Origin of the sequence: Streptomyces iconiensis (assembly GCF_028657195.3) — a bacterium.
In the GTDB taxonomy this organism is placed as follows: Bacteria; Actinomycetota; Actinomycetes; order Streptomycetales; family Streptomycetaceae; genus Streptomyces; species Streptomyces iconiensis.
Genome location: NZ_JANCPR020000040.1, coordinates 1 through 84,396, shown reverse-complemented (window position 1 = coordinate 84,396; position 84,396 = coordinate 1). Strand labels below are relative to the sequence as shown.

The 84,396-nt window shown below is 70.8% G+C and carries 66 protein-coding genes, 1 tRNA gene and 2 pseudogenes; 36 read left to right on the top strand and 33 right to left on the bottom strand.

Annotated features, from left to right (window positions below; genetic code table 11):
• The first annotated feature begins 177 nt into the window (after nt 1-177).
• From NMN56_RS31815 to NMN56_RS31805, 3 genes are all read left to right on the top strand, one after another.
• Nucleotides 178-939: a DeoR/GlpR family DNA-binding transcription regulator gene (locus tag NMN56_RS31815; RefSeq protein WP_274046859.1), complete on the top strand. Its 762-nt coding sequence runs from the start codon at nt 178-180 to the stop codon at nt 937-939.
• A gap of 64 nt (nt 940-1,003) precedes the next feature.
• Nucleotides 1,004-1,972, top strand: a complete 969-nt coding sequence (pfkB, locus tag NMN56_RS31810) for a 1-phosphofructokinase (protein ID WP_274046860.1) — start codon at nt 1,004-1,006, stop codon at nt 1,970-1,972.
• Nucleotides 1,969-4,089 carry a PTS fructose transporter subunit IIABC gene (locus NMN56_RS31805; RefSeq protein WP_274046861.1) on the top strand — a complete coding sequence of 707 codons (2,121 nt, stop codon included), beginning with the start codon at nt 1,969-1,971 and terminating at the stop codon, nt 4,087-4,089. Before pfkB ends, NMN56_RS31805 begins: the two co-directional genes overlap by 4 nt.
• A 164-nt stretch (nt 4,090-4,253) precedes the next feature.
• Here the strand turns inward: NMN56_RS31805 and NMN56_RS31800 are convergent, their stop codons facing one another.
• Nucleotides 4,254-5,366, bottom strand: coding sequence for a P1 family peptidase (locus NMN56_RS31800; RefSeq protein WP_274046862.1), 1,113 nt, complete (start codon nt 5,364-5,366; stop codon nt 4,254-4,256).
• A gap of 47 nt (nt 5,367-5,413) precedes the next feature.
• Between NMN56_RS31800 and NMN56_RS31795 the strand changes: the two genes are divergently transcribed.
• On the top strand, nt 5,414-5,620 hold the full coding sequence (locus NMN56_RS31795; protein ID WP_274046863.1) for a hypothetical protein: 207 nt from the start codon (nt 5,414-5,416) through the stop codon (nt 5,618-5,620).
• Nucleotides 5,621-5,762: 142 nt separating this feature from the next.
• Here NMN56_RS31795 and NMN56_RS31790 read toward each other — a convergent pair whose 3' ends face one another.
• The 6 genes from NMN56_RS31790 to NMN56_RS31765 form a co-directional block, all read right to left on the bottom strand.
• On the bottom strand, nt 5,763-6,227 hold the full coding sequence (locus tag NMN56_RS31790) for a large conductance mechanosensitive channel protein MscL (protein ID WP_430542761.1): 465 nt from the start codon (nt 6,225-6,227) through the stop codon (nt 5,763-5,765).
• A 201-nt stretch (nt 6,228-6,428) separates the two neighbouring features.
• The gene (locus NMN56_RS31785) at nt 6,429-6,572 is read right to left on the bottom strand and encodes a hypothetical protein (protein WP_283742528.1); all 144 of its coding nucleotides are present in this window, start codon (nt 6,570-6,572) and stop codon (nt 6,429-6,431) included.
• A 719-nt stretch (nt 6,573-7,291) separates the two neighbouring features.
• On the bottom strand, nt 7,292-8,125 hold the full coding sequence (locus NMN56_RS31780; protein ID WP_274046868.1) for an S-methyl-5'-thioadenosine phosphorylase: 834 nt from the start codon (nt 8,123-8,125) through the stop codon (nt 7,292-7,294).
• Between the two features lie 55 nt (nt 8,126-8,180).
• Nucleotides 8,181-8,579 (bottom strand): FmdB family zinc ribbon protein, encoded by a 399-nt coding sequence (locus tag NMN56_RS31775; RefSeq protein ID WP_274046869.1) that lies wholly within the window; start codon nt 8,577-8,579, stop codon nt 8,181-8,183.
• Nucleotides 8,580-8,646: 67 nt separating this feature from the next.
• Nucleotides 8,647-9,987 (bottom strand): MFS transporter, encoded by a 1,341-nt coding sequence (locus NMN56_RS31770; RefSeq protein WP_274046870.1) that lies wholly within the window; start codon nt 9,985-9,987, stop codon nt 8,647-8,649.
• Between the two features lie 527 nt (nt 9,988-10,514).
• Entirely contained in the window at nt 10,515-12,023 is a 1,509-nt protein-coding gene (locus tag NMN56_RS31765; RefSeq protein WP_274046963.1) for a potassium/proton antiporter, read from the bottom strand.
• A 450-nt stretch (nt 12,024-12,473) separates the two neighbouring features.
• Here NMN56_RS31765 and NMN56_RS31760 point away from each other — a divergent pair, with 450 nt between their 5' ends.
• A complete protein-coding gene (locus tag NMN56_RS31760) occupies nt 12,474-15,305 on the top strand; it encodes a penicillin acylase family protein (protein ID WP_274046871.1) in 2,832 nt (943 codons plus the stop codon).
• Nucleotides 15,306-15,450: 145 nt separating this feature from the next.
• Here NMN56_RS31760 and NMN56_RS31755 read toward each other — a convergent pair whose 3' ends face one another.
• Nucleotides 15,451-16,065, bottom strand: coding sequence for a 5-formyltetrahydrofolate cyclo-ligase (locus tag NMN56_RS31755; RefSeq protein WP_274046872.1), 615 nt, complete (start codon nt 16,063-16,065; stop codon nt 15,451-15,453).
• 91 nt (nt 16,066-16,156) lie between these two features.
• On the opposite strand from NMN56_RS31755, the gene galU reads away from it, so the two are divergent.
• The 7 genes from galU (at nt 16,157) to NMN56_RS31720 (ending at nt 21,974) form a co-directional block, all read left to right on the top strand.
• On the top strand, nt 16,157-17,059 hold the full coding sequence (gene galU, locus NMN56_RS31750; protein ID WP_274046875.1) for a UTP--glucose-1-phosphate uridylyltransferase GalU: 903 nt from the start codon (nt 16,157-16,159) through the stop codon (nt 17,057-17,059).
• Nucleotides 17,060-17,062: 3 nt separating this feature from the next.
• Nucleotides 17,063-18,409, top strand: a complete 1,347-nt coding sequence (gene glp, locus NMN56_RS31745; RefSeq protein WP_274046876.1) for a molybdotransferase-like divisome protein Glp — start codon at nt 17,063-17,065, stop codon at nt 18,407-18,409.
• A gap of 67 nt (nt 18,410-18,476) precedes the next feature.
• Entirely contained in the window at nt 18,477-18,986 is a 510-nt protein-coding gene (gene moaC / locus NMN56_RS31740) for a cyclic pyranopterin monophosphate synthase MoaC (protein WP_274046878.1), read from the top strand.
• On the top strand, nt 18,983-19,594 hold the full coding sequence (locus NMN56_RS31735) for a MogA/MoaB family molybdenum cofactor biosynthesis protein (protein ID WP_274046879.1): 612 nt from the start codon (nt 18,983-18,985) through the stop codon (nt 19,592-19,594). The genes moaC and NMN56_RS31735 overlap by 4 nt, the downstream gene beginning before the upstream one ends.
• Nucleotides 19,591-20,214 (top strand): GNAT family N-acetyltransferase, encoded by a 624-nt coding sequence (locus tag NMN56_RS31730; protein ID WP_274046964.1) that lies wholly within the window; start codon nt 19,591-19,593, stop codon nt 20,212-20,214. The genes NMN56_RS31735 and NMN56_RS31730 overlap by 4 nt, the downstream gene beginning before the upstream one ends.
• 171 nt (nt 20,215-20,385) lie before the next feature.
• Nucleotides 20,386-21,822 carry a divisome protein SepX/GlpR gene (gene sepX / locus NMN56_RS31725; protein WP_274046880.1) on the top strand — a complete coding sequence of 479 codons (1,437 nt, stop codon included), beginning with the start codon at nt 20,386-20,388 and terminating at the stop codon, nt 21,820-21,822.
• Between the two features lie 78 nt (nt 21,823-21,900).
• A tRNA-Ala gene (locus NMN56_RS31720) sits at nt 21,901-21,974 on the top strand.
• A 481-nt stretch (nt 21,975-22,455) separates the two neighbouring features.
• Here the strand turns inward: NMN56_RS31720 and NMN56_RS31715 are convergent.
• Both NMN56_RS31715 and NMN56_RS31710 read right to left on the bottom strand, forming a co-directional pair.
• Complete coding sequence (locus NMN56_RS31715; protein ID WP_274046882.1) at nt 22,456-23,889, bottom strand: MFS transporter; 1,434 nt, start codon at nt 23,887-23,889, stop codon at nt 22,456-22,458.
• Between the two features lie 582 nt (nt 23,890-24,471).
• Nucleotides 24,472-25,371 carry a TIGR03620 family F420-dependent LLM class oxidoreductase gene (locus NMN56_RS31710; protein ID WP_274046883.1) on the bottom strand — a complete coding sequence of 300 codons (900 nt, stop codon included), beginning with the start codon at nt 25,369-25,371 and terminating at the stop codon, nt 24,472-24,474.
• Between NMN56_RS31710 and NMN56_RS31705 the strand changes: the two genes are divergently transcribed.
• Nucleotides 25,259-26,128, top strand: a complete 870-nt coding sequence (locus tag NMN56_RS31705) for an NUDIX domain-containing protein (RefSeq protein WP_347178688.1) — start codon at nt 25,259-25,261, stop codon at nt 26,126-26,128. The genes NMN56_RS31710 and NMN56_RS31705 overlap by 113 nt on opposite strands.
• A 125-nt stretch (nt 26,129-26,253) precedes the next feature.
• On the top strand, nt 26,254-28,194 hold the full coding sequence (locus NMN56_RS31700; RefSeq protein WP_274046885.1) for an ABC transporter ATP-binding protein: 1,941 nt from the start codon (nt 26,254-26,256) through the stop codon (nt 28,192-28,194).
• 276 nt (nt 28,195-28,470) lie between these two features.
• Here NMN56_RS31700 and NMN56_RS31695 read toward each other — a convergent pair whose 3' ends face one another.
• A complete protein-coding gene (locus NMN56_RS31695; protein ID WP_274046886.1) occupies nt 28,471-31,749 on the bottom strand; it encodes an ATP-binding protein in 3,279 nt (1,092 codons plus the stop codon).
• A 281-nt stretch (nt 31,750-32,030) separates the two neighbouring features.
• Here NMN56_RS31695 and NMN56_RS31690 point away from each other — a divergent pair, with 281 nt between their 5' ends.
• Complete coding sequence (locus tag NMN56_RS31690) at nt 32,031-32,621, top strand: NADPH-dependent FMN reductase (RefSeq protein ID WP_274046887.1); 591 nt, start codon at nt 32,031-32,033, stop codon at nt 32,619-32,621.
• 136 nt (nt 32,622-32,757) lie between these two features.
• Here NMN56_RS31690 and NMN56_RS31685 read toward each other — a convergent pair whose 3' ends face one another.
• The 3 genes from NMN56_RS31685 to NMN56_RS31675 all read right to left on the bottom strand — a co-directional run bounded on the left by NMN56_RS31685 (nt 32,758) and on the right by NMN56_RS31675 (nt 35,396).
• On the bottom strand, nt 32,758-33,318 hold the full coding sequence (locus NMN56_RS31685; protein WP_274046888.1) for a hypothetical protein: 561 nt from the start codon (nt 33,316-33,318) through the stop codon (nt 32,758-32,760).
• A gap of 232 nt (nt 33,319-33,550) precedes the next feature.
• The gene (locus NMN56_RS31680; protein WP_274046889.1) at nt 33,551-34,321 is read right to left on the bottom strand and encodes a D-Ala-D-Ala carboxypeptidase family metallohydrolase; all 771 of its coding nucleotides are present in this window, start codon (nt 34,319-34,321) and stop codon (nt 33,551-33,553) included.
• A gap of 301 nt (nt 34,322-34,622) precedes the next feature.
• The gene (locus NMN56_RS31675) at nt 34,623-35,396 is read right to left on the bottom strand and encodes an AraC family transcriptional regulator (RefSeq protein WP_283742527.1); all 774 of its coding nucleotides are present in this window, start codon (nt 35,394-35,396) and stop codon (nt 34,623-34,625) included.
• 116 nt (nt 35,397-35,512) lie between these two features.
• On the opposite strand from NMN56_RS31675, the gene NMN56_RS31670 reads away from it, so the two are divergent.
• Nucleotides 35,513-36,085 (top strand): class I SAM-dependent methyltransferase, encoded by a 573-nt coding sequence (locus NMN56_RS31670; RefSeq protein WP_274046892.1) that lies wholly within the window; start codon nt 35,513-35,515, stop codon nt 36,083-36,085.
• 150 nt (nt 36,086-36,235) lie between these two features.
• Here NMN56_RS31670 and NMN56_RS31665 read toward each other — a convergent pair whose 3' ends face one another.
• Together NMN56_RS31665 and NMN56_RS31660 are read right to left on the bottom strand one after the other, a co-directional pair.
• Complete coding sequence (locus NMN56_RS31665) at nt 36,236-36,556, bottom strand: DMT family transporter (RefSeq protein ID WP_283742526.1); 321 nt, start codon at nt 36,554-36,556, stop codon at nt 36,236-36,238.
• A 173-nt stretch (nt 36,557-36,729) separates the two neighbouring features.
• On the bottom strand, nt 36,730-37,329 hold the full coding sequence (locus NMN56_RS31660) for a DUF1269 domain-containing protein (RefSeq protein ID WP_274046893.1): 600 nt from the start codon (nt 37,327-37,329) through the stop codon (nt 36,730-36,732).
• Nucleotides 37,330-37,428: 99 nt separating this feature from the next.
• On the opposite strand from NMN56_RS31660, the gene NMN56_RS31655 reads away from it, so the two are divergent.
• Entirely contained in the window at nt 37,429-38,130 is a 702-nt protein-coding gene (locus NMN56_RS31655) for an ACP S-malonyltransferase (RefSeq protein WP_274046895.1), read from the top strand.
• A 160-nt stretch (nt 38,131-38,290) separates the two neighbouring features.
• Here the strand turns inward: NMN56_RS31655 and NMN56_RS31650 are convergent, their stop codons facing one another.
• Both NMN56_RS31650 and NMN56_RS31645 read right to left on the bottom strand, forming a co-directional pair.
• Nucleotides 38,291-38,935, bottom strand: a complete 645-nt coding sequence (locus tag NMN56_RS31650; protein WP_274046897.1) for a response regulator — start codon at nt 38,933-38,935, stop codon at nt 38,291-38,293.
• A pseudogene (locus NMN56_RS31645) lies at nt 38,932-40,415 on the bottom strand (sensor histidine kinase). The gene NMN56_RS31650 and the pseudogene NMN56_RS31645 overlap by 4 nt, the downstream one beginning before the upstream one ends.
• Nucleotides 40,416-40,684: 269 nt before the next feature.
• Between NMN56_RS31645 and NMN56_RS31640 the strand changes: the two are divergent.
• Nucleotides 40,685-41,209: a GlcG/HbpS family heme-binding protein gene (locus tag NMN56_RS31640; RefSeq protein ID WP_274046967.1), complete on the top strand. Its 525-nt coding sequence runs from the start codon at nt 40,685-40,687 to the stop codon at nt 41,207-41,209.
• Nucleotides 41,210-41,601: 392 nt separating this feature from the next.
• Nucleotides 41,602-42,210, top strand: a complete 609-nt coding sequence (locus NMN56_RS31635; RefSeq protein ID WP_274046968.1) for an ankyrin repeat domain-containing protein — start codon at nt 41,602-41,604, stop codon at nt 42,208-42,210.
• A gap of 183 nt (nt 42,211-42,393) precedes the next feature.
• Here the strand turns inward: NMN56_RS31635 and NMN56_RS31630 are convergent, their stop codons facing one another.
• Nucleotides 42,394-42,897: a GNAT family N-acetyltransferase gene (locus NMN56_RS31630; RefSeq protein ID WP_274046899.1), complete on the bottom strand. Its 504-nt coding sequence runs from the start codon at nt 42,895-42,897 to the stop codon at nt 42,394-42,396.
• Between the two features lie 35 nt (nt 42,898-42,932).
• Here NMN56_RS31630 and NMN56_RS31625 point away from each other — a divergent pair, with 35 nt between their 5' ends.
• The 5 genes from NMN56_RS31625 to NMN56_RS31610 all read left to right on the top strand — a co-directional run bounded on the left by NMN56_RS31625 (nt 42,933) and on the right by NMN56_RS31610 (nt 51,072).
• Complete coding sequence (locus tag NMN56_RS31625; protein ID WP_274046900.1) at nt 42,933-43,736, top strand: exodeoxyribonuclease III; 804 nt, start codon at nt 42,933-42,935, stop codon at nt 43,734-43,736.
• Between the two features lie 277 nt (nt 43,737-44,013).
• Nucleotides 44,014-44,856, top strand: coding sequence for an alpha/beta fold hydrolase (locus NMN56_RS31620; protein ID WP_274046901.1), 843 nt, complete (start codon nt 44,014-44,016; stop codon nt 44,854-44,856).
• A complete protein-coding gene (locus NMN56_RS43410; protein WP_430542759.1) occupies nt 44,807-45,010 on the top strand; it encodes a pentapeptide repeat-containing protein in 204 nt (67 codons plus the stop codon). The genes NMN56_RS31620 and NMN56_RS43410 overlap by 50 nt, the downstream gene beginning before the upstream one ends.
• Nucleotides 44,973-46,283 carry a cytochrome P450 gene (locus NMN56_RS31615; protein WP_274046902.1) on the top strand — a complete coding sequence of 437 codons (1,311 nt, stop codon included), beginning with the start codon at nt 44,973-44,975 and terminating at the stop codon, nt 46,281-46,283. Before NMN56_RS43410 ends, NMN56_RS31615 begins: the two co-directional genes overlap by 38 nt.
• A 1,228-nt stretch (nt 46,284-47,511) precedes the next feature.
• Entirely contained in the window at nt 47,512-51,072 is a 3,561-nt protein-coding gene (locus NMN56_RS31610; protein ID WP_274046905.1) for an AfsR/SARP family transcriptional regulator, read from the top strand.
• 246 nt (nt 51,073-51,318) lie between these two features.
• On the opposite strand, the gene NMN56_RS31605 is transcribed toward NMN56_RS31610, so the two are convergent.
• Nucleotides 51,319-52,083, bottom strand: coding sequence for a MerR family transcriptional regulator (locus tag NMN56_RS31605; protein WP_274046970.1), 765 nt, complete (start codon nt 52,081-52,083; stop codon nt 51,319-51,321).
• Nucleotides 52,084-52,661: 578 nt separating this feature from the next.
• Between NMN56_RS31605 and NMN56_RS31600 the strand changes: the two genes are divergently transcribed.
• The 3 genes from NMN56_RS31600 to NMN56_RS31590 are packed head-to-tail and all read left to right on the top strand — an operon-like array spanning nt 52,662 to nt 56,115.
• A complete protein-coding gene (locus NMN56_RS31600) occupies nt 52,662-54,251 on the top strand; it encodes a flavin-containing monooxygenase (RefSeq protein WP_274046906.1) in 1,590 nt (529 codons plus the stop codon).
• A complete protein-coding gene (locus NMN56_RS31595) occupies nt 54,248-55,231 on the top strand; it encodes an alpha/beta fold hydrolase (protein WP_274046907.1) in 984 nt (327 codons plus the stop codon). Before NMN56_RS31600 ends, NMN56_RS31595 begins: the two co-directional genes overlap by 4 nt.
• Complete coding sequence (locus NMN56_RS31590) at nt 55,228-56,115, top strand: SDR family oxidoreductase (protein ID WP_274046909.1); 888 nt, start codon at nt 55,228-55,230, stop codon at nt 56,113-56,115. The genes NMN56_RS31595 and NMN56_RS31590 overlap by 4 nt, the downstream gene beginning before the upstream one ends.
• Before the next feature lie 648 nt (nt 56,116-56,763).
• Here NMN56_RS31590 and NMN56_RS31585 read toward each other — a convergent pair.
• Nucleotides 56,764-56,976: a hypothetical protein gene (locus tag NMN56_RS31585; RefSeq protein ID WP_274046910.1), complete on the bottom strand. Its 213-nt coding sequence runs from the start codon at nt 56,974-56,976 to the stop codon at nt 56,764-56,766.
• Between the two features lie 91 nt (nt 56,977-57,067).
• A complete protein-coding gene (locus tag NMN56_RS31580) occupies nt 57,068-60,439 on the bottom strand; it encodes a S41 family peptidase (RefSeq protein ID WP_274046911.1) in 3,372 nt (1,123 codons plus the stop codon).
• Between the two features lie 181 nt (nt 60,440-60,620).
• Between NMN56_RS31580 and NMN56_RS31575 the strand changes: the two genes are divergently transcribed.
• Nucleotides 60,621-62,906 (top strand): MMPL family transporter, encoded by a 2,286-nt coding sequence (locus NMN56_RS31575; RefSeq protein ID WP_274046912.1) that lies wholly within the window; start codon nt 60,621-60,623, stop codon nt 62,904-62,906.
• A 254-nt stretch (nt 62,907-63,160) separates the two neighbouring features.
• Nucleotides 63,161-64,354, top strand: coding sequence for an isopenicillin N synthase family dioxygenase (locus NMN56_RS31570; protein ID WP_274046913.1), 1,194 nt, complete (start codon nt 63,161-63,163; stop codon nt 64,352-64,354).
• 86 nt (nt 64,355-64,440) lie between these two features.
• On the opposite strand, the gene NMN56_RS31565 is transcribed toward NMN56_RS31570, so the two are convergent.
• The gene (locus NMN56_RS31565) at nt 64,441-64,854 is read right to left on the bottom strand and encodes an SsgA family sporulation/cell division regulator (protein WP_274046914.1); all 414 of its coding nucleotides are present in this window, start codon (nt 64,852-64,854) and stop codon (nt 64,441-64,443) included.
• Between the two features lie 649 nt (nt 64,855-65,503).
• On the opposite strand from NMN56_RS31565, the pseudogene NMN56_RS31560 reads away from it, so the two are divergent.
• From NMN56_RS31560 to NMN56_RS31545, 4 genes and pseudogenes are all read left to right on the top strand, one after another.
• Nucleotides 65,504-66,691 (top strand): annotated as a pseudogene (locus tag NMN56_RS31560) (energy-coupling factor ABC transporter permease); the annotation flags it as partial.
• Between the two features lie 431 nt (nt 66,692-67,122).
• On the top strand, nt 67,123-67,887 hold the full coding sequence (gene cbiQ, locus NMN56_RS31555; RefSeq protein ID WP_274046915.1) for a cobalt ECF transporter T component CbiQ: 765 nt from the start codon (nt 67,123-67,125) through the stop codon (nt 67,885-67,887).
• A gap of 49 nt (nt 67,888-67,936) precedes the next feature.
• On the top strand, nt 67,937-68,731 hold the full coding sequence (locus tag NMN56_RS31550) for an energy-coupling factor ABC transporter ATP-binding protein (RefSeq protein ID WP_274046916.1): 795 nt from the start codon (nt 67,937-67,939) through the stop codon (nt 68,729-68,731).
• Nucleotides 68,732-68,870: 139 nt separating this feature from the next.
• Nucleotides 68,871-70,001, top strand: coding sequence for a serine hydrolase domain-containing protein (locus NMN56_RS31545; RefSeq protein WP_430542760.1), 1,131 nt, complete (start codon nt 68,871-68,873; stop codon nt 69,999-70,001).
• A 202-nt stretch (nt 70,002-70,203) separates the two neighbouring features.
• On the opposite strand, the gene NMN56_RS31540 is transcribed toward NMN56_RS31545, so the two are convergent.
• From NMN56_RS31540 to rsmI, 9 genes are all read right to left on the bottom strand, one after another.
• Nucleotides 70,204-71,163: a transporter gene (locus tag NMN56_RS31540; protein ID WP_274046919.1), complete on the bottom strand. Its 960-nt coding sequence runs from the start codon at nt 71,161-71,163 to the stop codon at nt 70,204-70,206.
• Nucleotides 71,160-72,137 (bottom strand): ABC transporter ATP-binding protein, encoded by a 978-nt coding sequence (locus tag NMN56_RS31535; protein WP_274046920.1) that lies wholly within the window; start codon nt 72,135-72,137, stop codon nt 71,160-71,162. Before NMN56_RS31535 ends, NMN56_RS31540 begins: the two co-directional genes overlap by 4 nt.
• Nucleotides 72,134-72,547, bottom strand: a complete 414-nt coding sequence (locus NMN56_RS31530) for a GntR family transcriptional regulator (RefSeq protein ID WP_274046921.1) — start codon at nt 72,545-72,547, stop codon at nt 72,134-72,136. Before NMN56_RS31530 ends, NMN56_RS31535 begins: the two co-directional genes overlap by 4 nt.
• Before the next feature lie 411 nt (nt 72,548-72,958).
• Nucleotides 72,959-73,897: a 4-(cytidine 5'-diphospho)-2-C-methyl-D-erythritol kinase gene (locus NMN56_RS31525; protein WP_274046922.1), complete on the bottom strand. Its 939-nt coding sequence runs from the start codon at nt 73,895-73,897 to the stop codon at nt 72,959-72,961.
• Nucleotides 73,894-74,865: a 16S rRNA (adenine(1518)-N(6)/adenine(1519)-N(6))-dimethyltransferase RsmA gene (rsmA, locus tag NMN56_RS31520; RefSeq protein ID WP_274046971.1), complete on the bottom strand. Its 972-nt coding sequence runs from the start codon at nt 74,863-74,865 to the stop codon at nt 73,894-73,896. Before rsmA ends, NMN56_RS31525 begins: the two co-directional genes overlap by 4 nt.
• A gap of 218 nt (nt 74,866-75,083) precedes the next feature.
• Nucleotides 75,084-76,541 (bottom strand): resuscitation-promoting factor, encoded by a 1,458-nt coding sequence (locus NMN56_RS31515; RefSeq protein WP_430542758.1) that lies wholly within the window; start codon nt 76,539-76,541, stop codon nt 75,084-75,086.
• Between the two features lie 441 nt (nt 76,542-76,982).
• Nucleotides 76,983-77,843 carry a TatD family hydrolase gene (locus NMN56_RS31510; protein ID WP_274046924.1) on the bottom strand — a complete coding sequence of 287 codons (861 nt, stop codon included), beginning with the start codon at nt 77,841-77,843 and terminating at the stop codon, nt 76,983-76,985.
• A gap of 78 nt (nt 77,844-77,921) precedes the next feature.
• Nucleotides 77,922-78,212 (bottom strand): hypothetical protein, encoded by a 291-nt coding sequence (locus NMN56_RS31505; protein ID WP_430542757.1) that lies wholly within the window; start codon nt 78,210-78,212, stop codon nt 77,922-77,924.
• 195 nt (nt 78,213-78,407) lie between these two features.
• On the bottom strand, nt 78,408-79,256 hold the full coding sequence (gene rsmI, locus NMN56_RS31500; RefSeq protein WP_274046925.1) for a 16S rRNA (cytidine(1402)-2'-O)-methyltransferase: 849 nt from the start codon (nt 79,254-79,256) through the stop codon (nt 78,408-78,410).
• A 60-nt stretch (nt 79,257-79,316) separates the two neighbouring features.
• Here rsmI and NMN56_RS31495 point away from each other — a divergent pair, with 60 nt between their 5' ends.
• Together NMN56_RS31495 and NMN56_RS31490 are read left to right on the top strand one after the other, a co-directional pair.
• Nucleotides 79,317-81,113 (top strand): dolichyl-phosphate-mannose--protein mannosyltransferase, encoded by a 1,797-nt coding sequence (locus NMN56_RS31495; protein WP_274046926.1) that lies wholly within the window; start codon nt 79,317-79,319, stop codon nt 81,111-81,113.
• A 236-nt stretch (nt 81,114-81,349) separates the two neighbouring features.
• Entirely contained in the window at nt 81,350-82,138 is a 789-nt protein-coding gene (locus NMN56_RS31490; protein WP_274046927.1) for an NUDIX domain-containing protein, read from the top strand.
• Here NMN56_RS31490 and NMN56_RS31485 read toward each other — a convergent pair.
• On the bottom strand, nt 82,122-83,261 hold the full coding sequence (locus tag NMN56_RS31485) for an NsdA family TPR-like regulatory protein (protein ID WP_274046928.1): 1,140 nt from the start codon (nt 83,259-83,261) through the stop codon (nt 82,122-82,124). The two genes, NMN56_RS31490 and NMN56_RS31485, sit on opposite strands and share 17 nt — an antisense overlap.
• A 539-nt stretch (nt 83,262-83,800) precedes the next feature.
• On the opposite strand from NMN56_RS31485, the gene NMN56_RS31480 reads away from it, so the two are divergent.
• Nucleotides 83,801-84,259: a pRL2-23 gene (locus NMN56_RS31480; RefSeq protein WP_274046930.1), complete on the top strand. Its 459-nt coding sequence runs from the start codon at nt 83,801-83,803 to the stop codon at nt 84,257-84,259.
• Nucleotides 84,260-84,396 lie beyond the last annotated feature (137 nt).

Genomic DNA, 84,396 nt, shown 5'->3' with positions numbered 1-84,396 from the left:
CCACCTCCAGCCCTGCACCTCGCCGCCCGTTCCCCAGCGCCGAGCCCGGCTCATGGCTGGCTCTCTCACGTCCCGTCCATGCCCGCCTCAATGCCCGAACATGTTTACTTCGCGTGCCGCTGCCCGTAGCCTCACCGATAAGTCACAAGAGTGGGCACAGAACGGACCTGAAACCACATGTACGCACCAGAGCGTCAGCAGGCCATCCTTCGTCTCGCGAGAGAGAACGGCAGGGTGGACGTTCTCTCCCTGGCCACCCAGTTCGACGTGACCGCCGAGACGGTGCGCCGCGATCTGAAGGCGCTCGACCGGGCCGGCATGGTCCGTCGCGTGCACGGCGGAGCCATCCCAGCGGGGCAGCTCGACTTCGAGCCCGACTTGGCGGCCCGCGAGTCCGCCTTCGCTGATCAGAAGCAACGCATCGGACAGGCGGCCGTCGAGGAACTGCCGGCCGACGGCAGCGTCGTCCTCGATGCCGGATCGACCACAGCCCGGCTCGCAGCGGCCATCCCGGTGGACGCCTCGCTGACGGTCGTCACCCACGCGCTGCCCACGGCGGCCCGTCTCGCGGATCACCCCGGCATCGAGCTGCACATCGTCGGCGGACGCGTACGGAACCGCACCCGGGCCGCCGTCGATGCCTGGGCCCTGCGGGCCTACGGCGAGATCAACGCCGGCGTCCTCTTTCTCGCCACGAACGGTTTCTCCGTCGAGGGAGGACTCACCACCCCCGATCTCGCCGAAGCCGCCGTCAAACGCACCGTCATGGCAGCCGCTCGCCGCGTGGTGCTTCTCGCGGACTCCACCAAAGCCGGGCAGGAGCACTTCGCCCGCTTCGGCGACCTTTCACACGTCGACCTCCTCATCACCGACACCGGCCTGAGCCCGGAAGACGCCCGAGCCATCGAAGGTGAGGGCACCCACGTCAAGCGCGTCTGAAGCCTCACTCCGCCCTCTGCCGCCTGCGTGGCCCCGTGTCGCCGGAACCGACTGGAACACCCGCATGACCGTCCTCACCGTCACTCCCAATCCCAGCCTCGACCGCACCTACGAGATCCCGGCCCTCACCCGGGGCACCGTCCTGCGTGCCGGCACCGATCGGGTCGACCCCGGTGGCAAGGGCGTCAACGTCTCCCGCGCCGTGGCCTCGGCCGGTCACCGCACGGTCGCGGTGCTGCCTCTGGGCGGCCCGGAGGGTGCCCTGCTCTCCCACCTCCTTGGTGATCTCGGTATCGCTGTGGCGGGGGTGCCCATTCAGGGATCGACCCGCGTCAACGTCTCGTTGGCGGAACCCGACGGAGCCCTCACCAAGATCAATGCGGCCGGCCCCCATATCGGTGCCGATGAGTCACAGGCACTTCTGGACACCGTCGCAGCGGAGGCCGTCGAACGCCATGCGTCCTGGCTCGTCTGCTGCGGCAGCCTTCCACGTGGCCTCGCCGACGACTGGTATGCCGCCCTCGTCACCCGTGCACGCGCCTCCGGCGTCCGTGTCGCCCTCGACAGCTCCGGCCCCGCACTCGCCGCGGCGCTCGCGGCGCGGCCCGATGTGGTCAAGCCGAACGCCGACGAACTCGCTGAAGTCGTCGGCCGTCCGCTCGCCACCGTCGGCGACGCCGTCAAGGCAGCCGAACAGGTACGGGAGGCGGGGGCGGGAGCTGTGCTGGCCAGCCTTGGTGCCATCGGGCAGTTGCTCGTCGACGCCACTGGTACCTACTTCGCCACCGCCCCCGTCGCCGCCGTCCGCAGCGATGTAGGCGCCGGAGACGCCTCGCTCGCGGGGTTCCTGGCAGAGGGCGGAGCCCGCGCCAAGGCACTGGTGTCGGCCGTCGCGCACGGCGCCGCCGCCGTCCAACTGCCAGGAAGCCAGATGCCGGCCCCCGGCGACCTGAGCTTGGACAAGGTCAGCCTCACCACCGACGTCCCGATGGACCTTCCCCTGTCCCACAACGTCAACGGAGCCGTTCGATGAGCCAGTTGATCACCGCGGAGCTGGTCGATCTCGATCTGTCCGCAGCTACCAAGGACGCCGCCGCGCGCTCGCTCGCCGAGCGCATGGCTTCCCTGGGCCGCGTCACCGACCTCGACGCGTTCCTCACCGACGTGGCAGCCCGCGAGGCCCAGATGCCGACCGGACTCGAAGGCGGCATCGGCATCCCCCACTGCCGCAGCGCCCACGTCACCGAACCCACGCTGGCCTTCGGACGGGCCCCGGAAGCCATCGACTTCGGAGCGGCCGACGGCCCCGCCGACCTCGTCTTCCTGATCGCCGCCCCGGACGGGGCCGACAGCGACCACCTCAGCATCCTGTCCTCGCTCGCCCGCCACCTGGCCGACCCGGACTTCACCACGGCGCTCCGCTCGGCAACGGACCCGGAACACGCGGCAGCGCTCATACGCGGTGACGCCCCGCCCGCTGGCACTTCGCCTGTTACCGGTGCGGACCCGCGGGCGGCTGACCAGGCCCCCGCACCCACGAAGGCGGACCGGACCCCGGCAGCCAGAACGACGGAGCCCTCGCCGCATGCGACGGGCGCATCGCCGGAGGAAGCGCCCCAGCAACCCGACGAGACGTCGGATGCGGGACCTTCCGTCCCCTTCCGGATCGTCGCCGTCACCTCGTGCCCCACCGGCATCGCCCACACCTACATGGCAGCCGAATCGCTGGAACGGGCGGCGGGGGAGAGCGGGACCGGGACCGAGGTCACCGTGGAGACGCAGGGTTCCGCCGGGTTCGAACGGCTTGAGCCCGCTGTGATCGCCGCCGCCGACGCCGTGATCTTCGCCCATGACGTCGAGGTCAGGGAGAAGGAACGCTTCGCGGGGAAGCCCACCGTCGATGTCGGCGTGAAGGCCGCCATCAACCGCCCCATCGAACTCATCAACGAAGCCCGGGCCAAGGCAGAGCGGGGCGAGATCAGCCCTGTGGCCACCGGTTCCGCTCCCATGGACAGCGCGGCGGACAGAGGCGACAGTTTCGGCACCCGGCTGCGGGCTTGGCTCATGACGGGCGTCAGCTACATGGTGCCCTTCGTCGCCGCAGGCGGCCTGCTGATTGCGCTCTCGTTCGCCATCGGTGGTTACGAGATCACCGAGGCCAAGTCCGTCGCCGACCACTTCGTGTGGACCGAGGCCCACAGCTGGGCCGCGCTTCTCAACCAGGTCGGCGGGCTCGCCTTCAGCTTCCTCGTGCCCGTCCTCGCCGGGTACATCGCCTACGGCATGGCCGACAGGCCCGGTCTCGTGCCCGGCTTCGTCGGCGGCGCCATCGCCGTGCAGATCGACGCCGGCTTCCTCGGCGGTCTGGCCGCGGGTCTGCTCGCCGGCGCGGTCGTGATGGCGATCCAGAAGGTCAGCATCCCGTCGGTGCTGCGCGGCATCATGCCGGTCGTCGTGATCCCGCTGATCTCCTCGGCGATCGTCGGAACGCTGATGTTCGTGGTGATCGGCAATCCCATCGCCACCGCACAGAAGGCCATGACCGACTGGCTCGGTGGCCTCACAGGTACCAACGCCGTGCTCTTGGGACTGCTCATCGGCCTGATGATGTGCTTCGACCTTGGTGGACCTGTCAACAAGGTCGCCTACGCCTTCGCCACCGGAGGCATCGCCAGCGCCGACCCCGGCAACGGCAGCCTGATGGTCATGGCCGCCGCCATGGGTGCCGGCATGGTGCCGCCTCTCGGCATGGCCCTGGCCACCGCTGTGCGCGGCCGGCTCTTCACCAAGACCGAGCAGGAGAACGGCAAGGCCGCCTGGGTGCTCGGCGCGTCCTTCATCACCGAGGGCGCCATCCCGTTCGCCGCGGCCGACCCCCTGCGGGTCATCCCCGCTTCCATGGCCGGCGGCGCGGTCACCGGCGCCCTGGCCATGTCCTTCGGCAGCACACTGCGGGCCCCGCACGGCGGCTTCTTCGTGGTCCCGCTGATCGGCTCGCCGCTGCTCTACGTTGTCGCCGTCGCAGCCGGAACGGTCGTCACGGCAGGGGTCACCATCCTCCTCAAGGGCGCCCGTTCGCGCAGGACGGCCGGGCAGGAAGCGGCAGCTGCCGGGGAGACGGAAGCCGCGCCCGTCCCCGTCTCCGCCTGAACCGCAGCATGTCGCCCCTGGCGGCGGCCCCGTCCGGCGGGTCGTCGCCAGCCGCGGTGCACATGCTGACGTGCGGCAGAGCGCTCCCAACTGCCCTGCCCAACGTGCCGACTTCCGCCCTGCCTGCGTAGCCCGGGCCCGTACCCAAGGCCCGAAGCGCAGGCTCAGCCTTCGGGGAAGTCCTCGTCGCGCGGCCCCTGAAGCGGTTCCCCGTCGCCGTAGAGGTCCCGGTACGAGGGGAAGACCCCGCCAGGTCCGTCCACACCCTCCGCCGCGCGCACCGCCTTCACCACCGCCCTGGTCACCACGTCCGCACCGGCTGCCAGCACGTCGTTGAACTCCGCCGCGTCCAGGGGGCGTTCCCCGGTGGAGAGGCTGAAGACCGCGTCGCCGTCGTGCATCAGATGGATCGGACGCACCGCGCGTGCCAACCCGTCGTGGGCGCTGCCCGCCAGACGCTGCGCCTGTGGCTTGCTGAGCGCAGCGTCGGTCGCCACCACGGCGAGCGTCGTGTTGAGGGCCGGGCGCAGCGACCCTGCCGTACGTCTGCCGGTCTCCTCGCGGGCCTCGGCCAGGAGCATCTCCGCCTCGGCGTGTTCGTCCTCCGAGGGGATGCGCGGACGTCCTCCGGCCAGTTCGCCGTAGAGGGCTCCCGTAGCGGGGTCCGTCGCGGAACCCGCTGCGTTGAGCGCGACCAGGACGCCTACGACGACCCCGGAAGGCAGCCGCTTGCTCGCCGTGCCGATTCCGCCCTTGAGGCCGCCGACGACCGCTCCTGTCCCCGCACCGACACAGCCCTCCGTCACGGGGGCGCCCTCCTCGGTCCGCGCGGCGGCTTCCGTGGCCTCCCTGCCCAGCGCCGCGTCCGGGCGGGCCTGCCAACTGCCGCCACGTCCCAGATCGAAGATCACCGCGGCCGGGACGACCGGCACCACCTGGGAGGGGTCGGGTCCTACCGGGACGCCGCGGCCCTGCTCCTCCAGCCAGCCCATCGTGCCGGAGGCGGCGTCGAGCCCGAAGGCGCTGCCGCCGCTGAGTACGACGGCGTGGATCCGCTCCACCACGTTCCGCGGATCCAGCGCGTCCGTCTCGCGCGTGCCCGGGGCCCCGCCCCGCGCGTCCACTCCCGCGACGGCCCCGCCCTCCGGAGCCAGCACCACCGTTGTCCCTGTCAGCCAACCGTCCCCGGTCCGCTGCGCGTGACCCACACGCAGGCCGGGCACATCCGTCAGCGCGTCCCGCGAGAGGCGGGCCTCCTGAGCGTCGTGTGTATCCATGGCCCATGGATACCAGGGGGCGTCCACCGCAGTCGTACGCTTGAGCCATGAGCGCCGAACCGCAGTCACCCTCCGGGCAGGAACAGCCGCCGCGACACGACTCCGTGTCCGCGCTGGTCTTCGACGACCCGCTGGGCCGCCAGTCCTCGGACGACACCGACCGCGGGTGGGGCGAGGGCGCACGCACCGGTTCCGGGGGAGGGGACGCTGACCTGGCCCGCTTCCTCGACGAGAAGCCGCCGCACCACATCTGAATGCGCCGGGGCATCGCCCGCAGTACGGGCGGACCGGAGCCCGCCGGAAGCCGAAGCCCTCGGGCCACCTGACGCAGACGAGTCCGAACCCTGCCCGCGCACCGGATCGCACGGGCCCATAGGCCGGCAGCCCTGCGGCGCGCTACTTCTCGATGCTCGCTCCACCGCTGCGCTGCGGCGCCACGGAAGCGTCCGGAACGGGCTCGCCGTCGCCGTCCGTTTGGCGTGTGACCAGAGCGTCCCGGATCTCCGTGAGCAGCTCGATCTCCGTCTTGGGCACCTCGGCAGGGCCGGCCTTGGCCGCCTGACGCTCCTTGTACTTGTTCATGGGCAGGATCATCAGGAAGTAGACGACCGCCGCCGTGATCAGGAAGGTCAGCGAGGCGCTGAGGACCGGCCCCCAGTTGAGCGGCACTCCCTCGTTGATCGTGCCGTCCGCGCCGATCTCGCAGGGTCCCCTGAGGCAGGAGCTGTACTTGTCCAGGTCCTGTGTGCCGATCGCACCCACGAGCGGATTGATGAACCCCTTGACGACGGAGTCGACGATTTTGCTGAAGGCGGTTCCTACCACGACGGCAACGGCCAGTTCGACCACGTTGCCCCGCATCAGGAACTCCTTGAACCCTGACAGGAGTCCAGCCTTCTCGCTCTCGGTGGTTGTTTCGGTGCTCAACGAACTGCCTCTTCCAGGACCTCAGGATGCTGACTGCGGACCGAAGGAGGACGGAGCACTGACTGCCGGGCAGGCGCGAGTGACAGGCACAACCCGGCGGGCAGGGGTCGGGGGACCGGCGAGAACGGCGGGAATTCAGCACAGCGTCACCGCCAGCCGGGATTCCGCGGCGGCCTCGGTGAGTGCCGTCGCCGTCAGGCGGGGCACGGCGACCACGATCAGCGCTCCATCGGCTCCATCGCCCGAGACAGTGTCGCCGGACTTCGGCACTTGAGCCACTCGGACACTTCTGGCAACAATCCGAGCCGAACCGTTCTTCGTTTTGCTCGCCACCAGATCGATACGGTCTCCGGGGCGCAGCAGACGGACCGTTGCGCCATCGGCGATACGTACGGGTGCCGAGACGATCTCGGAGGCACCTGCCCGGGAAGTGACGGATCTCTCAGCGCCCGCCCTCCTGCCGGCGTCCCGCTCGGCCTCGTCCGCGTACGAGGAAGAATCCCTGCCGGAAACGGTGGCGGCGAACCCCGCGGCACAGACCGCGAGCCCCACACTCAGCACCCTCCGCCGCCCGAGCGCGAGCCGCCGCAGACGGCGCGGGCCCCGCCCGGCCCGTACGGGCGTGAACTCCGGCAGAGGTGCGCAGACCGAAGCACGAGATGGAAAGGCATTCCGGGATCGGGACAGGGACACTGCGCTCACCACCAAGCCAACACGAGTGAAGTACCGCCTGGTCACGGCCTTCTGTGGCTAAGGTGCACTGTTTCCCGGAATCCTGCCGGGACCGGCCAATTTCTGTGGACGAACCGGTGGTTGTGGATAACTCCGTCACCCGCAGGCGTTACCTGAACCCAGAAACACCGGCATCCTCACACTGCCTGCTGCCTGCTGCCTGCTGCCTGCTGCCTGCTGCCTGCTGCCTGCTGCCTGCTGCCTGCTGCCTGCTGCCTGGTTCTCGCGCAGTCCAGTTCAGGCACGGCCCCGACCGGTCCCGCCGCCTACGGCAGTACGATCCCGGGCTCCTGGCCACCCAGCGAGCTGCCGCAAGGGCACTTGCGTTCGCCGTTCGTCGGCAGGTTGGCGACGGCGTCGAAGAGGACGCCTCGCAGACGGTCGAGATTCTCGCCGAAGACCCGCAGCACCTCCTCGTGGGAGACGCCCTCGCCCGTCTCCGCGCCCGCGTCAAGGTCCGTGACCAGGGCGAGCGACGAATAGCACAGCTCCAGCTCGCGGGCGAGAACCGCCTCGGGGTGCCCGGTCATGCCGACGACGGCCCAGCCCTGCGCCGCGTGCCAGCGTGACTCGGCTCGAGTGGAGAAACGGGGGCCCTCGATCACGCACATTGTGCCGCCGTCGACCGGCTCCCAACCGTGGTCGCGCGCCGCCCGCACCGATGCCCGCCGCCCCGTCTCGCAGTAGGGATCAGCGAAGGTCACGTGAATGATGCTGGGGCGGTTTCCGCCGAGCTCTTCGCCGTCGAAGTAGGTCTGCGCCCGCGACTTCGTACGGTCAACGAGCTGATCCGGGACCACAAGGGTGCCCGGACCGTACTTCGGCTGGAGGCCGCCCACGGCGCACGGCGCAAGGATCTGACGCACACCCACGGAGCGCAGTGCCCACAGATTGGCGCGGTAGTTGATGCGGTGCGGCGGCAGATGATGGCCGCGGCCGTGCCGGGGGAGGAAGGCGACCCGGCGCCCTCCGGTCTCGCCAACGAACAGGGAATCGCTGGGCGGACCGTAGGGCGTCTCGACCGTGATCTCCGACACATCGTCGAGGAAGGAATAGAAGCCGGACCCGCCGATGACGCCGATCTCTGCCTGTTCGCTCATCCAGTCACCCTAAGGGCGCTCGGTGAAGCGGCGGCAGGGGGTGGATCCGCGCGGGTCAGGCGGAAGTGCTCGCCTTCGAGGAGCTCTTGGCTCCGCTCTTGCCGTCACCCTTGCTGTCGCTCTTGCCGGAGGACTTCGACTCGGACGAGGAAGATCCGGAGGAGGACGAGGAGGAGTCCGAAGAGGTCGACGACTCGGAGGTCTTCGATCCGCTGTCACCGTTCGAGGACGACGAGTCGGACGAGGAGGACGTCGCGGCACTGCTGCTCGACGAAGAACTACGGCTGTCGTTGCGGTAGAAGCCGGACCCCTTGAAGACGATGCCGACGGCCGAGAACACCTTCTTCAGGTGTCCCTCGCAGTTGGGGCACACGGTCAGCGAATCGTCCGTGAACTTCTGCACCACTTCGAGGGCTTCATCGCACGCGGTGCACTGGTACTGGTAGGTCGGCACGTTCTTCCTCCTGGCACTCTCACTCGTTGAGTGCTAACGACGCTCCATAGTGCAGTATTCCTGCGTCTCAGTCCACCGCGACGGTGCTGCGGTGACTCAGCCCACGTGCCGCGACTCGCCCGTTGTGGGGACGGTCGAGGGCACGCCTGAAGGTCAGCAGGACCAGGAGCGCCAGCCCGGTGCCGACCACAGGAGCGAGGAAACCGGCGCCTGCTCCCATACGGTCGGCAAGCTGGCCCGCCACTGTGGAACCGGCAGCCTGCCCGAGTGCGATGGCGCCGGTCAGCCAGGTGAACGCCTCGGTGCGGGCACTCGACGGGACCAGTGTCTCGATCAGCGTGAAGCAGGTGATCATGCACGGCGCGACGCACAGCCCGGTCAGCATGCCGAGCGCGCCCAGCAGCACCGTCCACGGACCCAACTGGGCCGCGACCGCCAGCAGCGCGGCAGCGAGCACGAGAGCCACGTAGCCGGTGAGCAGCCGTACCTGGGGACCGCGCTTCCAGCGGATGGTGCCCACGGCGACGGCCGCGAGCATGTTGCCCGCAGCGAAGACCCCGTACATCACACCGTTGAGGCCCGGCTGACCGATGGACTCGGTGAACGCGGTCAGCGACACCTGCATGCCACCGAAGACCATGCCGATGCCGAGTACGGCTGCGATGAGCACACGCGCGCCAGGCACCGACAGCGCGGAGGCGCGAACCTCCGTCTCCGCCGTGACTCCGTCGGCGTCCGTCTCCGCTGCTCGCCGGCGGCTCGAAACGGGCTGTGTACGGCGCTGCGCCGCGAAGACGAGTCCGCCCACCAAGGAGACCGCGGCCTCCGCGACCAGCCCTGCCGCCGGATGCACACCGGTGCACAGCGCTGTCGCCAGCACGGGGCCCACGACGAACGTGAACTCGTCCGTCACGGACTCGAAGGCCGCTGCCGTGTTCATCAGCGGTGACCCGTCCAGGCGCGCGGCCCAGCGGGAGCGCACCATGGGGCTGATCTGCGGCGCCGTTGCACCGGCGGGGACGGCCGCGACGAACAGCGCCCACAAGGGCGCGTCCAGTAGTGCCACAGTGATGAGCGCCGCGATCGTCAGTCCGTGCAGGAACACCTGCGGGACGAGTACCGCTCCTTGGCCGAACCGGTCGGCGAGCTTGCCGCTCTGGGGCGCGATCAGCGCCATGGCGATGCCCGCCGTCGCCGAGACGGCACCCGCGAGCCCGAAGGAGCCGGTGGTGTGTTCGACGAGGAGCACGATGCTGATCGTGAGCATCGCGAACGGCTGTCGGGCCAGGAATCCGGGGATGAGGAAGGACCACGCACCTTCTGTGCGCAGAAGTTGTCCGTATCCGGGACGGTCCTGGGAGCGCCGTGCGCGGCGCTGGTCGTCGTTCTTGGTGGCCGGGGGTGCCACGGCCGGGCCTTTCTGCCGCCTGGTGGCGCATGTCACTGTGTGACGCGCCGAGAGCTGTCCTCTCGCGCAAGACCGGGGTAGATACCCGGTCCAGTGCGGGGTGGGGCAATCCGGACCGTGGCCGCCGAGCGGTCGCGCCAGCTCTGCATCAGACAGAGTTGGGTAAGTCTTTTCAGTAGGAGGGTACCGGCCCGGACCGAGCTTCCTGAAGCCCGCCGCCGGACGTCTTCGCGGTACGGAGCCTTTCGGCCACGCGGGAGGCGGCGGCACACACGGAAGACCGGAGCCGGGAGAGCGAGGCGGCCTCCGCTCGCCCTGCCTCCTACTGGTGCCCAGATCCTTTGCTCGCGCCGCCAGCCCTCTGCCCGCGCAATAGCCGCGCACCGCAACGCTACTTGCGGACCGCGCCCCACCGCACTGCCTCCCGCCGCGCACTGCAACGCTGCTATTGGCGTAGTTCCGCCGTGCACGACTACTTGCGCAGCTCCGCAGCGGCACAATTACTTGCGCAGCGCCGAAGTGCGCGACTACTTGCGCAGCGCCGTGCTTCCTCGTCCGCCCAGCCAGCCGGCGAGCTTGCCGCCTCGGCTGACCGCGAGCAGACGCCGTTCCACGGCGTCGCGGACCTGGTCGGTCGCGACGACGAGGAGTTCGTCTCCGCGTCGCAGCACGGTCGAGGGCAGGGGCACGAAGCTGGTGCCGGACCGGACGACGAGGGTCACGGCAGCGCCCGTCGGCAGGCGCAGCTCGGTGACCTCCACGCCGTGCATCCTGGAGGAATCCGGGATGGAGACCGACAAGAGGTGTCCGCGCAGCCGTTCCAGGGGTGCCGATTCGATGTCGATGTCCTCGGCCTCGTCCGAATCGTTCAGCCGCAGCTTCCGGGCGAGCCAGGGGAGCGTCGGCCCCTGGACGAGTGTGAAGACGACGACGAGCACGAAGACGATGTTGAAGATCCGCTGACTGCCGTCGACGTCGGCGACCATGGGGATGGTCGCCAGCACGATGGGTACCGCGCCGCGCAGCCCGGCCCATGACAGCAGCGCCTTGTCCTGCCATGGCAGCCGGAACGGCTGCAGGCAGAGCAGGACGGCCAGCGGCCGGGCGACCAGGGTGAGCGCCAGCCCGATCACGACGGCGGGCCAGAAGTCGTTCCACAGCTCGTGCGGCGTGACGAGCAGGCCGAGCAGGACGAAGAGGCCGATCTGCGCCACCCACGCCATGCCGTCGGCGAAGCCGCGCACGGCGGGGCGGTGGGGCAGCTTTCCGTTGCCGAGGACCAGCGCGGCGACGTACACCGCCAGGAAGCCCGAGCCGTGCGCCAGTGCGCCTCCCGCGTACGCCAGAACACACAGCGCCAGCACGGCGATCGGATAGAGACCGGAGGCGGGGAGCGCCACACGGCGCATTCCCAGCTCTCCAAGTTTGCCCACGACCAGGCCGACGACGAGGCCGATCGCGAGTTCCATGACGATCTCGCCGACCAGGAAGTACCAGGGTGAGTGCAGGTCGGTGAGCGAGGAGAAGGTGACGACCAGGATGACAACGGGTGCGTCGTTGAACCCCGACTCGGCCTCCAGTACACCGGTGAGGCGCCGTGGCAGCGGCACCCTGCGCAGGACGGAGAAGACGGCTGCGGCGTCCGTGGAGGAGACCACGGCGCCCATGAGCAGTGCCGCCTGCCAGTTGAGGCCCACCAAGTAGTGCGCGGCGAGCGCGGTGACCGCGACGCTCACGGCGACACCGACGGTCGACAGTACGGCCGCGGCAGGAACGGCGGGGCGGATATCGCGCCATTTAGTACTAAGTCCGCCCTCCGAGAGGATCACCACCAGGGCGGCGTATCCGAGGACTTGGGTCAGCTCGGCATTGCTGAATTCGAACCCGATGCCGTCCTGGCCTATGGCGATGCCTATGCCGAGGTAGATGAGCAGGCTGGGCAGCCCTGTGCGCGAGGAGAGGCGCACAGCGGCGACGGCGGTGAGCAGGACGAGGGCGCTGAAGAGCAGTAGTTGGTTGAGGCTGTCGACGGACAGGACGCGGTCCTCTCTCCCGGGGGCTTCTCTCCTTGGTGTGCACGGGGCTGTGCTGGTTTGCGAATTGCCTGTGCCGACTCGGGTGTGGGCCTCGGTGGCGTGCGCGTCGGCGAGGCTTGCTGATGGCCGATCGCGCGTCGGTGCGGCGTGTTCTGCGGGCTACCTTGACGGCCTCCTGATGGCTTCCTAACGGTTCCTTAACGCCCTGCCTGTGAAGCTGCCTACGGCTTCCGGGCGGCCGACGCCGACCGCTAATTCGTTTGGGTACCTAACAATTTACCATCGCTTGAATGTGCGCACGCTGGAGATCCCGGATGTGCGCCCCTGGAGATCCGCAGTTGGTGACTCGCTGTCCGGGTGCGCGGGCGGTCGTCCTATGGTTGCTTCCGTACGGACCGATCCCGTCCGGCCACGAAGCCCAAGGTTCACCCTGCCCCTCGAAGGACAGCGATGCCCGCCAAGAAGACCTCGCGACGCGCCCGTCTGATCGTGTTCGCAGTCGTGCTGCTGCTCGTGGCGGGCCTCGGGGGTGGCACGTACTGGAGCGTCGGCACCGTTCGCGACTCCTTCCCGCAGACGACCGGTTCCCTCAAACTCAAGGGCCTGGCGGCGCCGGTGAGCGTCAAACGCGACGGGAGCGGCATCCCGCAGATCTACGCCGACAAGGCGGAGGACCTCTTCCTCGCGCAGGGCTACGTGCAGGCGCAGGACCGCTTCTGGGAGATGGACGTACGCCGCCACATGACCTCTGGCCGGCTCTCGGAGATGTTCGGCGAGAGCCAGGTGGAGACCGACGCGTTCCTCCGTACGCTCGGCTGGCGGGAGGTGGCCAAGAAGGAGTACGCCAAACTCCCCAGCAAGACCAGGGAGTTCCTCAAGTCGTACTCGGCAGGGGTCAACGCCTACCTCAAGGACCACAAGGGTTCCTCGGCCTCCGTGGAGTACGCGGCGCTCGATCTGGGCGGCAACGACTACGAGCCCGAACCCTGGACCCCCGTCGACTCCGTCGCCTGGCTCAAGGCCATGGCCTGGGATCTGCGCGGCAACATGACGGACGAGATCGACCGGGCGCTGATGACGAGCCGCCTGACCGAGAAGCAGATCGAGGAGCTGTACCCCAGCTACCCGTACGACCGGAACAAGCCGATCGTCGACGGTGGTTCCGTCGACCCCGCCACCAAGGACTTCGACCCGAAGAGCAGCTCGGGGAAGACCGGTTCGCGGGGCGCCTCCGGCACCACGGGGCCTGGTGCGGGAGGGACGGGTTCGGGCGAGGGCGGCACTGGGGCCGCTGACGGCGCGGGAGGCGCCGGGGGGACTCCTGGAGCATCGGGGGGCGGAATGGACGCTCAGACCGCCGGTGAGGCCGCTCAGGGGGCCAGCACCCAGCTCGGCAGGGTCACCAAGAAGCTCGACAAGGTCCCTGGGCTGCTCGGTCCGAACGGCACCGGCATCGGCTCCAACTCGTGGGTGGTGTCCGGCAAGTACACGACCACCGGCAAGCCTCTGCTCGCGAACGACCCGCATCTCGCGCCGCAACTGCCCTCCGTCTGGTACCAGATGGGCCTGCACTGCCGCACGGTCGACGCCTCCTGTCCGTACGACGTCTCAGGGTTCACCTTCTCCGGCATGCCAGGAGTGGTCATCGGCCACAACCAGGACATCTCCTGGGGCATGACCAACCTCGGTGCCGACGTGACCGACCTCTACATGGAGAAGGTCAAGGACGGTCACTACTTGTACGACGGCAAACAGGTGCCGTACCGCACTCGCGAGGAGACCATCAAGGTCGCGGACGGCAAGGACCGCAAGATCACGGTGCGCGAGACCAACAACGGGCCGATCGTCTCCGACCGTGACAAGGAACTGCGCAAGGTCGGCGACGAGGCACCCGTGCGCAACGTGGCACCCGACAGAGGAGACGGCTACGCCGTCTCGCTCCGCTGGACCGCACTGGAGCCCTCACAGACCATGGACGCCGTCTTCAGGCTCAACAAGGCGTCCAACTTCAAGGAGTTCCGCAAGGCGGCCGGCGACTTCGCCGTCCCCTCACAGAACCTGATCTACGCCGACACCAAGGGCAACATCGGCTACCAGGCCCCGGGCCGGATCCCCGTGCGCGGCAAGGGCGACGGCCGTTACCCGGCGCCCGGCTGGGACCCGCGCTACCGCTGGAAGGGCTACATCCCCCAGCGCTCCCTTCCCTGGGAGTACAACCCCTCACGCGGCTACATCGTGACCGCGAACCAGGCTGTCGTCGACAAGAAGAAGTACCCGTACCTGCTGACGGACGACTGGGGCTACGGAGCGCGCAGCCAGCGGATCAACGACCTCATCCAGTCGAAGATCAAGGACGGCGGCAAGATCTCCATGGGGGACATGGAGACGATGCAGATGGACAACAGCAGCGAGATCGCCAAGCTGCTGGTGCCGTATCTGCTGAAGATCGAGGTCGACGACAAGTACGTCCGCGAGGCGCAGAAGCTGCTGGAGGGCTGGGACTACACGCAGGACTCCGATTCGGCGCCTGCCGCGTACTTCAACGCGGTCTGGCGCAACCTCCTCAAGCTGGCCTTCGGGAACAAGCTCCCCAAGGAACTGCGGGTGGAGGGCGACTGTCTGAATGTGGCGCCGTCCGACGACTCCGGCCCCCTGGACGACCTCGACGGCAACGCCCGGCTGGTACGGGAGTGCGGTGAGCGCAAGCCCGACGCCGCGCAACCGGACGGCGGCGACCGGTGGTTCGAGGTGGTACGCAAGCTCCTCAAGCAGCCCGACAACGAGTGGTGGAAGACCCGGGGCACCTCGCGCCGTGACGGCGACCAGAACCGCGACGAGTTGCTGCGGCACGCCATGAAGGACGCGCGCTGGGAGCTGACCTCCAAGCTTGGCAAGGACATCAACACCTGGAGCTGGGGCAGGCTGCACCGCCTGATGCTGAAGAACCAGACCATCGGCACCTCGGGTCCCGGATTCATGCAGTGGCTCCTCAACCGGGGCCCCTGGGATCTCGGCGGCGGTGAGGCGGCCGTCAACGCCACCGGCTGGAACGCGGCGGGCGGCTACGACGTCACCTGGGTGCCCTCGATGCGGATGGTCGTCGACCTCAACGACATGGACGACTCACGGTGGATCAACCTCACCGGAGCCTCGGGGCACGCCTACCACTCGCACTACACGGACCAGACCGACAAGTGGGCAAAGGGCGAACTGCTGGACTGGCCTTTCAGCGCGAAGGCCGTCAACAAGGCCACGGACGACGAGATGGCCCTCACCCCCTGAGCGGTCACCTCCACGCTCCCGGCACGGAGCCCGGCACCCGGTTCGCGCCGGGCGGTGTTCCTCAAGGAGGACCGCCCGGGCGCCGGGGCGGCGGCCCGGACCGAGGGCCGCTCGGGGCGACCGGATCACCCGGGGGTCGGCAGGTTCAGCTCTCCTCCGCGCCGAAGCGGTGCACGGCGCCCGGTGTCACCGCCAGGCCCACCGCGCGGTCGTGCTCCTCGCTCGGTACCCGCTCGACCAGTTCGGTGTCGTACAGGAGCACAGCGCGGGCCGGTTCCCTCCGCGCAGTGGCCAGCCGGGTCAGCACACGGTCGTAACAGCCGGCGCCCCGGCCCAGCCGCAGTCCGCGCGCGTCAACGGCCAGGCCGGGAAGCAGCACCGCGTCCGCCTGGGTCACCGCGTCCGGGCCGAGCCTCGCCCCGGAAGGCTCCAGTAGACCCCGTCCCGCGGGGGCGAGCGCGTGAGAGCCCTCGTACTCGGCCCAGTCCAGGTCGTTGTCCGGCCGGAGCACGGGCAGCAGGAGGTGCACCCCGCGGTGGCGCAGCGCGTCCAGTAGCGGGCCGGTCCCCGGCTCGGTGCCGACGGAGACGTACGCCGCGACCGACGTGGCGCTCGTCAGCTCGGGCAGTTCCAGGACACGCCGCGTGAGCGCCTGCGCGTGCGCCAGGAGGTCGTTCGGGCTCAACCGTGCCCTCACCGCGAGGACATCGCGCCGCAACTCCCACTTACTACGCTGGTCAACGGCCTTCGTCTCGCGCATGTAATGCTCAAACCCCTTCCATGTCCGCATATGGCAACAAACCCGCTGGATGCTTATCTTCCGCATCAAGTCAGCGGTTATGGTGCGGGACATGACTACTACCCATACTCGGATCAGCAAGGCTGTCATCCCGGCGGCGGGCCTGGGCACACGTTTCCTGCCCGCTACCAAGGCGACGCCGAAAGAGATGCTTCCGGTTGTCGACAAGCCCGCGATCCAGTATGTGGTCGAGGAGGCCGTGACAGCCGGCCTTTCCGACGTCCTCATGGTCACAGGCCGCAACAAGCGCCCCCTTGAGGACCACTTCGACCGCAACTACGAGCTGGAGCAGGTCCTGCGTGACAAGGGCGATGCCACCAAGCTCGCCCGCGTCGAGGAGTCCAGCGACCTCGCCACCATGCACTACGTGCGCCAGGGCGACCCGCGCGGTCTCGGCCACGCCGTGCTGTGCGCCGAACCGCACGTCGGCGACCAGCCCTTCGCCGTACTTCTCGGCGACGACCTCATCGACCCGCGCGACCCGCTACTGGCGCGCATGATCGAGGTCCAGGAACAGTACGGCGGCAGTGTGATCGCCCTGATGGAGGTCGATCCGGCCAGCATCCACCTGTACGGTGCCGCCGCCGCGAGCGCCACCACCGACTCGGACGTCGTCCGCGTCTCCGACCTCGTGGAGAAGCCGTCCCCCGCCGAGGCGCCCAGCAACCTCGCCATCATCGGCCGCTACGTCCTCGACCCCGCCGTCTTCGAGGTCCTGGGCAAGACCCAGCCCGGCCGCGGCGGCGAGATCCAGCTCACCGACGCTCTCCAGGCCCTCGCCTCCGACGAGTCGCTCGGTGGCCCCGTGCACGGCGTGGTCTTCGGCGGACGGCGCTACGACACCGGTGACCGCGCGGACTATCTGCGTGCCATCGTCAGGCTCGCGTGCGAACGTGAGGACCTGGGCCCGGACTTCCGGGACTGGCTGCGCAGTTACGTCACCGAGGAGATGTAAGCCTTGAGCAAGACCTGGTCGGTCGATGAGCATCTGGAGGACATCCTCCGCAGCATCCGTCCTATGGAGCCCATCGAGCTGAAACTCCTCGATGCACAGGGGTGCGTCCTCGTTGAGGACGTCATCGTGCCCGGTGCGCTTCCACCGTTCGACAACAGCTCCATGGACGGGTACGCCGTCCGGATCGCCGATGTCGAGGGCGCGAGCGAGGAGTTCCCGGCCGTGCTCACCGTCATCGGTGATGTCGCTGCGGGCAGCGACGACCTGCCGACCGTCGCCGGCGGCCAGACAGCGCGCATCATGACGGGCGCCCCGCTGCCGCCCGGTGCTGAAGCCGTCGTCCCTGTCGAGTGGACCGACGGCGGTACGGGCGGCGGCCCGGCGGACTCGATGCCCGCACGCAGCACCTCCTTGGTGGGCGCCCTCGGCGAGGTCCGCGTCCACCGGCCCGTCACCGCGCGGCAGCATGTGCGCGCCCAGGGGAGCGACGTACAGCCGGGCACCGTCGCCCTCACCGCCGGCACGGTCCTCGGCCCGCCTCAGATCGGTCTGCTGGCCGCCATCGGACGGGGCTCGGTCACGGTCCGCCCGCGCCCCCGCGTGGTCGTACTGTCCACAGGCAGCGAACTCGTGCCGCCCGGTGAGCCGTTGGGCCCCGGCCAGATCCACGACTCCAACAGCTTCGTGCTGACCGCCGCGGCGCGGGACGCCGGCGCCATCGCCTACCGGGTGGGCGCCGTAGCCGACGACGCGGAGGGCCTGCGCGCCACCATCGAGGACCAACTCATCCGTGCCGACCTCGTCGTCACCAGTGGCGGCGTCAGCGTCGGTGCGTACGACGTGGTCAAGGAAGCGCTCTCCCGCGTGGATACCTTCAGCGGCAGGGACGCCCATGGCGACCAGGAGACGGACGGGGCGCGTGACGGCGTCGAGTTCCGCCGTCTGGCCATGCAACCGGGGAAGCCCCAGGGGTTCGGACTCATCGGCCCCGAGCGCACCCCGATCCTCACCCTCCCGGGCAACCCGGTGAGCGCCTACGTGTCCTTCGAATTGTTCGTCAGCCCAGCTCTGCGTGCCCTCATGGGACACGATCCGGCCCGCCGCAAGGCCGTGCCCGCCCGGCTGGAGAGCGACTCCGCACTGTCCTCACCCGAAGGGAAGCGCCAATTCCTGCGTGGTTACTACACGCCACCCGAGAAGAGCGACACCCCTGGAACCGTTCGTCCTGTAGGCGGCGCCAGCTCCCACCTCATCGCCGCGCTCGCCCAGGCCAACGCGCTGATCGACATTCCGGAGAAGACCAGCGAGATCGCACCCGGTGAAGAAGTGACGGTCGTACCGCTGGACTGACGTGCTCCGGCGTCCCCTTGCCGCTGCCGGTACCGTGTCTGGGCACAGCACAGGGACCGGGAGAACCATGACCAGCGCTCCACAGCAGCACCTCACGCACGTCGACGCGTCCGGCGCTGCCCGGATGGTCGACGTCTCGGCGAAGGACGTCACAGCCAGAACAGCGCGCGCCACAGGGCGCGTGCTGGTCTCGCCCCATGTCGTCGCACTGCTCCGGGGAGAAGGCGTGCCCAAGGGGGACGCGCTTTCGACGGCCCGAATCGCCGGAATCATGGGCGCCAAGAAGACGCCCGAACTCATCCCCCTGTGCCACCCCCTCGCGGTCTCCGGCGTGAAGGTCGACCTCTCGGTCGCCGACGACGCCGTGGAGATCGCGGCCCGGGTGAAGACGACGGACCGTACGGGCGTGGAAATGGAAGCCCTTACGGCCGTTACGGTCGCCGCGCTGACGGTCATCGACATGGTGAAGGCCGTCGACAAGTCCGCGGTCATCACGGACGTACGTGTGGAAGAGAAGACCGGAGGAAAATCCGGGGACTGGGCGCGGGAGCGCCGGACGGAGCGGGAGGGCTCATGAGCGGTCAGCACTCCGAGCACCGTCACACACCACCTCAGCGCCGTCCCTACCGCGCGCTCGCCGTCACGGCGTCGAACCGCGCCTCCGCAGGCGTCTACGAGGACAAGGGCGGCCCCCTCCTCGTCCAAGCCCTGAGCGACATGGGCTTCGCGGCCGAGGGCCCGACCGTGGTTCCCGACGGCGAGCCCGTGGAGGAGGCGCTGCGCGCGGCCGTGGACGCCGGATACGCGGTCGTTCTCACCACCGGAGGTACGGGCATCTCGCCCACCGACCGCACTCCGGAGATGACCCGGCGCGTCCTCGACCACGAGATCCCCGGCATCCCCGAGGCCATCCGGGCAGAGGGCCTTGCCAAAGTCCCCACAGCGGCCCTCTCGCGCGGTACGGCGGGCGTCGCGGGCCGGACCCTCATCGTCAACCTGCCGGGCTCCACAGGAGGCGTCAGGGACGGACTGGCCGTACTCGGGCGACTGTTGACGCACGCCGTCGACCAGATCCACGGCGGCGACCACCCGGCCGAGCCCGGCACCGCCCAGAAGCCCAGCGCCTTCGCGGAGCCCGGCGCTCCCGAGGGGCCCGGCGAACCCAGAGGGGACGACCCCCGCTGAACGCTCCGTGGCCTGCCCGGCTGGTGGACGGCCCCACGGCCCTCCGCCCGATAAGACTGCGTGACCAGCGTGCCTGGCGTGAGGTCAACCAGCGCAACCGTGACTGGCTGCGCCCCTGGGAGGCCACGGTTCCGCCTGCCCCGCCCGGGCACCTGCCTCCGCGCCGCCCGACCTACCGGCAGATGGTCCGCCACCTACGGGGAGAGGCGCAGGCGGGCAGGATGCTGCCGTTCGTCGTGGAACACGAGGGACGCTTGGCGGGCCAGCTGACCGTCGCGGGAATCACCTGGGGCTCGATGTGTTCCGGCCATATCGGTTACTGGATCGACCGCGCCGTCGCGGGCCGCGGCGTCATGCCGACCGCCGTGGCACTGGCCGTCGACCACTGTTTCCGCTCGGTCGGTCTTCACCGTATTGAGGTATGTATCCGGCCGGAGAACGCACCCAGTAGACGCGTGGTGGAGAAACTCGGCTTCAGGGAAGAAGGGACACGGCCGCGCTATCTCCACATCGACGGTGCTTGGCGCGACCATCTGGTGTATGCGCTGACGACGGAAGAAGTGCCGGAGGGGCTGCTGGCCCGCTGGCACAGGGCCAGTCCGGGCGCTTCCCAGAAATAAAATAAACGTTCGATATTGCACACGGAACGGTCCCACTCCGGCCATTGAACGGCCACATTTAGCGTTGTGTAGCTCGGCAATCACAAAAAAAGTTCGAGGGATCAGCCAGATCGTGCGACACACCGCCGCATTTGGCAGATGGGCTCATGCAATCCCCTCTACCGTGTGAGTGTGAGCAGCAGTGGCCTCATCTACGCAGTCATCGTCGGGGCCTGGGCCGCCTACTTGGTGCCGATGTGGCTTCGCAGGCAGGACGAGTTGAACGAAGCCCGTCCGACGGAACGCTTCAGCACCGCCATCCGGCTGCTGTCCGGCAAGGCCGGTATGGAGCGCCGTTACGCGAGGGACGCGGAGCGGCGTGAGGCACGCGACGCACGCGAGGCGGACGATCCGCCCTCGCTCCCGGCGCGGGCCGGCCCCGAGGGCGAGCCTGGCGGCTACGGCGATGACGCGTACCGGAGTGACCCGGACGCCGGCGCGGCGGTGGACGTCCGGGCCTTTGCCGACCCCAAGACCATGGTCAGCTCGCACGGTTCGGAAGCGCCCACAGAGGCGCTCGCCCCCGCTGCTGAGGGGCCGCGCGGACGGTCACGGACGGTGGAGTCCCCGGACGGGCACGGGCACGAGGGACTCCAGGGCCGTAAGTCCCGGCCCGGAACGGGCGGCCCGGCCGGCGCCCCGGGTGCCGGAGGCAACGCGGTCCTGGAGGCGAAGCGGGCCAAGCAGGTCAAGCGCGCCAAGCTGCTTGCACGGCGCCGCCGCACCACGATGATGCTCTTCCTCGCCTTCAGCGTCGGCGCGGTCGTCGCCGCGGTGGGCGGCCTCGCCTTCCTGTGGGCACCCGCGGCCCCGGCCGCACTGCTGAGCGCGTACATCGCCCACCTGCGCGGCCAGGAACGCCGCCGCTTCACCTTCACCATGGACCGCCAGCGCGCCGAGGCCGCGGCCCGCAATCTGCACGAGCGGCGGCCCCGGCCGGGCGCGGCCCGTGACACCCGTACCGGCCGCGTGCACGCACCTGCACCCGATGCGGCTCCCGACCCGGGCCCGCCCTCCCGGCCGGGCCGGAGCAGGGGCCGTACGCGCGAGCCCAGGGCAGGGCGCGAACCTGCGCGCGGCGGCGGTACTGAGGCGCGGACGGGCGGCCCGCACGAGCGCGAGCCCCGCGGTGAACTGCGTCCGGACGCACGGCAGGAGGCCCGCGCGCGTGCTGAGGAGGCCCGCGCACGCGCCGAGGAGCAGGAGGCCGCCGAACGGCGTGCCCTTGTCGAGCAGACCGACCACGCCGAGTGGGTCGATCAGCAGCGCGCGCCCGATCGCGAGCACCCCGAGGGAGAGGGCTGGGAGCCGGTCCCCGTACCCCTGCCCACCTATGTGAGCGCCCCAGTAGCACCTCGTACCAACCGGAACGTAGACCTGGAGGCCCCGGACGCCTGGAGCTCGGCCCGCTCCAGCTCGGCCCCCGTCACTCAGCCGGCGCCCGCCGCCCCCGAGCCCGCCCCCGAGGACCAGCCGGCCGCCCGCCCCCGCCGCACGCGTGACCGAAGCCGCACCCCGCTCTTCGACCAGTACGAGGACGAGGACCGCCCCCGCGCGGCCAATGAGTGATCCCCGCGCCGTTGTGACCAGGGCAGGAACGGATTTCGTCACGACCCGAAGTCGGTGCTAAGGTTTCACACGTCGCAAGGGCCTGTGGCGCAGTCCGGTAGCGCATCTCGTTCGCAACGAGAGGGTCAGGGGTTCAAATCCCCTCAGGTCCACAGCGAATCGTTCTTGAGTTGGCTCAGGTTCGGTTGACGAAGATCCCCGCCGATCATGGTGATCGGCGGGGATCTTCGTCGTTCCCGGGGTTCGTTCGGGGTGGTGGGTGGCGCCGTCTGGTGTGGTCGGCCGCAGTGCCGCCTTGTTCTTGCAGAATTCGTGCATGACGGCCTGCCCCGGGATTCCGGGGCAGGCCGTCATCTCGCGTTGTCATGCGTGGTCAGCAAAATCTGGTGGTCCGGGGCGGCTTGCCGGTCTGCGGCGGGGCGCGCCATTGGCGCTGTCCCCGCACGGGCCGGCCCACCTCATCCTCCGCAGCGGTGACCCGGACGTCGCCAGTGACCTCGTGCAGGGTGTCACGCGCGTCTCGGGCGGCGTCGAGGGTGGCGGGAGCCTTGAGCGGCAGGGCATGGCCGGCGTCGGTGAGAGCGACTTGGTGGCGTGCGCGTCGCGGCGGTTGGGTCCTCAACTATCACGCGACTACAGGTTGTTCAGTACGCCGTCTCGTCGAGAATCGCGTCCATGGAGCGCCGAAGCACTCCACCTGGCGCAGTTCCATTCTTCGACCGTCTCGTGCAGAGGCGGTTCGAGATGGGGCCATTCACCGGATGCGGTCCTTGGGAGGGGCTGATGCGTCCTGGTCTTGCCTGCTGTGGCCAGCGCGGGGGTGTTTGCGCTGTCGGCGTCGGCGCCGGTGTGTGCCGTCGTTCGCAGGGCTGGGATGAGTGCCACTGTGGCCGCGACGGCGAGCAGGGCTGTGGTGAGCGCGTAGGCATGAGTTGTCGTACGGAGTCCGCACAGTTCGGTGGCCGTGCCCGCGGCGACGGCGGGAAGGCTCATCGACAGGTAGCTGAGGACGTAGTAGGTGGCCAGGGTCGCGGCCCGGTCCTTCTCCGATACGGGGCCGAGCATCATGCGTACGGCGCCCTGGGACACGGCGCCGAAGGCGGTGCCTGCCAGGACCGCTCCGCCGAACACGGCGGGCAGGTTGCCGAGATGTATGCCGGTCAGTGTCAGGGCCGCCGCCGGCAGTACGGCGCAGCATCCGGCCATGGCGGCGCTGGCCGGCGCCGTCCCGCGCAGGGCCCACACAGTGAGCGCCGCTGCGGCGGTGACGGTGAAGAAGAGCATTCCGCCGGCCGCCTGTGGTGCGGTGGGAGCGACAAGACGGACGAGTGCGGGGCCGAGGGAGGAGTAGAAGCCGCCCAGTGCCCAGACGGCGGCGATGCCCGTGCCCGCCTGTAGCAGTGCGCGCCGGGCGGGCGGGGGCACGGTGATGTGCGGGCGCAGTGAGCGCCAGGCGCCGGGCCGGCTGCGGGCCGTTTCTTCGGTACGGAGGACGGCGATCGCCTGGAGCGCGAACAGCGCGGCCAGTAGCAGGTACACGGTGAGCGTGGGGGCGGGTGCGAAGCGGACGAGGAGCGTCGCGGCCAGGACTCCGGTGGCCATGCCTGCCACCGGGGCGATGCTGTTGGTCACGGCGGACCGGCCCGGACGGGCAGGGTCCTCAAGGTCGAGCAGGGCCGCGCCGGCTGCTGTGGTGGCAGCGCCGGTGGCCAGTCCCTGCAAGATCCGCGCGGTGATCAGCAGGCCGGGGCCGTCCGCCTGGGTGAACAGGACCATGGACAGGGCCTGAACCGTCAGCGTGCCTGCCAGGACGGGACGTCGCCCCACATGGTCGGAAAGCGCGCCAGTAGTGAGCAGGGATGCGAGGAGCGCCAAGGCATAGGCGCTGAAGACCACGGTGACGGTGAGCGAGGAAAGCTCCCATTGGTCCTGATAGAGGGAGTACAGCGGCGTCGGCGCGCTGGATGCGGCGAGTAGGGCGATCAGGACCGAGGCGTGGAGCGCGAAGGCCGTACGGGACGCTCTACGGATGCGCTGTGCGGGCACGCCTGGTGGGGCGCTGGGCATGGGACTCCCTTGAGAAGTAAAAGCAAAGTGTTTGCTTTAGGGGAGCGTAGAGCCCGCTCAGGCTTAACGCCAATTGTTTGCTTTAAGTGGGGGTGCTGCTGCTCTGATGGGCCGCGCGCTCTCGTGGGCCGCCCCTTGGTGCTTGATGTCCGGCCTTCGTCGGCTTCCGGTAGCTACGGAACGCCCATGTGGCCATGACGCCCATGCCGAGGACTGCCGCAGTGAGCAGCCCAAGACGTCTACCGGTGGCGCTCCAGTCGGGGCGGGTGCGCACAGGTAGTAACTCACCGCTGCCGAGGCAGCCGGGCAACCGTCTCAGAGTGCGGGTCAGGCCGCCTGTGAGGTGCGTGGAGGTGGGTGACCGCGGTCAGTGAGCGCGTGGCGGCGGGACGTGGGGGTGCGGTGGTCGTTGTTTCTCTCCCCGGGGCCGCCGGTCGTGCGCGCCGCTCTTGAGCCGGCGGTCGACGGCGGCCGAGAGGAGCTTCCATGTGGCGGGCCTGCCCCCACCGTTCGTCTCGGGTGGCCCCGAGACGGTCCCCTTCATGGTGGAGCGGTCTGCCCTCGCCGTGCAGGGGGCGGGGATCAGGGGCGTAGGAGCGGGGCCAGGCGTTCCAAGTGGTCAACGGCGGAGGGGAGATCGGGGGTCAAGGGGTGCAGGAGTACGTGGTCGGCGCCCGCGTCCAGGTGGGCGTGGAGCCGGTCGGCGATGGTGGCTTCGTCGCCCCAGGCAAGTGTGGCGTCGATGAGCCGGTCGCTGTACTCGCCCGCCAGGTCGTCGTTCCCGTAGCCGAGCCGCCGGTAGTTCCTGGTGTAGGGGGTCTCGACAACTTCGCGCCGGCCGGTGGTGAGGAGCGCGCGGAGTTGGGCACGAGCCGTTTCGGCGTTGGTGTCGAGGTACAGGGCTTGGTGGGGGACCAGTAGCGGGCCGGGACCCAGTGCTTTCCGCGCTGCCCGGGTGTGCTCGACCGGTTGCATGAACGGGTGGACGCCGTCGGTGCGTTCGCCGGCCACTTGGTGCGCTTTGGGCCCCAGTGCGGCGAGAACGCGAGGGTACCGGGGTCCGGGCGGTATGCGTGTGGCGGCCTCGTCCATCGCGTCCAAGTAACGCCGCAGTTGAGTCAGTGGGCGGTCGCCGCTCTGGCCGCCGAGCCCGAGGATCAGCCGGCCCGGGTATGCCTCGGCGAGAGTCGCGGCTCCGCTGTGCATGGCCATGGGGTCACGCATGCCGATGTTGGCGATGCCCGCCCCGAGGACGAGCCGTTCGGTCGCCGCCAGGGCAACGGCGAGTTGGGCCAGTATTTCGCGGCTGCTGACCGGTGCGGTGGCCGGCGGTTCACCGGTCCACAGCGAGCCGTATCCGAGCCGTTCGATGCGGGTGAACTGTTCGCGCTGCACCGGAACCGGCGTACCCAGCAAGGTCTGGGGCGCGAGCCACACACCGAACCGGCCGATTCGCAGGCGGGTTTCCTCTGCCGTCGTCACCGTTCCCCCTCGGACATCGACCGGAGCGGACTACTGGGCAGGCCGCTGGATGCTGTGCGGGGCCGGCTCCTGGGACAAGACGCGGGGCCCGCGGGGCCGGGGCGGAAGAGTGGCGCAATCCCCGGTGAGGGTGACGGTACACGCGTGCGTGAATCGCACAGGGCGCAGGTGGCGCCGGCCCCCGGCAGGACGGGGCGGGAGTGGGGTTGCCGTACATGCGTCCGGGGAATCGCCCCGGCTGGGCCGTCACCTCGCTCGTGCGGGGGCCGTTGAACCGCGCATCCGTCCGAGTTCCCGTCAACCAGGAGGAGTTGTGCGTCCATGGCCGCATGCGATCGGGGCCCATCTTGTATTCGAACGCGGGAGGCGGGTCCTCCTGGGGAGGCGTGCTCCCGGGGCGGCGTTCGCGCCGGACACCTGGCACCTGCCGGCCGGGCACGTGGAGGACGAGAGCGTGCGTGCCTGTGCGGTGCGGGAGGCGTACGAGGAGCTGGGGTTCGTACTCGACGAGCCGGACCTGGAGCTGGTGCACACCGTGCACGTACGCGGTGCGGGGGCCGGGGAACCGCGCCTCCAGTTGTTCTTCCGTGTGCACAGGTGGAGCGGCGAGCCGCAGCTGAGAGAGCCGGACAGGTGCCGTGAGTGGGCCTGGTGGCCACGTGCGGCGTTGCCGTGCCCTGTGGTCGGTTACGCGCGGACCGCGCTGGAGGGCATCGCCCAGGGCTGGACGTACACGAGTGTGGGGTGGTCGGTGTGAACGGCTGGGGGAGACCGGCAGAGCGCACAAGTAGTACGCGGAAACGCGCGGGTGGTGTGCGGAGACGTACCAGTGGTACGCGGAAAACGGGGGCGCACGAGCACGTCTCTGCTGCCGAGCGGGAGATGTTCGGCGGGAAGCTGCGCTACGACCAGGCCTATGTGCGCCATGAGGGCGCGCTGATCCGGATGAGCTTCTGGGAGATGGCCCAGGCGCTGCCCCGTATGGTCGCGCTGGTCGTGCGTGCGGCCTGGGAGGCCGACCGGCGGGCGCTGGCCGGTGTGGTGCTGGCCGAACTCGGGCAGGGGCTGGCCTCCGCCTACGGGCTCGTCGCGGTGAACGGGGTGCTCACTTCGCTGTTCGCGGGTGGACCGACACCTGAGCGGCTACGGCAGGCGCTGCCCGCGCTGGTCGTGCTCGCGGTGATGTCCATGTGCGTGGCGGTGCTGGCCGCGTGGTCGGTGGCGATGTCCGGCAGGCTGGAGCCACAGGTCGAACGGGCGGTCTCCACGCGCTACTACACAGCGGTGACGCGGGTGGAGCTGGTGGCGACCGAGGAACCGGCCGTGCAACGCGTCCTGGAGGCAGGCAAGTTCGGGACGGACTCCGCCCGCAGGATGCTCGGGCTGTCCGTCGGTATCGCCAACGCGCTGATCGGCATGGTCGCGGCCGGGACCGTTCTCGCGTCGCTGCACCCGCTGTTGCTGCCGACGCTCCTGGGGGTGGCGCTGCCCAAAGGGTGGGGAGCTGTCCGGTCGGCCCGGCGTGAGTACACCTCGCGGCGGCACTGGATCGACCACAGGCGGGCCATTGCCAGCCTGCTGCAGTACCTGACGATGCCGCACGCAGGAGCGGAGATCCGGGCGCACGGGGCGGGGGAACTGCTGCTGCGCGGGTACGGGGAGATGTCGGCCTCCACAGAGGCCGAGCAGCGCCGTCTGGCGCGTGCGCAGGCCCACACCGACCTGATCGCCTCGGCGCTGTCCGGGGTGGCCGCTCTGGGCGCCTACGGGATGCTCTGGTGGCTGCTGACCGGAGGCGGCATGCCGCTCGCCGTCGGCGGTACGGCGGTGATCGCCATCCGTAACTCCACCGCGAAGCTGTCCTCCCTGGTGATGCAACTCAACCGGATGTACGAGGAGATGCTGTTGCTCACCGACACCCAGGAGGCCATCGACATGGCCGCGCGGCACGCGATCCCGGAGAGCGGTGCCGACCTGCCAGAGGTCGTGAACGCGATCCGGGTGGACAACGTGTCCTTCACGTACCCCGGCGCGGAGAAACCGGCGCTCGACGCGGTGAGCCTTTCGGTACCGCGAGGCAAAGTGATCGCACTGGTCGGCGCCAACGGTTCGGGCAAGACCACCCTCGCCAAGATCCTCGCGGGGCTGATGCTCCCGGGCGAAGGCCGGGTGTGGTGGGAAGGGGGCGGCACGGCGGACGATCCGGTGCGCGTGGAGGTGCGGGACGCCGACCGGCGGCAGCTGTTCGAGAAGGTGGCGCTGTTGGGCCAGGACTATCCCCGCTGGCAGATGAGCGCCCGTACGAACATCACCATCGGGGACGCGCGTGTCCCCGCGGACGGGGAGCGGCTGGAGACGGCAGCGAGGGACGCCGACGCGCGGCACATCGTGGACGGGCTTCCGCACGGATGGGACTCGATTGTCGTCAAGGGGTACGAGCGCGGTACGCAGATTTCCGGCGGGCAGTGGCAGAAGCTGGCCCACGCCCGTATCCGTTACCGGGGCGCGGCTTTCGTGCTCGTCGACGAGCCGACCTCAGCGCTCGACCCGCACGCGGAGATCGAGACGTTCGCGCGGCTGCGGCGCCTCACCGAGGAGGACACCACGGTGGTCCTCATCACCCACCGCCTGGCGGCCACCGCGACCGCCGATCACATCTACGTGCTCGACCGGGGCCGCCTGGTCGAGGACGGCGACCACGGCACGCTGATGGGACGAGAGGGCGGGCTCTACCGGTCCATGTACCAGGCCCAGGCCGCGCAGTACGACCTGGTTCCGACACAGGCCGAGCGCACCGACGGGGCCGTGGAGTCCGCGAGTTGACGTGAGGGATGGCCGAACCGCCGGGCGGTACAAGGTGTTCGGGGCCGCAGGAGGCGGTCGTTCAGGTCGTCTGGGTGGCGAAGGCAGCGCACAGGCGGGAGGGGAGGGCGTGGGCTGGGCTGCGGGGCCGACGGGGCCGTTGGCACGCCAGGTGAGGGCGACGCGGCCACGGAGGCGGGGGTGGGTGAGGGGATCTGTGGGGGCCACGGGCGGCGATCAGGGGCGGCCGTGCCCTCGGTGTCACACGTCAACCGGAACGGCGGCTTCGGCTGAGTGTCAAGGGGAGCGGCGGCCACGGTCGAACTCGGCGGTGAAGACGGCCTCTTCGAGGGCGTTCCGTGTGGCGGCCGTGACGCGGTCGAGGTCTGCGCTCTCGGTGGGGGGCACGGGGGTACCTGATGCGGCGCGCGCGGCGTCGGCTGCGCCGAGCAGGCGCGCGGCCTCTTCGGGGTTGCCCGCCAGTGTGTGCGCGCCCGCGAGCCCGGTCAGTGCCAGGGCGAGCGCGCGGTGCGAACCGGTCGCGCGGGCCGCCGTGAGGCCCTTCCTGTGCAGGCGCAGTGCTTCGAGAGGCTTGCCGCGCTGTTCCGCCAGGAAGCCCGTCTCGGCAAGTGCCAGGGCGGCATCGACGGAACCCTGGTCCCATGGGCCCCCGCCCAGCCACGCGCGGAAGTGGTCCTCGGCGCGGGAGAAGTCGCCGGCGCGGCGGGCCGTGAGGCCCAGTCCGAAGCGCGCGAGGCGTTCGCCGTACCGTTCGCCGTGCTCGGTCGCCAGTTTCCTGGCGCGTTCCAGGAGGTCCTCGGCCTGTGCGAGGGCGCCCCGCGTCAGGGCGCTCCCGCCGAGGCAGGCCAGCCAGAAGGACACCTGGCGCCACAGGTTGAGGTCCTGTGCGATGCGCAGCGCCTCCTGCCCTATCCGTTCGGCCTCCTCGTAGTCGCCCGCCGTCTCCTTCTGCCGCCACAGGGCGGCCATGGCCTCCAACTTTCCCCACTCGTCGCCGATCTCGGTGAACAGCTTCAGTGCGTGCGCTCCGTCGGTCTCGAAGCGGGGGAGGGCGCCGCGCAGCATGTCCAGCCAGGCGCGGTTGGCGAGCGCCGCAGCGGTGCCCCAGGTGTCGCCACGGGCCCGGAAGGCGGACAGCGCCTGGCCCACCAGAGACTCGGCTGCCTGGATCTCACCGCACTCCACGAGCGCGGGGGACAGGGCCCACTTGGCGGTCGAGCGGCCCTCCTCGTCGTCGGCGCCGTCGAAGAGGTCCAGGGCCGCCTGGGCAGCGGCCAGAGGGTCGGCGGGTTCTCTGGCGATCAGGTCCAGGAACGTACGCCAGGCGTGGGCACGCGCGCGGACGGCCCGGCTGCCGCCTTCCAGGGTGAGTGCCCGGGTGAGCGAGCGGTGTGCCTCGCCGTGCCGGCCCTTGATCCAGCGGTGCCAGAAGACGCCGACGGCGAGGCGCAGGGCGCTGTCGGCGTCCCCGTGGCGCAGCGCCGTGTCGAGCGCGGCACTGATGTTGGCGCTCTCGTCGCTCAGCCTGCGCAGCCAGTAGCGCTGTTCGCTGCCGCGCAGACGTGGGTCGGCATCCTCGGTGAACTCCCTGTAGTAGCGCATGTGCGACAGCTGGGCCGCCTCTGTCTCGCCCGCCTCGCGCAGGCGTTCGGCCGCGTAGACGGAGACGGACTCCAGCATGCTGTAGCGCACTTCGTCCGGACCCTCGACGGCGGTCACCAGGGAGCGTTCGACGAGTCGGGCCAGCGGCTCCAGTACACCGCCCTGGACGGGGCCCACCCCTGTGGTGACCGCCTCGGCGGCGCGCAGGGTGCAGCCGTCGGCGTGCACCACCAGGCGGCGCAGTACGGTCTTCTCCGCCTCCGTGAGCATCTCCCAGCTCCAGTCGATGACCGCGCGGAGGGTCTGTTGGCGACTGGGAAGGTGGGCACCGCCGGCGGCCAGGAGCGCGAAACGGTCGTCCAGGCGTGCGGCCAGCTCACGCAGGCCCAGCGCTCTGACGCGGTGCGCGGCCAGTTCCAGTGCGAGCGGCAGGCCGTCCAGGTGGCGGCAGACCGAGACGACCAGGGGGAGGGTGGCTTCGTCGAGGCGGAAGGACGGCGCCTGGGCCGAGGCGTGGGCGGCGAACAGCCGTACGGCTCCGGATTCTGCGGCGTTCCGGGGCGGGGCCCGCCAGGGAACGCCGTCCTCCTGGGAGCACTCCTCCGGCGGGCACTCGTGCCGCGGCAGGCTCAGCAGCGGTACGTCGTACACATGCTCGCCGGGGAGGCCCAGCGTCTCCCTGCTCGTCAACAGGCACCTCACCCCGGGGGCCGCCTGTAGCAGTCGCCGCACCAGGTCGGCGGCGGCGCCGAGCAGGTGCTCGCAGTTGTCGAGTACCAGGAGGCAGCGGGAGCCGGCCAGGACGCCGGCCAGCCGCGCGGCCGTGGTCTCCGCGCAGTCCGCGGTCGTCACTTCGTTGCGGATGCCGAGTACGGTCTCCACGGCCTCGGCGACGCACAGCGTGGCGCCGGGTTCGGGCCGGCCGGGCAGGGCCCCCAGCTCCACCAGCCAGACGCCGTCGGGGTAGTCGGGGACGAGACCGGCGGCGGCCTCCACCGCGAGACGTGTCTTGCCGACACCGCCTGGGCCCGTGAGGGTCACCAGCCGTGCGCTCTCCAGTAGTTCGCGTACCTCGGCGGTTTCCCGTACGCGGTCGATCAGTTCGTCGGCACGGGCCGGGAGGTTCGTTCCGGGGGACGGCATGGGCGCGTGAGCCGGGACGTGCGTTCCGGAAGCCGGCGCGGGCGGACAGTTCGGGTCAGGGCCCAGGCGGGGGTCCTGGCGCAGGATCTCCTGGTGGAGCATGGCGGCCTCAGGGCCCGGGTCCACGCCCAGATCCTCGGCGAGGCGCTGCCGCAGCCGCTCGTAGCACTCCAGGGCCTCTGCCTGGCGTCCGGCGCGGTACAGGGCGCTCATATAGGCCGCGTGGAGCCGTTCACGCAGCGGATGGCGCTGCGCCAGCTCGCCCAACTCGTCGGCGACCGCGCGGTGTTCTCCCAGCTCCACGCGGGCCTCAGCGCGTGTTTCCAGAGCGGTCAGCCGCTCCTCTTCCAGGCGTGCGGCTGCGGGGGCGGCGAACGGTTCGTCGGTGAAGCCCGCCAGCGCCGGACCGCGCCACAGTGCGAGCGCCTCGTCCAGCGCGGCGATCCGGGCGCCCGGATCGTCCGTACGGTGCGCGTGCGCGAGGAGGGCACGGAAGCGCGCTGCGTCCACCTCGTCGGGGCCGGTCTCCAGCAGGTAACCGGCCTGGCTGTGCAGGACGCGGCCCCGCGCACCGTCTTCGGCGCGTTCCAGGACGCCCCGTAGCTGGGAGAGTTTCGCGCGCAGCACCCTGGCGGGGTCCGTGGGCAGGCCGTGACCCCACAGGCCATCGATCAGCCGCTCGGCGGGGACGGGGCGGCCTTCGGCGAGCAGAAGCGCGACAAGGAGCGCACGCACCTTGGCCTCCGGGATCCGGACCGTGTCACCGCCCGCACCCCGCAGCTCCAGTGCTCCCAACACCCCGAATCGCACGTCACCAGCGTATGGCAGGGCTCCAGGAGGGCCCCGCTTCTCTGCGGCGGCCCGCCCGTGGTGCGCAGCCGCCGGAGCCGGACCGGAGCCGGACCGGAGCCGGACCGGAACGATGCCGGAGCCCTCCGGGGGCAGGGTGAAACGCGCCGGGCGAGCTCACGGAAGCGGACCGTGGCACGCGGTACGGGGCCCGTGCGCACGGCTTGCTCATACGGGCCGGGGCCCGGCCAACAGCCTTCTCGCGGCGTTCAGGCGCCGCGGTACCGAGAGAGGAAACGAGCATGCCGGACAGCAGCCGTCTCCGTGTGGCCGTCATCGTCGGCAGCACCCGTAACGACCGGTTCGCTCCTGTGCCGGCGCACTGGATCGCCGAACAGGCCCGCGCCCACGGGGACTTCGAGGTCGACGTCATCGACCTGCTGGAGGAACGGCTTCCCGTGATCTTCAACGGTGACGATCCGGAAGCGCCGCTCCCCGACGAGGTCAAGGCGCTCGCCCCACGTATCGAGGCGGCCGATGCCTTCGTGGTCGTCACCGCCGTCTACAACAGGGGCTACCCGGCATCCCTGAAGAACGCCGTCGACTGGTTCTACTCCGAGTGGAACGCCAAACCCGTCGGATTCGTGTCCTACGGCGGGGTCGGCGGAGGGCTGCACGCGGTCGAGCAGCTGCGGCTGGTCTTCAACGAGCTGCACGCGGCGTGCATCAGGGACGCGGTCAGCTTCGCCAACTACTGGGAGGTCTTCGACGACCAGGGCACGCCACGGGAGAGCCACGCCGTCGACGGTTACGCCAAGACGCTGCTCGACCAACTGAGCTGGTGGGGGCACGCCCTCCGCGACGCGCGCACCAAGCGCCCGTACAAGGTCTGAGCCTCGTGCGTGCTCCGCGCGCCGGTTCCGGGCGCTCGGAGCGGCGGGAGGAGGGCTCAAGGCGCTGCGTGGGGCTACGTGCGGGCCCGTTACGGCTCGCTCGTGGCGCGCGGTGTGGGGTTCCGCGGCGACCGGCTCAGCAGCCGCCGCAGTTGTAGTAGGTGACGTCCCAGTGGTTGCCCTCGCGGTAGTAGATGTTGCCCGAGCCGGACTTCCACTTGGAGCCACCTATGGAGGTGAAGGTGCCCTTGATGTAGCTGTCCAGGCAGCTGGAGAGCGCCATGTCGAGCTTGTAGCCGTTCCAGTGGCTGTACGTGCCGCTCGCGTGGCCCGTCTCGGTGCCCCCGGTGAGCTTGATGGCGCACTTGGAGGCCGACTTGAGGGTGACGGCGCCGTCAGCGGTGGCGGAGTTGAGCTGGTCGAAGGAGGTGCAGTTCGGCCTGTTGCGGTCCGAACAGCCGCCGCTGGAGGTCCAGGTGAGGCCGGCGGCGCGGAATTTGGCCGTCGCCTGGGCGTGCGTGAGCTTGGCCAGGGTCCGTGGCGCGTCCTGGACCGCCCGCGTGTCTCCGGAGGCGGACGCCGACGCGGGGGCAGGGGAGGCGGCAGAAGCCTGTGCGGCGGCTGCGCCGCCGAGGGTGAGGCCGGCGGCGGCAGCGGCGCCCAGGAGGGCGGTCAGAACGCGTCTGGTGGGTCTCATGGTGGTTTCCCTTTCCGGGAGTTGTCGGGCGGCCGTACGGCGTGGCCTGAGAGGGCCTGGGGCGTACGGGGGCGGAGTGCGGCCGTGTGGTGTGTGGAGGTACGGCGGCGCGCGGGGCGGTCGTGAGGCGTGGGCCTCTGGGGTGAGGGACGGTCGTACGGCCGGGTGGTTACGGCGTCCTGACCGCACGAGGCGGTGGCGTGAGCGCGGGTGCGGCCGGCTTCGTGCGGGGTCAGCCGATGCCGCAGGTCGGTGCCGACCAGAAGCGGCTCGCGCGGTGGTCCAGGTGGGTGTGGTCGTCATGGCCTGGGTAGCCGGGGCCGAGAATGCCGTGGAAGCCACGGTCGCGGGCCGCCTTGGCGAGAGTGCAGAGGCTGTGCGGGCCCGCGCCGAGATCGGCAGCGTCGCCGTACAGGTGGCGGCTGCTCGGTGCCCCTCCGACCTGGTCGTTGCACGCCTTGGAGCGGAATCCGCTGGTGACGGTGATCGGCTTGTCGCCGAGTGCGTGCCGTAGTGCTTCCAGCTTCCACATGGTGCGCAGCGCGGAGGACTTGGCCTGCGCCGCGCTGACGGCGCCCCCGCTCCAGTCGGAGTTGCAGTCGTTCAGCTCGCTGAAGGTGAAGTGAGCGGGAGAGCAGTCGTCGTCCTGGAGGGCGTAGATCTTCTCGTAGGTCGGGCCGTCCGCCTTGCCGCCGGCGGTGAGCCCGTACGCCTTCTGGAAGCGTACGACGGCCGCCTTGGTGGCGGGTCCGAAGTCGCCGTCCATGGCGATCACTTCGCCGGGCGCCGGGTAACCGGCGACGCGTACCTGTAGTTGTCTCACGTCCTCGCCCGTGGCGCCCTCCGCGAGGTCGCGTTGCCATGTGTAGCAGCCGTCGGCTGCCGGGCGGGGCGCTGTGGCGGCTGCGGCGGTGCCCGTGAGCACGGTCGCCGCGAGCAGCGTGACGGCGAGGACGAGACGTAGAGGGACGGCGAGCGTGCGGCCTGGGCGCGGTGTGCGCATGGCATCTCCGTGTGCGGTGGGGACGGGGTGCATGGCAGGGCGGGCGAGGCGCGACGCGCGTAGATGACGCACGAGGCTGGCTGGCGTGTATGCGTCAACGTAGCGGCGTGGCTGGCGCATGTAAATGACGGGTCAAGTGGTCGAACCAATGGTCATGGCAAGGGCGTTGGAGACATGCGGTCGCGGTCCTGTGGGGGTGTCTCCCGGCCGGCGAGGACGGGGGCGGCTCCCCCTGGGTGCTCGCGTGCCCGGTGTGGCGCTCGGGGCCAGGCGGTCGCGCTCGGGCGTCAGGCGGTCGGGCTCAGCCGAAGAACTGGCCGGGGGTGAGCCCGACGGTGCGTCTGAAGGCGGCGATGAAGGCGCTCGTAGAGGCGTAACCGACCCTGTGCGCCGTGGACTCCACGGAACGGCCGCACGCGAGGTGTGGCATCGCCTCCTGGACGCGCAGCCGTTCGCGCCAGCGGCCGAAACCGATGCCGGTCTCGGCCGTGAAGAGACGCGCGAGCGTGCGGGCGCTGGCGCCCGCGAGGCTGGCCCAGCCGGCCAGGGCGCGGCCGTCCGCCGGGTCGGCGTGGAGGGAGTCGGCGACCAGGCGTGCACGCGGGTCGGTGGGCCAGGTCAGCGCGATGTCCCGGGCGGGAACCGGCCGGAGCAGATCGAAGAGAACGGCCTCCGCGCGGGCGCGCGCCAGCTCTTCCAGGTCCGTGAGCGACAGGTGGCCGATCAGTTCCCGCAGCAGCGGAGGAACAGCCACCACGGTCGGTTCGGTCCATGTGACCGGACAGTGTGCGGGCTCGATGTACGGGCTGCGCATCTGTGTCGCGCTCGTCGCCCCGGTCGCGTGCGGGGTGTGCGCGGGAATCCACAGGGCCATGCTCGGCGGCAGCAGCCATGTGCCGCCCGTTGTGCGCACCGTCAGCAGGCCGCTTCTGCACCAGGCCAGTTGGTGCGCCGGATGGAGATGCTCGGTGAACCAGTGGCCGCGCGCGAGCGTGAAACCGCGCACTACCAGTGCGTGTCCGGACGACGGCCCCGGCCCGGGCCCGTGGTCGCGCAACTCCGGCTGCTCCGGCACCCCTGGCTGCTCCGGGCGCTCTGGCTGCTCCGGCTGCTCACGTTGTCCGTATGGCGGCATCGGTTGGCAGCGTACGCCGTGGCGGACACGGACCGTACCGGCCTAGCGTCGGCCGTATGCCGATGAACAGAGCGCACCGGAAACTGTGCAGTTCGGAGAAGTGGGCCATGGGCGTACGGGAAAGGCTGCTCCCATGGGCGCTCGATGACGTCCAACTGGGCGACGACGTAGTGGAGATCGGCCCGGGATACGGCGCGAACCTGCGCGTCCTGGTCGAGCAGGTGCCGCGGCTGACCGCGGTGGAGGTGGACGGGCGCACGGCGGAGCTGTTGCGGTCCCAGTGGGGTGAGCGTGCCCGCGTCGTGCACGCCGACGGCGCCGCGATGCCCCTCGCTGACGGGGCGTATTCAGCCGTTGTCTGCTTCACGATGCTGCACCATGTGCCGACCGCCGAGCAGCAGGACGGCATCTTCGCCGAGGCGTTCCGGGTGCTGCGCCCGGGCGGAACGTTCGCCGGGGCCGACAGCCAGCTCAACTTCCGCTTCCGGCTGCTGCACATCGGCGACACGATGAACGTCGTCGACCCGGCGACGCTGCCCGCGCGGCTGACCGAAGCCGGGTTCACGGACGTGTCCGTCGACCTCCACCCGGAGACCGGGGGACTCCGCTTCCGGGGACGGCGTCCCTGAGCGCGAGTGCGCGACGGCGGTCCTACAGGGCGTGATTCTCGCGGGCCCGCCGTACCGGTAGCACCGCCGTTTCCGAACCGGAGCCGGCTGAGCACCCCGGCGGAGCCACCCAGGCGAAGAGGCCGAAGGCACAGAAGGTCAGGGGAAAGCTCAGTGGATGAGTTTCAGCCCCACCACGCCACCGACGATCAGCAGCAGGCACAGGATGCGGGCCACGGTCGTGGGATCCCCGAGGGCGACCATGCCGTAGACGGCGGTGCCGACGGCCCCGATGCCGACCCAGACCCCGTAGGCGGTGCCGAGCGGAATGTGGGTCACGCCGTAGGACAGACCCGCCATGCTGCCGGCGAGCGCCACGAGGAACAGCAGGGAAGGGCCGAGCCTGTGGAAGTTCTTGGACGCTTCGAGCGCGGTGGCCCACACCGTCTCCAGACATCCCGACGCGATCAGCACACCCCAAGCCAGAGCCATACCGTGCTCCCTCCGTTCGTCTCGTGCCGCCCATTGGGAGGCCGCTGTCCCTGTGATCTCCATGAATCAGGTGATCACAGGGAACACCGGGGCGCATCAAGGGGTTGCGCCCTATGGCCGGTCACCGGCACTGCCGCCCGATGCCGCTGCTGTCGCACGTCTCGTGCCGCCTCTCACTCCCGCCGTGTCGGCGGCGAGGGCTCCCCGCCGCTGTCTTCCCGCCCGGAGCCCGCTCCGGACCCCCTCTCCGAGTCCGCTCCGGATCCCCTCTCCGAGCCCGCTTCAGCGGCCTTGAGCGCCTCTTCCAGGTCCGCCCTGACCTTGGCGGCCTCATAGCGCCGGACACCGGAGCCGAGCGCCTGGTCGGCAGGTGTTGTGCTGTCCTCGGCGGCCTCGGCGACGAGGACGGTGCTGCCGGGCGGGATCCCGGCTGTCAGCTCCTCCAGAGCCGTGTTCGTCTCGATGACACGCCGGGCGTCCTGGGCGCCGCCGATCAGCCCTCCCGCGCCGAATCCGATCAGGACCCCTACGGGACCGCCCAGAAGGCCCACCAGCGCTCCGACGACCCCGCCGACGGCGAAGCCCGCCGAGTCGTAGGTGTGGTCCACCTCGCCCGGCACCTCCACATCGCCGTCTTCGTCGCGGCGGATCACCCGGGCCTCGCGCAGTTTGAGTGACCCGGCGTCGTGGGCTGCGTCGAGTGCGACGAGTGCCTGTAGTGCCGCGTCGCGCCCCCGGTCCGTGTAGTCCGCGAACAAGATGTTTTCCGTCATAAGCCCACCATCGGCGCTCACCGGGCGTACGGCATCCGCAGCCCCGGCACAGCGCGGCACAACTGGCGCAGGCAGGCCCCGACAGGTGAGGGTGAGGCCATGAGCATCGCGTTCCTCTTCCCCGGGCTGGGCTCGCAGCGCCGCGGGATGCTGCACCGGCTGCCCGATACGGCGGCATCGGCCACCGTGCTCGCCGAGGCCGAGTGGGGGCACCCGGGAGGGGTCGCCGAACTGGACACGGCCGAGGCGCTGGAGGAGTCCGAGGTGGCCCGGCATGTCTCCCTCCTCATCGCGGGGGTGGCGGGAGCCCGCGCGCTCATGGAGGACGAGGGCGTCCAGCCGGACATGGTGGCGGGATACGGGGTCGGCGGCTACGCGGCTGCCGTGACCGCTGAACTGCTCACCTTCGAGGAGGCGTTGCATGCCGCGCGGCTGCGCGGCGAACTACTGGAACGCGCCGAGGAGTCCGAGCACCTCATCGGCATCCGTATGGCGCAGCACCTCGCCACGGTCGAGCGCCGCGCGCAGACGCTGCCCTACGTGACCAGTACGGGTGGCGCATTCCTGCGCGACGATGCCAACGGCGTCTTCGACGACCTGGCCCGCTCCGTCGCGCGGCCGGTGCGGTGGGAGGACATGCGGACCGCGCTGCGCGGGGCCGGAGCAGACCTCTATGTGGAGATGCCGCCGGGGCGGACGTTGACCGCGCGCCTCATGGAGGAGGAGCCAGGGGTGCGCGTGGTCTCCGTCGAAGAGCAAGGCATCGCGGAGGCCGCCGACTTCGCCCGTGCGTCCAAGTAGCGCGCCGTCCGGTCGTTCGGGGCCCTTGTGGCGCTCGGTTGAGCCGGCGGCGCACATACGCGCGGTGGACGTAAGCCCCGCGACCTCCTTGCGAACACGTCTCGCCATAGGTTCGCCGTACGCTCCGTGGCAGCCGTACGCCTCTTGGGAGCCGTACGCCTCAGGGCAGCAGCCGCTGCTCCTTGGCGACGGACACGGCGCCCGCGCGAGTCTCCACGCCGAGCTTGTCGTAGATGCGCCCCAGATGGGTCTTGACCGTGGCCTCACTGATGAACAGGGCGCGTGCGATCTCACGGTTGCCCAGCCCCTGGGAGAGCTGTCCCAGGATGTCGAGTTCGCGTGCGGTCAGCGTGGGCCGGGGCCGGCGCATCTGGGCCATCACCCGGTGCGCGACCGGTGGCGAGAGCGCCGTGCGGCCCTCAGCCGCCGCGCGGATCGCGGAGAACAGTTCGTCGGCGCTCTCGGCCTTCAACAGGTAACCGATGGCGCCCGCCTCGACGGCCCGGGTGATGTCGGCGTCGGTGTCGTACGTGGTGAGCACCAGCACGTGCGGGGCCCCGGGGCCCGTGGCGGCGATACGCCTGGTGGCCTCGACCCCGTCCATGCCGGGCCCCAACTGGAGGTCCATCAGGACGACGTCGGGGCGGAGTTTGGCGGACATGGCCACGGCCTCCTCGCCGTTGCCCGACTCCCCGGCGATCTCGATGCCGGGCGCGCTGCCCAGGAGGGCGCGCAGGCCCGCCCGTACGACGGCGTGGTCGTCGCACAGCAGCAGGCGAACGGGCGGGGGAGAGGACGCGGTCATGCGGTGGGCTCCGTGTGGTCTGGGTGGTCCGTGCCGTTCGTGCGGTCCGCGCGGTGCGGGGATTCTGCTCGGTTCTGGCGCCCGGTGGGGTCCCCGCGCGGGGAGGGCTCGGGGCCGACGAGGGGGAGGGCGGCGGACAGGACCGTTCCCTCGCCGGGGGCGGACTCGACAGCCAGTGTGCCGCCGAGCCGCTGGACGCGGGCACGCATCGCGGGCAGCCCGTAGCCGCGTACACGGTGCCGCTGCCGTGCGGTCCCTCCGCCCGCCGCTCCCGGCTGCCGCGCGGGTCGCTCGCCCGGTGTCTCCGTGTCTGTCGTGGGCTCGCCGGAGGTGAAGCCGTGGCCGTCGTCCGCGATGTCCAGGAGCACCTGGTCGCCGAGATAGCTGAGGGTCAGCGCCGCGGTCTGGGCGCCGGCGTGCTCGCGTACGTTCGCGAGGGCGCCCTGCGCGACCCGTAGGAGCGCGGAGCGCGCGTTGTCCGGGAGCGGCGCGGGCGTGCCCTCCACGTGGAAGCGCACTTCGGGACCGCCCTGCTCCCGTTCCCGGCCCGCCAGTTCGCGCAGTGCCGTCTCCAGGGGCACGTCGCCGGCGAGGTCGGCGGGGAGAGGTCGTGCACGAAGCGGCGTGCTTCGGCGAGGTTGCGCGCCGCGATCTCGCCCGCCGTCCGCACGTGCCCGCGCGCGGCTGCCGGGTCCGTGTCCCAGGTGCGGTCGGCGGCCTGGAGCAGCATCTGCTGGCTGGAGAGACCCTGAGCGAGGCTGTCGTGGATCTCCATGGAGAGCCGTTGCCGTTCGGCGAGTGTTCCCTCGCGCCGTTCGGTGGCCGCGAGTTCGCGCCGGGTGCGCAACAGGTCGTCGATGAGGGTGCGTTGGCGCACGGCCTGGCGTTCCATATGGACGAAGACTCCCGCAGCGAGCGCGGCCACGGCGGGCGGGGCCAGCACGAGGATCGGGTCGAAACCGTCGGCCAGTTGGAGCTGTGCGGCGACGACGAACGTGGTCAGAAACGCCACCAGGGGAAGAGCGGCCCGTGCGGACAGCGTGCGCAGTCCCGTGTAGAAGAGCGGGACGGCGCACCAGGCGAAGCTGGGCGCGAGCAGCACCAGGACGACCCATGTCGCCACGACGGTGGCCAGCCAGTACAGGTGGCGTCCGGGAGCGCGAGCCGAGGCCGCGGGGCCCAGGGCGGGGCCGAGCACGTACAGCAGCGCCAGGGCGACGCTGAGCGCGAGGACCCAGGGGGTGCGGGGCTGGCCGGGATGCCGCAGCAAGAAGCGCAGCAGAGAGCCGCTCAGCAGCAGGAAGAACGCCGCATGGATGACCGGGGCCAGCCACCGGTCCGTAGGAGTGGAGACGTGACCGTGCGGCGGCGTGCCTGAGTCGCCTCGCGGCGGCGGGCCCGAGCCGCCTGCCCCGGGCTTCCGTTCCTGGTCGCGCCGGCCGCTGTCGCTGTGCACGTAGGTGTCTCCTCGCGGGTTCATTCCGGCCAGTCGTAGCCCGGCCCCGGCGACCGGCACATCGGCCGATCGGTTGACACGGGGGTCGGCCGTCCAGGGCCCAGAGGGCAGCCGCTCCGCCGACCCGGGGGAACCGTGACCGTACCCAGCATGGAGACACGGCGGACGGAACACGGCGAACCCGGTCCGCCCCCCCGATCCCCGAACTCCGAGCACAGGGAGCAGACATGTCGCAGCACACGCAGGAACCCCGTAGCCGCACGAAGAGGCCCCGTCGCGGCCGGCTGGTGGCCATGGCGGCCGTGGGCGGGCTGGCGGCAGCCGGGGTGGCCACCTTCGGCGCCGTCTCCGCCACCGCCTCGCCCTCCGCGCCGCAGACGGCACCCGTCAAGGCCGGAGCGGACGAGGGGAACCTCACCCGTACACGGCACCTGTCCGTCGACGCGGCCACCAAGGCGGCACGCGCGACGCTCGAAGCGGCCGAAAAGGAGAGCCAGAAGGTGTCCGTCGCGGTGGTCGACCGCAACGGCAACACCCTGGTGACGCTGCGCGGCGACGGCGCGGGACTGCAGTCCTACGAGTCAGCGGTGAAGAAGGGCTACACCGCCGTCTCTTGGAACGCGCCCACGTCCGAGTTGGCCAAGCGGCTGGAGAAGGCACCCACTCTGAAAGACATCCCCGGCACGCTGTTCCTCGCGGGCGGCACGCCGGTCGCGGCCAAGGGGGCACCGGTCGCCGGCATCGGGGTAGCGGGCGCGCCCAGTGGCGACCTGGACGAGAAGTTCGCGCAGGCCGGAGTGCGGGCGCTCAACAAGTAGCGGGCAGCCAGGAGGCATCCGCCCGGCCGAAGGCGTTCACCTGAGAGGCCCCTGCGGGACGCCCCGCGTCACACGTACCGGCGTACCGGCGTACCGCGCGGCGAGCGAGGAGGAAACGAGCGATGGGACGACGCCCCGTTGTGAGACGACAACCCTTTGCGAGAAGGATGATCGACAACTGCGTCCGGACGGTGAGGCCGCTCGGCACGATGGTGGCAGGAGCGCTGGGAGTCGCCGTCCTCGCGGCCTGCACGGTGCAGGAAGGCGGCTCCGGCGCCCCGGAGAAGCGCTCCCGGGCCGCGTCCTCCCCGGCGGCCTCGCCGTCACCCGACGGGCCCTCCTCGTCGTCCTCGGCGCCCCGGCCCTCGCCGCCGTCCCCGACCTCGGCACAGCTGCGGGAGGCGGGCAGGGCGCTGCTCAAGGCCGCCGAGGACGGTGACGACAAGGCTGTACGCGCGGCCCTGAAGGCGGGCGCCCGGGTGGACACACGGGACGGGAAGGGTCGTACGCCGCTGCTGCTGGCCGTGCTCGGCGACCATGTGGGCGCCGCGCGTGCCCTGGTGGAGGTGGGCGCCGACCCGGACGCGCAGGACGAGCGCGAGGACAGCGCGTGGCTGGTCACCGGCGTGACCGGCAGCGTGGAGATGGCCCGCGTGCTGACGCCGGCCAAGCCCGACTACAGCGTCACCAACCGGTTCGGAGGCACCTCGCTCATCCCGGCCAGCGAGCGGGGGCACGTCGGGTACGTACGCGAAGTCCTGCGCACTACTGGCATCAAGGTGGACCACGTCAACAGGCTCGGCTGGACCGCGCTCCTGGAAGCCGTGATCCTCGGCGACGGCGGCCGTGACCACCAGAAGATCGTCGGGCTCCCCCTGGACGCGGGGGCCTCGCCTCGCATCGCGGACATGGAGGGCGTGACGCCGCTGCGCCATGCCGAGCAGCGCGGGTACGACGAGATCGCGAAGCTGCTGCGGGAGGCCGAACGGGACGGTGACTGACCGGAGGCCGACGGGACCGGGAGGACCGGCGGGACCGGTCGGCTGAGGTGCCTGGCCGACGAACCGGGCCGGGCGACCGCGCGCCCTGTGGCGGGGTGGTTTCGCAGGGGCGCCGGTGGTCGTGACCTATGTGACCGGCGGAGCCTGCTCGGGGCGGCCCGGCCGGTGTGGCGGAGCGGATCTTCAGGGGCGCCCCGGTATTCGACGGAGGGGCTTCACGAAGCAGCGGCTCTCCTCGTGGAAGCGGTAGAGGCCGAATTTCCGGGGAGCCGGTTGGTAGCCCGAGGACGTGTAGAGCCCGATCGCCTCGGGCTGTTCTATGCCGGTCTCCAGGACCATCCGGGAGCGGCCGGTCTCCCGTGCGTCGTCCTCCAGGCAGGCGAGTATGCGTCGGGCCAGCCCCTGCCCACGCGCCTCCTGGACGACGAACATGCGCTTCAGCTCCGCGTCGCCGTCCTCGTAGTTCTCTTCGTTCCCGTCCTGCGCACGCCAGCCTCCGGTCGCCACCGGCCGCCCCTCGTCGTCGTACGCGAGCAGGTACAGGCCGCGCGGTGGGCTGAACATCGCCGGGTCCAGCGGCGTCGCGTCGCCCTCCGGGTCGCCGTACCGCTCGGCGTACTCCTGGAGCACGATTCCGTTCAGCTTCAGCGCGTCCGGATGATCGAAATGGACGGGAACGATCTGCATCCCGGCATCGTAAGGCCCGTCGGTAAGGTGCATGGATGCGCAAGGTGACAACGGTGAACGTCAACGGTCTGCGAGCCGCGGCCAAGAAGGGTTACGTGGAGTGGCTGGCGGCCACGGAAGCGGACGTGGTGTGCCTCCAGGAGGTCCGTGCGGAGTCGCACCAGCTGACTGACGCCGTGCGGGACCCGGAGGGGTGGCACGCCTTCTACGCCCCGTCCGCAGCCAAGGGCCGGGCGGGTGTGGCATTGCTCACACGTCAGGAGCCCGAGGCCGTGCGGGTGGGGTTCGGCACGGAGGAGTTCGAGGAATCGGGACGCTATGTGGAGGCGGATCTGCCCGGGCTCACCGTGGCCAGCCTCTACTTGCCGTCCGGCGAGGTGGGCACGGAACGCCAGGACGAGAAGGAACGCTTCATGAAGGCGTTTCTGCCCTACTTGTGCGACCTGCGCGAGCGGTCGGCTGCCGGAGGGCGCGAGGTACTGGTGTGCGGCGACTGGAACATCGCACACCAGGAGGCAGACCTGAAGAACTGGCGCGGCAACCGTAAGTCGTCCGGCTTCCTGCCCGAGGAACGCGCCTGGCTCTCACGCGTCCTCGACGCGTCCGAAGGCGGCTACATGGACGTCGTCCGCGGACTCCACCCCGAAGTGGAGGGGCCGTACTCGTGGTGGTCGTACCGGGGACGCGCCTTCGACAACGACACCGGCTGGCGGATCGACTACCACATGGCCACGCCCGGCCTGGCGTCCCGCGCGGTGAAGGCGTACGTGGAGCGTGCAGCGACGCACGACCAGAGGTGGAGCGACCACGCTCCCGTGTCGGCGGTCTTCGACCACTAGCCGTGCCCGGCACCACATGGCTCCCGTGGTCGTGCCCGTCACGACTCCCGTAGTCGTCCAGCACCACCTGGCTCTCCCGTGGTCGCGCCCGGAGCTGTCCGACCCCCTCCCGGCGGCTCCGGACTCGTGAGCGAGCCCCGTACCCCCGGCCGGGCTTCGTCCCCGGGCCGAACCACGTGCACGTGAGGGGCCGTTGACGGTCTTGCGGAGGCCGTGCGGCGGGGGTCAGGGTGGGCGCGCGGGCAGGGGGTCCGCGTGTCTGATGGGGAGGTCCCTTATGGCCGCTGTGACGTCTGACGGCGCTCCAGGAGAGCGCAGTGGGTCCGGTGGGTCCGGTGTTTCCGGGAAACCGGTCGCGCTGCCGCACACACGCGTGGGCGAGGGCGCACACCATGTCATCGCCGTACACGGCTGGTTGTGCGACCGGACCTCCTACGACGGGATCATCGGTGACCTGGACGAGCAGACGTTCAGCTACGCCGTACCCGACCTGCGCGGCTACGGGGAGGCGAGGTCCACACCTGGCGCCTGCACCACATCGGAGGCGGCGGGCGACATCCTCGCGCTGGCTGACTCGCTCGGGTGGGACCGCTTCTCGCTCGTAGGGCACTCGATGGGCGGCGCCATCATCCAGCGCGTACTGGTGGCGGCTCCCGAACGGGTGCGCCGGATGGTGGGCCTCGCGCCCGTACCGGCGAGCGGAGTGCCCCTGCGGGACGACCGGTGGGAGCTGTTCGCGGGTGCGGGCGAACGCCCGGAGAACCGCAGGGAGATCATCGACGACACCACGGGAGGCCGCTGCCCGGCCGCGTGGCTCGTCCGTATGGTGCGCGCTTCCACTCAGCGCTGCGACCCGGCAGCTGTCAGGGCGTGGCTCGACTCCTGGGCGCTGGAGGACTTCCGTGACCAGGTGCGGGGTTTCCAGGTACCTGTGCGGGTGGTCGTGGGGAGCGAAGACCCGTCGCTGACGGCCGAGGTGATGCGGGCGACGTGGCTCCAGTGGTACGAAGCGGCCGAACTCGTCGAAATGAACGGCGCGGGGCACTACTTGATGGACGAGACGCCTCTCGGTGCCGTCCGCGCCGCCGAGGACTTCCTCCGCGCGGACGGCGGCGAGTGAGTGCCGCGCATGGCGGCATACGGGCACGCGGGCGACGGGCGCGGACCTGACGGACGCGGACCTGCAGGACGTGGACCTCACGGGCGCAGGGGCGATGGGCACGGAGGAGGCGCCGGGTGAGCCCGAGAGCCGGGCCTGCCGGCCGCGCGGGTGAGCCAGGCTCCGGCGGTGTCCCCGACGTCTTCGATCCCCGTGTGTACGCCTCCGGCATCCCGCACGACGCGTTCCGCACGCTGCGCGCCAGTCGTCCCGTCGCGTGGCAGGACGAGTACGAGGTGCTCGGCTGGCCGGAAGGGCCGGGCTTCTGGGCGGTGACGCGCCACGCTGACGTGCTGCGCGTCCTGCGCTCGCCCGGAGAGTTCTCCTCCCATGAGGGCGCCACCCAGATCCGCGATCCCGACCCGGACGACCTGTCGTTCATCCGGCGGATGATGCTCAACCAGGATCCGCCGGCACACAAGCGGCTGCGCACCCTCGTCAGCGGTGCCTTCACGCCCCGCCGCGTGGAGCGGTTCGAGGCCGACGTACGGGCGCGTGCGCGGCGGCTGTTCACGGCGGCGCGCGACGAGGCGCGGCGGCGGGGGAGTTGCGACCTGGTCGCCGCCGTCACCGACGACTTCGCGCTGCTGAACCTCGCTGACCTGCTCGGCGTCCCCGCCGGCGACCGTGGCCTGCTCCTGGAGTGGACGGAGCGCGTCATCGGCTACCAGGACCCGGAACAGGCCGTGACCGTGCTGGGACCCGACGGCCGTCCCGCCAACCCCCGTTCGCCCGCGATGCTGCGCGAGATGTTCGACTACGCGCGGGATTTGGCGGCCCACAAGCGCGCACATCCGGCGGACGACGTCCTCACCTCGCTCGCCCACGAACTGACCGGCCCCGAACTGGAGATGTTCTTCTTCCTGCTGACCGTCGCGGGCAACGACACGGTGCGCAGCGCGGCACCAGGCGGCCTCCTCGGGCTCGCCGAGAATCGGACCGCACAGGACGCTTTGAGGGGCCTTGTGCGGGCCGGGGACACCGCCGGCGTCTCTGCGGCCGTCGAGGAGCTGCTGCGCTGGCACACGCCCGTTCTGAGCTTCCGGCGCACCGTCGCCCGGGACACCGAGTTGGGCGGGCAGCGCCTCAGCGCCGGAGAGAAGATCGTCGTCTTCCACGCCTCGGCGAACTACGACGAGCGCGTCTTCGCCGCCCCGCACACCCTCGACCTCGCCCGCGCCCCGAACCCCCATCTCGCCTTCGGTGAAGGCCCCCACGTCTGTCTCGGCGCGCACTTCGCCCGCCTCCAGCTCCGCGCCCTCCACGAGGAGGCCGCCCGACTGCTGCCGCCGTACGAGCGGCTACCGGGCCCCGGGGGCGAGGTACGGCGGCTGGTCTCGAACTTCATCCACGGGGTGAAGGCGCTGCCGGTGCGTCTCGCGGCGTAGCGCGTGCCGTGGGAATCACGGGGCCGTGAAAGCCACGGGGCCATGGGGGGTCACGGGCGTCGCGGGCGTCACGAAGGCAACGGGGGCATCGGGTGCAGCCGGGGCAGTCGTCGGGCTCGGCGTAGCGGAAGGGCCGGAGGCGCGGTCCGCCTCCCCGCTCCTGGGCGACTCCTCTCCTTGCGTGCGGTCTGCGCGTCCGCCCACGCGGTCTGGGCCTTCGCTCATGTGGTCAGCCGCTCCGCTCCCGCGGCTCGCGTCTCCGTCCACAAGGGGCGCTCCCCGGTTCGTAAGGGGCACTCCACCGCACCCAAGCGGTGCGCCTTCGCTCGCCAGAGGCACGCCTCCGTGTGCGCGGGACGCTCCCGCGTTCACGGGTGTTCTGCTCACCTGGAGCACTCGTACGCGGGATGAAGCGAGTTCGTCGCCAGGGAGGCCGGCGACGAGCCATGTGTGGGCGAGCGAGGCCCACGACCGCCAGGGCAGTAGAGCGAAGTGGGCCGCGTTGAGCGCTACTTGCGTGACTTCCGGAGCCTGCAGGCGCAGCCAGCAGCGGCTGCCGAGGTGGGCGCCGGTCACCAGCGCCCCCGGGTTGCGAGCGGCCAGGTCCTCCGCCGCCGGCTCGCCGCTGCCCCGTTCCAGGAGGACGTCGGCCATGGCCGGCCAGGGCGCGGCTGCGGGCAAGCGCACCCGTAGATGCGTGTCTTCGACGAGACGGTCCGGCGTGCACGCGGAGCGCAGGGTGACCCGGACGCGGCGGACCGCGGCGTGTCCCGTGGTCACCATCGCGGCGCGCAGCGGCCGTGGTCCTTCGATGTCCAGCAGCAGTGCCGTCATGAGCCCCCCAGTAGTGTCGCGAAACCGTGGTGTGCGACGGTCGGCCGACCGACCTGGCGTGCCTACCCGTGCCCCCGTGGAGCCTGCCTTGCGGGAACCTTGTGTTCCTGTTGCGGCAGGCCGTGCGCCTCCCGCCGCGCACCCGTGCGCCCCTGCCCGCTCCCCCTCGACCGGGAGCAAGAGTGAGGGAGCAGACGCACACATGTACGGGGGGTCAGAGGCTCGACGCCGGTGGACTCCCCGTTCCCACGGGCTCAGCCCGTACGGCCGGTCTCCGCCCGTACGGCTACGGCCGGGCCTCGCCCGTACCGCCCGGCAGAGCCCGGCAGACCCGGCAGAGCCCGTAGCGAAGGCCGGACACCGTGGAAGACGGACAGACCGCAGGGGGGCGTCGGTGAGATTCCTCGCGCTGGGAAGCCCTCTGGAACTCTGGGAGAACAACCAGCAGATCGAACTGGGATCGGCGAAGTCGCGCGGCGTGCTCACCGTGCTGCTGTACGCGCGGGGCGCGTCACTCCCCAGCCACAAGCTGATCGAGCGCGTGTGGGGGGACGAACCGCCCGCCAAGCCGCAGGAGTCCCTGAACCCCCTTGTCTCGCGGCTGCGGTCCGTACTGCAGCACGCGGTGGGGGACCAGGTGAGCATCGACCGCCCCGCCTCCGGGCTCTACCAACTGGCCGTGGCCGACGAGGAATCCGTGGACCTGTGGTGCTTCCAGAGGCTGAAGCGGGACGCCGCAGCGGCGGCGGCTCGCGGCGACCGCGAACTCGCCATCGGCCTGCTGAACACGGCGGACGCGCTCTGGCGCGGCGAACCGTTCGCCGAACTCCCCTCCGAATGGGCCGGTTCCGTCCGCGCGCGGCTCGAAGAGGAACACCGGCGCGTGCGCGAGGAACGCATCCGCCTCCAGCTCGAACTCGGCCGCCACGCCGATCTGATCGGTGAGTTGTACGAGATGGTCGCCGAATACCCCCTCGCGCAGAAGCAGATCGGCGCCCTGATGACCGCGCTCGACCATTCCGGGCGTACCGATGAGGCACTCGCCGTCTACCGTGACCTGCGGCGCCGCCTGCGGGAGAGCCAGGGGATCGAACCCAGGGCCGAGCTGCGGGCTCTGCACACCCGCCTGCTCCAGGGAACCGGCGCCCCTGAGCGCCCGGCCGCGCGCCCGGTCCACCCCTCTGCCCCCGTCGGAGCGCCCGACGCGGCCGGTGCCACCGCGACAGCCGACGACACCGGCCTCACCCCTGTGGCCAGGGCGGCGGTTGGTGCGGGAGGTGCTGTCGATGCTTCCGGCGCGGCCGAGAAGACACGTGCGGCCGAGGAGACACGTGCGGCCGAAGAGCCACGTGTGGCCCATGAGAAGCGTGCGGCCCGTGGGCCCCGAACGGCCCACGGGACCTGCGGGGCACGCCAGAACCCGGCCGCCCGCGGCACCCGTACGTCCGCTACGGCCCCGGCCGGTACGGCGCCCTCCGGAACGGTGCAGTCCGCTACAGCCCCGTGCACACCGTCCCCGGCCCCCACGGCTCCGGCCGCAGCCCCCGCGCCCCACCCCGGCGAGGCGTCCCTCAGCCCCCGTAACGCCGCGCCGCCCCCCAACAGCCTTCCGCGCGACGTCCGCGACTTCACCGGAAGGGCCCACGAACTCGCCCTCCTCACCGCCCCCGCCCCTGCCGGAGAGAGCGCCCTCCCGCTGACCGTCGTGCACGGAATGGCCGGAATCGGCAAGACCACCCTGGCTGTGCACGCAGCGCACAGGCTCACAGCCGAGTACCCCGACGGCGCCTTCTACGTGGACCTGCGCGGCTACAGCGAGCAGCAGCGCCCCTGTGACCCCGCCGAAGTGCTCGGCATCCTGTTGCGTGCCGCGGGCGCCACCGATCCCGCGCTGGAGAACCCCCAGTCGTCCTCCCTGGAGGCCCGCTCAGGGCGCTGGCGCGAGTGGACGGCGCGACGCCGGGCCCTCCTTGTGCTGGACAACGCCAAGGACGCGGCACAGGTGCGTCCCCTGCTGCCCGGGGCTGCCACCTGCCGGGTACTCGTCACCAGCCGCAGTGGCCTCACCGCGCTCGAAGGCGCCGACTTCCTCTTCCTCGACGTGCTGCACACAGGGGACGCCGCCGCGTTGTTCGCCCGTGTCGTGGGGGACGCGCGGGTACCGGACCTGGCCCAGGTGCACCGTGTCGTCGGCGCCTACGACGGGCACCCGCTCTCGCTCCAGATCCTCGCGAGCGGCTTCCGGTACCGCCAGTCATGGGACCTCGGACATCTCGTCGAGCGTGTCGAGCGGGCCGACGACCCGCTCGACGAACTCGACGGCGACGTCGTCGAGTCGGCCTTCCGGCTCTCCTACATGGCGCTCGAAGCGCCGGCCCAGCGGCTCTTCAGGCGTCTCGGTCTCCACCCGGGGCCCGACCTGGACCTCGGCGCCGCGCGGGCGCTCGCCGACGCGGACGGGGACCCGGCGCTCAGCCGTACGCTCGCCACGCTTCTGGACCATCACCTTCTGGAGGAACCCGTCTGCGAACGCTTCGCGCTGCATGACCTGACCGCCGCGTTCGCCCGTAGGGTCTGCCGCGCCGAGGAGTCCGCCGGTGCGCGGCAGGAAGCGCTCGACCGGCTTCTCGCGCACCACCTCACCGCCGCCGACCGCGCTGACCGGCTCACACATCCGCACCGGCGCAGGATCGCGCTGCCGGTGGAGCAACGTTCCCCTCACGCACCGGACTTCGCCGACGCGGACGAGGCCGCGGTCTGGCTCACCGTCGAACGGGCCAACCTCCTCGCCCTCGCCCGCACAGCCACCACCGAGTCCCCCGCCCACGCGGCCCTCTTCCCGCACGTCCTCGCCCCCTCCCTCAAGCTCTGGGGCGCCTGGGACGTGGCAGCGGAGCTGCACGCGGCGGCGGAGGCCGTGCTGAGGGAAGACGGTCCGCGGGAGGTGCTGGCGCGGACGCTGGTGGAGCGCGCGGAAGTGCTTGCGCAGGATGCGCACGCCGAGGCGTTGCGCTGCACCTGCGAGGCGTACGACATCTTCGAGTATCTACGGGACGAGCACGGGCAGGCCCACGCCTGCTTCCAGATGGCCCGGGCCCACTTTGCGGCAGGCCGCATGCCCGACGCGCTGCGCGCCCTGGGCCGTGCGCTCACGCTCTCCCGCGCGGGCGAGGACCGCGCCCTGGAGGCGAACGTGCTGAACGTGAGAGGCGTCGTGCTGCACAAGCTGGGGCTGCCTCAGGAAGCCCGTGAGCAGTTCCTCGCCATGCTGGCTCTGCACAAGGCTACGGAGGACCTCTACGGGCAGATGCGGGCCATCAACAATCTCGGCGAAGTGTATCGCCATGAGATGCGCTACGAGGAGGCGCGTGCGCACTTCGAGAGGTCGCTCGAACTGGCGCAAGTGGTCGGTGGGCGCCAGGAGAGGGCGAACCTTTACAACAACCTGGGGATGGTGTGCCAAGCCATGGGGGAGACGGACCGGGCCCTGGACTACCTCCGGAACGCCCTCGCGAGCTACCGGGACAGCCACGATCCGCGAGGCGAGGCCGACACGCTCAGTGGCCTAGGCTCCCTCTTCGCTGCGGACGGTCGGCACAGCGAGGCCCTGTGGCACTACACGCGTGCCGAGGACGTTGCCCGGCGGATCGCGGCCCCCTGTGAGCAGCAGACGGCACTGATCGGGATGGGTACCGCGCGGCGGGCACTCGGGCGTTACGAGGAGGCACTGACGGCCTTCCAAGAGGCCCTGGACGGCGCGCGCTCCGTGGGGGCACCACGGGAGATGGCCCATGCCCTGGACGGGATCGCACGCACGCTCCTGATCACGCAAGGCGCGCCCTCCGCGAAGGGATTCGCGAAGGACGCGCTGAGGCTCTACGAGCGGCTCGGTTCTCTGGAGGAGGCAAGGGTGCTCAAGCACTACCTTGAGGAACCAGGAGAGACCGGAGCCTGAAGAGCCGCCGTTATGCCATGGGGGCAAACCACATGAAGATGGGCGGGAACGCCTCCTCTTCGGCAGCGTGGGGACGGTGGTCGGCCATGGCGATCGAGCTGTTCAACGGGGCTCCTCCTAAAGCGAGTTGACCAATTAACAGGCCGCAGACTAGCCACTCTTTTGTGTCTACGTGCGGGTAACGCTGACGTCTCCGACCCCTACATGTGTTCGAGGTGCCCCTGTGTTGCTCTTGCCGGGGCGCCGTCACTCCCCGCCCGACGAACCCTCTCCCGCCCCCCGCAGCCATTCCTCCAGTTCCGCGCGGATGGTGCGGTCGAGGGAGAGGCCGAGTTCGGCTTGGACGACGTCGCGGGCGATGGGGCCGACGCGGGTCAGTAGGTCGTTGAGGTGGTTGGGGTCGGTGGTGTCCTGGAGGGGCAGGAGGTGGTCGCGGAAGAGGCGCGCGAAGAGGCCGGCGATGACGTCCGTCTGGGTGCGCAGTTCGCGGCCGGCGGCGAGGACGGCCGCGAGGGGGATGCCCTTGGCGACGAGTTCCGCCGAGGCGTCCAGGAGGCGGCGGCTGGTGTGGACGAACTCCTCGCCGTCGACGGCGACATAGCCGATGTCGAGTGAGGCGGCGAGGTTGTCGACGGTGACCTCGCCCTGGAAGTAGTCGGCGAGTTCCTCGGGCGTGAGTCGTACGGGCGTCTCGTCGGAGATCGGGGTCGTCAGGGCCGCCCCGTCGAGGCCGAGGACCTCGGCAGCCGTACGTGCGTCGCGGCCCTTCTCGAAGGCGCCCAGTAGGTCGGCGATGCCGCCGAGGGTGTGGCCGCGTGCCAGCAGTGCCGTAATGGTGCGCAGGCGGGCGAGGTGGTGTTCGTCGTACCAGGCGATACGGCCCTCGCGGCGAGGCGGCGAGAGGAGGCGGCGCTCGCGGTAGAAGCGCAGGGTGCGGGTGGTGATGCCGGCCGCTTGCGCCAGTTCGGCCGCCCGGAACTCCCGCTTCCCTTCCCCGGGTTCCTCCGGCATGCCGGGCCCGCCGGAGGGGTGGGGGTAGGGGTCGTCGAGTATGCCGGATTCGGGTGGGCGGCTTCGGGGTGCGTCCGGCCCGCCGTTGGGTGTGCCAGATGCGCTGGGTGCGCTGGGTTCGCCGGACATACAAGGTTCGTCAAGCCCGCTCGGTTCGCCGGACATGCCTGGCTCGCCGCGTCCGGCGGGCTCGCCGGGCGGGTCGGGTGTGCCGGTCTCGCCCCGTCCGCCTGGTGTGCGGGGTGCGCCGGGTGTGCTGGGGGTGCGGGGGTCGTCGTCGGGTGTGCCGGGTGCGCCCGGCTCGGGGGCGGGTGTGCCGTGCTTCCGGGGGGAGGCCGCACCTCCGTCGTCAGTTCTTGGTTCGTCGTTCGCGCTCGCCACGGTGCCAGCCTATGCGGCCGTATCGCGCCGGGAGGCTGGTGCAACCGGCGGTAACTTTCCCTGCGCCGACCCCTACCCATGAGTATGCGACTGCTCTACTCTCCGAAAGGTGCCAGTGATTACTGGCGCGGTCTGGATGGCCGTGGGCGGCACTGGTGGACCGCACTGGACGGCAATACACCCCGGGAGGCGGCGGAATGGCGGCCGAGCACGAGCAAGAGCACGTACGGGTGGCGGTGATCGGATCCGGATTCGGCGGCCTCGGAGCGGCCGTCCGTCTGCGCCGCGCGGGAATCACGGATTTCGTCGTTCTTGAGCGCAGGGAGGCCGTCGGCGGCACCTGGCACGACAACACGTATCCGGGCTGCGCCTGCGACATACCGTCGCACCTGTACTCCTTCTCCTTCGCACCCAACGCCGAGTGGCCGCGCGCGTTCTCACCGCAGCCCGACATACGCGCGTACCTGGACCGGGTGGCCGACACCTTCGGGCTGCGGCAGCACATCAGGTTCAACACCGAGGTACAGCAGATGAGTTGGGACGCGGAGGAGCTCCACTGGCGCGTCGAGACCTCGGGCGGCACCCTCACGGCCGACCTCGTCGTCTCCGCGACGGGACCCCTGTCCGAGCCGAAGCTGCCGGACATACCCGGGCTCGACTCGTTCGAGGGCAAGGTCTTCCACTCGTCCACCTGGGACCACTCCTACGACCTGCGAGGCAAGCGCGTCGCCGTCATCGGCACCGGGGCCTCGGCGATCCAGATCGTTCCCGCCATCCAGCCGGTCGTCGGCGAGCTGACCGTCTTCCAGCGCACGCCCGCCTGGGTCATCCCGCGCAACGACCGCCGCATCTCGGGGTTTGAGAAGAAGCTGCACGCCAAGTTGCCCGCCACCCAGAAGCTGCGCCGTTTCGCCCTGTGGGGCGTTCGGGAGCTGGAGACGCAGGTCTTCGCCAACTACCCGGCCCTGCTCCCCGCGTTGGAGAAGGTGGCGACCGCGCACATGAAGCGCGCGGTCAAGGACCCCGTACTGCGCCGCAAGCTCACTCCCGACTACCGCGTCGGCTGCAAGCGCACGCTGCTGTCCAACGACTACTATCCGGCGCTCGCCCAGTCGAACACCGACGTGATCGACTCCGGGCTCAAGGAGATACGCGGCAACACGCTCATCTCGGCCGACGGGCGTGAGGCCGAGGTCGACGCGGTCGTCTTCTGCAGCGGCTTCTACGTTTCCGACATGCCGGTGGCGCACCTGGTGAAGGGCGCCGATGGGGAGACGCTTGCCGAGTCCTGGGCCGAGGACGGCATGAACGCGCTGCGCGGTACCACGACCACGGGGTTCCCCAACTTCTTGTTCGTCATAGGGCCCAACACCGGTCTCGGCACCAGCTCGATGATTCTGATCATCGAGGCCCAGCTGAACTACATGGTCGACTACGTGCGCAAGCTGGACACCCTGGGAGGCGGCGACAAGGCCGCGCTGGACGTACGTCCCATAGCCCAGCACACCTTCAACGCGAAGCTACGGGAACGCATCAAGAGCAGCGTGTGGGAGACCGGCTGCACCAGTTGGTACCTCGACGCGCAGGGCCGGCCCGTCGCCGTCTGGCCCGGCACGACGGCCGAGTTCCGTAAGGCCACCCGCGAGGTGTGGCTGGAGGAGTACGAGGTGCTGCGCGCCCCGCGCCCCGGCGGGCAGCCCGCGCGCCGCAGGGCGCCCCTGCTCGCGGGCAGCGTCAGCAGGGGTGCGGCGACCGACGCCTTCCACACGGCGGAGGACGCGCGATGAGCCGGCTCACCGGGAACCAGGAGTCCACGGCGAAGGGGCTCACCGGGATGTACGCGCCGACCGTGCCCGCGCGGGAGTTCACCGCGCGCTCGGGGGACGGCGTGCGCTTTCCCGTCGAGGTGCACGGCGATGCCGCCGATCCCGCTGTCGTTCTCGCGCACGGATGGACCTGCTCGACCCTGTTCTGGGCGCCGGTCATACGCGAACTGACCGCGAGCGGACTTCGCGTGGTCGTCTACGACCAGCGCGGACACGGCCGCAGCCCGGCAGCGGCGACGCCTCAGGCGTACACCACAGCCATGCTCGCCGACGACCTGTGCGCCGTCCTCGACGTCGCGCTGGAACCGGGCGAACGGGCCGTCATCGGTGGGCACTCCATGGGCGGCATGACCCTCATGGCCGCCGCGGGGCGTCCGCAACTCGCCGAGCACGGCGCCGCGTTGATGCTGTGCAGTACCGGTGCGCAGCATCTGACCGGGCAAGCGCGAGTGATACCCCTGCGCTCCGAGCGCGCGCGGCACGTCGCACACCGCGCGCTGCTCGGCGCCAGTGCGCCGCTGGGCCCCGTCACGCCGCTGACCCGTAAGGCACTCGCGTACGGCACGCTCGGGCCCCGGCCCCTTCCGGAGACCGCCGAGGCCACAGCGCGGATCGTGCACGCCTGCCCCACCGGCGTACGTTCCGCGTGGGGCGGGGTGCTGGCGGGGCTCGACCTGGCGGCGAAGGTGCCGTACCTCAAGGCGCCCACCGCCGTTGTCACCGGTACCCGCGACCGGCTCACGCCCCTCCCGCACGCCCGTCGTCTCGCGGCGATGCTCCCTGACTGCACCGGGGTCCACGAGCTGGAAGGGCGCGGGCACATGACACCTCTGGAGGAGCCCGGGTCGGTGAGCGCCGTGCTCACCGGGCTGGCCAGAGACCACCTGACCGGGGCCACACAGGGATCAGCCGCCGCCACGACCATGAAGGAGAGCGCATGAGCCGGGTCAGCCTGGAGGGGCAGGTCGTCGTCGTCACGGGCGGCGCACGCGGAGTCGGCGAACTACTGGCGCGCAAATTGGCCGCAAGAGGAGCACGGATCGCGCTTCTCGGGCTGGAGCCCGAGGAACTCGCGCGGGTGAGCGCCTCCTTGCGTACCGAATCCGGCCACTGGCATGTGGACGTCACCGACCACGAGGCCATGGCCCAGGTCGCGCGGGAGGTCAAAGAGCGCTTCGGGAAGGTCGACATCGCCATCGCCAACGCGGGTGTCGCGGTGGGCGGTCCCTTCATGGACTCCGACCCCGTCGCCTGGCGCCGGGTCATCGAGGTCAACCTCATCGGCGGCGCCGTCACAGGCCGCGCCTTCCTGCCCGTACTCGCCGAATCGCGCGGCTACTTCCTCCAGATCGCCTCGCTCGCCGCGATCACGCCGGCGCCGATGATGTCCGCGTACTGCGCGTCCAAGTCGGGCGTCGAGGCGTTCGCGCACAGCCTGCGCGCGGAAGTCGCCCATAAGGGAGTGCGGGTCGGCGTCGGTTACCTGAGCTGGACCGACACGGACATGGTGCGCGGCGCCGACGCCGACGAGGTCATGCGCGACGTACGGCAGCGGCTGCCGTGGCCGACCAACAAGACGTACCCGCTGGGGCCCGCCGTCGACCGCATCGTCGCGGGTGTCGAACGCCGTTCACCGCACGTCTACGCGCAGTGGTGGCTCCGCGGTATGCAGGCCATCCGCGGCTACCTTCCGCCGCTCATAGGCGGACCTCTCGGGCAGCGCGAAATGCGGGCCGTCGCTCCGCGGATCGCGGAACATGGGGTTCCCACGGGGCTTTTGGGGGTGGGCGGGGACGCCGATGAAAAGGCGCGCGCTTCGCGCTAGACGCCGCCTGTTTGTGGGGTGTGTGCCGGCCCGTTCTTCTTGCGGGGTCGGTGCGTGCCCCACCTTCGTGTGCCTCCGCCGTTGCCACTTGCTCCACTTCGTGTGCCTCGGCGCTGCCGCGTTCCTGCTTGCTGCTGCTCCGCCGCTGCTGCGTCCTGCCGCTGCTGTGCGCTGCGGCCGTTGCGTACCAACGTCGTTGCGTCCGTCGCCGTTGCCTCCCGTCGCCGTTGCCTCCCGCCGCCGTTGCCTCCCGCCGCCGTTGCGTCCGCCGCCGGTGTGGGCGGTGGCGCCTGTTGCGTGTGCCTCCGCTGCGTGGTGGCCTGCAGACCGTGGCCGGTGCGGTCGTTGCCGGTAGCGCTGGTGTTGGCACCGCCGGGCTGCGGTCGTGGGGTTCTCGCCGTCGCGGCGGGCAAGAGAATCGCCGTCGTGGCGGGGAAGGGCTGGGGTTCTCGCCATCGTGTCGGGCGAGAGGTTGGGTTCTCGCCTCCGCGGTGGGAAAGAGGCGAGTTCTCGCCTCGCGGCGGGAAAGGAGCGGGTGTTCTCGCCGTCGCTACGGGGGAAGGCTCGCCGTTGCGGCGGGGGAGGGCCGGCTGCTCGTCGTCGGGCGGACGGGGGTCGCGGCGGGGGGACCGCCGCGACTGGGGTGGGTCAGTGGCCTTGGCCGCGGTTTGTGTCCTTGTCGGTCCGCTCCTTGGCCTTGTCCTTCATCTCCTGGCCCTTTTCCTGGCCCTTTTCCTTCATGTCCTGGCCCTTGTTCTGGGAGCCTTGGCGCTGGCCGCCCTCTCCGGACTTCTCTTTGGTCTCGCCCATCTTTTCCTTGAGCTGGTCGGCCTTCTCCTTGAACTGGTCTGACAGGCCCATCGTCACTCCTCGGGGGTGTGCGTTTTCGTGGGTTGATTCCAGCGTGGCACGGCGTTGCAGTGCTCGCATTTTCGGGCAAACGGGGTGCCTGTCAGGGGCGTGGAGGGAGCGGGGGGCGGGAGCGGTCCGGGGCGTCGCTGTAGTCGGGTGGGACGCGTGCGGGGTGGCGTTCGAGGAGGTCGAGCGCGGTCCGTACGGCGGTCTCCAGTACGGAATGCCGGCCCTCGGCCCAGTCGAGGGGGGTGCGGAGGGCTTCGATGTCGGGGGCGACGCCGTGGTTCTCGACGGACCACCCGTAGTCGTCGAACCACGCCGCGTTCATGGGCACGGTGATCACCGTGCCGTCGGCGAGCCGGTGCCGGCCCGTCATGCCGACGACGCCGCCCCAGGTGCGCGCGCCCACGACCGGACCCAGGCCCAGCAGGCGGAACGCGGCGATGATCATGTCGCCGTCGGAGGACGTCGCTTCGTCGGCGACGGCGACGACGGGACCGCGCGGTGCGTTGCTCGTGTACGAGACGGGCTGTGCGTTCCGTGTGAGGTCCCAGCCGAGGATCGTGCGGCTGAGCTTCTCCAGGACGAGTTCGCTGATGTGCCCGCCCGCGTTGCCGCGTACGTCGACGATGAGCGCGGGGCGCGAGACCTCCATGCGCAGGTCGCGGTTGAACTGGGCCCAGCCGGAGCCGCCCATGTCGGGGATGTGGAGGTAGCCGCACCGGCCGCCGCTGAGGTCCCGTACGACCTCGCGGCGCCGGGCCACCCAGTCCTGGTAGCGCAGCGGGCGTTCGTCGATCAGTGGTACGGCGGCGACGCGGGGCGGGCCCGCCTGCTGGAGGGTGAGTTCCACGGTGGTGCCGCCCGCCGCGGCCAGCAGTGGTCCCGGACCGCACACGGGGTCGACCGGCCGCGCGTCGACGTGCGTGAGCAGCGCGCCCTCTCGTACGGGGGCGCCCGCGAGAGGCGAACGCGCCCTGGAGTCGGAGGAGTTGCCGGGCAGAATGCGGGCGAGGGTCCAGGCGCCGTCGGAGGTGCGGATCAGATCGGCGCCGAGGAAGCCGATGGGGCGCTGGTAGTGGGGCGGGCCCTCGTCGCGCCTGGCCGGGCTCACATAGGCGTGCGAGGTGCCCAGTTCGCCGAGTACCTCGCGCAGCAGGTCGGCGAACTCGTCGGGCGAGGCGACGCGTTGGGCCAGCGGCCGGTACTGGCCCAGTACGGCGTCCCAGTCGATCCCGCTCATTCCGGGGTCCCAGAAGTAGGCGCGGATCAGCCGCCCGGCCTCCTCGTACGCCTGCCGCCACTCGGCGCCCGGGTCCACGTCGTGCAGGATGCGGCGCAGGTCGATGTAGGTCGTGGTGTCGGTGTCCGGGGACTGGTCGGCGGGGATCACACGCAGTTCGCCCTCGTCGTTGACGACGAGCCGCGAGCCGTCGCCGCTCGGCGCGAACCAGTCGACCTCGCTGGTGAGTTCGGTGCGCTTGGCCTTGACGAGATCGAAGTGTTCGAGCGTGGGACGCCCCGAGGTGTCGGCCGGGTTGACGAACGTCTCGCCGAGCGCGCCGGAGATCGGGTAGCGCAGCCAGATGAGGCCCCCGCCCGCGACGGGGTGCAGCGCGCTGTACTTGGACGCGGTGACGGGGAACGGCGTCACACGGTTCGCCAGGCCCTCCGCCTCCACCAGCACGGTGACCTCGGGGCCCTCGGGCCCTTCGGTCTCGTCCGCACGGTCCTGCGGGTCCATGCCGCCCGCCGCCGGCCTCCCCTCCGGTGTCAGCGCGAACGGCGAGAGGGTCGCGGAGGAGAGCGGCACCAGGTACGGGCGGCAGCCCAGCGGGAAGGAGAGGTCGCCCGTGTGGACGTCGTACACCGGGTCGAAGCCGCGCCAGGACAGGAATGCGAGGTAGCGGCCGTCGCGCGTGAACACGGGCTGCTCGTCCTCGAACCTGCCGTCCGTCACATCGAGGACCGCGTGCGCCGTACCCGCCGTGTTCCTGCCGAGCTTCGCGATCTTGATCTGGGAGAGCGAGCGGCCGATACCGGGGTGCGCCCATGCCAGCCACCGCGAGTCAGGCGCCCAGGCGAGGTCGTGCACGGGACCGTTGACGGAGCAGATCAGCTCGGTGACCTCCGCGTCCGGCTCCTGGACGGGCGCAGCGGGGCCTGTGGGACCCGGCTCCGCCGTTGCGGTGTCGGCAGGGGCGTCGGAGGTGCCGGGAGCGGCGTCCACCGGGGTGTCGGGTACGGGAACGAGCAGCAGACGGCCGTCGTGCGACGCGACGGCGACCGTCTGGCCGTCGGGTGAGGACACGAGTTCCAGCGCGCGTCCGAGGCGTCCGGCGGCGAGCCTGCGCGGCGGCCGGGGGCGGCTCGCGCGGGGCAGGTCGGCGATCTCGATGGCGTCCTCGCCGTCCGCGTCGGTGAGGTACGCGATGCGTCCCGTGTCGCCGAGCATCTCCGGCAGCCGCACCCGTACGCCGTCCTCGTCGGCGAGGGCACGCGCGGGCCCGTCGCGGTGCGTGAGCCAGTACAGGCTCCCGCGTACGCCTACCGCGCTCGCGCGCCCCGTCGGGTCGACGGCGAGCCCGTCCAGGTGCGCGGCGGCCGGAACCTGGTACCGGCGCCTGCCGGTCCTCGGACCGCCGAGCCGCACGTCGAGGCGGCGCGGGCGTGCGGTGTGCGCGAAGTCGTCGACCAGCCACAGGTCGCCGGCGCACTGGTAGATCACGCGGCGTCCGTCGGTGGCGGCGTGCCGGGCGTAGAAGGCGTCGTGGTCGGTGTGCCGCCGCAGGTCGGAACCGTCGGGCAGGCACGAGTACAGGTTCGCGATGCCCTCGTGGTCCGAGAGGAAGGCCACCCGGTCGCCCACGAACATCACGGAGTCCAGGTGCCCTTCCAGGTCCGGCAGCAGGCGCTCCCCGTGCAGCCACAGGCGCCCCGTTGCGCCGCCCCTGTAGCGCTTCCAGCTCGCCGGCTCGTGCGGGGGCGTACCGCTCAGCAGCAGGGTGCGGCGCTCGCCGTCCTGTTCGGCGACGGCGATGTCGGAGACGGGGCCCCATGGGAGCCTGCTGCCGGGGCCCTCGTCCGGTGGTACGCGGTAGGACCACGCGTAGTGCGCGAACGGCTGCCCGTGCGAGGCCACGGCGAGTACGTCGCCCTCCGGCGTCCAGCCGCACACACGCGTGTCGTTGGCGCCCCAGTAGGTGAGCCGCCGCGCGGTGCCGCCCTCCGCGGGGACGAGGTAGATCTCGGGGTCCAGGCTGCGCCAGTTGGTGAAGGCGATGCGCTCGCCGTCGGGTGAGAAGCGGGGATGGCCGATACGGGTCCTGTCGACGGTCAGCCGCCAGGCGCGGCCCGGCCGTTCCTGGTCGGCGGGGAGCGGGGCGATCCACAGGTCGTCCTCGGCGACGAAGCAGATGTGGCCCCCGTGGAGGTGGGGGTAGCGGAGATACGCGCCGTCTTCAGTCACCTATCCCATGGTTCGGGGCGAATTGAGGCCAGGCAAGTTGTGACGTGTCCCTCATTCCCACCCAAGGAGTCACCCTCTGGGTGCGAGGAAGCGTCGATTGACATGAGCTGTCATTTATCCCGCCCGCGTCTCGTGCCGCGTGCGTGTCCTTGTCCGACCCCGAGACCGGAGAACCACTCTCGTGGCCACCTTCCTGTACAAGCTCGGCAGGCTCGCCTTCCGGCGCCGCCGCATCGTCGCCCTCATGTGGGTCGCGCTGCTGGTCGCGGCCGGAGTCGGCGCCTCCACCGCATCCTCACCTCCCGACGACGACTTCGCGCTGCCCGGCACGGAGGCCCAGAAAGCCTTCGACGTAATGGAAGAGCGTTTTCCCGACGCCAATGCCGAGGGCGCCACCGCGCGGATGGTCTTCCGCGCACCCACAGGCGAGAAGATCACGGCGACCGACAACAGGGCCGCCGTGGAGAAGACCATCGAGGAGCTGAGCGGCGGCCAGGCAGCCGCCGTCTCCGACCCGTTCGCCAAGGGCAGCGGTGCCATCAGTGCGGACGGCAGCATCGCCTACTCGTCCGCGACCTACAAGGTTCCGGCCCAGGACATCACCGAGAAGACCCGCGAGGGCATCGAGGACGCGGCGAAGGCGGGCCGCGACGCGGGCCTGACCGTGGAGACGGGCGGCGACGCGCTGCTCGTCGAGCCCGAGATGGGCAACGCGGAGATCTTCGGCATCGCGATCGCCGCGATCGTCCTGATCCTCACCTTCGGCTCGCTGATCGCCGCTGGGCTGCCGCTGATCACCGCGCTGATAGGCGTGATGATCGGTATCTCCGGGATCGCCGCACTCGGTGCGACGCTCGGCCTGTCGGCCAACACCACGACGCTGGCGATGATGATCGGGCTCGCGGTCGGAATCGACTACGCGCTGTTCATCGCCTCCCGTTACCGAGCCGAACTCACCGAGGGCAGAGACCGCGAGGAGGCGGCGGGCCGCGCCGTCGGAACCGCCGGTTCCGCCGTGGTCTTCGCGGGTCTGACGGTCGTGATCGCGCTCGTCGGGCTCTCCGTGGTCAACATCCCGGTGCTCACCAAGATGGGCATGGCGGCGGCCGGCACCGTCGTCATCGCCGTACTGGTCGCCCTCACGCTCGTACCGGCCGCGCTCGGTATGGCCGGCAAGCGGATCTTCGGCCGCAGGGTGCGCAAGGCCAACCCGGAGACCGGCGTTCCGGCCGCGGCCGGTGCGGCGGGGCAGCGTCCGAAGGCGGGCGCCCGCTGGGCCGCCTTCGTGCTGCGGCGACCCGTGCTGGTGCTGGTCACCGCCGTCCTCGCGCTCGGCGCTCTGGCGCTGCCCGTAAGCGCGATGAAGCTGGGCCTGCCCGACGAGGGCAACCAGCCGGCCGACACCACGCAGCGCAAGGCGTACGACCTGCTCGCTGGGGGTGGCCCCGGTGCCGAAGGCTCTGGGGGAGGGTTCGGCCCCGGATTCAACGGCCCTCTGATGCTCGTCGCCGACACGCGCGGCGCCGAGAGTCCCAAGGAGGCCGTCGCCGAGATCCAGAAGCGCGTCAAGGACGTCGACGGTGTGGTCGCCGTCGCGCCACCGGTCTTCAACAAGGGCGGCGACACCGCGACCCTGACGGCCATGCCCAAGTACGGGCCCAGCGACTCGCGTACGGAATCCGTCGTACAGGACATCCGCGAACAGGCGGGCCCTGTGGAGGACAAGACCGGCGCCAAGCTCCTGGTGTCCGGCGCGACCGCCGTGGCCATCGACTTCTCGCAAGTGATGAACGACGCGCTGCTGCCGTACCTGGCGCTCGTCGTCGGGCTCGCCTTTGTGCTGCTGATGCTCGTCTTCCGCTCCGTACTGGTGCCGCTGAAGGCCGCGCTGGGCTTCCTGTTGTCGGTGCTCGCGGCGCTCGGCGCCGTGGTCGCCGTCTTCCAGTGGGGCTGGCTGGCGTCCCTCATCGGCGTCGAACAGACCGGGCCGATCATGAGCATGATGCCGATCTTCATGATCGGGGTGATCTTCGGGCTCGCGATGGACTACGAGGTCTTCCTCGTGACACGGATGCGCGAGGCGTACGTCCACGGGGAGAGTCCGGGCGAGGCCATCATGTCGGGCTTCCGCCTCGGTGCCCGCGTGGTGACGGCGGCTGCCGTCATCATGATCAGCGTCTTCGCGGGGTTCATCGGCTCCTCCGAATCCATGATCAAGATGATGGGCTTCGGACTGGCCATCGCGATCCTCTTCGACGCGTTCCTGGTCCGCATGGCGATCGTGCCCGCGGTACTCGCCCTGCTCGGGCACAAGGCGTGGTGGCTGCCCCGCTGGCTGGACCGGGTACTGCCCAACGTCGACGTCGAGGGCGAACGCCTGCGCGGCCACCTGGAGAAGACGCCCGCGGCCCCGGTCCCGGCACCCCGCGCGGCGGAACAGGAACCGGAGACGTCAGGGGTGCGATGACGGGCTGACGGAGGCGCGGCGCACGCGCTGCCCCCGCGCCGGGCGGGCCGCGACACCGTCCGCCCGGCGCCGGGGGTTGAACCGGCCGCTTGAAGGTCGCACAGCGCCGGGCCCCCGGCCCCGCCGCCCCCGGCGGGGAGGCGTCCCGAAAAGTCTCCGGAGTCACTTCAACGAAACACTTGAAGTCAGGCACGCGAAGCGGGTGCCGGCGGCACGGGCCGTCGGCCGGAGAACGTGCCGGAGGAGGCTTCACGATGAGTGGCCATTCCGAGTACGGGGGAAGCGGTTCCGGGGCAGGGGGCGGTGGACCCAGGAGCCCCCGGGGTCCGGGGAGTTCGAAGAATTCCGGGCCCGGGGGACCCGTCACCGTCCTCGACGGATACGTTCCCGTCATCGACCTGTCGGCAGCGGGAACGGCGATTGCGGGAACGCCGAATGCCCGAACCGCGACGGCCCGAACGGCGGTTGCGGGAACCGATACCGGCTCAGATTGCGGAGCCGGCCGCCTCGCTGTCGCGCGTGCCATCGGGAACGCATGCGAGAACTCAGGTTTCTTCACCGTTGTCGGACACGGAGTTCCCCAGGAACTCGTCGACGACATGTACGGGAAGACGGAGGAATTCTTCACCGCTCCCCGGAAGGAGAAGGAAAGGGCGGCAGGCGGGCCGGGAACGTGTGGATTCCGCAGCTCGGCCGGCAGCGCGGCGAAAAGCATGGGCGTGGAAGCGCCGGCCGATCTGTGCGAGATCTTCACCGCCAACGTACTGGGCGACCACGGCGCCGATGTCCGGGCGCGTTACGGCGACGAGTCCGCGCCCTGGACGAGAGCCAACGTCTGGCCGTCACAACCCGCCGGATTCCGGGACACCTGGCATGCCTACATGCGTGAGATGGAGCGCCTGGGCAGGGAACTGATGCGGCTCTTCGCGCTCGCACTCGGTCTGGACGAGGAATTCTTCGAGGACAAGGTCGACCGCCATGTCTCGACCGTCGTCGCCAATTTCTACTATCCGCAGAACAGGCCCCCGCTGCCCGGCCAGTTGCGGAAGGGTCCGCACACCGACTGGGGCAATCTCACGATTCTCCACCAGGACGACATAGGTGGTCTTCAAGTGCGGTACGGGGAGAGCGGCTGGCGTGATGTTCCGTTCGTACCCGGCGGATTCGTCATCAATATCGGGGACATGATGGCGTTCTGGACGGGTGGACGGTGGGTCTCGACCCTGCATCGCGTGCTGAACCCGGAGCGGGGGCATGACCGCTCGCGGCTGTCCCTGCCGTTCTTCCACATGCCCAACCACGACGCCGTGGTCGAGCCGCTCGCGCAGCTGGGCAGTCCCGGTGCCGACGCCGGCCCCGTTGAAGCGCCCGGCTCAAACGCCGGGGCGGTCCCCGCGACGACGCCGGGGCAGTGGTACCGCGACAAGATGGCGGCCACCTTCTCCTGACCCCCGGGAAGACCCCTCACGGGGCCGTCTCCGCACGCGGGCGCCCTCATGTGTCCCCGGGCGCCCTTCCGTGTGCGGAGACGTCCTCACACGCCGCGCAGCAGCGCGGCGATGCCCTCGTCCAGATCCAGGTGCGCGGTCTCGGTGCCCGCACTCACCACGTCGTACGTACAGCGCAGGAAACCCCACAGGTCCGCGCTGCGGAACTCCAGGACGGCGACGCCTTCGCCCGCGTGCAGTTCGACCACGGTCCGCTCCAGCCCGCAGGGCCATACGTGTACGTCGCCCTCGCCCGCCGGGCCCCTGAGGCCCGCGTCCAGGAGGTCACGCGAGAAGGCCCAGATGACCTCTTCGCCGTCCAGGGAGATGTCGGAGGGGAAGACGATGCGTACTGCCAGCGGGTCGTCGCCGTCATAACGGAGGGATGGGGAGAGGGGCCGGGTGGCTGGCGGCCTCGTGATGAGTTGGGCCTGCACGGTGTGGTCGATGACCTTGTACACATCAGCTCCTCTGGGTCGGGGGCGAACGCCTGGCCCCTCGGTGCCGGGTTGCCCCTTCGCCCTGTCAGACGCGTAGCGCACCGGGTCAGTCACCCGAGGGGCGGGTGAGCTGTACCACAGGCAGGAAAACTATGATCCACGCCACTTACATAGCAGGCATTCCAGCCATAAGTCCCTCCTTCCGGCGCCCCATTGCTCTCCTGGTGTCACAACGGTGAGTGGGGAACACAAGGGCAAGTTCCCTACCGGATACGCCCGTATCTACGCCAAGCGTCACCCCTCCCTCCTCGCCTCCGCGCGTACGGTCACCGGCGTTCCGGTGCTCGCCGAGTAGCTCGCCGCTGAGGCCCACTTCATCCCACGGGGCACCGCGGTGCCTGTGGTGCGCCGCCGTGGAACTCGCGCTCAATGGTGCTCCGTGAGGCCGGCTCACCAAGGACCATCACGCATCAAGAGGTCCGTCACGCACCAAGAGGTCCGTCACGCGTCGCCCGTGAGGGGCTGCGTGGACCCGGCGTACGCGGGGCGGGCCCCATGGGGTGCTACGGAGCGTGACGCGCTCTTGCAACTTCCTTGCAGTTGGCCAATATTCTCAAGTAGACCCGGCCTCTCCCTCAGACGGGCCGGCCGCGAGAAGCGGAGCGCCGTCATGCATGTGCCCGACGGATTCATCGACGCCCCCGTCTCTGTCGCCGCGGGAGCGGTGGCCGCCGCAGCGGTCGCCGTCTCGCTGCGCGGTGCCCGCCGCGAACTCGCGGGCGTGCCCGGCAACTCCGGCGGCCGAAGGAGCCCCGGCATTCGGGGCGCCACTGGCGTTCAAGAAGTTCGGGGCACCACCGGTGTTCAGGGCGCCCCAGGTGCTCAAGGTGAGCGCGCCGCGCCGCTCGCCGGGCTTGTCGCCGCGTTCATCTTCGCCGTCCAGATGCTCAACTTCCCGGTGGCGGCCGGAACAAGCGGGCACCTACTGGGCGGCGCGCTCGCGGCCGTACTCGTCGGCCCGTACACCGCCGTTCTCTGCGTCTCGGTCGTCCTGCTCCTCCAGGGCGTGCTGTTCGCCGACGGCGGGCTGACCGCGCTCGGGGTCAACATCACGGTCATGGGCGTGGTCACCGTCCTTGTCGCCTATGGCGTCTTCCGCGCGCTACTTGGCCTCCTCCCGCGTCGGCGTAGCGCCGTGACCTGCGCCGCCTTCGTCGCCGCGCTGGTCTCGGTGCCCGCAGCGGCCACCGCGTTCACCGGGCTCTACGCGCTGGGTGGCACGACGGATGTCGCGCTCGGCAAGGTGTTCGCGGCGATGGTCGGCGTGCACGTACTCATCGGGATCGGTGAGGCCGTCATCACGGCGGTGACGGTGGGCGCCGTCGTCGCCGTACGGCCCGACCTCGTGTACGCGGCACGTGCCCGGCTCGCCGTACGCCTGGAACTGCGGACCCCGCCGCTGAGGGAGGGCGGCCACGAGACGCCTGCCGCCGCGCCCGCGCCCACTGCCGCGCCCGCGCCTGCGCCGCCTCCGGGTTCGGCGTCCGAAGGCGTGCCCGCGCCTCGCCGTTCCGCACGGCCCCTGTGGATCGCCGGGGTTCTGGTGACCCTCCTGTGCGCGGGCGGCCTCAGCTTCTACGCCTCCGCCAGTCCGGACGGGCTGGAGAAGGTCGCCGCCGACCACGGCATCGACGAGGGGGAGAAGGAGCACTCGGCCAAGGACTCACCGCTCGCCGACTACGGGATCAAGGACATCACCGACGCGCGCCTCTCCGGTGGGCTCGCCGGGGTCATCGGCGCTTGCGCGACACTCGCCGTCGGTTCCGGTGTCTTCGTGGTCCTTCGCCGCCGACGCGCCCGCGCCGAAGACCTCTCCCGCGCGGAGAGCGGGGCCCGGGCGGAGGGTGCGCCCCGTGCCGAGAGTGTGTCCCGCGCGGAAGGGGTGTCCCGCGCGGGGCACGCCTTCCCGGCGGAGGGCGAGTCGGGCACCGCGCAGGCGTCCCGTAGCGCCGGAACGGAGCCCGGCACCGGCCACGGCGCGAGCGGCGGCTCCCAGGCGGGCACAGACCCCGGCACGGGCCCGGACGCGGCCACTGGTGCCGGCGCGGGCACCAGCAGCGGCACCACTGCCGGCGCCGGTGCGGGCACAAGCGCACGCACAAGCCCCGGTGCCGGCGCAGGGGCAGGCGCCGGCGCAGCGGAAAGCGGTGGTGCGGGCGGCAGCACCGCAGCCCAGGACCCGGCGCCGCCCTCCCCCTCCGGTGCCGGGCAGTAGGCGGGGGCGGGCCGATGGGCGCGGGGCATGCGCACAGGCTCTATGTGCACGGGAGTTCGGCCGTGCACGCGCTGCCGGCGCACTGCAAGCTCGCCGCCGTCTTCTGCTTCGTTCTGGTCGTGGTCTCCACACCCCGCGAGGCGGTGTGGGCGTTCGGGGCCTACGCGCTGCTCCTCGCCTCGGTCGCGGCCGTCGCACGCGTACGGGCGGGGCATCTGCTGCGGCGGATGCTGATCGAGGTGCCGTTCGTGGCGTTCGCGGTGCTGTTGCCGTTCGTCGCGGAGGGAGCCCGGGTCGAGGTGCTCGGGCTCTCGCTGTCGGAGGCGGGGCTGTGGGGCGCGTGGAACGTGTTGGCCAAGGGCACGCTCGGGGTTGCCGCCTCCGTGCTCCTGGCCTCCACGACCGGACTGAACGAACTCCTGCTCGGGCTGGGCAGGTTGCGGCTGCCGCCGCTGCTGTGCCAGATCGCGTCGTTCATGGTCCGCTACGGGGACGTCGTCACGGACGAGCTGCGCCGGATGCGCGTCGCCCGCCTCTCCCGCGGGTTCGAGGCACGGGGGCCCCGGCAGTGGGGCGTGCTGGCCAAGTCGGCGGGCGCGCTGTTCATCCGCACGTACGAGCGCGGGGAACGGGTCCACCTCGCGATGCTCAGCCGGGGCTACACCGGCACGATGCCGCCCGCGCCGGGCGACGGGCCCGCCGCCCGCGCCGACTGGGCCCGCACCGCCGCACTCCCGCTCGCCGCGCTCGCCATCTGTCTGCTGGGGTGGACCCTGTGACCCGCGCCCACGGAACGCTCCTTGTGACACGCACTACCGGGAGGCGCAGGTGACGGACCCCGTGACGCACAAGGGTTCAGGCGAGGTCCGCGAAGCGCCCTCGCTCCAGGTGCGGGGCCTCGCCCACGCCTACCCGGACGGGCACCAGGCCCTCTTCGGCGTCGACCTCACGGTGGAGCGGGGCGAACGCGTCGCGCTACTGGGAGCCAACGGCGCCGGCAAGACCACGCTCGTCCTCCATCTGAACGGGATCCTCGTGCCGGGCGCCGGCTCGGTCACCGTTGCCGGGCTTCCCGTCGCGCGCGAGCATCTCGCGGAGATCCGGCGGCGTGTGGGCATCGTCTTCCAGGACCCCGACGACCAGTTGTTCATGCCCACCGTGCGGGAGGACGTGGCCTTCGGGCCAGCCGCCTACGGGCTGCGCGGTGCCGCGCTGGAGGCGCGCGTCCAGGAGGCGCTGGAACGGGTCGGCATGGCGCAGCACGCCGCGCGTGCCCCGCACCATCTGTCCTTCGGGCAGCGCCGTCGCGTCGCCGTGGCGACCGTCCTGGCGGGGCACCCGGAGATCCTGGTCCTGGACGAGCCTTCCTCCAACCTCGACCCGGCGGCCCGCCGCGAACTGGCCGATCTGATCCTCTCCCTGGACCTCACCGTCCTCATGGTCACCCACGACCTGCCCTACGCGCTCGAACTGTGCCCCCGCTCCGTGGTACTCGGCGAGGGCGTCATCGCGGCTGACGCTCCCACCCGGGACCTCCTCTCCGACACGTCTCTGCTGAGGGCCCACCGCCTGGAACTCCCGTACGGCTTCGACCCCCGGTCCGTGATCACCCCCACCACGTAGCACCATGGAACACGCGGCTCGGGGGAAGGCCGGGAAAGAGCCATAAAAGCGGCATGAAGGCGACAGGAGCGAAGGAAGCGTGGCAGAGGTCGTTCAAGGCACGGTGGTGGACGGTTTCGAACCCGTCCGTGACGCCTTCATGCGGAACTTCGGCGAAAGGGGCGAGGGCGGCGCCGCGCTGGCGGTCTACAGGGACGGACACAAGGTCGTCGACCTGTGGGGCGGTGCGCTGGACCCCGGGGAACACTGCGGAGAACCGTGGTCCGAGGACACGGCCGTCATGGTGCGCTCGGTGACCAAAGGGCTCGCAGCCGCCGTGCTCCATCTGCTGCACCAGCGCGGCCAGCTCGACCTGGACGCGCCTGTGGGCACCTACTGGCCGCAGTTCAAGGCGAACGGCAAGGAGCGCGTGCTCGTACGCCATCTCCTCTCGCACCGCGCCGGGCTGCCGGCGCTCGATGTGCCGCTGACGCCCGAGCAGGCGCTCGACGGCGTGAGCGGCCCGCGTGCGCTCGCGGGGCAGGCGCCCGTGTGGCAGCCGGGAACGGACCACGGGTACCACGCGCACACCTATGGCTGGCTGGTGTCCGAACTGGTCGCGCGGGCCAGCGGCGGCCGTACGGTCGGGCGCCTGTTCGCCGAGGAGATAGCCAGGCCGCTGGGCCTCGACCTGTGGATCGGGCTCCCCCAGGAGATCGCCGCTTCCGGGCGCGTGGCCCGCGTCGCCGAGGCGGAGGCCCCCGCGCCGCTGGAGCAGGGCGTGCTGCGGCTGCGGCCCAAGCGCACCGTGACGGACGCCTACGCCGACCCGGAGTCGCCCACGCGCCGCGCCTTCGCGGCCATCACGCCGCCCCCCGACGAGAACGACCCCGCGCACCGCGCGGCCGAACTGCCCGCCTCGGGCGGCATCGGCACGGCACGTTCCCTCGCCCGCTTCTACGCCGCCCTGATCGGCCCCCTGCCGGGCGCCAGGCGGCTGTTCACGCCCGCGACGCTCACCCAGGCACGCTCCGAGGAGTCCAGCGGCCCCGACCGGGTCCTGGTCGTCTCCACCCGTTTCGGGCTCGGCTACATGCTGCACGGTCCCGCGTGCCCGCTGCTCGCGCCCGGTTCTTTCGGGCACCCGGGCAAGGGAGGCTCCCTCGCGTTCGCCGACCCGGAGTCGGGGACGGCGTTCGCCTATGTCACCAACACCCTCCACAGGTCGGTCACCAGCGACCCGCGCCCCCAGGCCCTGGTGCGCGCGCTGCGTACGGTCGTCGCCGGCTGAGGGAGACCACCGGCACCGAACCGCACCACCGGTAGAGGGCCGCGCCTCGGCAGCGCGCGTGCGCGCTTCTGTGGCGCCCCGGAGTTCATGCGGCTGTGCGCTCCACGCGTACGTGAAGCGCACAGCTGAACGGCGGTGCTGTACGGGCGTCAACGCGCCCTGTAGCAGTCGGTCCGGCAGGCCGGTCCTGTAGTCGGCCGGTTCACACCCTGCGGCGGCGCAGCAGCCAGCCGGTGAGCAGGATGAGCGCGATGGTGAGGACGAGGAAGATGCCGGTCTCCCACGCCTGGAAGAGCCACCGGTCGCTGTGCGGGTTGGCCTCGTAGAAGCGCTGCACGTAGTTGTGCGAGGCCATGCACTTGCGGAGTTCCTCGCCGGTGTACGTGCAGTTCTCGATGCCCTCGCGCTTGCCGGAGGGAGTGAGGTAACCCCAGTTCCCCGAGGACCACTTGTCGCCCATGGGGACCTTCGGTCCTGAACCGGTCGAGACGTACAGGCGGGGCGGGACCAGCGCACGGCGTCCCAGCTCAAGAGCGGCCCCCACACCGCACACACCGACGAGGGTGACGATCATGGCGGGCAGGATGCGGCGCAGCAGCAGCCCGGCGGCCGTGCCGAGCGCCAGCCCGAACAGCGTCGCGGCGACGGCGCGCGGCCCCGTGGCGTTGAGGGCGAAGGCGTCGTACCACTGGACCCCGTACACCTTGTCGTTGAGCGGTTCCCGCCACCAGCTCCACAGCAGCGACAGCAGGGTGGTGAGCGCGATCGTGACGACGGCGGCGAGCGCGAAGCGCGAGACGAACCACCGCGTGCGGTTGGCGTCCTGGGTGAGGACGAGCTTGGAGGTCCCCAGTTCCGCGTCCCTGCCGAGCAGCGGCGCGCCCCAGAAGAGGCCGACCAGCCCCGGCAGCGCGATGATCAGGAAGCCGAAAGCGCGCAACCTGACGACCTCGGTCTCCCGGAACTCGGAGAAGCGCTGGAAGGGGCAGGCGTCCCCATTGGCCGAGTCCCAGCCGCAGCCGCGCATCCAGTCGGCGGCCAGTTCGCTCGTCAGGTGCCGGTGGGCCAGATACGCGATCACCGTGCCGAGCACGGCGAGTCCGGCCGCGACGAGGACGAGGGTGCGCTGCTGGCGCCAGGCCAGCCACAGGGTGCCGTTCACGCGGCGGCTCCTTCGGCTGTGGAGGGTGCTGTGCCCGCTGCGGACGCGTCAGCCGTTGCGTGGGCGCGGAGGTGGCCCAGGAGGACGTCCTCCAGCGTGGGGCTCTCGGTCGCCCAGTCGCCGGGGACGGTGCCGCTCCCCCCGGTGCGTACGAGCGCGGTGAGCTGGCGTCCGCTCGTACGGGCGTGCACCACATGGTCGGGCACGGGGTGGTCGGCGCGGCCCTTGATCAGCGTGTGGGTGGCGCGCAGTTCGTCGGCGTCGCCCGCCAGGTGGATGTGTCCGTCCTTGAGCAGCAGCACGTAGTCGCAGGAGTGCTCGATGTCGGGCAGTACGTGGGAGGAGAGCACCACGGACAGTTCGCGGTCGAGCACCTCCGCCATCAGCGTGCCCATGAACTCCTCGCGTACGAGCGGGTCGAGGTCGGCCAGTGGTTCGTCCAGGAGGAGCAGGCCCGGCCTCCTGCCCATCGCGAGGGCCAGCGCCACGCGGGTGCGCTCACCGCCCGAGAGGGTGCCCACGCGCGCGCTGAGGGGGATGTCGCCCGCGCGCACGATGTCCTCGGCGCCCTTGTGGTCCCAGCGCTTGTTGAGGCGGCTGACAAGGCGCAGGGTCTCCTCGACCGTGTAGCGCGGGTACAGCGGCTTGTCCTGCGCGAGGAACGCCACCCCGCCGCGTGCCTCGGGGGTGCCGGCCGTGTGCCCGAAGACCTCCACGGCGCCCTCGGTGGGCCTGAGCAGGTCGGTTGCCAGGTGGAAGAGGGTGGTCTTGCCCGCGCCGTTGGGGCCGACGAGCGCGGTGATACGGCCGGCGGGCAGCGCGAACTCGCAGTCGCGCAGCGCCCACCGGGCTCCGGCCCTGCTGCGGAACCGGAAGCCCAGGCCGCGTGCGCGGAGTGCCGGGGCCTGTGGCGTGGCGGCGGCGGCCTGTGGTGTGGCGGCGGCCTGTGGCGTGGGGGAGGGGCTCTCGCTCATGTGTCCTTCTGCGGTGGGTGCGCGCGGGGCGCCGCTTCGAGGGCGTCGAGTGCGCTCGTGAACAGGGCGCTGATGTCCTCACGTTCGAGGCCGGCGTCGCGGGCGCGTGCCAGCCAGTCGCCGAGTTCGGCGCGGAGCGCGGTGTCGGTCTCGGACTCGGGGCGTGCGAGTGACCTGCGGACGAACGTGCCGAGGCCGCGCCGGGCCTCCACCAGCCCCGCGCGTTCCAGTTCGCGGTACGCCTTGAGCACCGTGTTGGGGTTGATCGCGGTGGCCTCGACCACCTCCCTCGCGGTCGGGAGACGGTCACCCACACGCAACACGCCCATGCGGAGGGCCTGTTCGGTCTGCTGCACGATCTGGAGGTACGCGGCGACGCCGCTGCCCCGATCAATCCTGAACTCGATCACGTCCTCCTTCCGATTCCATGCTTTCACTAATTGAGTAGTGAAAGCATGGAGCACGGTGATCACGGACGTCAAACCGGGGCCCAGGGAGGGGGATCGGGCGAGGATGCGAGCGACCCGTATCCCGCTGACCACTGGTGGCGGGATACGGGTCGCGTGGGGTGAGCTGCTTGGTTGCTGACTGCTGGTTGCTGACTGCGGCGAACCACCGGTCGCCAACCACCGGTTGCGCTCTATTGGCCGCGCTCTACGGGTCGCGAACCACTGGCTGCCGACTACCGGTGATGAGCTACTGACTGCTGGCTACGGGTGGTGAGCCGCCGACTGCCGACTACGGGTGGTGAGCCGCCAACTGCCGACTACTGGCTGCGCCGTTCGGCTCGGAAGAGCGCAGCCCTGGCCTCGGCCCCGGCCTCAGACGACCGTCGCGCCCGGCGCCGGGCCCGTGGTGGGGCGTGCCGTGCGGCAGGTGCCCGAGGCGAGCAGAGCCTGTGCGGTGCGGGTCGCCGTCTCGGGGTCCTTGACCAGGAAGGCGCACGTGGGGCCCGAGCCGGACACCACGGCGGCCAGTGCTCCCGCCGCCGTACCGGCCTCCAGGGTGTCGGCGAGCGCGGGCCGCAACGAGACGGCGGCGGGCTGGAGATCGTTGCGGAGGGTCGCGGCGAGCGCCGCGCTGTCGCCCGCGCGGAGCGCCCCCAGCAGCTGTTCGTCCGGCTCCGGCTCGGGGACGCTGTCCTGGGTCGCGCCGAGCCCGGCCGCCTCCCGCAGCCTGTCGCACTCGCGGTACACATCAGGCGTCGAGAGCCCGCCGTCGGCGACGGCGAACACCCAGTGGAAGACGCCCCCTGTCGCCAGCGGTGTCAGCCGCTCACCCCTGCCCCGCCCCAGCGCGGCACCGCCCGCGAGGCTGAACGGCACGTCGGACCCCAACTCGGCGCAGAGCGCGAGGAGTTCGTCGTGCGGGGTGCGCGTGCCCCACAGCGTGTCGCACGCGAGCAGTGCACCGGCCGCGTCCGCGCTGCCGCCCGCCATGCCGCCCGCGACGGGGATGTCCTTCGCGATGTGCAGGTGCACGCGGGGTTCCAGGCCGTGCCGTTCGGCCAGCAACCGGGCCGCACGTGCCGCCAGGTTGGTGTCGTCGAGCGGGATGCGGGCGGTGTCGGGGCCCGAGGCGGTCAGGCGGGGCGAGTCGGCGGGGGTCGCGCTGACGGAGTCGTAGAGGCCGACGGCGAGGAAGACGTTCGCCAGGTCGTGGAAGCCGTCGGGGCGCCGACCGCCCACCGCCAGCTGGACGTTGACCTTGGCCGGTACGCGCACCGTGACGGTGGTGGTCCTGGGGTCTGGCTGGGTCACGTGGTGCGTCCTTCCCGCGTCTCTCGTGTGCCTCGCTCCTGTGCGCTCCGCGCGGAACGCGACTCCCTGCTGCCACCGCGCGGTTCCCTGCCACCGCGCGGTTCCCTGCCGCCACGCGGGCCCTGAGCGCCTCGTGGGCCCTGGCTGCCGCGCGGGCCGTGCTCGGCGATGGCGGCGAACTCCTCGACCGTGAGCGACTCCCCGCGCGCTTGGGGAGAGACACCGGCGGCGACCAGCGCCTCCTCTGCCGTGGCCCCCGATCCCGCCCAGCCGGACAGCGCGGCGCGCAGCGTCTTGCGCCGCTGCGCGAACGCCGCGTCCACGACGGCGAACACCTCTTCCCTGCTCGCGCCGGTCACCAGCGGGCTGTCCCTGCGTACGAGCGAGACCAGGCCGGAGTCGACGTTGGGCGCAGGCCAGAAGACGCTGCGCCCGATCGCGCCGGCGCGCTTGACCTCGCAGTACCAGGCGGCCTTCACGGACGGCACACCGTAGACCTTCGAACCGGGCGGGGCCGCCAGCCGGTCGGCGACCTCGGACTGCACCATCACCAGGGTGCGCCGGATGCTCGGGAAGGTGGCCAGCATGTGCAGCAGAACGGGAACGGCCACGTTGTAGGGCAGGTTGGCGACCATCGCGGTCGGCTCCCTGCCGGGCAGCTCCGTCAGCCGCAGCGCGTCGGAGTGCACGAGCGAGAACCGCTCGGCCCGCTCAGGAAGCCGCGCCTCCACGGTCGCGGGCAGCGCAGCCGCCAGTACGTCGTCGATCTCCACGGCGACGACCCCGTCGGCCGTCTCCAGCAGTGCCAGCGTGAGCGAGCCAAGACCGGGACCGATCTCCAGCACGGTGTCGTCGGGCCCGACCCCCGCCGTCCGCACGATGCGGCGCACGGTGTTCGGGTCGATGACGAAGTTCTGGCCGCGCTGCTTGGTGGGACGTACGCCCAGCGCCCCGGCCAGCTCCCGCACCTCAGCGGGACCGAGAAGGACCCCGGCGTCGGCGGAGCTGGGAACGCCAGAGCCGGGACCGTCGGAGCCGGGCCCGGAAGAGGCGGGTCCGGCGGAAGGGCCGGCGGAAGGGCCGGCGGAGGAGCCGGGGTCGGCAGGCCCGGGGGTTTCGGAAGGAGCCGGTGTGCCGGAGGGGCCGGTGGGGCCCGAGGGATCGGAGGGTTCGGAAGGGACAGCGCTCACCGCGACAGTTTACGGCCGCACACCGGCCACGGACTCGCGCCCCGGTCCATGTAGAGCTTCTTGGCGCGCATGGTCTGCTCCTCGGCGGGCGCGTTCTGCGGGCGCCCGCTCCCGCCCAGGCGCCGCCAGGTGCCGGTGTCGAACTGGTAGAGCCCGCCGTAGGTGCCCGAAGAGTCCACCGCGTCCGGTCTGCCGCCTGACTCGCACTCGGCGAGTGCCCGCCAGTTCAGCCCGTCAGCGCCCTCGACGGAGTCCGGCAGCTCCTTGGTGCCCACCCTGACGACCTGCGCCCGCGGTGTGCGCACCACTTCGCTGCTCGTCCTGCGCGGCTTCTGCCGTACGCCGTTGACGGTCCGCAACTCGTAGATGTCCCTGCGCAGCCCCGGCCTGCCCTGACGGCTGACGACCTCGGTGCCCTCCAGGAGCCGCGGGTCCTCTCTGCGCACCGTCACAAAGGGCAGCCGCTCCTCGTGGACCTTCTCCGTGCCCGTGATGCGCATGACCGTCACCGTCTGTCCGTCGCGCGGGAAGCCGCCGAGCGGTACGGACGTGGTGTCCTCGTCACGCAGCACGATCCCCGCGTCCTCCAGCGCCCCGCTTACGGTCGCCGCGTTGGTGCGCACACGCTGCTCGCGGCCGTCCACCAGGAAGGTGAGGGTACGTTCCGTCCACACCTCCACCTCCCTGCCGGTGCGCCCGATCGGTGCGGAGCGCGAGGTGGAGATCCGCGCTCCCTCGGCGCGTACCCCCAGCTCGCGCAGCGCCCCGCCCACCGTGTCCGCCGTCGTCCACACCTGGCGGCGGTGCCCGTCGAGCGTGAGCAGCAGCGGGCGACCGTAGCGCACCGCGATCTCGTCGCCGTCGCTCAGCGGCGCGCCCCGCGCGGGCAGCACGGTGTCGTGGCTGCCCAGCTCCACGCCCTCGTCCTCCAGCAGCTCCTCCACGTCATCGGCGAAGGTGTGCAGCGTGCGCGAACGTCCGTCCACATCCAGCTCGACGGACTTGTCGTAGGCCACGAACGCGGAGGTGCCGCCCGCGAGGAACGCCACCACGAGCGCCTGCGGCAGCAGCTTCCTGAACACCTCGGGCCGTTCGGAGGCCCGCCGCACCCGCGCGGCACGCCGCACCGCAGCCCGCCCTCCGCCCCGCGCCGCCAACGGCCCGGTGCCGGCACCGGCCCCGGCACCGATCGCGGGGCCCGCACCGATCCCGGCCCCCGGCTCCGCGGCCAACCCGCCCCGCACATACGGCTGGTGCCCGTACGGACCGGACACCCCGGCCGGTTCGTCCGGGCAGACCGGCTCGGGCAGCATGCCCGACGCGGGCAGCGGACCCGACTCGCGAAGCAGGACCGGCTCGTACACCTCTGCCGGTTCGTACAGCCCCGTCGACCCGTACAGCCCTGCCGGCTCGTACGCCCCGACCGGTTCGTACAGCCCGACCGCCTCGTACAACCCGGCCGGCTCATACGGCTCGCGAGCCGCGTAGGGCTGTGGCGGAGAGTACGGCGGGTATGTCTCTGCGGGCTCGTGCGGCTCACACGTTCTCCAGGGCTCGTACACCCCGTACAACTCGTAAGCTCCATAAGGCGCACGGCTTTCAGAAGCCGCGGAGGTCCCCGCCCCGTAGGCCCCCGCCCCGTAGGTCCCCGCCCCGTAGGTCCCCGCGTCGGCGACGGGCTCCCCGTACGCGGTCTCGTACGGGGAGGCGAACCCGCTCATCTGCGACTGGCTCACGGCGTACTCCCAGCGGTCCGGCCGGTGGCAGCCTGTCGGACAGGCCCGGCGGGCGGGGACTGTAGCGGAGGCCGCGTCACTGTCCCAAGCCCGCTCGATCACGCTGTGTCGGCCCCCGCGGCCCTGGGCGCCCCACTCACGCGCCGTGCCGCGCGGTGCTCAGTAGCCGAAGGCGCGCGCCGTGTTCGCCGCGACGTGCCCTGCCAGCGCGTCCTCCGTCATCCCCTTCGTCTCCGCCATCGCGCGCAGTGTGACGGGAACGAGATAGGGGGCGTTGGGCCGTCCGCGGTACGGCGCGGGGGTCAGGAAGGGCGCGTCCGTCTCGACCAGGACCAGTTCGGGCGGTGCCACGGCCAGCGCGTCCCGCAGTTGCTGCGCGTTCTTGAACGTGACATTGCCGGCGAAGGACATGAACCACCCTTTGGAGGCGCACAGTTCGGCCATCTCCGCGTCGCCCGAGTAGCAGTGGAAGACGGTGCGCTCGGGCGCGCCCTCCTCGCCGAGGATGCGCAGCACATCGGCGTGCGCGTCCCTGTCGTGGATGACCAGCGCCTTGTCCAGCCGCTTGGCGAGCGCGATGTGTTCGCGGAACGAGCGCTGCTGCTCGGCGACGCCCTCCTCGCCCGTACGGAAGTAGTCCAGCCCCGTCTCGCCCACGGCGAGGACCTGGGGGAGCGCGGCGAGCTTCTCGATACCGGCCAGCGCCTCGTCCAGCCGGGCAGCCCCGCCCTCGGCGGCCAGCCGGGGTGCCTCGTTGGGGTGGAGCGCCACGGCGGCCCACACGCTGTCCCACTCCGCCGCCATCCCGGCCGCCCACCGTGAGCGCTCCAGGTCGCAGCCGACCTGGATCACCGTCGTCACGCCCACGGAGGCCGCTGCCGACAGCGCCTCGCCGACGGAGGGCTCCTGCATGTCGAGATGGGTGTGCGAGTCCGCGACCGGCACCGCGAGCGGTTCGGGGAGGGGCGGCGGTGTCGACGCGGACCGCGTGTTCTTGTCGGGGGAGGCGGGGTTCGGCATACCCGCGATGATAAAGCGCTTCCGTTGCAGCGCCGACGGCGATATCGCCGCTTCAGCGGTGCACGCCAGGCGCCGGCTTCAGTGGTGCGGAAGGGCGGCCTCGGCGGTGGAGACCCGGCCGGAACGCATGATCCTCACCACATGCCCCTCGCAATTGCGACAGGTGGGTTTGGTGAGCGGAGAGGGGACCTGCTCGCCGTTTGCGAAATAGACCACCAGCGGTCGGCCATCGGCATATTCGCGGTGCTTGATCTCGTATTCCTGCTCCCAGCCGTGACCACACTTCATGCAAGCGAAAGAGTACGCCTCATGTGCTGTGTCCTGCACGGACGGGGTGGTTCCTGCGGTGGTGCCGCTGTCGTGCCTCATGGCAGCTCCTCTCTACGGGCGAGAACGCCCACCACCAGTGGACTCCTCGCCAAGAGGAAACGCAGCAGCTCTTCCCTGCTATTGGGGCAAATTTTGTTCCCGCGTCAAAGAAGGGCCCGCCGAACCCCGCTGCTTATGCTTTCTCTTTGCATTTCCGCGTGACTCCTTTACCCGGGCGCCGGGATACGGGCCGTGTCAGGATCCCGTATTTTTCCCCGCCACGACAGCGTCGAAGACCTCCCGTTTGGGAACCCCCGCTTCCTGCGCGACGGCCGCGATGGCCTCCTTGCGCCGCTCGCCCGCCTCCTCGCGTACGGCCACCCTGCGCGCCAGTTCGCCCGCGTCCAGCTCGCCGGGGTCGGGCGGCGCCGCGCCGTGCACGACGACCGTGATCTCACCGCGCACCCCGTCGGCGGCCCACAGCGCCAGCTCCTTGAGGGGCCCGCGCTTGACCTCCTCGTACGTCTTGGTCAGCTCGCGGCACACCGCGGCCTCCCGCGCCCCGCCGAAGACCTCGGCCATGGCCGCGAGCGTGGCGTCCAGGCGGTGCGGCGACTCGAAGTACACCAGCGTGCGGCGCTCCCCTGCCGCCTCGCGCAGCCTGCTGAGCCGCTCACCCTGCTTGCGCGGCAGGAACCCCTCGAAGCAGAACCGGTCGACGGGCAGCCCCGATACCGCCAGCGCCGTCAGCACGGCCGAGGGCCCCGGCACCGCCGTCACCCGCACCCCGCGCTCCACGGCCGCCGCCACGAGCCGGTAACCGGGGTCGGAGACCGAGGGCATCCCCGCGTCCGTCACCAGCACCACGCGCGCCCCGCCCGCCAGCGTCTCCGTCAACTCGGGGGTGCGGGCCGACTCGTTGCCCTCGAAGTACGAGACGACCTTGCCGCCCGGTTCCACCCCGAGCGCCTGCGTCAGACGGCGCAGCCTGCGGGTGTCCTCGGCCGCGATCACATCGGCCCTGGCCAGTTCGGCGGCGAGCCGCGGCGGGGCGTCGGCGGGGTCACCGATGGGCGTTCCGGCGAGTACGAGCGTTCCAGTCACGCGCCCATCCTCGCAGCGGCGGCCACGCGCCCGCGCACAGCGCCCCCTCGTATCCCTACGATGGCCCGCGTGACGACCAGTGACACCGCGGTGGACGCGCGACAGCGGGAACGGCGTGAGGCGCGTGAGCGGCGAGAAGGGGGCTGCGACGGCGAGGACGGCCAGAACAGGCCGTCCCTGTGGCAGGCACGCCTGCGCCGATTCGGCCATGTGGCCAGGCCGCGGCCCGGTGTACGGCGGCGCCTCGACCCCCCGTTCCCCCAGCCGGACACGCGCCTGGCGACGCTCTTCGGGCTCAGCCCTCAGGCCGCGCTCCGGCTCTCACGCTGGGCCGCGTGGGGTGTGCCGGTCCTCATCGCGCTCGTCGCCGGTGTGCTGCGCTTCTGGCAGCTGGGGTCCCCGCACGCCGTCATATTCGACGAGACGTACTACGCCAAGGACGCCTGGTCGCTGCTCCACCACGGGTACGAAGGCACCTGGCCCGACAACGCCAACGACAAGATCCTTGGCGACCCGCAGAGCATCCCGCTGTCGCCCGAGGGCTCGTACGTCGTCCATCCACCCGTCGGCAAGTGGATCATCGCGCTCGGCGAGGGCCTCTTCGGTCTGACGCCCTTCGGCTGGCGCTTCATGACGGCCGTGCTCGGCACCCTGTCCGTGCTGATGCTGTGCCGTATCGGCCGCCGCCTGCTGCGCTCGACCGCGCTGGGCTGCCTCGCGGGCGCCCTGATGGCCGTGGACGGGCTGCACTTCGTGATGAGCCGCACCGCGCTGCTCGACCTGGTGCTGATGTTCTGGGTGCTGGCCGCCTTCGGCTGTCTGCTCGTCGACCGCGACAGATCCCGTGCGCGGCTCGCGAACGCGCTGCCCCCGCTCGACCCCGACAGCAAGCATCCCGCGCGTGAGCTGAAGCCGGACGCTTCCGTCGCCGACCGTATGAACTTCGGCTGGCGGCCCTGGCGGCTGCTCGCCGGCGTCTGCCTGGGACTCGGCTTCGCCACCAAGTGGAACGGCCTCTACATCCTCGCCGCCTTCGGCATCCTCACCGTCCTGTGGGACGTGGGTGCACGGCGTACGGCAGGCGCCGCACGCCCCTTCAGGTCGATGCTCCGCAGGGACGCGCTACCGGCCTTCATCTCGCTACCGGTGGTCACGATCGCCACCTACGTCGCCTCCTGGAGCGGCTGGTTCGCCACCTCGGGCGGCTATTTCAGGGACTGGGCCACCAAGGCGGGTGCCGCCGGGCCCTGGGGCTGGCTGCCAGGACCGCTGCGCAGCCTGTGGCACTACGAGTACGAGGTCTACGAGTTCCATGTGAACCTCACCTCAGGGCACACGTACCAGTCCAACCCCTGGAGCTGGCTGGTTCTCGGCCGTCCCGTCTCCTACTTCTACGAGTCACCCAAGGCCGGCAAGGACGGCTGTACGGACAAGGCCGAAGGGTGTGCGCGCGAAGTCCTCGCGCTGGGCACCCCGATGCTGTGGTGGGCCGCCTGCCTGGCGCTGCTCTACATCCTCTACCGCTGGTTCTTCCGCCGCGACTGGCGCGCGGGCGCGATCCTGTGCGGGGTGGCGGCCGGCTACCTGCCGTGGTTCGCGTACCAGGAGCGCACCATTTTCCTGTTCTACGCCGTCGTGTTCGTGCCGTTCTTGTGCCTCGCCCTCGCGATGGCCGCCGGAGCGCTCGCCGGTCCACCGGGCGTCAGCGACAGACGGCGTGCCGTGGGGGTGGTCGCGGTCGGCGTCGTGGGCCTGCTCATCGTCTGGAACTTCATCTACTTCTGGCCCATCTACACAGGCCAGACGATCCCGGTGGACGCCTGGCGACAACGGATGTGGTTCGACACCTGGATCTAGCTGGGTCGTTGAAGTGCGTGCGACTGCGCGTCGTTCGTCGTTGACGGTCGGTGTTGGTCGTTGTTGGTCACCCTCGTACGGCCCACAGACGGCCCAGACATGGGGCTGGGCCATGAGGAGCTGTCCCGGCACCGAGCAGAGCGAGTCTGGAGGTCTGAACCATGCCCCTGTCTGACGTCACCCTGCGCCGATACGCTGGCACGCACCAGTTGATGAGAGTGGAGAGTGCTCCGAGAATGGGTCCGAAGTCGACGGAGGCGTACAACGAGATCCGTGCATGGATCGAGTCGGGCAAGTTGGAGCCCGGGGCCAAGCTGCCGAGCGAGCGCAGGCTCGAAGACGAACTACCAGTGAGGCGCACGGCGCTGCGGCAGGTACTGGCCCGTCTCGTGTCCGAGGGATACATCGAGGTGCACGGCCGCAGCTCGTACCGCGTGGCGGGTGCCGTGAGCACGTCCACACCTGAAGGGTTGGAGCCGTGGACGATCCACGGTGAGCGCACGATTTACGAGAACAAGTGGGTGGACATCGACCTTGTCGATGTCGAGCCGCCTGGCGTGAACCGTTTCGAGCACCACGTCGTACGGCTTCAGCACGTCGCAATTTCCGCGATCGTGGATGACGATGACCGCGTGCTCATGCTCTGGCGCTACCGCTTCGTTCCCCGGGCGTGGGGGTGGGAGTTGCCCGGCGGGATCGTTGACGCCGGAGAAGACCCCAAGGAAGCGGCTCTGCGGGAAGTCGAGGAGGAGACCGGTTGGCGTCCGGAGTCGCTGGAGCACGTAGTCACCTATCAGCCCATGGTGGGCATGGTCGACTCTCCCCACGAAATCTACGTCGGCAAGGGGGCGAAACGCGTTGGCGAACCCACGGACCTCGAAGAGGCTGGACACATCGAATGGGTTCCACTGGCAGACGTTCGGGGCTTGATGAAGCGCGGTGACTTGATGGGTTCGGGCACCCTCGTTGCGCTCCTGCACATCCTTGCCAACCGAGGCGCCGGCGCGGCTACGGCGAGCCGCTGAGCAGTGCGATTCGCCTCTGGTGACGCACCGACCCAGTGCGCTTGGCCAGTAGTCGCGCTTCGCGCAAGTGCTCTACGGCCTGATCGTGCTCATCCCGGACCATGTGCGCCTGAGCCAGGTCGCAGCGAAGCCCGGCCTGAGCACGGATAAAGCTGGAGTCGACGCTGTCGAGAGCCTCGTACAGGCTGCCCACGGCGTCGTCGTCTCCGAGCAGCGCCAGGGCGTTGCCACGCCAGCGCGTCAGATGCCCGTGGTTCAGGAACACGCTCGGCATGTCATCGTCTCGCGCGTGCGCCCCAGCAGGTAGGCACTCAAAGGCATTGCCCAGGGCCCGACGACAGTCGTCCGGCATGCCGGCCTTGGCGCAGAGTTCCGCTTCGGCCGCGTGCAGCCATGCCTGAAGGCGTGGAGACAGCCTCTGCCCGCCGGTCTCCCGTGCGTGTCGCACGAGCGCGACAGCGTCGTCCGGCCGCCCAGCTTCCCCGAGCACGTACGCCTGCTCGCCCATCGCGTGGACCAGGAACATCGGGGCGTCCGCTTCCTTTGCTGCGTGCTTGGCCAACTCGTAGTGACGCCAAGCGCGTTCGACAAACCCGCCATCGAGCGCCTGCCATGCGGCCAATGTGGCTGCACCCGTCAGCGCAGCAGCGACCGGCCGACGTGTGTCCGGAAGCACCGCAAAGGTAAGTGCTTCTTCGAGCGTGGACAGGTGGCTTGTCATCTGGTCGACCAGACTCGCAGCGCCCATCTGCCGGTCCATGGTCCGCAGCAGCTCCGTCTGGTCCATGAACGTCTGCACCATCGACTGACTCACGTTGCGAGCTGAATCGATGCGGCCAAGAAGCTCGTCGTATCCGTCTGCCACTGCGGGCAACGACGGTCGCGCGGCAACTTCCTGACCTCGCAATTCGTGGTCTGTCGTGCCGAGAATCGCCCGCAGGATGGCCGCGTAGTGGTCGTTGATCCTGCGCTTGCCGTTCTCCCACTCGGACACGTACGTACGCAGGCTTCCTGTGCTCGCGATGTCGACCCGCTTCTGCCGCGCATACGCCTCGATCGAGCGCACGAGCCGTTCCTGAGACATCCCTCGTGCCGCTCGCGCGGCTCGCAATCCGTTCGCCATGTTCATCCGCTCCCAAGCGGTTGGCCGAGCAGTGCTCTCAGCAGCATGCCGCACAACACCGCAGGTCGTCACGGGTTAACCCTGGCCTTAACCCGCTTGCAGTGAGGCCCAGTTGGCTACCGGATCACGGCTCTGCGCAGTGACATGGAAGTGCGCAGAAGAGATCGGCAGGCGAGAAATACGCCGAAGGACTTGACTCTGGTGCGCACCAGTTGCAGTCTATTGGTGCGCACCAGATGAGGCCCCGGTCTCGACGGAGTGCAGGAGCCCCGCATTGGACGGGGGGAGGCGACCCGGCGCCTTGTCATTAACCGGAGGGCTTAGGCCGAAAGGCCATGTCTCCATACGCCTACACGGGACAGGGCGGCTCTACCTGATACGGGAGTCGTCGCCCCCGAAGGAGACGAACAAGCACGTCACACACCTTCCGCAGTGCTTCGTGTGCTGCGGCCGGTTGCCTCTCCCGCTCGTCCGGCCTGGCCGTACGAGCGGGGTGGGGGGAGCCGGACTCTTTCCTTCTTCCTGAGAGGACACCTGCTATGTGGACCAGTCTTGTAGCTGTCATAGGCACCCTGGCCGGCGCGCTTGTCTCCGGTCTCCTCCAGCACCGCGTCGCCCGTACCGACCGCAGTGACGCACGGGCCGAACAGCTTCGCCGGGACCGGATGGACGCGGTCACCGCACTTGCCCGCTCCGTCTCCGACCACCGCCGCGCGATGTGGCAGGTACGGGACGCGGAACTGACAGGCCAGAGCGCTGAGCGGGTGGAGGAGCTGCGGGACGAGTCGCACCGCACCCGCTCGGAGATCACCGACCCTGCCGTGCGGCTGAAGCTGCTGTTCACCGACAGCGCGGTCCGCACCGCCGCGCAGGAGGCCGCACAGGCCACCTACCGCATGCGGGAGTGCACCACCCTCGACCAGCTCCAGGCCGGCCGCGCTGCCGCGCTGGCCGCGCACGACGACTTCGTGAGCGTCTGCGGTGACTTCCTGGCCTGACCGGCTGCCTGTCCTCCCCGACGCCCACCAGCGACGGGGAGGGCGGGGAGCCGGGACAGGCCCGGCACCAGGACGGAGACCCTTCCATGAGCGGCGACACGTACAACACGGTCAGCGGCCAGGTCGGCAGCGTCATC

What these genes read in the sequence shown, in the direction of transcription:
- NMN56_RS31735 (WP_274046879.1), top strand. Translation starts at nt 18,983, where the DNA reads ATGAGCGGTCAGCACTCCGAGCACCGTCACACACCACCTCAGCGCCGT.
- NMN56_RS31485 (WP_274046928.1), bottom strand. Translation starts at nt 83,261, where the DNA reads ATGGCGAACGGATTGCGAGCCGCGCGAGCGGCACGAGGGATGTCTCAG.
- NMN56_RS31495 (WP_274046926.1), top strand. Translation starts at nt 79,317, where the DNA reads ATGGCCCGCGTGACGACCAGTGACACCGCGGTGGACGCGCGACAGCGG.
- NMN56_RS31700 (WP_274046885.1), top strand. Translation starts at nt 26,254, where the DNA reads ATGTTCGGCGGGAAGCTGCGCTACGACCAGGCCTATGTGCGCCATGAG.
- cbiQ (WP_274046915.1), top strand. Translation starts at nt 67,123, where the DNA reads ATGGGCGCGGGGCATGCGCACAGGCTCTATGTGCACGGGAGTTCGGCC.
- moaC (WP_274046878.1), top strand. Translation starts at nt 18,477, where the DNA reads ATGACCAGCGCTCCACAGCAGCACCTCACGCACGTCGACGCGTCCGGC.
- NMN56_RS31795 (WP_274046863.1), top strand. Translation starts at nt 5,414, where the DNA reads ATGAGCGCCGAACCGCAGTCACCCTCCGGGCAGGAACAGCCGCCGCGA.
- NMN56_RS31655 (WP_274046895.1), top strand. Translation starts at nt 37,429, where the DNA reads ATGAGCATCGCGTTCCTCTTCCCCGGGCTGGGCTCGCAGCGCCGCGGG.
- NMN56_RS31755 (WP_274046872.1), bottom strand. Translation starts at nt 16,065, where the DNA reads ATGCGCGAGACGAAGGCCGTTGACCAGCGTAGTAAGTGGGAGTTGCGG.
- NMN56_RS31665 (WP_283742526.1), bottom strand. Translation starts at nt 36,556, where the DNA reads ATGGCTCTGGCTTGGGGTGTGCTGATCGCGTCGGGATGTCTGGAGACG.
- NMN56_RS31595 (WP_274046907.1), top strand. Translation starts at nt 54,248, where the DNA reads ATGAGCCGGCTCACCGGGAACCAGGAGTCCACGGCGAAGGGGCTCACC.
- NMN56_RS31585 (WP_274046910.1), bottom strand. Translation starts at nt 56,976, where the DNA reads ATGGGCCTGTCAGACCAGTTCAAGGAGAAGGCCGACCAGCTCAAGGAA.
- NMN56_RS31505 (WP_430542757.1), bottom strand. Translation starts at nt 78,212, where the DNA reads ATGAGGCACGACAGCGGCACCACCGCAGGAACCACCCCGTCCGTGCAG.
- pfkB (WP_274046860.1), top strand. Translation starts at nt 1,004, where the DNA reads ATGACCGTCCTCACCGTCACTCCCAATCCCAGCCTCGACCGCACCTAC.
- NMN56_RS31715 (WP_274046882.1), bottom strand. Translation starts at nt 23,889, where the DNA reads ATGCCCAGCGCCCCACCAGGCGTGCCCGCACAGCGCATCCGTAGAGCG.
- NMN56_RS31800 (WP_274046862.1), bottom strand. Translation starts at nt 5,366, where the DNA reads ATGGATACACACGACGCTCAGGAGGCCCGCCTCTCGCGGGACGCGCTG.
- NMN56_RS31590 (WP_274046909.1), top strand. Translation starts at nt 55,228, where the DNA reads ATGAGCCGGGTCAGCCTGGAGGGGCAGGTCGTCGTCGTCACGGGCGGC.
- NMN56_RS31605 (WP_274046970.1), bottom strand. Translation starts at nt 52,083, where the DNA reads ATGCCGGAGGAACCCGGGGAAGGGAAGCGGGAGTTCCGGGCGGCCGAA.
- NMN56_RS31780 (WP_274046868.1), bottom strand. Translation starts at nt 8,125, where the DNA reads ATGAGCGAACAGGCAGAGATCGGCGTCATCGGCGGGTCCGGCTTCTAT.
- NMN56_RS31480 (WP_274046930.1), top strand. Translation starts at nt 83,801, where the DNA reads ATGTGGACCAGTCTTGTAGCTGTCATAGGCACCCTGGCCGGCGCGCTT.
- NMN56_RS31570 (WP_274046913.1), top strand. Translation starts at nt 63,161, where the DNA reads ATGAGTGGCCATTCCGAGTACGGGGGAAGCGGTTCCGGGGCAGGGGGC.
- NMN56_RS31490 (WP_274046927.1), top strand. Translation starts at nt 81,350, where the DNA reads ATGGGTCCGAAGTCGACGGAGGCGTACAACGAGATCCGTGCATGGATC.
- NMN56_RS31680 (WP_274046889.1), bottom strand. Translation starts at nt 34,321, where the DNA reads ATGCGCACACCGCGCCCAGGCCGCACGCTCGCCGTCCCTCTACGTCTC.
- NMN56_RS31545 (WP_430542760.1), top strand. Translation starts at nt 68,871, where the DNA reads ATGCGGAACTTCGGCGAAAGGGGCGAGGGCGGCGCCGCGCTGGCGGTC.
- NMN56_RS31685 (WP_274046888.1), bottom strand. Translation starts at nt 33,318, where the DNA reads ATGAGACCCACCAGACGCGTTCTGACCGCCCTCCTGGGCGCCGCTGCC.
- NMN56_RS31600 (WP_274046906.1), top strand. Translation starts at nt 52,662, where the DNA reads ATGGCGGCCGAGCACGAGCAAGAGCACGTACGGGTGGCGGTGATCGGA.
- NMN56_RS31815 (WP_274046859.1), top strand. Translation starts at nt 178, where the DNA reads ATGTACGCACCAGAGCGTCAGCAGGCCATCCTTCGTCTCGCGAGAGAG.
- NMN56_RS31630 (WP_274046899.1), bottom strand. Translation starts at nt 42,897, where the DNA reads ATGCAGATCGTTCCCGTCCATTTCGATCATCCGGACGCGCTGAAGCTG.
- NMN56_RS31790 (WP_430542761.1), bottom strand. Translation starts at nt 6,227, where the DNA reads ATGCGGGGCAACGTGGTCGAACTGGCCGTTGCCGTCGTGGTAGGAACC.
- NMN56_RS31510 (WP_274046924.1), bottom strand. Translation starts at nt 77,843, where the DNA reads ATGCCGAACCCCGCCTCCCCCGACAAGAACACGCGGTCCGCGTCGACA.
- NMN56_RS31670 (WP_274046892.1), top strand. Translation starts at nt 35,513, where the DNA reads ATGCCGATGAACAGAGCGCACCGGAAACTGTGCAGTTCGGAGAAGTGG.
- NMN56_RS31660 (WP_274046893.1), bottom strand. Translation starts at nt 37,329, where the DNA reads ATGACGGAAAACATCTTGTTCGCGGACTACACGGACCGGGGGCGCGAC.
- NMN56_RS31535 (WP_274046920.1), bottom strand. Translation starts at nt 72,137, where the DNA reads ATGAGCGAGAGCCCCTCCCCCACGCCACAGGCCGCCGCCACACCACAG.
- NMN56_RS31760 (WP_274046871.1), top strand. Translation starts at nt 12,474, where the DNA reads ATGCCCGCCAAGAAGACCTCGCGACGCGCCCGTCTGATCGTGTTCGCA.
- galU (WP_274046875.1), top strand. Translation starts at nt 16,157, where the DNA reads ATGACTACTACCCATACTCGGATCAGCAAGGCTGTCATCCCGGCGGCG.
- NMN56_RS31705 (WP_347178688.1), top strand. Translation starts at nt 25,259, where the DNA reads ATGCGGGTGAACTGTTCGCGCTGCACCGGAACCGGCGTACCCAGCAAG.
- NMN56_RS31625 (WP_274046900.1), top strand. Translation starts at nt 42,933, where the DNA reads ATGCGCAAGGTGACAACGGTGAACGTCAACGGTCTGCGAGCCGCGGCC.
- NMN56_RS31805 (WP_274046861.1), top strand. Translation starts at nt 1,969, where the DNA reads ATGAGCCAGTTGATCACCGCGGAGCTGGTCGATCTCGATCTGTCCGCA.
- NMN56_RS31690 (WP_274046887.1), top strand. Translation starts at nt 32,031, where the DNA reads ATGCCGGACAGCAGCCGTCTCCGTGTGGCCGTCATCGTCGGCAGCACC.
- NMN56_RS31650 (WP_274046897.1), bottom strand. Translation starts at nt 38,935, where the DNA reads ATGACCGCGTCCTCTCCCCCGCCCGTTCGCCTGCTGCTGTGCGACGAC.
- NMN56_RS31620 (WP_274046901.1), top strand. Translation starts at nt 44,014, where the DNA reads ATGGCCGCTGTGACGTCTGACGGCGCTCCAGGAGAGCGCAGTGGGTCC.
- NMN56_RS31640 (WP_274046967.1), top strand. Translation starts at nt 40,685, where the DNA reads ATGGCGGCCGTGGGCGGGCTGGCGGCAGCCGGGGTGGCCACCTTCGGC.